This is a genomic window from Fibrella forsythiae (assembly GCF_017353175.1).
Taxonomy (GTDB): domain Bacteria; phylum Bacteroidota; class Bacteroidia; order Cytophagales; family Spirosomataceae; genus Fibrella; species Fibrella forsythiae.
Window position 1 is genome coordinate 172,452 of record NZ_JAFMYW010000008.1, and the last position, 115,343, is coordinate 287,794.

90 protein-coding genes and 1 pseudogene (2 of these 91 cut by a window edge) are annotated in these 115,343 nt (G+C 53.0%); 42 read left to right on the forward strand and 49 right to left on the reverse strand.

The genetic code is table 11. The annotated features are described in order from the left end of the window. Both bamA and uppS read right to left on the reverse strand, forming a co-directional pair. Window positions 1-1,168: the 5' portion of an outer membrane protein assembly factor BamA gene (gene bamA, locus J2I46_RS23780; RefSeq protein ID WP_207331573.1), read on the reverse strand. Its footprint begins 1,409 nt before the window's first position; the window shows 1,168 of its 2,577 coding nt (coding positions 1-1,168); it begins with the start codon at window positions 1,166-1,168; the stop codon falls past the left edge of the window. Between the two features lie 124 nt (window positions 1,169-1,292). Continuing rightward, complete coding sequence (gene uppS / locus J2I46_RS23785; protein WP_207331574.1) at window positions 1,293-2,030, reverse strand: undecaprenyl pyrophosphate synthase; 738 nt, start codon at window positions 2,028-2,030, stop codon at window positions 1,293-1,295. Window positions 2,031-2,301: 271 nt separating this feature from the next. On the opposite strand from uppS, the gene J2I46_RS23790 reads away from it, so the two are divergent. Beyond that, complete coding sequence (locus J2I46_RS23790; protein ID WP_207331575.1) at window positions 2,302-3,261, forward strand: fasciclin domain-containing protein; 960 nt, start codon at window positions 2,302-2,304, stop codon at window positions 3,259-3,261. Window positions 3,262-3,377: 116 nt separating this feature from the next. Beyond that, on the forward strand, window positions 3,378-3,818 hold the full coding sequence (locus tag J2I46_RS23795) for a DUF1569 domain-containing protein (protein WP_207331576.1): 441 nt from the start codon (window positions 3,378-3,380) through the stop codon (window positions 3,816-3,818). A gap of 50 nt (window positions 3,819-3,868) precedes the next feature. Here J2I46_RS23795 and J2I46_RS23800 read toward each other — a convergent pair whose 3' ends face one another. Then, window positions 3,869-4,996 (reverse strand): Gfo/Idh/MocA family protein, encoded by a 1,128-nt coding sequence (locus tag J2I46_RS23800; RefSeq protein ID WP_207331727.1) that lies wholly within the window; start codon window positions 4,994-4,996, stop codon window positions 3,869-3,871. Between the two features lie 601 nt (window positions 4,997-5,597). Here J2I46_RS23800 and J2I46_RS23805 point away from each other — a divergent pair. After that, window positions 5,598-6,701: an alcohol dehydrogenase catalytic domain-containing protein gene (locus tag J2I46_RS23805; protein WP_207331577.1), complete on the forward strand. Its 1,104-nt coding sequence runs from the start codon at window positions 5,598-5,600 to the stop codon at window positions 6,699-6,701. Further along, window positions 6,701-7,516, forward strand: a complete 816-nt coding sequence (locus tag J2I46_RS23810) for an alpha/beta hydrolase (protein ID WP_207331578.1) — start codon at window positions 6,701-6,703, stop codon at window positions 7,514-7,516. The genes J2I46_RS23805 and J2I46_RS23810 overlap by 1 nt, the downstream gene beginning before the upstream one ends. A gap of 118 nt (window positions 7,517-7,634) precedes the next feature. Here J2I46_RS23810 and malQ read toward each other — a convergent pair whose 3' ends face one another. From malQ to J2I46_RS23835, 5 genes are all read right to left on the reverse strand, one after another. Then, on the reverse strand, window positions 7,635-9,143 hold the full coding sequence (gene malQ / locus J2I46_RS23815) for a 4-alpha-glucanotransferase (protein WP_207331579.1): 1,509 nt from the start codon (window positions 9,141-9,143) through the stop codon (window positions 7,635-7,637). Between the two features lie 99 nt (window positions 9,144-9,242). Next, window positions 9,243-9,566 (reverse strand): DUF3467 domain-containing protein, encoded by a 324-nt coding sequence (locus J2I46_RS23820; RefSeq protein WP_207331580.1) that lies wholly within the window; start codon window positions 9,564-9,566, stop codon window positions 9,243-9,245. A gap of 291 nt (window positions 9,567-9,857) precedes the next feature. Next, complete coding sequence (locus J2I46_RS23825; protein ID WP_207331581.1) at window positions 9,858-11,459, reverse strand: Rne/Rng family ribonuclease; 1,602 nt, start codon at window positions 11,457-11,459, stop codon at window positions 9,858-9,860. A 459-nt stretch (window positions 11,460-11,918) separates the two neighbouring features. Next, window positions 11,919-12,785 carry a tetratricopeptide repeat protein gene (locus J2I46_RS23830; RefSeq protein WP_207331582.1) on the reverse strand — a complete coding sequence of 289 codons (867 nt, stop codon included), beginning with the start codon at window positions 12,783-12,785 and terminating at the stop codon, window positions 11,919-11,921. An 80-nt stretch (window positions 12,786-12,865) separates the two neighbouring features. Then, a complete protein-coding gene (locus J2I46_RS23835; protein WP_207331583.1) occupies window positions 12,866-13,168 on the reverse strand; it encodes an HU family DNA-binding protein in 303 nt (100 codons plus the stop codon). An 85-nt stretch (window positions 13,169-13,253) separates the two neighbouring features. On the opposite strand from J2I46_RS23835, the gene mutY reads away from it, so the two are divergent. The 3 genes from mutY (at window position 13,254) to gldE (ending at window position 16,443) form a co-directional block, all read left to right on the forward strand. Beyond that, window positions 13,254-14,423, forward strand: coding sequence for an A/G-specific adenine glycosylase (mutY, locus tag J2I46_RS23840; RefSeq protein WP_207331584.1), 1,170 nt, complete (start codon window positions 13,254-13,256; stop codon window positions 14,421-14,423). Between the two features lie 71 nt (window positions 14,424-14,494). Further along, a complete protein-coding gene (locus tag J2I46_RS23845; RefSeq protein ID WP_207331585.1) occupies window positions 14,495-15,013 on the forward strand; it encodes a single-stranded DNA-binding protein in 519 nt (172 codons plus the stop codon). Window positions 15,014-15,105: 92 nt separating this feature from the next. Then, window positions 15,106-16,443 carry a gliding motility-associated protein GldE gene (gldE, locus tag J2I46_RS23850; RefSeq protein ID WP_207331586.1) on the forward strand — a complete coding sequence of 446 codons (1,338 nt, stop codon included), beginning with the start codon at window positions 15,106-15,108 and terminating at the stop codon, window positions 16,441-16,443. 70 nt (window positions 16,444-16,513) lie between these two features. Here gldE and J2I46_RS23855 read toward each other — a convergent pair whose 3' ends face one another. Further along, on the reverse strand, window positions 16,514-17,818 hold the full coding sequence (locus J2I46_RS23855) for a DUF2851 family protein (protein WP_229379917.1): 1,305 nt from the start codon (window positions 17,816-17,818) through the stop codon (window positions 16,514-16,516). 157 nt (window positions 17,819-17,975) lie between these two features. Continuing rightward, window positions 17,976-19,793: a glycosyltransferase gene (locus tag J2I46_RS23860; RefSeq protein WP_207331587.1), complete on the reverse strand. Its 1,818-nt coding sequence runs from the start codon at window positions 19,791-19,793 to the stop codon at window positions 17,976-17,978. A gap of 179 nt (window positions 19,794-19,972) precedes the next feature. Here J2I46_RS23860 and purU point away from each other — a divergent pair, with 179 nt between their 5' ends. Continuing rightward, a complete protein-coding gene (gene purU / locus J2I46_RS23865; RefSeq protein ID WP_207331588.1) occupies window positions 19,973-20,818 on the forward strand; it encodes a formyltetrahydrofolate deformylase in 846 nt (281 codons plus the stop codon). Between the two features lie 101 nt (window positions 20,819-20,919). Next, window positions 20,920-21,276 (forward strand): YraN family protein, encoded by a 357-nt coding sequence (locus J2I46_RS23870; protein WP_207331589.1) that lies wholly within the window; start codon window positions 20,920-20,922, stop codon window positions 21,274-21,276. A gap of 159 nt (window positions 21,277-21,435) precedes the next feature. On the opposite strand, the gene rdgB is transcribed toward J2I46_RS23870, so the two are convergent. From rdgB to J2I46_RS23890, 4 genes are all read right to left on the reverse strand, one after another. Next, window positions 21,436-22,026 (reverse strand): RdgB/HAM1 family non-canonical purine NTP pyrophosphatase, encoded by a 591-nt coding sequence (gene rdgB, locus J2I46_RS23875; RefSeq protein ID WP_207331590.1) that lies wholly within the window; start codon window positions 22,024-22,026, stop codon window positions 21,436-21,438. A 58-nt stretch (window positions 22,027-22,084) separates the two neighbouring features. Beyond that, window positions 22,085-23,050 carry an FKBP-type peptidyl-prolyl cis-trans isomerase gene (locus tag J2I46_RS23880; protein ID WP_207331591.1) on the reverse strand — a complete coding sequence of 322 codons (966 nt, stop codon included), beginning with the start codon at window positions 23,048-23,050 and terminating at the stop codon, window positions 22,085-22,087. A gap of 144 nt (window positions 23,051-23,194) precedes the next feature. Next, window positions 23,195-24,136: an FKBP-type peptidyl-prolyl cis-trans isomerase gene (locus J2I46_RS23885; RefSeq protein WP_207331592.1), complete on the reverse strand. Its 942-nt coding sequence runs from the start codon at window positions 24,134-24,136 to the stop codon at window positions 23,195-23,197. Window positions 24,137-24,182: 46 nt separating this feature from the next. After that, window positions 24,183-25,196, reverse strand: a complete 1,014-nt coding sequence (locus J2I46_RS23890) for a DHH family phosphoesterase (protein ID WP_207331593.1) — start codon at window positions 25,194-25,196, stop codon at window positions 24,183-24,185. Window positions 25,197-25,438: 242 nt separating this feature from the next. Between J2I46_RS23890 and J2I46_RS23895 the strand changes: the two genes are divergently transcribed. Then, on the forward strand, window positions 25,439-26,542 hold the full coding sequence (locus tag J2I46_RS23895) for a vWA domain-containing protein (RefSeq protein ID WP_207331594.1): 1,104 nt from the start codon (window positions 25,439-25,441) through the stop codon (window positions 26,540-26,542). 97 nt (window positions 26,543-26,639) lie between these two features. Here the strand turns inward: J2I46_RS23895 and J2I46_RS23900 are convergent, their stop codons facing one another. Both J2I46_RS23900 and J2I46_RS23905 read right to left on the reverse strand, forming a co-directional pair. Then, a complete protein-coding gene (locus J2I46_RS23900; RefSeq protein ID WP_207331595.1) occupies window positions 26,640-27,128 on the reverse strand; it encodes a GNAT family N-acetyltransferase in 489 nt (162 codons plus the stop codon). A gap of 40 nt (window positions 27,129-27,168) precedes the next feature. Further along, the gene (locus J2I46_RS23905) at window positions 27,169-28,212 is read right to left on the reverse strand and encodes a quinone-dependent dihydroorotate dehydrogenase (RefSeq protein ID WP_207331596.1); all 1,044 of its coding nucleotides are present in this window, start codon (window positions 28,210-28,212) and stop codon (window positions 27,169-27,171) included. A gap of 110 nt (window positions 28,213-28,322) precedes the next feature. Between J2I46_RS23905 and gcvH the strand changes: the two genes are divergently transcribed. The 7 genes from gcvH (at window position 28,323) to J2I46_RS23940 (ending at window position 33,128) form a co-directional block, all read left to right on the forward strand. Further along, the gene (gene gcvH, locus J2I46_RS23910) at window positions 28,323-28,706 is read left to right on the forward strand and encodes a glycine cleavage system protein GcvH (RefSeq protein ID WP_207331597.1); all 384 of its coding nucleotides are present in this window, start codon (window positions 28,323-28,325) and stop codon (window positions 28,704-28,706) included. A gap of 138 nt (window positions 28,707-28,844) precedes the next feature. Then, window positions 28,845-30,155 (forward strand): dihydroorotase, encoded by a 1,311-nt coding sequence (locus J2I46_RS23915; RefSeq protein ID WP_207331729.1) that lies wholly within the window; start codon window positions 28,845-28,847, stop codon window positions 30,153-30,155. Between the two features lie 31 nt (window positions 30,156-30,186). Beyond that, window positions 30,187-30,735, forward strand: a complete 549-nt coding sequence (locus J2I46_RS23920) for a DUF4199 domain-containing protein (protein ID WP_207331598.1) — start codon at window positions 30,187-30,189, stop codon at window positions 30,733-30,735. An 18-nt stretch (window positions 30,736-30,753) separates the two neighbouring features. After that, window positions 30,754-31,272, forward strand: coding sequence for a DUF4199 domain-containing protein (locus J2I46_RS23925; RefSeq protein ID WP_207331599.1), 519 nt, complete (start codon window positions 30,754-30,756; stop codon window positions 31,270-31,272). Between the two features lie 65 nt (window positions 31,273-31,337). Next, window positions 31,338-32,060, forward strand: coding sequence for a gliding motility-associated ABC transporter permease subunit GldF (gldF, locus tag J2I46_RS23930; RefSeq protein ID WP_207331600.1), 723 nt, complete (start codon window positions 31,338-31,340; stop codon window positions 32,058-32,060). Window positions 32,061-32,079: 19 nt separating this feature from the next. After that, window positions 32,080-32,448, forward strand: coding sequence for a VanZ family protein (locus tag J2I46_RS23935; RefSeq protein ID WP_207331601.1), 369 nt, complete (start codon window positions 32,080-32,082; stop codon window positions 32,446-32,448). A 5-nt stretch (window positions 32,449-32,453) separates the two neighbouring features. Next, window positions 32,454-33,128: a hypothetical protein gene (locus J2I46_RS23940; protein ID WP_207331602.1), complete on the forward strand. Its 675-nt coding sequence runs from the start codon at window positions 32,454-32,456 to the stop codon at window positions 33,126-33,128. 26 nt (window positions 33,129-33,154) lie between these two features. Here the strand turns inward: J2I46_RS23940 and J2I46_RS23945 are convergent, their stop codons facing one another. After that, window positions 33,155-33,517: a hypothetical protein gene (locus J2I46_RS23945; RefSeq protein WP_207331603.1), complete on the reverse strand. Its 363-nt coding sequence runs from the start codon at window positions 33,515-33,517 to the stop codon at window positions 33,155-33,157. Between the two features lie 35 nt (window positions 33,518-33,552). After that, window positions 33,553-34,908, reverse strand: coding sequence for a tetratricopeptide repeat protein (locus J2I46_RS23950; protein WP_207331604.1), 1,356 nt, complete (start codon window positions 34,906-34,908; stop codon window positions 33,553-33,555). A gap of 270 nt (window positions 34,909-35,178) precedes the next feature. On the opposite strand from J2I46_RS23950, the gene miaB reads away from it, so the two are divergent. The 5 genes from miaB to secG all read left to right on the forward strand — a co-directional run bounded on the left by miaB (window position 35,179) and on the right by secG (window position 40,025). Next, window positions 35,179-36,597 (forward strand): tRNA (N6-isopentenyl adenosine(37)-C2)-methylthiotransferase MiaB, encoded by a 1,419-nt coding sequence (miaB, locus tag J2I46_RS23955; RefSeq protein ID WP_207331605.1) that lies wholly within the window; start codon window positions 35,179-35,181, stop codon window positions 36,595-36,597. 117 nt (window positions 36,598-36,714) lie between these two features. Next, window positions 36,715-38,091: a sigma-54 interaction domain-containing protein gene (locus J2I46_RS23960; RefSeq protein ID WP_207331606.1), complete on the forward strand. Its 1,377-nt coding sequence runs from the start codon at window positions 36,715-36,717 to the stop codon at window positions 38,089-38,091. A 70-nt stretch (window positions 38,092-38,161) separates the two neighbouring features. Further along, window positions 38,162-38,647 carry an LPS assembly lipoprotein LptE gene (gene lptE, locus J2I46_RS23965; RefSeq protein WP_229379918.1) on the forward strand — a complete coding sequence of 162 codons (486 nt, stop codon included), beginning with the start codon at window positions 38,162-38,164 and terminating at the stop codon, window positions 38,645-38,647. Between the two features lie 84 nt (window positions 38,648-38,731). Beyond that, window positions 38,732-39,592, forward strand: coding sequence for a DUF8458 domain-containing protein (locus J2I46_RS23970; RefSeq protein WP_207331608.1), 861 nt, complete (start codon window positions 38,732-38,734; stop codon window positions 39,590-39,592). Window positions 39,593-39,635: 43 nt separating this feature from the next. Continuing rightward, window positions 39,636-40,025, forward strand: coding sequence for a preprotein translocase subunit SecG (secG, locus tag J2I46_RS23975; protein ID WP_207331609.1), 390 nt, complete (start codon window positions 39,636-39,638; stop codon window positions 40,023-40,025). 185 nt (window positions 40,026-40,210) lie between these two features. Here the strand turns inward: secG and J2I46_RS23980 are convergent, their stop codons facing one another. The 10 genes from J2I46_RS23980 to J2I46_RS24025 form a co-directional block, all read right to left on the reverse strand. Next, complete coding sequence (locus tag J2I46_RS23980; protein ID WP_207331610.1) at window positions 40,211-41,131, reverse strand: AEC family transporter; 921 nt, start codon at window positions 41,129-41,131, stop codon at window positions 40,211-40,213. Window positions 41,132-41,243: 112 nt separating this feature from the next. Then, window positions 41,244-41,960 carry an ABC transporter ATP-binding protein gene (locus J2I46_RS23985; RefSeq protein WP_207331611.1) on the reverse strand — a complete coding sequence of 239 codons (717 nt, stop codon included), beginning with the start codon at window positions 41,958-41,960 and terminating at the stop codon, window positions 41,244-41,246. A 33-nt stretch (window positions 41,961-41,993) separates the two neighbouring features. Continuing rightward, window positions 41,994-42,518 carry a hypothetical protein gene (locus J2I46_RS23990; protein ID WP_207331612.1) on the reverse strand — a complete coding sequence of 175 codons (525 nt, stop codon included), beginning with the start codon at window positions 42,516-42,518 and terminating at the stop codon, window positions 41,994-41,996. Window positions 42,519-42,552: 34 nt separating this feature from the next. Then, complete coding sequence (locus J2I46_RS23995) at window positions 42,553-45,546, reverse strand: tetratricopeptide repeat protein (RefSeq protein ID WP_207331613.1); 2,994 nt, start codon at window positions 45,544-45,546, stop codon at window positions 42,553-42,555. A 77-nt stretch (window positions 45,547-45,623) separates the two neighbouring features. Further along, entirely contained in the window at window positions 45,624-46,490 is an 867-nt protein-coding gene (locus J2I46_RS24000) for an SDR family oxidoreductase (protein ID WP_207331614.1), read from the reverse strand. Then, the gene (locus J2I46_RS24005; protein ID WP_229379919.1) at window positions 46,487-48,670 is read right to left on the reverse strand and encodes a sensor histidine kinase; all 2,184 of its coding nucleotides are present in this window, start codon (window positions 48,668-48,670) and stop codon (window positions 46,487-46,489) included. Before J2I46_RS24005 ends, J2I46_RS24000 begins: the two co-directional genes overlap by 4 nt. Before the next feature lie 162 nt (window positions 48,671-48,832). Next, window positions 48,833-50,101, reverse strand: a complete 1,269-nt coding sequence (locus tag J2I46_RS24010) for a serine hydrolase domain-containing protein (protein ID WP_310589078.1) — start codon at window positions 50,099-50,101, stop codon at window positions 48,833-48,835. 19 nt (window positions 50,102-50,120) lie between these two features. Beyond that, window positions 50,121-50,714: a TetR/AcrR family transcriptional regulator gene (locus tag J2I46_RS24015; RefSeq protein WP_207331616.1), complete on the reverse strand. Its 594-nt coding sequence runs from the start codon at window positions 50,712-50,714 to the stop codon at window positions 50,121-50,123. Between the two features lie 164 nt (window positions 50,715-50,878). Continuing rightward, window positions 50,879-51,652 (reverse strand): class I SAM-dependent methyltransferase, encoded by a 774-nt coding sequence (locus tag J2I46_RS24020; protein ID WP_207331617.1) that lies wholly within the window; start codon window positions 51,650-51,652, stop codon window positions 50,879-50,881. Between the two features lie 85 nt (window positions 51,653-51,737). After that, entirely contained in the window at window positions 51,738-52,199 is a 462-nt protein-coding gene (locus J2I46_RS24025; RefSeq protein WP_207331618.1) for a redoxin domain-containing protein, read from the reverse strand. A gap of 149 nt (window positions 52,200-52,348) precedes the next feature. Between J2I46_RS24025 and J2I46_RS24030 the strand changes: the two genes are divergently transcribed. Continuing rightward, complete coding sequence (locus J2I46_RS24030) at window positions 52,349-53,269, forward strand: ROK family protein (protein ID WP_207331619.1); 921 nt, start codon at window positions 52,349-52,351, stop codon at window positions 53,267-53,269. Between the two features lie 102 nt (window positions 53,270-53,371). On the opposite strand, the gene J2I46_RS24035 is transcribed toward J2I46_RS24030, so the two are convergent. Beyond that, entirely contained in the window at window positions 53,372-56,017 is a 2,646-nt protein-coding gene (locus J2I46_RS24035) for a fibronectin type III domain-containing protein (protein ID WP_207331620.1), read from the reverse strand. A 420-nt stretch (window positions 56,018-56,437) separates the two neighbouring features. Between J2I46_RS24035 and J2I46_RS24040 the strand changes: the two genes are divergently transcribed. Then, complete coding sequence (locus tag J2I46_RS24040) at window positions 56,438-56,917, forward strand: DUF8479 domain-containing protein (protein ID WP_207331621.1); 480 nt, start codon at window positions 56,438-56,440, stop codon at window positions 56,915-56,917. A 10-nt stretch (window positions 56,918-56,927) separates the two neighbouring features. On the opposite strand, the gene J2I46_RS24045 is transcribed toward J2I46_RS24040, so the two are convergent. Beyond that, on the reverse strand, window positions 56,928-57,107 hold the full coding sequence (locus J2I46_RS24045; RefSeq protein WP_207331622.1) for a hypothetical protein: 180 nt from the start codon (window positions 57,105-57,107) through the stop codon (window positions 56,928-56,930). 566 nt (window positions 57,108-57,673) lie between these two features. Then, entirely contained in the window at window positions 57,674-58,165 is a 492-nt protein-coding gene (locus tag J2I46_RS24050) for a DUF2064 domain-containing protein (protein WP_207331623.1), read from the reverse strand. Between the two features lie 406 nt (window positions 58,166-58,571). Here J2I46_RS24050 and J2I46_RS24055 point away from each other — a divergent pair, with 406 nt between their 5' ends. Together J2I46_RS24055 and J2I46_RS24060 are read left to right on the forward strand one after the other, a co-directional pair. After that, window positions 58,572-61,628 carry a DEAD/DEAH box helicase gene (locus tag J2I46_RS24055; RefSeq protein WP_207331624.1) on the forward strand — a complete coding sequence of 1,019 codons (3,057 nt, stop codon included), beginning with the start codon at window positions 58,572-58,574 and terminating at the stop codon, window positions 61,626-61,628. Between the two features lie 46 nt (window positions 61,629-61,674). Next, window positions 61,675-64,005 carry a purple acid phosphatase family protein gene (locus tag J2I46_RS24060; protein ID WP_207331625.1) on the forward strand — a complete coding sequence of 777 codons (2,331 nt, stop codon included), beginning with the start codon at window positions 61,675-61,677 and terminating at the stop codon, window positions 64,003-64,005. Window positions 64,006-64,011: 6 nt separating this feature from the next. Here the strand turns inward: J2I46_RS24060 and J2I46_RS24065 are convergent, their stop codons facing one another. Continuing rightward, window positions 64,012-65,130: a chemotaxis protein CheB gene (locus tag J2I46_RS24065; RefSeq protein WP_207331626.1), complete on the reverse strand. Its 1,119-nt coding sequence runs from the start codon at window positions 65,128-65,130 to the stop codon at window positions 64,012-64,014. A 181-nt stretch (window positions 65,131-65,311) separates the two neighbouring features. On the opposite strand from J2I46_RS24065, the gene J2I46_RS24070 reads away from it, so the two are divergent. Together J2I46_RS24070 and J2I46_RS24075 are read left to right on the forward strand one after the other, a co-directional pair. Further along, entirely contained in the window at window positions 65,312-69,955 is a 4,644-nt protein-coding gene (locus tag J2I46_RS24070; RefSeq protein WP_207331627.1) for a CheR family methyltransferase, read from the forward strand. Further along, window positions 69,952-71,160, forward strand: coding sequence for a peptidase associated/transthyretin-like domain-containing protein (locus tag J2I46_RS24075; protein WP_207331628.1), 1,209 nt, complete (start codon window positions 69,952-69,954; stop codon window positions 71,158-71,160). Before J2I46_RS24070 ends, J2I46_RS24075 begins: the two co-directional genes overlap by 4 nt. Window positions 71,161-71,167: 7 nt before the next feature. Here J2I46_RS24075 and J2I46_RS24080 read toward each other — a convergent pair whose 3' ends face one another. Next, a complete protein-coding gene (locus J2I46_RS24080; protein ID WP_207331629.1) occupies window positions 71,168-73,543 on the reverse strand; it encodes an efflux RND transporter permease subunit in 2,376 nt (791 codons plus the stop codon). A 151-nt stretch (window positions 73,544-73,694) separates the two neighbouring features. Between J2I46_RS24080 and J2I46_RS24085 the strand changes: the two genes are divergently transcribed. Further along, window positions 73,695-74,132 (forward strand): Rieske 2Fe-2S domain-containing protein, encoded by a 438-nt coding sequence (locus tag J2I46_RS24085; protein ID WP_207331630.1) that lies wholly within the window; start codon window positions 73,695-73,697, stop codon window positions 74,130-74,132. 61 nt (window positions 74,133-74,193) lie between these two features. On the opposite strand, the gene J2I46_RS24090 is transcribed toward J2I46_RS24085, so the two are convergent. From J2I46_RS24090 to J2I46_RS24100, 3 genes are all read right to left on the reverse strand, one after another. Beyond that, a complete protein-coding gene (locus J2I46_RS24090; protein WP_207331631.1) occupies window positions 74,194-75,192 on the reverse strand; it encodes a Hint domain-containing protein in 999 nt (332 codons plus the stop codon). Between the two features lie 104 nt (window positions 75,193-75,296). Continuing rightward, entirely contained in the window at window positions 75,297-76,868 is a 1,572-nt protein-coding gene (locus J2I46_RS24095) for a flavin monoamine oxidase family protein (protein ID WP_207331632.1), read from the reverse strand. 128 nt (window positions 76,869-76,996) lie between these two features. Next, window positions 76,997-78,181: a pyridoxal phosphate-dependent aminotransferase gene (locus tag J2I46_RS24100; RefSeq protein ID WP_207331633.1), complete on the reverse strand. Its 1,185-nt coding sequence runs from the start codon at window positions 78,179-78,181 to the stop codon at window positions 76,997-76,999. Between the two features lie 305 nt (window positions 78,182-78,486). On the opposite strand from J2I46_RS24100, the gene J2I46_RS24110 reads away from it, so the two are divergent. Continuing rightward, window positions 78,487-79,605, forward strand: coding sequence for an MBL fold metallo-hydrolase (locus J2I46_RS24110; protein WP_207331635.1), 1,119 nt, complete (start codon window positions 78,487-78,489; stop codon window positions 79,603-79,605). Between the two features lie 21 nt (window positions 79,606-79,626). On the opposite strand, the gene J2I46_RS24115 is transcribed toward J2I46_RS24110, so the two are convergent. After that, the gene (locus J2I46_RS24115; RefSeq protein ID WP_207331636.1) at window positions 79,627-80,520 is read right to left on the reverse strand and encodes a hypothetical protein; all 894 of its coding nucleotides are present in this window, start codon (window positions 80,518-80,520) and stop codon (window positions 79,627-79,629) included. Between the two features lie 225 nt (window positions 80,521-80,745). Between J2I46_RS24115 and cysM the strand changes: the two genes are divergently transcribed. Next, window positions 80,746-81,636 (forward strand): cysteine synthase CysM, encoded by an 891-nt coding sequence (cysM, locus tag J2I46_RS24120; RefSeq protein ID WP_207331637.1) that lies wholly within the window; start codon window positions 80,746-80,748, stop codon window positions 81,634-81,636. 75 nt (window positions 81,637-81,711) lie between these two features. Here the strand turns inward: cysM and J2I46_RS24125 are convergent, their stop codons facing one another. Continuing rightward, entirely contained in the window at window positions 81,712-82,731 is a 1,020-nt protein-coding gene (locus J2I46_RS24125; protein WP_207331638.1) for a helix-turn-helix transcriptional regulator, read from the reverse strand. Between the two features lie 123 nt (window positions 82,732-82,854). Between J2I46_RS24125 and J2I46_RS24130 the strand changes: the two genes are divergently transcribed. The 5 genes from J2I46_RS24130 (at window position 82,855) to J2I46_RS24150 (ending at window position 91,320) form a co-directional block, all read left to right on the forward strand. Beyond that, the gene (locus J2I46_RS24130) at window positions 82,855-84,381 is read left to right on the forward strand and encodes a TROVE domain-containing protein (protein WP_207331639.1); all 1,527 of its coding nucleotides are present in this window, start codon (window positions 82,855-82,857) and stop codon (window positions 84,379-84,381) included. Between the two features lie 495 nt (window positions 84,382-84,876). Then, window positions 84,877-85,929: an RNA ligase gene (locus J2I46_RS24135; RefSeq protein ID WP_207331640.1), complete on the forward strand. Its 1,053-nt coding sequence runs from the start codon at window positions 84,877-84,879 to the stop codon at window positions 85,927-85,929. Window positions 85,930-85,971: 42 nt separating this feature from the next. After that, window positions 85,972-86,931 carry a phosphatase domain-containing protein gene (locus J2I46_RS24140; protein ID WP_207331641.1) on the forward strand — a complete coding sequence of 320 codons (960 nt, stop codon included), beginning with the start codon at window positions 85,972-85,974 and terminating at the stop codon, window positions 86,929-86,931. Between the two features lie 123 nt (window positions 86,932-87,054). Further along, on the forward strand, window positions 87,055-89,373 hold the full coding sequence (locus J2I46_RS24145; RefSeq protein WP_207331642.1) for a PAS domain-containing sensor histidine kinase: 2,319 nt from the start codon (window positions 87,055-87,057) through the stop codon (window positions 89,371-89,373). Window positions 89,374-89,532: 159 nt separating this feature from the next. Next, window positions 89,533-91,320, forward strand: coding sequence for an ABC transporter ATP-binding protein (locus J2I46_RS24150; RefSeq protein WP_207331643.1), 1,788 nt, complete (start codon window positions 89,533-89,535; stop codon window positions 91,318-91,320). 148 nt (window positions 91,321-91,468) lie between these two features. Here the strand turns inward: J2I46_RS24150 and J2I46_RS33565 are convergent. The 8 genes and pseudogenes from J2I46_RS33565 to J2I46_RS24185 form a co-directional block, all read right to left on the reverse strand. Beyond that, a pseudogene (locus J2I46_RS33565) lies at window positions 91,469-91,666 on the reverse strand (hypothetical protein); the annotation flags it as partial. Between the two features lie 10 nt (window positions 91,667-91,676). Next, on the reverse strand, window positions 91,677-92,240 hold the full coding sequence (locus tag J2I46_RS24155) for a hypothetical protein (protein WP_207331644.1): 564 nt from the start codon (window positions 92,238-92,240) through the stop codon (window positions 91,677-91,679). 29 nt (window positions 92,241-92,269) lie between these two features. Beyond that, window positions 92,270-99,745 carry a T9SS outer membrane translocon Sov/SprA gene (gene sov / locus J2I46_RS24160; RefSeq protein ID WP_229379920.1) on the reverse strand — a complete coding sequence of 2,492 codons (7,476 nt, stop codon included), beginning with the start codon at window positions 99,743-99,745 and terminating at the stop codon, window positions 92,270-92,272. Between the two features lie 201 nt (window positions 99,746-99,946). Further along, window positions 99,947-100,534 carry a Holliday junction branch migration protein RuvA gene (ruvA, locus tag J2I46_RS24165; protein ID WP_207331646.1) on the reverse strand — a complete coding sequence of 196 codons (588 nt, stop codon included), beginning with the start codon at window positions 100,532-100,534 and terminating at the stop codon, window positions 99,947-99,949. 130 nt (window positions 100,535-100,664) lie between these two features. After that, entirely contained in the window at window positions 100,665-102,266 is a 1,602-nt protein-coding gene (locus J2I46_RS24170; protein ID WP_207331647.1) for a lytic transglycosylase domain-containing protein, read from the reverse strand. Between the two features lie 61 nt (window positions 102,267-102,327). Beyond that, window positions 102,328-103,773 carry an Asp-tRNA(Asn)/Glu-tRNA(Gln) amidotransferase subunit GatA gene (gatA, locus tag J2I46_RS24175; RefSeq protein WP_207331648.1) on the reverse strand — a complete coding sequence of 482 codons (1,446 nt, stop codon included), beginning with the start codon at window positions 103,771-103,773 and terminating at the stop codon, window positions 102,328-102,330. 88 nt (window positions 103,774-103,861) lie between these two features. Further along, window positions 103,862-104,062: a twin-arginine translocase TatA/TatE family subunit gene (gene tatA, locus J2I46_RS24180; RefSeq protein ID WP_085412555.1), complete on the reverse strand. Its 201-nt coding sequence runs from the start codon at window positions 104,060-104,062 to the stop codon at window positions 103,862-103,864. Between the two features lie 99 nt (window positions 104,063-104,161). Continuing rightward, window positions 104,162-104,605 (reverse strand): YkvA family protein, encoded by a 444-nt coding sequence (locus J2I46_RS24185; protein WP_207331649.1) that lies wholly within the window; start codon window positions 104,603-104,605, stop codon window positions 104,162-104,164. A 228-nt stretch (window positions 104,606-104,833) separates the two neighbouring features. Between J2I46_RS24185 and lepA the strand changes: the two genes are divergently transcribed. The 6 genes from lepA (at window position 104,834) to J2I46_RS24210 (ending at window position 110,753) form a co-directional block, all read left to right on the forward strand. Continuing rightward, complete coding sequence (lepA, locus tag J2I46_RS24190) at window positions 104,834-106,621, forward strand: translation elongation factor 4 (RefSeq protein WP_207331650.1); 1,788 nt, start codon at window positions 104,834-104,836, stop codon at window positions 106,619-106,621. A gap of 4 nt (window positions 106,622-106,625) precedes the next feature. Continuing rightward, window positions 106,626-107,090, forward strand: coding sequence for a DUF6932 family protein (locus J2I46_RS33570; RefSeq protein ID WP_374758102.1), 465 nt, complete (start codon window positions 106,626-106,628; stop codon window positions 107,088-107,090). A 2-nt stretch (window positions 107,091-107,092) separates the two neighbouring features. Next, window positions 107,093-107,308, forward strand: coding sequence for a hypothetical protein (locus J2I46_RS24195; protein ID WP_207331651.1), 216 nt, complete (start codon window positions 107,093-107,095; stop codon window positions 107,306-107,308). 183 nt (window positions 107,309-107,491) lie between these two features. Further along, window positions 107,492-108,487 (forward strand): glycosyltransferase family 2 protein, encoded by a 996-nt coding sequence (locus J2I46_RS24200; RefSeq protein ID WP_207331652.1) that lies wholly within the window; start codon window positions 107,492-107,494, stop codon window positions 108,485-108,487. Between the two features lie 52 nt (window positions 108,488-108,539). Then, complete coding sequence (locus J2I46_RS24205; protein WP_207331653.1) at window positions 108,540-109,643, forward strand: glycosyltransferase family 4 protein; 1,104 nt, start codon at window positions 108,540-108,542, stop codon at window positions 109,641-109,643. Window positions 109,644-109,667: 24 nt separating this feature from the next. Beyond that, window positions 109,668-110,753: a M42 family metallopeptidase gene (locus J2I46_RS24210; RefSeq protein WP_207331654.1), complete on the forward strand. Its 1,086-nt coding sequence runs from the start codon at window positions 109,668-109,670 to the stop codon at window positions 110,751-110,753. 67 nt (window positions 110,754-110,820) lie between these two features. Here J2I46_RS24210 and J2I46_RS24215 read toward each other — a convergent pair whose 3' ends face one another. The 3 genes from J2I46_RS24215 to J2I46_RS24225 form a co-directional block, all read right to left on the reverse strand. Beyond that, window positions 110,821-112,506: a hypothetical protein gene (locus J2I46_RS24215; protein WP_207331655.1), complete on the reverse strand. Its 1,686-nt coding sequence runs from the start codon at window positions 112,504-112,506 to the stop codon at window positions 110,821-110,823. A gap of 94 nt (window positions 112,507-112,600) precedes the next feature. Continuing rightward, entirely contained in the window at window positions 112,601-114,835 is a 2,235-nt protein-coding gene (locus tag J2I46_RS24220) for a hypothetical protein (RefSeq protein ID WP_207331656.1), read from the reverse strand. A gap of 83 nt (window positions 114,836-114,918) precedes the next feature. Beyond that, window positions 114,919-115,343, reverse strand: the 3' end of a protein-coding gene (locus J2I46_RS24225; RefSeq protein WP_207331657.1) for a BatA domain-containing protein. 772 nt of this gene lie beyond the right edge of the window; 425 of the gene's 1,197 nt are visible here — the last part of the coding sequence; its start codon lies off the right edge, out of view — the gene reads right to left on this strand; it ends in the stop codon at window positions 114,919-114,921.

Genomic DNA, 115,343 nt, shown 5'->3' on the forward strand with positions numbered 1-115,343 from the left:
GAATGATCCGGTTGATGGTTGCCTGCTTTCCTTCGTAAATCCGAATATCAAGGTCAATACTGTCACCCACAACGGCCCGTTCAACCGGATCGGCACGGTAGTACAGGTAGCCATCGTCCATGTAAATAGAGCTCAGATCCTGGCCGGGATTTCCAGCCATTTTCTTCTCCAGTTCCTCGGGGTTATACACGTCACCTTTACGAATACCCAGTACTTCACGCAGTTGATCGCTCGTGTGCAGGTAGTTACCTTCGAAATTCACATTCCGGTAGTAATATTTCTTACCTTCTGCCAGGTTCAGTTTCAGGCCAACCGTGGCGCCACCACTGTTGATTACGCTATCTTTTTCGATAACGGCATCGCGGTAACCCAGTTTGTTATAGTACTCAACAAGCTTGCCTTTATCTTCTTCAAACTTCTTCGGAATGAATTTCGATGGAGAGAACACGCGGCCAAAACGCATCTGCTTGGTGCTTTTCATTTTACTCCGCAAGGCACTTTCCGATACCTCTTCACGACCGGCAAACTCGATGTTATCAATTTTCACCTTTTCGCCTTTAGCGATCTGGATACGCATAGTGGCGTTGTTACGCGTACTGTCGGGGATGGTTGTCACCTTCACTTTCGTGTTCAGGTAGCCTTTCTCGATGTAGTACTTGCGAACTGCCAGCTGGGCATTCTTGATATCGGTGTTGGTGATGATCTTACCCCGCGACAGTTTCACTTTCTCTTTCAGCGATTCCGATTCTCCTTTACGAATGCCCGTGTAGGTGATCTGGAACAACCGGGGGCGTTCAATTACTTTGAATTGCAGCCAGATGCTCGATCCTTCCACTTTAGTCGCGCTCATTACCACGTCGAAGAGCAGGCCAGAATCCATCAGTTTGCGGATAGCGCCTCCCTGCGCTTCGCCCGGAAGCCGAATTTTGTCTCCTTTTTTCAGGCCCGTCAGCGACAGCAGTGAATTAGGATCCAGGAAACGCGTACCTGAGAGGGTCAGCCCACCAATCGTGTATTCTTTTGGGTTTGCATAATCGGTAAGCGCGTTGGTGGTAGGCGCAGGTGCGGCAGCCTGTGGAGCTCCGTAGCCAACACGTACCTGTGCCCAGCCTTCGGTAGTGGCCGTCAGGACTGTTATCAGCAGACTGGCAAAGAGAAATTGTTTCACAAAAAAGACGTTTGCTGTTTTCGGTTTACTGTCTTCAGTTACGCTGCTCTGTCAACATCCGGTTTCCAATCAGGAAGCAACCGAAGGCTGAAGACAGTGCACTGAAAACCGGGCGGCGAACCGCTTATTTTACTACTTGTTCCGACGTTTTACCGAAGCGCCGTTCGCGTTTTTGGTAGGTTAGAATAGCCTCCCAGAGGTGCGGTTTACGGAAATCAGGCCAGAGCACATCGGGCATATAGAACTCTGAATAAGCCAACTGCCACAGCATGAAATTACTGATCCGCATTTCACCGCTCGTGCGGATCATCAGTTCTGGATCAGGAATCCCGCCTGTATTCAGGTAGCTGTTGAATAGACCCTCGTCGATGTCACTTGGTTGGAAACGCCCTTTCTGAATGTCAGCCGTTAAATTTCGAACCGCTTCCAGAATTTCCCAGCGCCCGCTATAGCTCAACGCCAGAATGAGCGTCAGACCGGTATTACCTTCCGTGGCACGCATGGCTTCCTGCAGTTCGCGCTGGCAATCCTGAGGCAGACTTTCCGTATGACCAATGGTAGATAAGCGTACATTGTTATTCATCAGGGTTTTAATTTCCCCTCGAATAGTATGCACGAGAAGCGTCATCAGCGCGTCGACTTCAAATTTAGGGCGGTTCCAGTTCTCGGTCGAGAATGCGTAGAGGGTCAGGTATTTAACGCCTAACTCTGCACAGCCTTCCGTTACTTCCCGAACGGCTTTTATCGCGCTTCGATGCCCGAATACCCGGGCGGCTCCCTGTTGCTTAGCCCATCGTCCGTTCCCGTCCATGATAACGGCGATGTGCTGGGGGAGATTGCCAGGGTCAATGTGGTCTTTCATTCAACCAATTGGTTTTTAACAACTTTTAAGGATAAACCGGGCTAGTGAATAAGCCCGTTTACCGGACTACGAAGGTACGCAACCCGTAACCCGTTTCAAAATCTACTTAATCAGTAGAAAGACCACCTGAAAGCTACGAAAGCCTATCTTTGCGTGCATCAATAAGGTGGCATATCATTTGCCGTGCTACTTAGCGTTAAGACAGAAGTGGGTTACACTGGTCAACCAGAACTGCCGTTCGATAAGCAACCTTCAGCCCCGCACACATCCAATGAAACGTTTCCTACTCCCCCTGCTCGTTCTGATTATCATGGCTGTTGGCTGCACGAAAACCAACGACCCCGTTGACGCTCAGCCTAAAACGGTTAGTGACGTTTTAACCGAAACAGCCTCGTTCTCGCTACTGAAAGCGGCAATTCAGCAGGCCGGCCTGAACGATGCGTTGAAAGCGGCAAACCTGACCGTTTTTGCTCCCACCGACGACGCCTTTAAAGCCAAAGGTTTTTCTACGCCGGAGTCGTTCAAAACCCTGACGCCCGACGCGTTACGGAATCTGCTGCGCTATCACCTGGTGTCGGGAATTATCACGACAAAAACCCCCGAGCTGGCCTCAGCCAGCAATTTACCGGTTGAAACGTCGACTACGTCGGCTCTTTTTCTAACCAACACGGCTACTGGTTTATTCGTCAATGGCAGCAGAGTTACCAAAGCTGATCAGGTGGCGGCCAACGGTGTCATTCATACCATTGGCACCTTGTTATCGGCACCCTCCGGCGACGCACTAACTACCCTGAAGACTCGCGCCGATGCAGGTTTGCTGGTTGCGGCAATTACCCGTGCAGCTGTTGCACGCCCAGATCTGCTCGCTATTCTGAATGGAAGCACAACCAACGCTACCTACAAGACTCTAACGCTATTTGCTCCTACCGACGCCGCGTTCTCAGCGGCAGGTTACCGTACGGCAACCGATATCAATGCGGCAGCGCCTGCTACGCTTGCCAACCTACTTAGTTACCACGTTGTATCGGGACTTATCTTCTCCAATCAATTCCAGACAAGTCAGCTTTCTACCTTTAACAGTTCGACCAACAACAAGGTGACCATTGCGGTGCCGGCGTCGGGGCCAACGGTGAAAGGAAACAGCAATACAACGGCGGCAACAATTAAAGAAGCAGATATTTTGAGTAAGAATGCAGTTATTCACATGATCGATCAGGTGCTGCAGCCTTAATTATACTCCCGTACCGACGGGTAATACTCACCATAAGGAGGGGCTTGCTGATCGACAAACTAGTCAATCGGCAAGCCCCTCCTTATGGTTGTACCTACGTATTCATTCACTGCTTCATGATGTCATTCTCATCACTTCAGCCACGCATCAACGCGCTCACTCCCAACAGTAAACGGATGTGGGGAACCATGAACGTGGGCCAGATGCTCGCCCACTGTACCGATCAGGTACGTATCGTTTTAAACGAAAAAACGGCAAAAAACACCGGTACGGCAGTCACTCGCTGGCTTACGAAGTGGTTTGTTCTGCTTGTACCCCTACCGCTGCCCAGAAACATTAAAACCTTTCCTGAACTCGACCCCGCTCTATCGCTCATGACTAAACCCGGCGATTTTGTCACTGATCGCGACAACCTGCTGGCAGCCCTCTCCCGATTAAGCAAGGCTCCGGACGATCATCAAACATCCCACCCTATTTTTGGTACGATGTCTAAATCGGAAGCCATCAAACTCACCCAGATCCACCTGGATCACCACCTGCGGCAGTTTAGCGTTTAATTATCCAGGCAAGCGGTAAACTGATGAACTAGTTTCCCGCTTGCCTGTTTTTACCCTTTCAGATCAATCTTACGGCCCGTTTCGGCGGCGCGGTAAATAGCCTGCAGCAGTTTTACATCGCGCAGACCTTCTTCGCCGGTAACGTGATTTGGCAGTTTGTTGCCGGCAAGCAGGTCTTTACAAACGCCATCCATGTGAGCAGCCTGATGGTTCACCACTGGCATCTCAATCGGCCCTTTGCTGGTACGGCCTTTCAATGGCCCATATCCGAAAGCAGGCGATAGCTCAAACCACCCATCCTGACAGGAGGCGTACAGCCGCTCAACGCCCGCCGTATAACTCGTTGTGGAATTGGATACGGCCCCGCTCGGAAACTGAAATTGCCAGAACAGCGTCTCCTCCACATCCTTGAATTTTTGCGGGTCGGTTTTGGGCGAGAACTGGGCGGTAACCGAAATAGGCTCTTCTCCGGTAACGTACCTGGCCCCCTGAATCGCGTAGATACCCACATCCATCAGAGCGCCGCCACCAGCCATCGATTTTTTCAACCGCCACTGGGTTGGATCCCCAATTTTAAAGGCATCACTCGCTTCCACAAACCGGACCGGACCAAATACTTTCTGCTGGCCAAGCCGCATTACTTCCTGCGTAAATGGCTCGTAGTGAAGCCGATACCCAATAGCCAGCTGACGGTCCGCTTTTTTACAAGCATCGATCATTGCCTGGCAATCGGCCGGGGTAATAGCCATTGGCTTTTCACAGATCACGTGTTTGCCAGCCTGCGCCGCCCGCACCACAAACTCGCGGTGCATTGAGTTGGGAAGCACAACGTAGACCACGTCGATGTCTTTATTATCAATGATTCGATCGAAATTCTTGTAGTCGTAGACATTGCCTTTAGGAATATCATACTTCTTCATCCATTCCTCGGCTTTGGCGGGTGTGCCTGTTACAATACCCGCCAACCGGCAATTGGTCGTTTGCTGAAGCGCCGGAGCCAACAGGTTTTTGCTGTAGTACCCCAGCCCAACAAGCGCGATCCCTAGTTTCCGGCCCGGTTGCGCAGAATCAGACTGGATAGGCCTGCCCAACGCATCGGTCAGTGTCGGGATGGCAAGCGCCGAAGCACCGGCGTTCATCAGAAAGCGGCGGCGAGATTGGGTAGTCAGGTTGGTCATCGTATAGCAACGCGAAAGGTTTATCCCGAAAAGCCCCCATAACCATGCCTTTACCCGTTCTATTGCCAATAGCTGCCACTTAACCACTGGATTCAGGTCGCCAGCTGCAGGCTGACCTGGTTTTACGCCGGGCATCCAGCGGGCCAGGTCGGCCAATCGATTCGGGTTGTCGGGCTGTGGAATCAGGACATGATCGTTCGTTTGGTAATCGGCAATGACCTGTTCATCTACTTTACAGGGCGAAATAGGAAAGGGTAACGTAGAGTCAATGGCAGTCGTAGATGAGGAAGCATTCACTAAGCAGGTTTACCACTTGATGACCTACTACGTTGCTCACACACTGGTGTTTACCAATGCTGATACGCTATCAAAGGTGTGGCAACACGTTGAAGGCATATTGCTTTATCTTGAGCAAAGTTTTACGCTGCCAGGCGTATTCTGTTCGAGAGAATGTAAACCCCTAAGAGCCTGCCCTATTCTAGTAGTAGGCGGCCAGGCAGTGTAGACATTTAAGCTGGTGTATTAGCTTAGCAAGCTACTGCAAAACCAGACAGAACAGATTACCTTACGTGCGTTAAAAACCCTTTTATAATTAGTTACAATGCAAGTTGAAGCCGCTATTGCTACCGGTACCGGACGTTTTGAGATTGATCTGATTGACGTTGGCGTACCACAGGGCGACGAGGTACTGGTCGAACTGAAAGCCGCCGGCATTTGCCACACCGACTACGACTCACTCTCGTGGGGTAAGGCCATCGTGATGGGCCATGAAGGCGCCGGTATTGTGCGTCAGGTAGGCACGTCTGTGCGTAAAGTGCAGCCGGGCGATCAGGTTATTCTGAACTGGGCTATTCCCTGCGGCCATTGCTTTCAGTGTCTGGAAGGGAACCAGCACATTTGCGAGGTCAATTCGCCGGTAACATCAGGAAATAAAGCCAGTGGCGGTCATGCTGCGCTGGAACGCACTACCTACAAAGGGCAACCCATCGAGCGGTCGTTCAGTTTGGGTACCATGTCGGGCTATACTGTCGTACGCGAAGCGGCCGTCGTGAAAACCAACGTACCTATTCCATTCACCTCGGCAGCTATTGTTGGCTGTGGCGTTATGACGGGCGTTGGGTCGGTAATGAATGCAGCCAAAGTGAAGCCGGGTCGATCTGTCGTGGTCATCGGCACAGGCGGTGTTGGACTGAACGTGATTCAGGGTGCCCGCATTTCGGGAGCCGCTATGATCATTGCTGTTGACGTAAATCCAAACCGACTCGACATGGCCATTCGATACGGGGCCACCCACACCGTACTGGCCAACCGGGCCGATACGGGACTTCTGCAGGCCGTAGCACAGGTAAAACAATTAACCGGTGGGCGTGGTGCCGATTATGCATTTGAGTGTACGGCCATTCCCGAGCTTGGGGCCGTACCGCTGGCTATGGTTCGGAACGCGGGTGTAGCCTGCCAGGTAAGCGGTATTGAACAGACAATCAGCTTTGATATGAATCTGTTCGAGTGGGACAAACTGTATATCAACCCCCTATACGGCCAATGCCGGCCAGAGATCGACTTTCCCATTCTGTTAAATTTATATCAGAAAGGCGATTTGATTCTCGACGAGTTGATTACCCGGACCTATTCGTTGCATCAACTGGGCGAGGCGTTCGATGACATGTTGAATGGCCGTAATGCCAAAGGCGTACTTGTTTTCTGATGACCGAACCATTTCGTACAATTGAGCTTTCCGACCCGGCCTACGAACGGGATGGGCTCCGACAGATTACCGTTAAAACACCGAACCTTGCCGGACGAGGCGACATTACCGTCTGGATACCAGATGCTGAACTGATCGGGCAGCAACCTCTGCCGCTCGTTATTCTGCTCCACGGCGTGTACGGTAGCCACTGGGCCTGGACGCTAAAAGCCGGAGCACACCAAACCGCTAATCGATTAATTCGTGAGGGCAACATTTGCCCGATGGTTCTGGCTATGCCATCTGATGGTCTGTGGGGCGATGGCAGTGGCTATCTACCCCACAATGATCGCTATTTCGACCGCTGGATCGTAGAAGACGTACCCAGCGCCGTAGCCGCAGCCTTACCCGCCTACGCAGTAGCTGGTTTTCCCTCAAGCTCATTCATTGCGGGGCTTTCAATGGGGGGATTTGGCGCCCTACGACTCGCGGCAACGTACCCAGATCGGTTTAAAGCCGCTCACGGTTTCTCGTCAATTACCCATACCGATCAGTTATCGCTTTTCGTGGAGGAATCTCCGGACAATTACAGACAAAACGACCCGGCCACTGAATCCGTACTGGCGATGATGGTCCGCAATAAAGCGCGCCTGCCAGCCATTCAATTCAATTGCGGCACCGACGATCTGCTGATCGAATATAATCGAAGCTTGCACCGGGAGCTGACAGAACACGGCATTGCCCACGCCTACAGCGAGCACCCGGGCGGGCATTCCTGGTCCTACTGGCAGGAACACCTCGCCGATGCGCTGCTTTTCTTTAATCAGATGATGTAATTTTTCGGCTTTTGCTCCAGGTTCCGCAACATGGTCGAAATGGTTGGCTGTTGTGGGGCCTGGAGCAAAAGCTGAAGCAACGTTATCCAAAAGATCGTGCCCGAACAGGCACGAAACCCTACACCCGTCCCGTCATCTTCGTGAGCGCCAGTAGCTGATCGCTAACCTCATCCGTCAATTGACCGGGCTGCAAACGCCATTGCCAGCTGTAGCCACCAAGGCCGGGCGTGTTCATGCGGTGTTCTTCATTCAGCGACAGGATATCCTGAACGGGTAGAATAGCCAGTCTTGCCACAGACTGCATCGCCATTCGGGTCATCAGCGCCACCACATTGTCTTCGGTAACCGTCACGCCCGTATACTCACTCAGGCGGGTATGAATTGCCTCCTCGCCCTGCCGGTACCAACCGAGTGATGTGTTGTTATCGTGTGTGCCCGTATAAACCACGTTGTTCAGCGTATGATTATGCGGGATGTGCGATGAGGTGGGCAGGTCATCGCCAAAGCCAAACTGTACAACGCGCATCCCCGGAATGGCGTAGTGACGCAGAAACGGCTGAATCTCGGCCGAACGCGCCCCCAGGTCCTCGGCGATCAACGGCAACTGTACAAACTGCCGATACATGGCATGAATGAACGCTTCTGTTGGTGCCTGTACCCACTGCCCTACTTTGGCTGTCGGCTCAGTAGCTGGAATCTCCCAGTACATATCGAACCCCAGGAAGTGATCGAGGCGTGTCAGGCTATAGAGCGACATCTGATGTCGCATGCGGTGAATCCACCAGGTAAAATCAGTTCGTTCATGTTCAGCCCAATCATAAATGGGGTTCCCCCAACGCTGTCCATCGGCCGAGAAGTAATCGGGCGGAGACCCGGCAACATACCTGGGCATCCCGCTTTCATCGAGTTTAAATAACTCCTTATTTGCCCAAACATCGGCACTATTCTGCTGAACGTAGATTGGAATATCGCCAATCAGGTGAATTTTGCGGGCATAGCAGTAGGTGATCAGGTCGTTCCACTGCTGATAGAACAGGTATTGCTGCACTTTCACCACCAGAATCTCGTGGGTCAGTCGTTCGGTTTGTCGGGCCAGTTCATCAGCCTCACGGCGAACCAGCGCATCGGGCCAGTTAGTCCAGGTCGGAATGTTCAGATCCTGCTGAAGGGCTACAAACAGCGCGTAATCATCAAGCCATTCCTCCTGCCGGTAGCAGAACGTATCGAAACCCAGTCCTTCAACGGCAAGCCCCTGGTCAATAAAGGTTTCGGCTGCCTTACGAAGCAGTGGCTGTTTCTTCGACCAGGCCGTGGCCATCGACGCTTCCGTTGCCTGCCATTCTGCGGCTAGCACGGCCACATCACTGGCAGGCAGTAATCCCTGTTCCACCAGCCGATCGAAACTAATCATGAGTGTATTACCAGCAAAAGCTGATGGGCTGCTGTAGGGCGAAAAACCCGCACCGGGGTCGAGGGGAGTAAGTGGCAGAATTTGCCAGTATGTTTGACCAGAGCGGGCCAGAAAATCAGCGAACTGATAGGCGGCTGGTCCCAGGTCGCCCACACCGTGTGCCGATGGGAGCGACGTGATATGGAGCAGTAAGCCGCTCGAACGAAGTTGCAACATAAAAGAGACGTTGAGTTAGCAAGCGATGGCAGTTGCTGTTAGGCCAGTCTGCCATCACTACGTACGTCTCTTCAACTTTACCGCTTCCGTAATGTTTTATCAGGCCTCCCCTACTGGTCCGCCAAAACCTCCACTCGGAAACCGGAAGGTATCATCAGGCTGATTGATTGAGCCAAAATTTTCTTCGTATTTGCGAATGTTCTCTTTCAGGGCCTGCAACAGCCGCTTGGCGTGTTCAGGAGTCAGTATAATGCGCGATTTTACCTTGGCTTTAGGCACGCCGGGCATCAACCGGATAAAATCCACGATGAATTCGCTGTTCGAATGGGCAATCATCGCCAGGTTAGCGTAGATTCCCTCGGCAATATCCTCACTCAGTTCGACGTCGATGGAGCCGTCGTTGTTGAAATTCTGCTGTTCCATGAGTCAAAAGTAGCCTATATGTGCGACAAAAAAATAACCCTGATACCAGAGGCATCAGGGTCTACCTTTACAAGTGGGGAAAGTTGAAGCTATTTACAAACACACGCGAAGGTGCGTTATGTAAGTCAAGCTAAACAAGCCGTTTTTAGGAGCTTGTTTACAAAAGTAAAAAATAGTTAAGAGACTGCCAAGGAATGACTCCAAGTGCCCTCAAGGCTATACGTCAAAGGCAAGTGGCCCGGAACAGCTGTTCCGGGCCACTTGACCAACTCAGTAGTATTGCTGAACCTCTCAGGCCTCAACAGGCGTAGCGGTTACGGCCGACGATGGTAAAGTAGCAGACGTGAGTTCAATTTCTTCACCCTGTTTGTTCAGGAACCTGAATTCGGTAATACCCAGCGAACTGTCTTTCACCAGATTCACCCAGGTTTTGTACGTAAAGAACCACTGACGCTGCTTCGAAATAAGGCCTTTTGTGAAATAAGCGTGCAGGAATGGGTGTAATACGATCTGGATACCGCGTTCGTTTTGCTTATTCAGAATATATTCCAGATTGCCCTCTATGACGTCGGTAATCAGTACACTCGCCTGAATGCTGCCCGTTCCGTTACAGGTTGGGCACACTTCACGCGTTACAATGTTCATTTCGGGCCGAACTCGCTGCCGAGTGATTTGCATCAACCCAAATTTGGTAAGGGGAAGAATGGTGTACTTCGAGCGCTCATTCTTCATCTCCTCACGCATGATATCGAAGATAAGCTTCTTATTATCGGCCTTCTTCATATCGATGAAGTCGATAACAATAATGCCGCCCATATCGCGCAGGCGAAGCTGGCGGGCAATTTCGCGGGCTGCCTCGCGGTTGACGCTGATAGCCGTTGCTTCCTGATCTTCTTCCGAATTCGACTTATTACCACTGTTCACGTCAATTACGTGCAGGGCTTCCGTGTGTTCGATAATCAGGTAACCGCCACCGGGTAAGCTCACCGACCGGCCAAACAACGACTTGATCTGTTTTTCAAGCCCAAGGGCCTCAAACATCTTCGTTTTGCCGGTATGCAGCTTCACGATTTTCTCTTTTTCGGGAGCAATCGTGTGAATGAAGCGGCGCGTTTCGTCGTAGCTTTCCTGGGTGTCAACCGTGATGCTATCAAACGATTCGTTGAGCATATCGCGCAGAATCGATGAGGCCCGGTTCATTTCGCTCAGCACCCGATCGCGTGGTTTGGCGTCACGCAGGGTTTGCATGGCGCGGTCCCACTTATCGATCGAATCCTGCAGGTCGCGGTCGAGTTCTTCGACTTCTTTTCCCTGAGCAACTGTTCTAACGATCACCCCAAAATTCTGTGGCTTGATCGACGACATCAGGCGAATCAGGCGGTTGCGTTCGCCACGATCCGTAATTTTCTTCGACAGATTAACCCCGTTCGAAAAGGGTACGAGCACCAGATAACGGCCCGCAATAGAAATATCACAAGAGAGGCGCGGCCCTTTGGTCGAGATGGGTTCTTTCACCACCTGTACCAAAATAGACTGCCCTTTAGTCAGCACCTTATCGATCTTTCCGATCTTATCAATATCCGGTTCCAGGTCGAAACCCGACAACCGACCAGTGGTGACACGCTTGGCAATTACATCTTTAGTTAACTTGTTTAGGGAGTTGATGTGTTGACCGAGATCCTGATAATGCAGGAATCCGTCCTTCTCGTGGCCCACGTCGACAAACGCCGCGTTGAGGCCCGATGACAACTTCTTAACAGTACCTAAATAGAGATCGCCAACCGTAAAGCTGCTTTCCGACTCATCAAGGTGGTACTCCAGCAGGCGTTTATCCTGCAGTAGAGCAATCCGATCCCCTTTTTGAGTGGAGCTGATTACAATTTCGTTGCTCACAAGCTGATGGCACGGTTAGAATGGCATATATAAAACAAAGAAGCCACGCACGCGAAAACGGCGGGGCTTCTTAAAGGAGTTGTCAGTTTTCTGTTTACTGTCTTCAGCGGTCCACCGCCGCGGTGCTTTGCCAGGTTGCGATGCGCTTCATTAGCGAAGCACCGCGGCGGCGGACCGCTGAAGACAGTAAACAGAAAACTGTAAACTATTTCTTCTTGTGCCGATTCTTTCTTAGCCGTTTTTTCCGCTTGTGGGTGGCAATCTTGTGCCGCTTCCGTTTTTTACCGCAAGGCATAATTTAAAGGTTTTGATGTGTTACACTTACTGACGACCTGCCACCCGGCAGACCCTATTATTTTGAGTTTAAAGTTCTCTACTTGCTGTTTCCAATTGGGCTCCTCACTAACGTGGTATCGATGAGCAGCGCAACAGAAGGCTGTAAGCAGAAGACAGTAAACCCTATTGCATTCGTTCTTCCAATTCCTTGATCGCCGCTAAAATCTGCGGGTCTTTTTCGTTGGCTTTCACGTCGGCCAGCACTTTCTTAGCCTCCGCTTTTTGGTTTGCTTCTACCAGGCTAACGCCCAAATAGAACTGCGCCTTTCGGTTGGCAGGGTCATTCACTAAAATTTGCCGAAACCGGTCGATGGCCTTACTGTATTGCCCCGACCGCATCGACAGCATTCCCAGATTGAACAAAGCCAGTTCATTGGTCGGGTCCTGCTGCAGCACTTCACGCAACAGCATGATACCGCTCATGGGAGTCTGGGTGTTCACATAGGTCATTGCCATGTTTGCTTTGGCAGCCAGCAGGTTCGGGTTCTGAGCCAGCGCTTTTTGGTAAAAAGCACGGGTTTGTTCGCCCAGATAGGCTGCTTTCTGCTCGGCAATGGCAAAGCCATATGCTTCAAAATACTGGTTACCAGCCCGGAGATTTGCCTCTTCTGTTGGGTCAATCTTGGCGATCTCACCAGCATAGTAAGCAGCACTGTCAAACCGGTTTACAGAACGAAAAAACGTGATCAATTGCTCGGCCACGGATTTGCGATCAGCTGACTGAGCGCTGGCAAAACGTTTCTGCAACCCTTCGGCTTTTTTTTGCTGATCGGGTGTGAGCGGTTCGTTGTGCTGAACGTCAGCCTCCGTTTTTTCTCCCGTATTGGCTGCTACGTTCAGCGAATCAGCAACAGGCGTGTTGGTAGACCGCCCACCAGGCGCGTTGCCCAATTGCTTCGACGCATTTTGAACCACCACCCTGGGCAAGCTATAAAGGCCTGCGCTGAGTACAACGGTTGATGCAATGACAAGTACGGTTGATGCTTTCATGCCCAGAGGCGGGTCGAGCCATGTTTAGAAACAGCCCTGCGGTTGGCCTGATGGCAAAGCGCAGGGCTGAATCGATGTGCCTACTCAGCCGATACTTTGGCTTTGTCGCTTGTTTTTACTTGCTCAACGAAGATTTTAGCCGGCTTGAAGCTTGGGATAAAATGTTCGTCAATTACCATGGCCGTATTCTTAGAAATGTTACGCGCCACTTTCTTCGCTCGCTTCTTATTGATGAAGCTCCCAAACCCGCGAACATAAATATTCTCACCTTCGGCCAGTGAATTCTTGATCACCGAGAAGAATGTCTCCAGGGTTGAGGTTACATCTGCTTTTTCGATTCCGGTTTTATCGGAAATCTCAGCGATTACGTCTGCTTTCGTCACGACTTTACTAAACTTTAGCGATTACTTGTATGTTGATTTTCTGGCACTGAAAAAGGAGTACAAAGGTAAGGCTTTTCGCTTGATAATGAAACCCCTTGCTTCTTTATTCCCTTTCAACGGTGAAATCTTCTTCTTTATTTTGAACTGGCAATCAGACTACAACGTGAAAACCGATAGCCCCGAGCTCATCGTTTTTGCCCCCACTCTAGAAACCTGGTATGAGCAGCATCGGCGCGATTTACCCTGGCGTAACACGACCGATCCGTACCGAATCTGGCTTTCTGAAGTGATTTTACAGCAGACCCGCGTAGCCCAGGGTCTCCCCTATTATTTACGCTTTACCGAGACGTACCCAACCTTACCCGATCTAGCCCGTGCCGACGAGCGCGAACTGCTTCGGCTATGGCAGGGGCTGGGCTATTACTCACGTGCCCGCAACCTGCACCAAACAGCCAAATTCATTGCTAATACGCTGAATGGGCACTTTCCGACTACTTATCACGATCTGCTTGACCTAAAAGGGATAGGTACGTACACAGCGGCGGCAGTAGCTTCTTTTGCGTTTGGTGAACGGGTTCCGGTTGTCGATGGCAACGTGTACCGGGTGCTGGCAAGGGTGTTCGGTATTGAGGAAGATATTACCACAAGCCAGGCAAAAAAGACGTTCGCCGCACTGGCCATCCGGCTTATGGCGCACGCGATCGATCCGGCAACCTACAACCAGTCGATTATGGAGTTTGGCGCTATCCAATGTACACCGGTTGCGCCCAACTGTCTGTTCTGTCCGTTGCAGCAACAATGCCGTGCTTACCTGACCGGGAGGCAACAACTTTTACCGGTGAAAAAGAAAAAAGCGCCTGTACGGGACCGCTACCTGACCTATTTCGTCTTCCGAAAGGGCGCTGGAGAGGCCATGCAACTAGCCCTTCGTGAGCGTACGGGGCGGGATGTATGGCAGAATCTGTATGAGTTTTACGGCACCGAAACCGATGAGCCAGCCTCCGATTGGCGGTCGGTAGACGTACCTGATGAGGTGAACGAATTGGTTATGCAGGGCGTTTTGGTTGGCCCGGCTATTGCTGAACAGCAATTATTGTCGCACCAGCGGATAAGGGCCGTTTTTTACGAAATCAGTATACCGGAAACAAGTAACGTAGTGCTACCTAAAGACTTGAACTGGTACTTTATGGATCAGGTCAGGCGGTTACCAAAGCCTGTTTTAATAGCCACATTCGTTGAAAAACAGTTTGGATAAGTCCGTAAGGTTCAGTATCTTTAATAGGTCTAACACCCCTTTTTATAACCAGTTTTAACGCATAGCATAGCATGGCAAGTTTGAACAAAGTCATTCTGATTGGTAATGTCGGCAACGACCCCGAAGTGAAATATTTCGACGGCGGCAGTGTAGTGGCCCGCGTGAGTCTGGCTACCAACGAGACCTATACCAACCGGAATAACGAGCGCGTTGAACAAACCGAGTGGTTTCGGGTCGAGTTCTGGAATGAACAAGCCAAGACAATTGAAAAGTACCTCAAAAAAGGCAATCAATTGTACGTAGAGGGTCGTCTGCGTACCGAAACATACACCGATAAAGAAGGTAAAGAGCGGTTCTCGCTGGGCGTTCGTGCCCAAACGTTCCAGTTTATCGGCAGTAACCGGCCAGAAGATGGTGGCCAGTTTGAGTCGGCCCCGCGTCAGCAGCAGCAGGCGGCACCTGCTCCGGCTCCCCGCCCACAAGCTCAGGCTCAACCTGCTCCACAGGCAGCGCCAGCTCGTCAGGCCGCGCCTAAGGCAGCCCCAGCCGCATTTGATAATAGTGGCGGCGACGACGATCTGCCTTTCTAAAAATTAGTTTTTTGTTTACTACTTTCACTCTTCTGTTACGGTGCTAATTTGCGTAGCACCGCAGAAGACTGAACGTAGTAAACTTCTTCATTATGGATCCAGGCGACCCGTCTTCCACACAGGTGCTTCCGGTTGGCAACGACTGGAGCACCTATCTTAGTTTTTACGGCCCCTACGTTGCCGTAGTATTTCTGCTGCTGTTTCTGGCCGCGCTAGCCTCTGCAGCCGAAGCCGCTTTCTTTACGCTTACTCCACAAGACCGGGCTCAATGTCGTGACAGCGACGCTCCGGCTTATCAGCGTATTGCCGCCATCTTGGAACGTCCACGACGCCTGTTGGCTTCATTGGTTATTCTGAACAACCTGCTGAATATTGCCATTGTGCTCATCGTCACCTATGTGACTTGGATCGTTACGGGCGTTTCGCATGGGTCTGGCTGGCTATTGGCTGCCATTACGCTGGTCACTACGTTGATCATTGTTGTTTTTGGCGAAATGGTGCCAAAAATATACGCAGCGCAATATGCACTGACCGTAGCGAATAGTACCCTATGGGTGGCCCGGTCGGCTATGCTCATCTTTACCCCTATCTCAAGCCTGCTGGTCTCGATGAGCAACCAGATCGACAAGCGAATCCACCGGCGGGGCTATAAGCTGTCGGCCGAAGAACTGAGCGAGGCTGTTGAACTTACAGGTACGTCGTCGAGCGACGAAGAAAAGGAACTGCTGAAGGGTATTGTCAACTTCGGCAACCTCACCGCCCGGCAGGTAATGCGGGCCCGAATGGACATAACGGCTTTTCCCGACGATTTACCTTTCCCCGCTTTACTGGAGCAACTTAACGAAGCAGGTTATTCGCGGGTGCCGATTTACAAAGAAACCATCGATCAGATTGAGGGTGTGCTGTATCTCAAAGACCTGCTTCCACACCTTGCCAATGACGATTCTTTTTCCTGGGCTTCCCTGATTCGCCCCGTTTTCTTTATTCCTGAGACAAAGAAAGTGGATGACCTCCTCCAGGATTTTCAGCGTAAGCGCGTACACATGGCCATAGTTGTAGACGAATATGGCGGAACGCGTGGCCTGGTTACGCTGGAAGATATTATTGAAGAAATCTTCGGCGATATCAATGACGAGTTCGACGAAGAAATTCCCACGGGCTACCGCCGGATAGACGAGAATACCGTCATTTTTGAAGGACGTACCCCGCTTCCCGATGTTTGTCGTGTGCTGGATGTTGATCCAACTGCTTTCGACGACGTTCGAGGCGACAGTGAATCACTAGGCGGCCTGCTGCTCGAACTATTCAGTAGGCTTCCTAAAACCGGCGATGAAATTACCTTCGACGATTTCACCTTCCACGTTCTTGCTGCCGATGATAAGCGCATCAGCGAAGTGCGTGTGACCCAGCAGGATCTGACTGAGAAATAATTGATAGTTAGCAGCGAACAGTTCCGGAAACGCTGTGGGGGAATCGCTTTTGCAGCGCAATAATACCCATTCACTGTTTCACCAACGCAATACCAATCTGGCAATTCAGGCAGCGCTTGGGCGTACAAAACTCATTGTACAACTCAATTGACGCCTGCGAATCGAAGGCGTTACGCACATTAAGTCCAAGGTCGTCCCAAATACGCGTAATTCGGTTGTCTTCAGCAGGAAGCTGTTCCAGAAGCGATACAGCCCGGTCGAGCAGGTCAGGTACGTCTTTATGCCTGGCGTAAGCAGCCAGCAACGGGGCAGCCGTATTGACTACCAACCCTTCGGCGGTAGTGCCCCCCAATGACGCTGATACCTTGCTGGCCGCTTTATCAAACCGATAGTGGGTTTGCCAGTAGGCAGATGGCATCAGTTGCAACGCATTCAGCAGGGCAGCCGCTTCATTGGTACCGATGAACATCGAAAACAAGCTACCATGCTCCTGAATAAGTCGGGCCAGTTGAGCTAAACGCATGGTTGGAAAACCGGCTGGCCTGAGCTTTCCCCACTTCCAGAGATGGGCAGACAACTGCTTATCGGCAAGACCGTATTTTGTAGCTAGAAAATGAGATTCGCGCCGGAGAACAACCGTATAGTCATCGTTATGATCGGCCTCATCTGGAATGAGACCGGCCGTACCGAGCAGCAACGCTTCGAGTTGTAGCAGACTATTCCGGTGTTTTTGTAACGTTTTTAGCGGAACCGTTCGGGCCAACTGCTCCATCAGCTGCGCATTGACTTTCGACCCCAGGTACGTGGCCATTAACCGATACGCGGTTTCTTCCCAATCCTGCCCGCTGGCTTCATAGATCGCCATAACAACGTCTGCTTTACGTTCAAGTCGCTGCATCAGAGCTGTATCGAGCATAGCAGTCTGTCTTAACGGCTTCACCATGCGGAACTGTCCAGCGCATGGGATCGCATCCGTACCTGCTGTCAATGCCTGGTACTTTGTGAGCAACGTACCTGATGTAAGCGGGGCTAATTCAAGGGTGGGCAAGTTCGTACCGTCGGGCCGAGGTACAGGCCGATCATGTTGCCAGACAATGTGCAGAATGACGTTGTCATAAGCGTGATCGCCCTGATGGCGATGGATCAGCCAATCAGACGTTTTTACGTGGGCTTCAACCGTACCAACCCATTCTACACCGGCGATACGAAGGCGGGCATTCAGGAAGTCGGGACCGGCATTATGGTTTCGAAAACCGGGGTGAAGCACTTCTACGGCTTCACCGTCTGTGGTCGTCAGCGTTCCGGTAGTTACGTACTGAAACTGCCAGATAAAGTATAAGAATTCTTCGTCAATGGTGGGAGTTACAACGGGCATAGATCAACGTAAGCTGGCAGCAAGTAGTCAATTACCAGAAAGAACGTTGAGGAAATACTGGGTGATTGGTTGAGTAGTTGATCGGGGAATTGCTTTGATAGGAGCAAATTGCCTGCAAGAGCAGAGCAATCAACCAATTTCCCGATCAACTAATTAACTAAGCAGGTTTCCAGCGCTTCAATGACAGATCGTGGGCCGTATCGTAATAGGAACGGAGGTTTGTCCAGTCGAATACGTCGGAGATACTTTCAACACGGTTCCGTTGCTGAATCCGGTCGCGCATGCTCATACGCACGAATCGGAAAAGGATATCGGCCAATTGGTCGGCGGCTTCGTTGAAGTTCTGGGTACGTCGGTTCACCACGTAAATGCCCCGATTCTCGTAGTCGCGCATGATCTGCATGATAAAATCACCAAAGCCAGACTGATCGCTCGTCACAGTGGGAATACCCCGTACTACGCATTCAAGCGGCGTGTAGCCCCAGGGCTCATAATAGCTCGGAAATACGCCCAGATGACAACCCCGTACGAACTGGCTGTAATCCAGGCCGAATAATGGGTTGGTCGACGCAATGAAGTCGGGATGATACACGATTTTGACGCGGTCATACTCGTTATTGACGAGGTTGGCCTGACGGATAAAGCGCGTCATATCGTCTTCCTGGAGCAGATCGTGGGTAACAAAGCGCGGTAACTGTTTTGTCTTCCAGCTTTGAATTGTCCGCCGAAGCCGAAGCCGCCAATATTCGTCGACAAATGTGTTCAAATCAGGCAGATTAGTGCTTTTGCCGGAGGCAGAGGCCAGGAACAACCGTTCGCCCACCTGCTTTTCAATCGCCTGGCTCGTCTCGCGTATTTCGTCAAGCAACGCCCGCGTATGCAGCACTTCCGGATTGATGGAACGATACGGCTGCTTGGTCACCATGAACATCACCACGGTCGTATCCATGTTGGCTTCACGCATGCGCCAGTTCAGTCGGGCAAGGGCTTCCAGCGTCAGATCATAGCCTTTGTTGGTAAATTCGAACCGGCCCGAGGTGAAGAAGTATAAAGTTTTGTCGAGATCGAACGAATAGTTCTGAAAGAAGTGACCCATCACAAATTCGTGAATGCGCTCTTTGAACTTCACGTGCAGGTTCTGGAATTCATGAGCCGCCGCAAAGCGTGTCACGTTGAGGCCGTTGGGCAATACCAGATCAGGATTTCGGCCCAGGAACACTTCGCATTCCCGCGCGGTAACATCGCTGACGGTGGTGAACACATGGCTTTGCAACGCGGCCAGTCGTTCAACGGTAGCCTGTGCTTCAATACCGTAGTGCCGGGCTTCTTTCTTCCAGTCGAAGGTGCTGAGGCGGGCGTAGAACCCTTCTTCATTCTGAGCCAGATACCGCCCCAACATGGTAGCGTGGGTGGTAAAGGTGGTAGCTACCCGTACATTCTCACGGCGAAGGTCGGGCAAGCCGGAGGCAGCCATCCATTCATGAAAATGCGCGGCTAAGTCGATCCGGCGAGCGTGGTCATCGGCCAGGAGCTTGATGAATACCCGCACCATTTCGCCAAAGGCCAGCGTCTGATCGACCAGTTCTTCAACGCCTAAGGTTGGCAACTGATAGCGTTCCCAAAGCCCGCCTTTCAGCGCGTCGAGGTTGCCCATCAGGCTTTGAAAGTTGAACAGCACTACGCGCGGCCGACCAGTTACCAGCCAATAGCCGTATTCAACGTCGTAGCCCATCTGACGCATTTTCCGGACTGTCTGCCCAATTTCGGTTTCATCGGGTTCAGTAATCGGTTCATATTCAGCAGCAGCTTTCTGCGCGAAGTAGGGTCCAAGTAAGACGTAGTTGTCGTCCCACTTTTCGACCATCGCAGGTACCTTCGACCGGATGACGGTGTAGATACCGCCGACCTGATTACAGACTTCCCAGGCGATTTCAAGCAGTAGCTTGCGTTTTGTCGTTGAGCCTAATCGTTCCACGGCGGGTAAGGATTGTGTGGTTTTGTCAGAAATTAAAAACACCGCTAAGTAAGCGGTTTACGGGTATGAAAATCGGTCTCACTATAAGATTTACTGTAAACTGGCTAACTTACCCCCGTTGGCTGACGTATTTATCGACAGGTAACGCATTCTGTTAGACCGCTTAGGTCGATTATAGCATGACAAAACATATTTTATTAATGGATGGCCCCGACGGGCCGGGCCTTATTTACCACGTCACGAGCGTATTGTTTCGTCATGGGCTCAATATTATTCGAAATGATGAATACGTAAGCCCCGACGGACGTTTTTTTATGCGTACCGAATTCGAAGCGGGTAATACGGTAGACACGCCTGACGGGCAGCTAGTTCTGGATGAACTTAGGCACATAGTACCACCTGATGTTACACTTCGGCTTAGTCCTAAAGCCAAAAAAAACATTGTGGTGTTCGTAACAAAAGAACACCATTGTTTGGGCGAATTACTGATCCGGTACGGGTTCGATGAGTTAGACGCCAACATCCTGGCCGTTGTCAGCAACTACACGACCCTGCAACCGCTGGTCAGTAAGTTTGGGATTCCCTTCCACTACATTGCACACGAGAATAAAACGCGCGAGGAGCATGAAGATGCCATTCTTCGCACCCTAAGCATTTACCAGCCCGACTACCTGGTGCTGGCCAAATACATGCGCGTGCTAACACCCGGGTTTGTGAGCCACTACAATAACCGGATCGTCAATATTCACCATTCCTTTCTGCCTGCCTTTGTAGGCGCCAGTCCGTACCGGCAGGCGTATGAGCGGGGAGTCAAGATCATTGGCGCCACGGCCCACTTCGTGAATAATGACCTCGACGAAGGGCCAATCATTGCCCAGAACGTACAGGAAGTAGATCACCGCCACACGGCCTCAGACATGAGCACGATGGGCCGCGATGTTGAGAAGATCGTCTTATCGCAGGCGCTCAAGCTCGTCTTCAACGACCGGGTTTTCATTCATCAAAACCGGACAATCATTCTATAAAAGTTCTCAGTCTTCCGTCCTCTGTTGCGCTGCTTGGGTACGTTATCGTCGCATAGCAGCGCAACAGAGGACGGAAGACTGAAGACAGAGGACTGAAATTTATGGCGCAACATAACGATACCGGTAAACAGGGCGAGGCGGCGGCTATGCAGTATTTACAGGAGAAGGGTTACCAGATTCTGGAAACAAACTACCGGTATCAGCATGCGGAGATTGACCTGGTTGTGCAGAAAGACAAGATGCTCGTCTTTGTAGAAGTAAAAACCCGCTCTAATCTAAGCTTCGGTGAGCCGGAGACTTTTGTCACGTTTACGAAAGCTAACCTGGTGATGCGCGCCGCCGATCATTACATCTACGCCCGCGACTGGCATCACGATATTCGCTTCGATATAGTGGCCGTAAGCATCACGCCCCGTGGCGAAGTCAAGATCAAGCACATTGAGGATGCGTTCTGCTGAAATTGGCTATACACAGAGAACCGGAGGGTTAGCAGAGAACACAGAGAGATTAATAAAGAAGTCATTTAGACTTTCTAAATAGTAAAATTTTGTCATCCCGACAATGGAGAGATGACAAAACGCACTGCCTGAATGACTTCTCTGTGTTTAATCCCCCTTTTACACGCCTCTCAAATACGCCACCAGCCCTTCCAGCGCTCTGGCCCGGTGACTGATTTTGTTTTTCTCGGATAAGGGCAATTCACCAAACGTCTGTGTGTAGCCATCTGGCATAAACAGCGGGTCGTAGCCGAAGCCGCCTTCACCGCGTGGAGCAGTCAGGATGGTACCAGCCACGATGCCCTCGAACTGCTGCTCCACTACCTCGCCCGAATCGGTGCGGTACACCAGCGTGAATACCGACCGAAATTGTGCACGGCGGTTGGGCTCTCCATCCAGGTTTTTCAGTAGCAGCGCCTTGTTACGCTCATTATCGCGGGGTTCGCCGGCATAATAGGCCGAATCGACGCCGGGTTCACCATTGAGGGCATCTACTTCAAGGCCCGTGTCATCGGCAAAACAGGCAACATCGAAATGATCGAATACGTACCTGGCCTTCTGATGCGAGTTGCCGGGAATAGTCCCCGTCGTTTCGGGGAGTTCATCGGCGCAGCCAATTTCACGCAGCGTACGTAGTGGAAAGGCATTGCCCAGCGCAGCGGCGACTTCCTCGAGTTTATGGGCGTTGTTGGTGGCGAAGCAGAGTTCCATAAGCAAAAAAAGCCGTCAGGTACGTACCTGACGGCTTCACAAAAATAAGGTAAGCGGGTCAATTCACCCGAAGTACGTCCATTTCAAAAACCAGCGGCTTATACGGTGTGATCTTTGTTCCTGAACCGGTTGATCCGTATGCCTGCCAGGAAGGAATAATGAGGAAGAACCGTTCGCCACGCCGTACCTTTTGCAGGGCGAGTGTCCAGCCGGAAATAACGGAGGTTTGTCCAACCGTTACGTCGTAACCCACCGTTGCACTCGATGGCGTAGTAGCAATGGTAGCTGCTGTAGGTACGTTTGTATCGAACACGGTTCCGTCTAGTAGTTTGCCCGTATACTGAATGGACGCGGTTTCTCCTACTTTGATCAATGCTGAATCAGGATTGGCCCTGATCTTGACAATTCGGATACCCCCTCCCAATGTGTCGCTAACGGTTAGTTTGTTTGCGTTGATGTAATCGACAATCTGCTCTTCTTCCGTTCTGATCGACAAAACCCGAAGATCATACCGGATAGGTGAATATTGGGGCAACACCAACGTACCTTGCCGACCCGCATCCAGCGAAGAAGGCACAATCATGGTGATTTTTTCACCTTCGTTGGCTACCGTCAGGCCCAGGAATATGCCGTTTGTGATCGTATTGTACAGGTACGAACCATACAGCAACGTACCTGTCCGGATAGGGTTAGTGCCATACGTATACGTTGCCGGATGAATGCCATCCGTACTGTCCAGGATGGTGCCATCCAATCGGCTCGATACTACATAGAAACGAATCTCATCACCAACCTGAGCCGACTGGCTGGATGGTGAAGTTGTTGTTTTTACGTAGTACGCACCTGTAGTTCCTAACTGAATAGCCTGTAGGTTCTTGGCAGAGATATACTGCTGAATTTCAGCTTCGTTTTCACGTTGCTTACGGTCAGAAAGTGTCTCGCCGGTTTCCTGGCACCCTGTTAGCCATATGCCGCTAACAAGAAAAGTGGCCAGCAGAAAATATCGTTGAAGTACGTTACGCATAATACGTTACCCGTCGGTTGTAATGCTTTAACTATCTAGGAAGCTATTTGATGTGACCCCGTAGATGCCCAAAGGGTTCAAAGAGCCTCTTAGTACAACGACAGGCGGGTGACAAATCTGCCACCCGCCTGTCGTTAATTTTTCTTAACGTCCACCAGCCTGCGGCTGTCCTTGCTGCTGCCCCGGCATCTGCGGCATTTGCTGCGGCTGCCCCTTGCTCACGTCAACCAGTTCGATATCGAAGATCAGTGGTGAGTTGGCCGGAATAGTTGGCGGAGCCCCCTGCTGACCGTAGGCCATACCTGATGGAATAAACAGCGTACCTTTTGTGCCTTTGGCAAACTGCATGATTCCTTCTTCCCAACCTGGAATGATCATGCCAACACCTACCTGGAACTGAACCGGCTTGCCGCCGCTTTGCTGGTTAGTCAGTGAGCTGTCGAACACTTTACCGTTCAGCAACTTACCCGTGTACTGCACCTGTACGTTATCACCCTTGTTTGGTTTTACACCAGTACCCGGCTGATTGATGATATAGTATACTCCGTTGGCGGTTTTCTGTGCTTTGCCAGCCAGACCGTTCTTGGCCAGATAGTCGGTCAGGATCTTATCGTCGATCGATTTCTGTTTGTCGCGGCTTTCAGTCTGCGCTTTCTGGAATTCCTGCTCGTTCTGTACGTTCAACAGTTTCACGTTGAAAACAATATCAGACCCCTTGGTAATGCCCGGAGGAAATGGCTGACCCGCCCGCGTGAACAACGAATCGGCTTTTACGTAAAACGTAGCGCTATCGCCTTTACCCAGCATGGCCAGACCTTCTTCAAAAGAACCTTTAAAGGGTGGTACCTGCAACATCAGCTGAAGGGGCGTGCCTTCTTTATGCGTATCCCGGATCACGGAGTCCTTGGCATTTTTCAGGGCCAGGTGCAACGTCAGGATATCGCCGATCTTTGATTTACGAGCTCCTTCGTTCTGCTCGTGCATCTGGTATTTCAGACCAGTCTCGGTAGTCTGCACACGGTCTTTGCCGCAGGCCATCATCACGGCTGCCAACAAGGTTGCTTTGGTAAGCGTCTTAATCTGCATGTTGAATGTATTCGGTTGAATGTTTTTGTTAGGCCCTCTGTAGGAATCAGACAGCTATGAGTTGTTCTTGGTAATCGGGTAAAACAGCCAGCAGTTTTTGCTCTGTTTCGGCCAGCGACAGTTTCATACGCCCACCAGCTGCGTTTTTATGACCGCCGCCATTGAAATGCGTACTCACCAGATCGCGCACCGAAAAATTGCCAACCGACCGGAATGATAACCGGATCTCGTCGACCCGATCGATCAGGATAGCTGCTGCCGTAACTCCCTCAACCGAGAGCGCATAATTGACTAATCCCTCGGTATCGCCCGTTTTGGAACGATACCGACGAAGTTCGTCGGCAGTCAGCGTAATGTATGCGAAGTTATATTCGGGCAGTACCCGCAGTTTTTCATTCAGAACGTACCCAAGCAGCCGAAGCTTATCGATCGAAACCCCGTCGAAAATACGCCGGTGGATGCTGCTGACGTCGATATCCCGTTCCAGCAGTTGTGCGGCAATCCGGTGAACGTCGGGTGTGGTGCTTGGGTGCCGAAACGAACCTGTATCGGTCATCAGACCCGCATACAGACAGGCCGCCACATCAGCGTTGATCAGATCACCCTCACCCAGTTGATCGATGAGCTTGAAAATTAACTGGGTAGTCGAGGCCGCCGTTGGGTCCCAGTAAGCCAGATCGGCAAACAGTTCGGGTTCCAGATGATGATCGATCAGTACCTTACGGGCCGTGGCCATACGAACCATCGGTCCGAGATCTTTGATGCGATCGAGGCCTGAAAAATCGAGACAGAAGATTGTATCTGCATCGGCTATCAACCCTTCTACAAGCGTACGGTTTTTGCCATCATAAGCTATTACCGTATCGTTGCCCGGCATCCAGGCGAGGTTATGCGGATAATCAGTGGGTGTAACCACCGTAACCGCATGCCCTTTCTGCCGTAAATAGCCTGCCAGCCCCAGCGACGACCCCATAGCATCGGCGTCCGGGTTTTGATGGGTGGTAATTAAAATACGATGGGGATGCCGTAGCAAATCGCCAATGGCCTCAATATCATGCATATTGTCTAACGGAGCAACGCGCCGTTAACTGAAAAAACAGAGCAACCCCCTGTTGACGGATCAAAAAACGAATGGCGAAATTACGAATAAATCGCTAAACATGCCGGGGGCGAACAAAAGAGGCGAACAAACATGTTTACCGTTTGTTGTTTACTGTCTTCTGTTGCGCTACTACGTAACGATAACGTACCTAAGCGAAACAACAGAAGACAGTAAACAGAAGACTTCTTAACTGATTTGTCATGAAAGGCTTTAATTTCTCTGAATTTGTGCCACCTGAGCAGAATGGGGGTAGTAAATTCGACCAGTTGCTCAACATTTTTCAGCAACTGCTGCTCATCACCTCGGGTGATGTAGAGCAGGCTATGGCCTGGATGAACCAGCTTGATCGACAGTATAGCCTCACTGACGACAAGTACGGAATGGGTAATTTCTTCGACGAATTAAAAGAAAAGGGATATCTGACGGAAGAAAATCAGGAAGGAAAGATTTCGATTACACCCAAAACCGAGCAAACCATCCGGCGGTCGGCCCTCGACGAGATCTTCGGCAAACTGAAACGGTCAAAGTCGGGTGGCAACCATAAAACGCCGTTCACTGGCTCGGGCGACGAACTGAGCAGCGACCTACGTACCTACCAGTTTGGCGATACGCTGGAGCAGATTTCGATGACCGAGTCGATCAAGAATGCGCAGATCAACAGTGGCGTCGATGATTTTAAGCTGATGGAGCGCGATCTGGAAGTAACCGAGAAGGAACAGAAAACGCAGACCAGCACGGTACTGATGATCGACATCAGCCACTCGATGATTCTGTATGGCGAAGACCGGATTACCCCCGCCAAAAAAGTGGCACTGGCGCTGGTGGAGCTGATCAAGCAGAAGTATCCCAAAGACACGCTTGATATTGTCGTGTTCGGTAACGACGCCTGGCAGATTCAGGCTAAAGACCTACCGTATCTGGAAGTGGGGCCGTACCACACCAACACGGTTGCTGGTCTGGAACTGGCCATGGACTTGCTCCGCCGCCGAAAGAACAAGAACAAGCAGATTTTTATGATCACCGATGGGAAACCAACTTGCCTGAAAGAAGGAATCCGGTATTATAAAAATTCGTTTGGCCTTGATCGTAAAGTGGTTAGCAAGACCCTGACCCTGGCCGCTCAATGCCGCCGCCTCGACATTCCGGTGACAACCTTCATGATCGCCACCGACACGTACCTGAAGCAGTTTGTGCAGGAATTTACGAAAGTGAACAACGGGCGGGCCTATTACAGTGGCCTGCAAGGCCTCGGCAACATGATGTTCGAAGATTTCCAGCGGAACCGGAGGAAGAATATTAAGTAAGTTAAGAGTGTAGAGTTAAGAATTAAGCGTTGCGCTGCCAGAACACAAAACTTGCTCTGGCAGCGCAACGCTTAATTCTTAACTCTACACTCTTAACTTACTTAAGCCATTGATACATCACATAGGTATCTACCAGGCCGAGCGTCTGATGTTGATATGCCTTCGGAACAGTGCCGATGATCGTGAATCCGCAGCGTTCCCACAGTTTCACGGCTACTGTATTGGTCGACACCACGGCGTTGAACTGCATGGCTTTGAAACCCAGACGGCGGGCTTCATCGAGTGACGAAAGGCACATCGCCCTGGCAATGCCTCGGCCACGATGCGCCGGATGAACCATATAACCCGCGTTGGCAACGTGTGCACCAAGCCCTGGCTGATTGGCACACACAAAGAACGTACCGACAACCTGCTCGGCTGATTCAGCCACGTAGGTAAACTTACCGGTCATAAACCAGGTGGTAAGCAGTTCCTCCCGCGATGACTCGGGTGCATACATGTACGTATCACCCGATTTAATGACGGGTTCAATAATGGCCCAGATCGCGTCGTGGTCGTTAAGGGTAGCAGGTCGAATCGTGATCATTCTGTTTTGCCGCAACAGCCTCCAGCTTCGGTTGTCCTTATTACTTTATCAGTCCCCGACAAATCTTGCTGGCCAGCGCAGGGCCTTCGTAGATGAAACCGGTATACACCTGAACAAGGCTGGCTCCGGCATCAAGTTTTTCCCGGGCGTCGGCGGCGGTTTGTATCCCTCCCACCCCAATGATCGGGAATGCCCCGCTCGATTTCGTGTGCAGATAGCGGATCACTTCCGTCGAACGTACCTGAACGGGTTTTCCACTGACACCACCCGCGCCCATTGCCTCGACGGCAGCCGCTGGCGTAGTCAGGCCTTCTCGGCTGATGGTGGTGTTGGTCGCAATAACGCCAGCTATTCCGGTTTCCCGTACAATCTCGATGATATCGTCGAGCTGACTGTTGGTTAGGTCGGGAGCAATTTTCAAGAGAATAGGTTTCGGCTTATTTTTCAGCATATTTTCACCCTGTAACCGGCCCAGAATGGCCGTTAGCGGGCCTTTTTCCTGCAAATCGCGTAAACCCGGCGTGTTGGGCGACGATACGTTGACGACGAAATAATCGACGTCGTTGAACAGATCGCGGAAGCACAGCAGGTAATCATCGAGAGCCGATTCGTTGGCCGTCACTTTATTCTTACCGATGTTACCACCAATCAGCACACGCGACGTACCCGAGGCAGCCCGGTAATGCTCCAGACGCCCCGCCGCTGGCCCCGACCCTTTGTTGTTGAAACCCATCCGGTTGATCAGCCCATTATCTGCCTTAAGCCGGAACAGGCGCGGTTTATCATTGCCGGGCTGTGGTTTTGGCGTAACCGTACCAATCTCGATGAAGCCAAAGCCGAGGCTGCTCAGTTCGGCAATCCACTCGCCATTTTTATCGAATCCTGCCGCCAGCCCTACCGGGTTAGGGAAATGCAGGCCAAACACGGTACGTTCGAGGCTTGGGTGTTTATAGGTGTAGAGCCGTCGCAGCAGACCAGACATACCGGGAATCCGGTGGGCAACCTGCAACACCGACATGGCAAAGTAATGGACAGACTCGGCGTTGAAGCGAAAGAGGATGGGTAGCAGAATACGCTTGTACATAGGCGCAAAGGTACACGTTTAGCGCATGTACGACATCGTTCACCGTCGACAGTCGATTTGCAATTGCGGGGCGGTGTGCCGTATTTTGTGCATCATAAATCCGGATACTAATGACGTTCCCCGACGAACTACAATACACCCCTGATCACGAGTGGATTCGCCTCGAAAGCGACGGCACAGCCATTATCGGCATTACTGATTTTGCCCAGCACGAACTCGGCGACATCGTATATGTAGACATCAACACGCTTGGCCAAACACTGGCTAAAGGTGAGATCTTCGGCTCGGTTGAAGCCGTTAAGACCGTATCGGACCTGTTCCTTCCCGTTGCCGGTGAGGTGTTGGAAATGAACGATGAAGCCGAAAAAAGCCCGGAACTCGTCAACACGGATCCCTATGGCCGTGGCTGGATCGTTCGCATCAAACTGACAGAAGGCACTGACACAGACGACCTGCTATCTGCCAGCGCTTACCAGGAATTGATTGGACAATAAACCTGTCTACAGTTTTCTGTTTACAGTCTTTTGTTGTTCCGCCGTTTACGATTTGAGAATTAGCGGAATAACAAAAGACCGTAAAACAGAAAACTGTAAACTCCTTTCGGCTCCGTCTATGGAGCCTTTTTTATGCCTATGCATCTCCTGATCCGTTCGGCCCGCGTGGTCGATACAACCTCTGCCCATCATGATCAGGTCGTTGATCTGCTGATCGAAAACGGGCTTATCCGCCAGATAGGGACTAATCTCGACGCACCAGCCGGAGCCCAACAGATCATCGACGTACCCAACTTACACGTGTCGGCAGGCTGGGTCGACGGTCGGGCATCGGCGAATGACCCCGGCCACGAACACCGCGAAACGCTTACTGACCTGGCAAGAGCCGCAGCAGCGGGTGGCTTTACCGACGTAGCACTTTTGCCAAACACCAGCCCGGTTGTTGATGCGAAAGACACGCTTGGGTACGTTCGCCGGATGGCCGAAGGCCAACCAACCCGCCTGCACCCGATGGCAGCCATTACGAAAGGAGCCAAAGGCGATGATTTCACGGATATGATCGATCTGCACCGGGCGGGTGCGGTGGCCTTCACCGACGGCGATCATCCATTACAGAACCCGGATCTGCTGCTCAAAACGCTTCAGTACCTGCGGCCTATGAACGGCCTGCTCGTCAACCGCGCTGAAGATCAGTTACTGACCCAGTTCGGGCAAATGCATGAGGGAATTCAAAGTACAATGCTGGGCTTGAAAGGCATGCCCACGATGGCCGAAGTCATGATGATCGAACGTGATCTCCGCCTGCTTGCCTATGTACTTGAACAGGATGAGGCCACTGCCAGCAACGTACCTGTTACCCCAGTACTACACTTTTCGTGCGTTTCGGCTACCGAATCAGTTGAGTTGATCCGGAAAGCGAAAGCACGGGGGCTGCCCGTGAGCTGCGATGTTGCCGCCCACCAATTGGTTTTTACCGATATCGCCCTGGCCGGATTCGACACGTACCTGAAAGTAAACCCGCCCTTCCGCTCACAGGCCGACCAGGACGCGCTCTGGGCTGGCCTGGCCGATGGCACCATCGACATGATCGTATCAGACCATCACCCGCACGACGAAGAAAGCAAGAACGTTGAGTTCGACGTAGCGGAATTTGGCATCAGCACCATAGAAACCGTTCTGGCATCCATTCTGACGCACAGTGACCGACTCCCACTCGCAACCCTGGTCGACCGGCTCACGACAGGACCACGCCGGGTATTACGCTTGCCTACCGTAACCATCGCCGAAGAACAACCCGCCATACTGACGCTGTTTGACCCAACCGCGCAGTGGACATACAACCGTTCGGTATCACCCGCCAAAAATTCGCCCTTTCTGGGCAAAACACTGACCGGAAACGTGCTGGGAACTGTTCTGTTAACTAGAGCGTCGCTCTCGCTACCTTCGTAAAAAAAACGGAGCTCCACCCTTTGTTGACCTGATGAACTACTTCAATCATCCCCTCTTAAAAATTCCCCTGTTGTTCGGATTAGGCGCGGGGCTGGCCGTCTTTTTGTATTTTCTGAGCATGCACTTCCTGGGCATATCGGCCCTCTATGTCAACGAAAAATACCCGTTCGATTTCGGCATTCACATCATTCTGATGGTGGCTGCCGTGTGGTACTATCGCCGGAACGTTGGTAACGGGCTGCTGCATATGTGGGAAGGGCTGACCATCTGCTACATTGTCAATACGGTAGGGGCATTGCTATCGGGCTGGCTTATTTATGGATTTGTAACCCTGGTAGACCCAACTGAATTCACCCGGTACATCAGCGATCTGCAGCATTTTCAGATCAGCGACAAAGCCAATTATGTGAAAGCCTTCGGCGAAGAAGCGTACAAGGCGCAACTGGCAAAAACGGCTGGCACTACCCCCGACGTACTGCCGCTGAGCATGCTGGGAAAGAAAACATTATTGGGGATTTTACCGATTCTGATTATTTCTCTGCTTTTTCGTAAGCAGGATTACAGCATCATGAATCCCTAAACAAATCATCCTATTACCATGGAAGAAAAACCATCTACTGCCAGTCTAGCCTTAAAATGGGGTGGAATTACCGGTATTGCACTCGTCGTGTACTCTACTCTGCTATACACCATTGGAGGCATGGCAAACACCGCCCTGACATCAATTGTATACGTGATCATAGCAGTTGGTCTGGTACTCGGCATTCGTGAATTTCGTACACTGAATGGCGGTTTTCTAAGCATTGGCGAAGGGGTAGGTCTGGGCGCTCTGACGGCAGCAGTATCCGGTATCATCTCATCGGCATACAGCGTAATCTATACCACCGTTATTGATCCGAGCGTTAGAGAACAAATCCTGAATCAGGTACGTGCCAAGATGGAAGAACAGGAAAATCTGACGGATGAGCAGATTGATCAGGCGCTCGAGATATCACAGAAATTCCAGACGCCGGGCCTGCAATTCATGTTTGGCATTCTGGGTTCAATTCTGGTTGGCGTTATTTTCTCACTGATTATTTCGGCTATCATGCGCCGCAAAAAAGACAACCCGTTCTGAATTGGGCACTACCAATTTAGGCTGTCAGAATTACAAACCGTGCTTCGTAAATCGTAACTCCTCCCGTGCTGGCCATTTTTCGTAAAGAACTGAATCAGTTTTTCTCCTCGCCTATCGCCTACATCATCATGGGCGTGTTTCTGGCCGTGATAGGGCTGCTGCTTTGGGTCTTTCCGGCTACTAACCTGCTCGACTACGGCTACGCCGACATGGGGCAATTCTTCTCGATAACCCCCTATGTGTTGCTGTTGCTGGCACCAGCCATTACCATGCGCGCCATTGCCGACGAGGTTCGTGGTGGCACGCTTGAGTGGCTGCTAACCAAACCCGTTAGCCGCTGGGGCGTTGTTCTGGGAAAATTCGCCGCCTGCTGGCTACTGGTGACACTGACCTTACTGCCAACCCTGATCTATTACGTAAGCCTGTATAAACTCGGCAATCCGCCCGGCAATATCGATTCGGCTATGGTAGCGGGGTCCTATGTGGGGCTGCTCCTGCTGGCGGGCGTGTTTGTGGCGGTTGGTCTTTGGGCTTCGTCACTGAACGATAATCAGGTGGTGGCGTTTATTACAGGCACAGTAGCCTGCCTCATCCTGTATGCCGGGCTGAGTACGTTGAGTGGCCTGCTGGGTACGTCCGACGCGGCCTACTGGCTCGATTATTTCAGCCTCGATCAGCAATACAACGCACTCGGACGCGGGCTGCTCGATTCTCGAAACGTAATTTACTTACTCAGCCTGACAGTTCTCTTCCTCCACCTGACTACACGGCGGCTCGCCCGTCGATAACACCTGAAGTCAGCGATTTATGTTCCGCGCTTTACTCAACCCCATCCTGCTCAAGCTGGCCGCCATCGGCTGGACTATTACCATCAGTATTGGCTGTTTCTGGCCCAGCAGCCATCTGCCCGATCTGAGCCATAACCGCGATAAGTACCTCCACGCCGTCATCTTTTTTCTATTCGCTATTCTGTGGCGGATGGCGGGTTGGTCAGTAACGCGGGTGGTGGCAGTGGGTTTGCTGTACGCAGGTGCTATTGAACTAGTGCAGGCATTGATTCCCGAAATTCACCGATCGGGCGATTGGCTCGATTTTGTGGTCGATGCCATTGGTCTGGTTATTGGCCTACCCCTCTCAAACAGAATACTGCGGCTCACCAAACTGCAGGAAGTGTAATCTAAATGGAAACAACAACGTACCTGCGCATTGATCCCGAAGATCTGGACGATGTGTTGACGAAGATTGAACAGTCTTACTCGATCACCTTCGGTACCAACGACCTTCGGCAGGTTGAAACGTTTGGCCAGCTATGTGAGGCAATCACCGAGAAAATCCAATTGGCCGACGTAGAAGACTGCACCTCGCAGCAGGCTTTTTACAAGCTCCGGCAAGGCATTGTCGACGTACTTCACATGGACCGTCAGGCCGTACGCCCTACTACCGAATTGGCGACGTTATTCCCGAAAAGCACCCGGCGAGCAGCAGTACAGCAATTGGAACAACAGTTGGGTTTCAGTTTCAGGGTCTTGCTTCCGAATCAATACATTACCTTTTTGGGTTTTCTGCTCATATCGGTTTCCCTGATCGCCCTGAAATTCAGCACTCGTTTTGGTCTTGCTGGCGTTATCGGCGGAATAGGTATTCTCAGTATTGGAGTTATAATTAAATCGAGCTGGCAGTTCACGTTGCATACAGTAGGCGAACTATCCGAAAAACTGGCACGCGAACATTACACGAAGGTTCGGCGCGATTCATGCACCGTGAATAAACGCGAAGTTGCCGACCAGATCAAGCAGGTTTTTTGCACAGATCTAGGCATTCCGGCCGACCAGCTTAAGCCCGATTCGCTCTTTTAATTAATTACACCATACTATAGTCTTCGTTACTTTCCCGGCAAAAGCAGAGCAGGCAAATACAACACAATGACTAGCAGCGACATGGCGAGACCACCCATTGTGCCAATCTCCAACGCGTACCAGAACGGCTCCCGATCGTAGATCAGGAACGGAACCATACCAACGATAGTCGACACCACCGTGAGCCCAACCGCCACGCATTTGTGCCGGATTGCTTTCAGGTACGTTTGTCGGGCCGAGAGGCGGGGGTAACGCCCCCGCAACCGGTTCATTTCAGCCACGATGAAACTACCCGCGCACACTACGTTACCTGCCAATAGAACAAAACCCGCGCCCCCCACCGAATACAACGTACCTGAAACACAGAGCGCCCCTCTCCGGCTATGCACGAAGAGGGGCGCTCGAATTCGTAAACGAACTAACCCTACTGACGGGCTACTTTATTACAACGGTCGGTAATCAGTTTATAGGCCTGAACGTACCCAAGTTCACCGGCGCGGCTCAGATCGCCACAGCCCGCTACTTCATCACCGCCATCGTAGCGAATGATACCGCGCAGGTAATATGCTTCGGCGTGGCGGGGGTTCAGTTTCACCGTGCTGTTGCAGTCGATGACAGCCCCCTTCTGATCGCCCAGTGATGACCGGATGATTCCCCGGATAAAATACGCTTCCGAATTGATCGGGTTCAATTCAACGGCGCGGTTCAAGTCGATCAGGGCGGGTTTGCCGTCACCGGCCGAGTTCTTCAGAATTCCCCGCACCATGTAGGCATCGGCCCGGTCTTCGCTCAATTCAGCTACCTTATAGCGTTCCTGAACAACGGTAGCCAGCAGCGGCAACAGATTCTGCGTAATAAAGTCGCTATAGTATGATTTCGACTGGATGGCACGATTGTCCATCTCAATCGACTTATCGAGGTCATTGAGGGCCAGTTTGGTGTTGCCACCCCGGCTCCGGCAAAAACCACGGCTGAAAAATGCCCTGAAATGATTAGGGTTCAAGTCGAGCGTTTTATTATAATCGGCAATGGCGTTATCGAATTCACCCAGACGGGTTTTTACCAAGCCACGCTTATAGAACAGCTCCGCATCCTGAGGGCTAAGTTCAATGGCCCGCGAGAAATCGGCCAGTGAGCCTTTATAATCTTCCAGCTTGAACCGCGCATACCCCCGCCCCGACAAGGCATTGGTTTTATTAGGCGCTTTCTCAAGGGCAAGGCCAAAATCGGCCAGCGCTCCCTTATAATCGGTCAGGCTATTTTTACAGTTCCCCCGCGCCGTCAGTATGTTGGCATCGTTAGCGGCCAGTGAAGCTGCTTTGTTATAATCGGTCAGGGCGCTGGCCAAATAATTCATCTGCGACCGGCACAACCCTCTGTTGTAGTACAGATAGGCATCATTCGGACTCAACTCGATCGAGCGGTTAAAATCCTGCATAGCTCCCCGGAAATCTTCCAGTTTCGAGCGGTTAATTCCCCGGTACAGATATGCGTTTGCATCCTGCGAGTTCAATTCGATCGTCTGGTCAAGATCGGCGATCGAGCCCTGAATATCGTTAAGACTGCTTTTGGCCAGCGCCCTATTATAATAGCTGGGCGCGTTTTCCGGGTTCATGATGATGGCGGTAGTAAAAGCCTGTAACGCACCCGTAAAATCTTTGGCGTTACTCTTTTGAATACCTTCGTTGAAAAAGTCAACGGCGGTTTGCTGCCCAAGAGCAACCGACGACAGCAGCAGCCCAAGGCTGGCTGCGCAAAGAGATACATAGATTTTTTTCATTGAGACTGTTTAAACGATTCACACTTAGTTATGTTAGGGTCTCAAATCTATACGGCTTACCTATTGCGAACAAGTTTAAACTACTAAAAAAGTTTACATAAAGTAGCTACGTATATATAACTACAATACCTATAGATTATAATCTTTTACTTTTTTTAACTTACCCACGTTTATCCCGGCCTGACAATCTGTCAGCCAAGTAGATGAATCTTCGTACCTTTGTCTTCTTGATTACGATCAGACAAGTCTCCCTTGTCTTCATGCTATACTATGGAACGCATTGCCGAATTAACGATCCTGTCGACCGACGATAAAGAAGCGATTGACCTCCCCCGTACGTCAGTGGATGAACTGGTGGAAGGCAAAAAGAGGCTGTATATTGAGAGTTACGGTTGCCAGATGAATTTTTCAGACTCGGAGATTGTGGCTGCTGTAATGCGAAATGCCGGGTTTGCGACCACCTCATCTGCCGAAGACGCCGATGTGATTTTTCTGAATACCTGCGCCATCCGCGACAACGCCGAGCAGAAAGTAAGGCATCGGTTGAAGCAGCTCAACACCTATAAAAAAAAGAAGCCTGAGTTGATGGTGGGCATGCTTGGTTGTATGGCCGAACGCCTGAAAACCAAGCTTTTAGAAGAAGAGCACATTGTTGACATTGTGGCAGGGCCCGACGCCTACCGTGATATTCCGAAGCTGGTGGAAGAAGCCGAGACCGGCCAGAAAGCGGTTAACGTTTTTCTCTCCCGCGAAGAAACCTACGCCGATATTGCGCCCATTCGCCTCAACTCCAATGGTATTACGGCATTCATTTCAATCATGCGTGGCTGCGATAATATGTGCAGTTTTTGCGTGGTGCCGTTTACCCGTGGCCGCGAGCGTAGCCGCGATCCGTATAGTATCGTTCGCGAGGCCGAGCAGCTTTTTGCCGATGGCTATAAGGAAGTAACACTCCTTGGTCAGAACGTAGATTCGTACAAATGGCAGTCGGATAACGCGGAAAGCGTCACGTTTGCCGATCTGCTGGCCCGCGTGGCCAGTGTTCACCCCGATTTGCGGGTACGTTTCTCGACGTCGCACCCCAAGGATATCACCGACGAAGTGTTGCACACTATCGCCAGATTCGATAATATATGCAACTACATTCATTTACCTGCCCAGAGCGGGAACAGCCGGATTCTGGAATTGATGAACCGGACATATGACCGGGAGTGGTACCTGCAAAAGATTGATCGCATCCGGGCCATTCTGGGTGAAGAATGCGGTATCTCGCACGATATGATTTCGGGGTTCTGCTCAGAAACGGAAGAAGAGCACCAGGACACGCTCTCGCTGATGGAGTATGCCCGCTATGACTACGGTTACATGTTTGCCTACTCAGAACGGCCAGGTACGTTGGCAGCCAAAAAATACAAGGACGACGTACCGGAAGACGTAAAAAAGCGGCGTTTGAGCGAGATCATCGCGTTGCAACAGCGCCTCTCGCTGGAACGAAATCAACGACACATCGGGCAGATTCACCGGGTATTGGCTGAAGGCCCATCGAAACGGTCGGATGCCGATCTATCGGGGCGTAATGACCAGAACAAGGTGGTGGTTTTCCCACGGGGTACGTTCAAGAAAGGTGATTACGTGAATGTACTGATCACCGAGTGCTCATCAGCCACACTGATTGGAACGGTGGTATAGAGAATTAAAGTCCTCTGTCTTCTGTCCTCCGTCTTCTGTTGCTTTGCTGGCACAACAGTACATTGACTGGCAGCGCAACAGAAGACGGAGGACAGAAGACAAAGGACTCATTTATTTATGAATACACAGGAAATTCAGGCTGCAAAAAACCGCTTTGGCATCATCGGGAACGCCGCCGCGCTCAACTATGCGATTAGTGTGGCAACGCAGGTGGCGGCAACCGATCTGACCGTGCTGATTACGGGCGAAAGTGGCAGCGGTAAAGAGTCATTCTCCAAGATTATTCATAGCCTCAGTGCCCGCAAGCATGGGCAGTTCATTGCTATTAACTGCGGGGCCATTCCCGAAGGAACGATCGATTCTGAACTGTTCGGCCACGAAAAAGGCTCATTCACCGGAGCCGTTGACCAGCGGAAAGGTTATTTTGAAACGACCAATGGCGGCACTATTTTCCTGGACGAAATTGGTGAGATGCCGCTTGGTACTCAGGCGCGGCTTTTACGCGTACTTGAAAACGGCGAATTCATCCGGGTTGGCTCGTCGAAGGTGCAGAAGACCGATGTGCGCGTAGTAGCGGCAACAAACGTGAATCTGCTGGCTGCCGTTGAAAAAGGCCGTTTCCGCGAAGATCTGTATTACCGGCTCAACACGGTACCAATTTTTGTGCCTCCCCTTCGCGAACGCGGCACTGACATCGATCTGCTCTTCCGAAAATTCACCACCGATTTTGCCGAACGCTACCGGATCAGGCCCATTCAATTAACCGACGACGCAAAACGGATGCTGTTGAGCTACCCGTTTCCGGGCAACATCCGGCAGTTGAAGAATTTCGCCGAGCAGATCTCGATCCTTGAATCGGAACAGAACAAGCCAATTGACGCGGAGGTGCTGGGCAAATACCTGCCCCGGCCCAACCTGCCGGGCAATGCCTCAATGGCCCTGACGGCTTCAGGTATGGGTGCCAGCGATTCGTTTTCAGAACGGGAGCTGCTCTACAAAGTGCTCTTCGATATGCGCCGCGACATGAACGACCTGAAAAAGCTCGTGCGCGACGTGTTGAGTAATGAAACATACGGCCCTCAGGTATTAAACAATCACCGCGACCTGTTTGAGTCGGTTGGCGGCGAGGGTACGAATGATTACGCCGATGCCGGATCGCGCGAGCCAAATTATGCCCGCCTTCTGCCCGATGGTACCCGCCCCGGTACGGTTACACCCCGTCCGGTTGCACCCGTATATGAGCCAGACTACGGCCATCCGGCGGTAGAGGTTTATGACGATGCCGACGGCGACATAAACGAAGCCACCGTTGAAGATGTCAGCCACGAAACAGAGGAAGACGATTCGCTGTCGCTGGAAAAGAAGGAAAAAGAGATGATTGTGAAGGCCCTTCGCCGCAACAATAACAAACGCAAATACGCCGCCCAGGCACTCGGTATCTCTGAGCGCACGTTATACCGTAAAATCAAGCAATATGAGATTGATGAAGAATAACAAGGGTGTTAAGCGTGGAGAGGTAAGAAGTAAGCGTTGGGCTTCGCGTCGGCAGTTGCTCATTTTACTTTTGACTCTTAGCTCTACGCTCTTAACTGTTTCTTCCTGTGGCGTTTACTCGTTTTCGGGGACTACCCTTTCGCCGACGATCAAGACGGTGACGATCAATAACTTCACGTTGCAAACGGCGGGTGGTCCGGCCAACTTGCCCTTGAACCTGACCGAGAAGCTGAAAGAATATTACCAGCGCTATACCAATCTGAAGGTAATCCCGACCGGAGGTGATATGGCACTCGAAGGTACTGTAACGGGCTATGACCTGATTGCCGTGGCCCCAACGGCCAACGACCAGGCCGGTCTGAACCGGCTTCAGATCACGATCCAGGTACGTTTCACGAACACAAAAGACGACACCAAAAGCTTCGATCAGGCGTTTTCTTTTTATAAAGACTTTCCGCAAAATCAGACCCTGAGCCAAAATGAGGGACAGTTGGTTCCCCTGATTCTGGATCAGCTAGTGCTCGACGTTTTTAATAAAACAGCCGCTGACTGGTAAGCAACGTACATGCGTTCGTTGCCGCTGTGAAAACTGACCACTTCTTTGTAGCTTCGCCCATCCCAGTGACACCAAGCCTCGTTCATGCCGCCAATTGACAAAGAAACCTTCTCGTACTGGGTTACCCATCCCAACGATCTGACAGCCGCCGATTTCCAGCAGTTGCAGGATAGCCTGACGGAGTATCCCTATTGCCAGGCCCTGTATACACTAACGGCTAAAGCGGCTTCTATGCACCAGAAGGGGCAAACGGTTCCGTATGTTCGGCGGGCGGCCGCCCATGCCCTGAGCCGGAATGCCCTGCGTAAACTGATCGATAATGAGTTTCAATGGTCAGATAATCTGCTCCTGAAACTCAATGAGCTGGCGTCTAGGCAGGTGCCAATTCCTGACGATTATCAGCACGAAAGCTACGCCCTGTATCGCAACAAGCCGGGGGTAGCGGGTAGCATGCCTATGTCGCTGTTGTCCATTCCCAAACTGGCCTTCAACAATCCCGACTCGTTCAGCATTGCCGAGTCGACCCCACCGGTTGATGATCCGACGCTGGCCGAAGAAGCCATCCATGCCGAACTGGCGCTGGAAGAGCAGGTCAACGCAGACGAGGAATCGGCAGATGCCCGGCAGCGAATGATGGATGAAGATCGGAAACGGCAGCTGGAAATAATTGAAAATTTCATCCGGAATGAGCCCCGAATTGCCCCTGTACGTGGCCGCCTGGGCGAACCCGCTGAGCAGGAAGATTTAGCCCTTCGCAGCCAGCCAGCGCCAATAGCGGGCGGCCTTGTTACTGAAAGTTTTGCCAAGATTTTGTGCAAACAGGGTAAGTACAGCAAAGCGATAGAGATTTACGAGAAGCTGGCCTTGAAAAACCCAGAAAAATCTGCGTACTTTGCGGCCAAAATCAGCGAAATAAAAGAGGCACAACCCATTGCCGACCGCTGACAACGACATCACCACTGTATAGTAAACCGTATTCACCAAGTTCATGGTAACCACAATTATTGTTCTCATTTGTATCCTGACCGTTCTGTTGATTCTGGTCGTATTGATTCAGAATTCAAAAGGCGGTGGCCTATCGGGCGAACTCGGTGGCCTTGGCTCCAATCAGTTGATGGGCGTTAAAAAAACCACCGACGTTGTTGAGCAAATCACCTGGGGCCTCGGCATCGGCGTGATGGTGCTGGTTCTCTCTACCTATGCTCTGGTTGATAAAACAGGGGCTGGGCTGATCAACAGTGCCAACGTTGAACGGGCTGCTACCAAAGCGCTACCCGGCGCGGCTACGGCACCGGCGCAGAACCGTCCGGCTCCTGCTCAGGCACCAGCTCCGGCGGCAGCAGCTCCCGGCAACTCAGCCTCAGCCCTGCGCCCATAAGGGAAACGGATTTACGTTCGACGAAGCGGCCCGCCTGATGATTCAGGCGGGCCGCTTCGCTTTCCGGTTTCGTGGTTATTATGCCGGTCGTCTGCGTATCATTTTCATTGGTAGCTTCCAATGACCCCATAACGACTATAAATGACGCCGCAGGCTGGTGACAGCACCGCGTAACGACAACTAGATTAAACCAGCCCCAGCCAGGAGACCATCAGCCAGAGCAGGCCGAAACTGATCACCAGCGACAGGTTCACCAACGTACCTGCCACACGCGAATCGAAATTGAATTCGTCGGAAAAGGGCAGGACCGTCATACCAACCGGCAGCAATACGCAGACGGTGAGTGTTGTACGGAGCAACGACGAATCAGGTAACAGGGCATACAGCAGGAACAAGGCCGCAAAACAGCCAGCATAACGTAATGCCAGCAGGCGGAAGATAGAGAACTGCTGTGATTTCTCTAATTCGAAACTCAGGTAAATGCCCAGCAGAAGCAAGACAAGTGGTTTATTGGCTTTTGCCAGGGTATCCAGCGTGTTGAATAATACGGGTGGCAGATCAAGAGACAGCACATTGAGCATTAAGCCCAGCACCATGCCCAACAGAGGCGGCAGGCGCAGCATCCGCCGCAGCATCGCCTTTACGGGTGGCCTGTTTACCCCCCCTGAAGCGAAGTAATAGCCAACAGGATAGATGATTCCGAAAATCACTATCGTGTTCCCAATGTCGTATAATACGGCGTAGACCAGGGCGTCGCGCCCCCATATCCCTTCGATAATGGGGAAACCAAACATACCGATGTTGAAAGCCCCTACAGCAATGGTAAGCCCCCCCCGCAGGCGAGCGGGTTGTTTGGCGAAAATGAACCAGGCTAGCAGCACCAGCATGCTCCCAATAGCTATGCTCGCGAAGGGAATAGCCAGCAGATTAGCCGTAAGCGGCACATGAATCGTAGAAACGACCATCAGCGCCGGAAACGTAGTGTGCATCAGCAGACGAGAAACAACCTTGCCATTTTGCTCGCTGATGATGCCCCAGTGTTTCAGGGAAAAACCCAGTCCAACAATACATAACGTGACTAAAAAAACCAGATTGGCCTGCTCCATACGGTGGGATTCGTTTCAAATCCCGAAAGTAGGAGGTAGTTGGTTAACTTGTTGACTGGTTGCTGGTTGATTGGTTCACTCAATGCTAATCACCTAGTCAACCAGCAACCAGTCAAGCCTGCATGAATGCCTTGGCTTTACGGATATTCTGATTGGCGCGGTCGGTTTCGATCAGACCATCGCGGAGGCGGATGATTCGGTGGGCGTATTCGGCAATGTCTTCTTCGTGCGTCACCATAATCACGGTATTGCCTTTACTGTGAATCTGATCGAAGAGGTCCATGATCTCGTACGACGTCTTGGAGTCGAGGTTTCCCGTTGGTTCGTCGGCCAACAGAATACTGGGATCATTGACGAGCGCCCTCGCCACAGCTACACGCTGCCGTTGCCCCCCCGACAGTTCGTTGGGGCGGTGACCAGCCCGGTTTTCGAGACCCACGTTTTTCAGGGCCAGCATGGCTTTCTCGGTGCGGTCGGCTTTGTTGAAGCCTGCATATATCAGCGGCAGGGCCACGTTTTCGAGCGAGGTTTGGCGAGGCAACAGATTAAACGTCTGAAACACAAAGCCAATTTCCTTGTTACGTACTTCAGCCAGCGCATTCTCCGTCATGTTACTCACGTCCTGATTGTTCAGGATATACCGACCCGAAGTTGGCGAATCCAGACAGCCCACGATGTTCATGAGTGTTGATTTGCCGGAACCAGACGGACCCATGAAGGCAACATACTCCCCCTTTTGTACCGAAATGGTGATCGACTTCAACGCGTCGATGATTTCGCTGCCCATCACATACCGCTTGGCTACTTCGCTGGTTTCAATAATATTCATGTTGCCTGATAAGATCACAGTCTAAATGGTAGATTAAGCACCGAGGGCCGCCACACCGGCAGCGGCTACAACCCGACGCCGACGCAGGAAGTAATTGCGGATAAACAAGCCGGTCAGCAAAACAATTTCGGCTTCCGGTGAAGGTAAATCAGTTGTGATATCGCCATGATCGGTCAGGAACTGACGGGTGCGCGTGTAGCTGACCACCTCTTTATCGTCGGCATCGGTAGCGCCTTCACGAATCATATCCCATTCGCGCATCAGCATGTTATGGCGTTTCCAGGTATATACCGAGCCGTTCTCCAGCGTTAGTTCAGCCCGTTTACCAAAGTGAAGCGTAATGGTGCCGATGATGCGGTTATCGGCGGTTAGATCGTGCACATTGACAGCGTGCCGAAGAAAGCCGGTTACGTCGAAACGCAGTTGAACAGTGTACAATGAGGCATCAACATCACGCTCAAAAATAGCCTGGTGTAGCTTACCTACCTCCACGCCGTTTTCCATCAGGTGAACGTCCCGCCTGAATGCCTCTTTAACCCAACTTAGCCTGGTTGCCATGTGCCGTTGATGTATGATCCCAGGCTAAAGTACATCACTGCACAAATGCATTTCTGGCGTTTTCGATGGCCGCTATTTTTTGCTGATAGGCTGCGTCAAATGCCTGATAGTCGGCGGGCGAATCAGTTACCTGCAACTGTACCATGCCTTCTTCCGCATAGTCGAACAGGCTTTGATCGAGACACAGCAGCACGTATGCCTTCAGCAGTTCAGGATTGTTCTCATTGTAGGGTAACGCTCTGCGAACGGCTTCATAAGCGGGTTTGATCTGCCTTATGGAGCGCAAAAACTGGCTGGCATCGGCCACCAGCGTTCCCTGTACCGGAGCCAGTTGCAATGCCTGATCGTAGGCCTTGCGGGCATCGGCAACCCGCTTCGACCCTGCGAAGGCGCTGCCCACCAGCGCCGCTACCAGCCCCCGGTGCTGTGGTATAAAGAAGGCTTTTGCCAGCGAATCAGCAGCGGCTCCTTTCTTACGGAACGACGCTATTTTCACCGCCGACAGGTTCTCCAACGAGCGGGCAAAGGGCAATAACTGCGCGGGCTTTCCCAACTGACTCAGAATCATTTGCGCATAGAAATACTGACGCGTGGCCAGGTAATCGTCGATCAGGGTGGCACCGGAAACGGTTTTCAGATTGGCATCACGGATGGTCTCCCAGGTACGTCCCCGGTTAGCATCGTCGGGACGATAACTGACATAAAACGCCTTTTCCAGATCGGTCGCAGGTTTCTTTTCATCATAAATCACCCGCACAACATTCCGGAGGGTAGTATCCTTCGATGTAGCGGTTAACCAGAACGGACGCGCTGCTGCCAGATCGCCCGATTTAGTCAGTGATACAGCCCGGTAAAATGTTGAGAGCGTATCTGAACTACGCGAAAAAGTCTGGGCGGCCAATTTATTCAGCCCCTGTTCAGCCTGTAGCAGGCCAAGCATTGTTCGGTAGGCGGCAGCCTGTTTAGGATCGCTTTCAGCCAGTTGATTGAGCAGATCAAATGCCTCGATCTGTTGATTGGCCCGGTAATGGCCCAACGCCGAAGCCAGTAACAGGTCATCGACCAAATCCTGGTTGGCCGGGTTTAGGGCAGCCCGTTGCAGACGATTCAGCAGCGTACTATCTGGCGAGGGTGCCACCAGGGCATAGTTATAGAGCGAGGCAAACTGACCGGCATCGAGTGCAGGGTCAGCCACCGCCTTGGCCAGCCAGCCCGGCGCAACGGGAGCCGTAGTATCGCGGGAAGAAACAAGCCGCAGCGCCAGTTTATTGGCGTCGAAGGCGGGATCATCACGCGATTCGACCTGATCAACAATCGCTGAGTCGGTTAACATCACCTCCGGATTTCGGGCGTATAGCCCCAGCAGATTGGCCAGCGGGACTTCATCACGTTGCGTGTGAGCCACTGCTGATTGTGAGTAATAATAGGCCGAATCGGCAATGGCGGTTTTGCCATAAAGGTACCCCAGATTGGTGCGTAATTCACCGCTGTTGGGGAAAGTCTGAATACCCCGCTGTAAGGTCTTGATCGACTCAAAAAAGAGGTTGGTTTGCCGGTAGGTGTCGCTCAACCCCGCGAAAGCCTGCGGCGATGGCTGTTTTAGCAACGCTTTCGAGAAAAACAGAGCGGCGGTAGTCTGGTCGTTGCGCGTGAGGGCGATTGAAGCCAGTGCGTAGTTAGCTTTATGTTGCTGAAACTCCTCGGCGATCGATTCCTGGTAATAGGTCTGTGCCAGATCAGTTTGGCCCTCGGCCAGATACGCATCGCCCAATGCCGACAGCGTGGCCGCGTAGCCCTGCCGAACGGTGAAATAATTGGCCGAGCCAATCATGCCGACCATCGCCACCAGCCCCGCCAGCCGGAATAAGGGCAGATCAACCATGCGGGCCTTGAAGATGACCCGGTGCACAGGGAGTTGCTGCTGGTAAACAGGCCAGAAGTTTAACACCGTATAGAGCACGAACGCCAGACCCATTCCGAAGTGACTATACACGATCACATCTTCAAACAGCTCGATCAGGGGGTCATTGGCCGTGGCGAAGGCATAGCCCATGGTCAAGGTTGTCAGCGCCGCCATGCCTATGTATAGCCCCGCCCCCGCTTCGCGAAACGATAACAGTTCACGCTGATCGACCAGGCGGCGAAAGCCCCAGATGCCCAGTACGACTGATATGCCAACCACCAGAAACGGGCTGATGGTAAAGGCATCCCATTCGATGACTTTCGTATTCCGAAGCCAGATAAGCAGCAGGTTCATCAGGTATAAGACACTGATAAACAGAAAATTGAAAATGCCCAATGGCCTTCCATTTGGACGACTGACGCTGGTGAGCCAGACCATACCAACCAGGATCTCAATGGCGATGAAGGCAATGAACACGACACTCACCAGCACTAGCCCCGGAAGCGCATAGCTCAACAGCACCATAGCCGGGTTATGCACCGACGTACCCAGCGCAGCAGCAGCCGCCACGATGACTATCAGGCCCAGGAAAGCGAGCAGACGAGACGTAAAACCAGCCTCCGTTCGAAAGGCATGGAAATAAAAACTAAGGCCACCGAACAGACCGGTCAAAACCAGAAACAGCCATTTTCCTGAGCCGCCGGGTAAGCCCAGAGTCTCGAACCGGCAAACAGCCAGCAGCAGAATGAACGCGCCCATCGCCAGCCGGTACCGCAACGTTGGCAGCCGACAGATCCCGGCTAGGGCAAAGGCGAGCGCCACGCACAAACCCGCTACCGTAAGCGTAGCTACCATCGGATACACTTGCATGGGTGAGGCAATGAACTGACCGGCAACCGTTTGCACCTGCCCCCGGACGGGGTACGTCAGCAAACCGTCGGTGAATTGGTAGAGTGTGGCAGGCAGGCCAACAAGCTCGTTGAGAACTTCCCAGCGCACTACGTTTTCGAGCCCGCGATACCCGGCCCACACCAGCCAGCCAAGCGATATACCCAACAGAATAAGCCCGATCACGTACACAACGCGCTCGGGCTTCGTCCAGATTTTCCAGAATTGTAACGACATACTATACTAACGAAAAACGCCCTATCGAGGCGTATACTGATGGTAGAAAGTGGCAGAGGCTCTGCTTTCTTGCCGCCTCACCTTGCTCCTGCTGCAAAGCTATTGATAGGTAGCGTAGTTTTCCCCAAGTGGGGCCAGGTACGTTCGGCTTCGAATTGTTCGGGGTAGCTGTTCAGGGCTTCGGCAATGTGAACACCATAGTCGGCCTGTTGCGAGACTAATTGCCCGAAACGGAGCATCGCCAGCGGGATTTCCAGCACCATGAGCTTCGACCTGGTGTAACTAACGGCCAATCGTTGCGCGGCTGTTAGCTGGGTTACGGGTTCGGGCCCCTGAATGACGTATTCCTGTGGCTGACCCGCCTGAGCAATCTGCAATGCACGCGCTACCTGTTTTCCGTAGTTCTTCGCCGAGATAAACCACGGCTTTACTTCCGAACTCCCTACTACCAGCACCAGCGGTCCCATTCGTTGCGTGGTCAGCATGGTTTCCATGAAATTCGATGGATAAAAAATGCTGTAGTCGAGCCCCGACGCCTTGATGAGCGCCACCGCTTCGTGTTTGATTCGGAACACCCACCAGTTGAACCCGTTCATGCTCTGATAACGCATGACGATCGACGACAGGTAGGCCACTCGTTTTACACCAGCCACTTTTGCGGCTGCCAGCAGGTGCCGCAGGCCATCGGTTTCGGTATGGAAATCGGTCGGCTTCTCCGTTTGCCTTACCGACAGGCTCAGGTACGTTACCGCACAGCCAGCCAGCGCAGCGGGTAATGATTCCGGCTTTTTCAGATCACCGAAAACGACCTCGGCCGCCGGAAACAGACGCTTGGCCGCCGCTACATGTCGGGCAATGATTCGCACCGTGTAGCCAGCCGCCAGCAACGTGCGGGTAACCGGTTGGCCCAGCATGCCGGTGGCTCCAATGATGGCGATGGTCATGCAACAGGAAGGGTTACAATGAACTCTGTGAATTCGCCAGGTTCCGATTGTAAATCAAGCGTGCCGCCGTGGCCTTTGGTAATAATGTCGTAGCTGAGGCTCAGGCCCAGGCCAGTACCTTTTCCGGTTGGTTTGGTGGTAAAGAAGGGCTGGAAAATCTTGTTGCGTACCTCATCAGAAACGCCCGTGCCGTTATCGTGCACCCGAATCTTTACCTTATCGCCTGATCGCTCCGTTGTCACGGTCACCGTGGGCTGATACGTACCTGCGTTGGCGGCACTCTGCTGGGTACGTTCCTGCACGGCATGGAACGCGTTGATAAACAGGTTCATCAAGACCCGCCCCATATCCTGCGGAATGATGGCTACAGCAGGCAAGCCTGGGTCTGGATGCGTAACAAGGTTTACTTCGAACGTCTTTTCTTTGGCCCGTATCCCATGGTACGCCAGCCGGAGGTATTCATCGGTCAGGGCGTTCAGGTCGGTGGGTTCGCGTTGCCCGGTACTGGCGCGGCTGTGTTGCAGCATACCCTTTACAATACTGGCCGCCCGTTGGCCGTGGTGGCTGATCTTACCGATATTCTGCTTGATATCGCCGAGGATTTCTTTTTCCAACTCGGCGTCGCGCTCATCGGCGGGGCGTTGTTGCTCTTCTTCCAGTTCAGTCAGCAGTTCAACCGACACCTCCGAAAAGTTATTGACGAAGTTGAGCGGATTCTGAATTTCATGGGCCACGCCAGCCGTCAGTTCACCCAAACTCGCCAGTTTTTCGCGTTGAATAAGCTGATCCTGCGTGGTGCGTAATTCGGTCAGCGACTGGTCGAGGGCGGCGGTTCGTTCGGTAACGAGCTGTTCGAGGGTTTCGTTTTGCCGGGCCAATATCTGCTGCTTCTCCTGCTCCTGCGCTACTGTCCGGGCCGAGAGTTGCTCTACCTCGCGCAGGTTGCTCTCCAATGATCGGTAGGTACGTGTGTAATCCTGCACCAGCGAAAGCGACAGGCCAACCGGAATACTCAGCAAGGCGATAAACAACAACATAAAAATAGGGACGAGCAGAATGTCGAAATTAACGTTCAGCACCTTGGCACCGATGGCTATTCCGCCAATTACGGCTACCAAAAAGACCCCACCAATACATAGAATGGCCAGTTTCAGAGATTTCCACGGCAGTCTGGCATCGGCAACCTTTCGTTTACGACCTATCCAGCTCAACCGTATATAATCGATGAAGGAGAGTAGGAACGCTACACCGTCGATGTAATCGGGCGGTGGCCCAACGAACGTCCGATACAGCAGATCGATCGTTACCAGACTGACAATACTGTAAAAAAACCAACCCGCCCGGATATTCAGGTACTGGTATACGCCCCATAGTAATAATGCAAAACCCGCCCGGAATCCGAGTTTACCCGCCAGTTCAACCAGCGAATCCAGGGTAAGCGTAGGTGTTACATCGCTCAGAAAATCGGCCAAAAATGCGATGGCAAATGCCAGCATTGCCCAGAACAGCGTCCGGTTAATTTGCTGCAGCCGGTTAGCCCGGAAAAACAGTAGATGCAGCAAACTCAGCGTACTAAAGATACCTGCGCATAGAAAGGCTATCGCTACGCCGAATGATTCTGATAAATAATAACCGGTCAACCCTCCGCTGACCGTTAAGACCGATAAGTTCATCGGCGGCTCCCCTAACTCAGCAAACAACGTGGGTTCTTTTCGGAAAGCATACCGAATGGCCAGCACGTGCTGGTTGGTATCGGTGATGGGTAATGCTACCTGTTGCGTTATCCGTTGCGAGCCGCCCGAATCGAAGCGAAACGGAACTACCTTAGCCAGTAACCGGCCATCCAGATATAACTCAGAGCGACCGAACTGTTTGATCAGCAGATTCATTGGCTCTTCAGCAGCCTCTTTTTTAGCTTTGATTAGCAGCCTATACCAGCCTTTACCACTGTTCCAAAGGGCTTTATTTCCCCGAAGCGTCTCTTTGGGCGTTATCGTTTTCACCCAGTGACGGTCTATGTAATCAGGCCCCGCCCATGTGGCGCTGTCTCCTTCTTTAAACCGCCAGTGCGCACCATTTATATCGTTACCACCTGCCAACCGGAATGGTTTATTCACCAACGTATCTGTCGAGTCACGCTGGATAGTTGACACCGAAATGCCGGATTTTCCACTCGACATTCTAATTGTTTGGCTAAAGGAACAGGTAGCCAATAGCAGAAGGCACAGTACAGTAAAGGGTCTCATCATGCAGGAAAGATAGAAGGCACAATGTATAATGAATAATGGATAATGGCGCTGCCTGCCCGGCCAGCAACGCCATTATCCATTACACACCATCTATTAATCCCTCACAGCGGCCAATACCCGCCTGATCAATTCATTCGGACTTCCGTTGTGCCAGCGCCATACGATCACGATGTCGTGCTCAGGATCGATCCAGACCGTATTGGAGCCGGCACCCAGGGCGGCAAAACTGGTTGAGGGTGCATCGGGCCAGGGCTTCTTACCGCCCGGTGCGTTGCCCGTGTTCAGCCACCAGAGGTAGCCATAGTCGGGACCAACCAAATTACCGGTAGTAGCCTGCTTTATCCAGTCGGCCGAGACGATTTGCTGGTCCTGCCAACGCCCTTTCTGTTCAATGAGGTAGCCAAAGCGGGCCAGATCCCGGGCGCTGATGCGCAGGCCACCACCCCAGCGCGTGCCACCACTCACCGACGGCATCTGCTTTCCATCGACCTCTGCTACGGCCGTAGGGTACGGAATATACTGCCAGGTGTCTGACGCGCCAATGGGATTCATAAGCTGCTCGCGCACCACCTCAGGCAATGGCTTTTTCCAGAGCCGGAGCAGCGACAGGGCCATTCGGTTGATTCGCACGTCGTTGTATTCGTAGAATGTACCTGGCTTTTGCAGGGTGCGGGGTTTGCGCTCACCTCGCCCGAACGCCTCTTTGCCCAAGAAATCACTATTTTTCCCCCATAGCTCACCTTGCCATTCGCTGGTTTGCCGAAGGTGGTTCTCCCAGGTCACAGCCCGATTCTGCTCCGACTCGTAACCTCCGTCATGGATTAGTTTTGCCACCGGCTCATGGATATCCGGTATCATGCCTCGCTCATGGCTGATGCCAACCAGCGTCGACAATATACTTTTGGCCACGCTGTAGGTCGGATCAACGGCGCGGGTATCACCCCATTCGGCCACGATATAACCGTGCCGAAGAATGAGGCCGTTGGTAGCCGCCCGGCTGGTGGGCATGGGACCCAGCAGCTTGCCGAAAATTTCTTCCTGCGTCGAAAAATCAGGCTTCATTTGAGTAGTTTCCTGCGTTTTGGCAAACGACACAGCCGAGTCAAGCAGGGCGGCATTCATGCCCGCTTTTTCAGGAGATAACCGTGTCCAGTTGTCTCCTTTGGGCGGAAAATACGGCCTGGTCAACGTAACGGGCCGCTGACAGGCAACGATCAGCGATAGGAGCAGCAGGCAGCTAAAAAGTAGGCGAGTATACAGACGTGTCATTGAGTTGGTGGTCAGAATGAAAACAGAAAGTTTGGCGGTATAGCACGAATAAGCCGCACTCAGCAGGTGCTGGTGCGGCTTACTAAAAATCATGACGTACGTTGGCAAGAACCTAGCGCAGGTTTCTGACGAACCGCCGCATGGTTTCGCGGTAGATTTGCTCGGTAGACTCCAGTGGCTGTTGATGGCGCAGCAGGAAGCCCAGCATGATGATACCATGCGAGGTAGCCCACCATTCGAAATACAAGCGCCGGATGGCTTCCGCCGATTTGGGAATGAAGGCAAATATGATGCGACAAACAATTTCGTTGACCGCCTTGATTTCTTCCGATTCGGCCAGCGAAGCCGTGCAGTTGGCCCCTTCCAGGTTATACATCACCTGGTAAAGCTCAACCTGCTGCATGGCAAACTGCCATTGCACCAGCGAAATCTCGTACAGCAGTTTCTCGGGGTCCCGGTAGAGTTTCACCAGCCGTTCGTATTCGGTACGCAGGTGGCGGAACCCTTCGTTCCGAATCTCGTCCAGCAAACTGTCTTTACTGTCGAAATAATCGTAAACGACGGGAGCGCTATAATCGATGGCGTCGGCAATTTTACGGATCGAAACCGCCTGCCAGCCTTCGCGGCGGGCAATATCTTTGGCGGTGTGGAGAATACCCGCCCGCGTTTGCTCGCGGGTGCGCTGCTTGCGCTCGACTACTTCCATGATAGGTCAGAGTTGTTAACGGTGTTAATCTGGCTGAAAGTTAGCCGATTATCCGGAGTTATCCGTTTTATTGGTTCTATTTAATCAACTTTTTTTGATCTGTGTACAATAAGTTAACATACAGAATTACTCAGTGTAGTTACCTATGCGATTATTCTTCGTTTTTATTCGACTTTTTTGACGGCCGTAATCCACGCGCCTTCATCACCAATCTGGTATGAATCGCCCTCAACGGTTCCGAAACAAGCCGTAGGTTCCAGCCCCGCTTCCTTGAACAAAGCTAATAAATCAGCCACCGTGTAGATATAGTACTGGGCAGTACGGTCAACTACGTCTACGCCTGTCTTGCTGCGCCGGTAATAGGTAAGGTGCTGAGTCACACAAGCCGTAAACGGGTCGTACTGATTGTGAACGAGTACCTGTATATCATCGCCAACGGGTAGCCAGGCGCGTTCCTGAAAATCGGGCAGAAAGCTTTCAGCTACCATTCCCGACTGCGCCAAAAAGCGCCCCCCCGGTTCCAGCAAATCAGCAATGCGCTGCAGGAATAGCACCATCTGATGACGCGGAAAGAAACATAGGCTGTTACCCAGACAATACGCCGCCTGAAACGACCCAGGTTCGCCCAGCAGGGCCGGATCGATCGTCATAAAATCGCCCGCAACGGCAGTTAAGGCTATTTTTTTGCGACCGACCGCCGTTTTCAGTTCAGTAATTGACTCGTCAGAAATATCAACGCCAACAACATCGGCGCCCATCTTTGCCAGCGGAAGGGCATGTCGACCATAGCCGCAGAACACATCAAGCACGCGGTCGTCGGGGCCGAATTCGAGCGATTCCACAATCCGTTCGAGTTCGAGTTGCGTTTGCTCGTCGGTCTGCGCGGCCTTCCAGGCATGTTGGGGTAGGCCAGTAAAAAAGTGAGAATACCAGGACAAAGGATTTATGAATTACGATGTACGAATTACGATTGTTGCTGTCACAATCTGTATAACGTGACAGCAACAAATCGTAATTCGTACATCAGTTCAACGACGCTTTAACGGCTTCGAAATCAGGTACGTTGCCTGCGTTTTCGAGGACTTCGGCATATTTGATCTGGCCGGCTTCGTCGATAACGAAAGCCGCGCGCTTGCTCACGCCTTTCATGTTCATCACAAAGTTTTCGTATAGCGCACCGTACGCTGCCGACACCTCTTTATTGAAGTCGGAGAGCAATGGAAACGGCAGGTTTTGCTCGGCTTTGAACTTGGCCAGCGTAAAGGGTGAATCAACCGAAACGGCCAGAATATCGGCGTTCAGATTGGTATACGTATGTAGATTGTCGCGCATTTCGCAGAGTTCGGCGGTGCATACGCTGGTAAAGGCCATTGGAAAAAACAGGAGCACTACGTTTTTTCCAGCGTAATCGCTGAGGGAAACGGGTTGATTCTCAGACGAGAAAAGCGTAAAGGCGGGGGCCGATTGCCCAATGTCTAAAGCCATGACGAGGGTGGTTGATACGGTTAAAATTGACAATACAAAGGTAGGCGCAAAGAAGCGTAACGGTGTTGTGTATGTTGGCAACGAATGATTGCAACGTATGTTTGTAACCTCATTCCTGAACATCCGCTGATTCAGCAAGTACAGTCGTTATGCAAACATATTGGGGTATTGACCTCGGCGGCACCAAGATCGAAGGTGTCATTCTTTCATCGCCTTCTCCCGAGGCAGTCGTTATTCGTAAACGGATCGACACCGAAGCGCACCTGGGTTACGAACACATTGTCAGCCGCATCAAATTGCTGGTTGATCAGTTGCGGGCCGAGACCGGGTACGTACCTGAGCACATTGGTTTTGCTACGCCCGGCACGCTCGACCCGGGTACGCAGACGATGAAAAACTGCAATACCACCTGCCTGAATGGCAAGCCGCTTAAACAAGCGTTAACGGAGCAGCTTGGCGTACCGGTCTCACTGGCCAACGATGCCAACTGCTTTGCGCTGGCCGAGGCGACACTGGGGGCTGTTCCGGGCGTGGTGGCGAATTTCCAGCTGATGTTTGGCGTCATTATGGGTACGGGCGTTGGCGGCGGCGTAGTGGTACGCGGCCTCGACGGACGGCCGTTTGTCATTAATGGTCTGCACGGTATCGGCGGCGAATGGGGCCATAACATTCTGGAAGAGAATGGGCACGACTGCTACTGCGGCAAACGCGGCTGCAACGAGCAGGTGCTTTCGGGACCGGCGTTGCAACGCTTTTACTTCGAGCAAAGCGGTCAGAACAGGACCATGAAAGAGATTGTTGAGCGTCACCGCGCGGGGATCGACCCGGTTGCCTCGGTCACGATGGAACGGATGCTGGAATATTATGGCCGGTCTATCTCAACGCTCATCAACGTACTCGACCCCGACGTGATCGTGCTCGGCGGCGGGGTGGGCAACATCGACGAACTCTATACCGAGGGCTACGAGCGTATCAAGAAATACATCTTCAACGATAAGGTCGTGAAAACGCCCATCCTCCGCCCTAAACTCGGCGATAGTGCCGGCGTGTTCGGCGCGGCAATGTTGTAAAAAAGTTTACTGTTTTCCGTTTATTGTTCTCTGTTGCGCTGCTGCTCAGATAGGATAGTGATCCTTCAGCGCAACAGAGAACAGAAGACAGAGGACATGAGCCTACAACCTTACATCGATCGTGACGGTATCATCTTCGCCATTGGTATAGCCGTTATTTGGTGTGCTATCTGGATCAGGTACGTTACTCTCCGCAATTTGAGCTTTAATTTGCTGTGGTCCCTTGCCAGATACACGAACTGGTATAGGTAGGCTTACGCTCGTGTCTGGCAATAAATCCATAGGTATAGTTAATCGGTATTCGTTAGGCAGCCCCGTAGCTGTCCAGATTGGGGTACGTACCTCCCACCCCGCAGGCAGTAGCAGTTTAGGGATTATGCCTGGTGCCCTGGCACCACCCCTGTTGGTATGTGTCAACATCAACGTTACCGACTCACCATCTTTCGGTGTGCGTGTGTTGACACTCATTTGCAAGCTTATGTCTGCTTTATCAGGATCGACTGTGGGTTGATTGGGTACTACCGGAGGTAATACCCGCTGATTTGGGTTCGGTGAGTAGTAGACCGGACCAGCCTGGTCAGCCGTTCGAATATCAACCTGAGCGGCATCGTCTTCACCATCAGCATAGCCAGTACCGGGTTCACTATCGGGGTCTGGCCTGCTGCTTGCCTCTTCTATCTCTGCTGCATTGATGAACGTACCTGCTTTATTTACTCTGGCTAGAAAACGAACGGTACTCAATTTGCCGGGAGCAACACCCATATCTACATATACCTGCTCGGCCGAATGAAACACGTAATATTTGTCTGGCGTAGACACGTAACTAATCCCTGGCGGTAATCTATCTACAACCCTGATATACGTTGAGTCAGTACCGGCATTTCGAACTGTAAGCGCATAGGTAACCAGATCACCTACCTTGGGGGTACGATTCGAAACGGCCATTGAGAGGGAATAATCTACCGGAGGCAGAATCACAAATGACTGAGTCATAACCTTCGTCGAAGTAATGCCTATGCACTGAATACGTACCTGAAGCTGATACGTTTTGTCAGGCAACAGGCCGGTAATATCATACTCAAAACGCCCTCCTTCCGGCGTGGGTGCCGTGGTGACAGACGTTGACGTGCTCGATGTTTGGTCGCGCCAAACAAGATCGAACTGGGTCCCCGCTGGTATATTGTACATGGTGACCCTAACTTTTGATGGCGACAAAACGCGGGTGTTAATCCAGCCTGGCTCAAGGCATTTTGTCGTAAATGGCAACTGACGCTGATACTCTGTCTCTTGCCCGTCGCAGATTGACTGCACCTGCCATTCATAGGCAGTGTCAGTGGTTAGCCCCGTTATACTGTATACTGCGGCGGTTGTTGGTACGCCATACGTCCAGGTATCACCTCCTGATTTCCGCCAGCGTACCCGTTGCTGGTACTGCCCGGTGGTTACGGTCGTCCAGCCAACGAACGCTGCCGTTGCCGACACCCCCCGCACAACGGCTGACAATGGCGCTGCACATTGAGTGGTAAACGATCGAACTACACTCACGGTTGCCACGCCACCGGGGCATGTGTTCTGGATTCGCCAGTCGTATACTGTGCCCCCTACTAGTCCGTCAAGCACGTACGTCTCGTCGGTCGTTACCGGTTTTGCCAGCCAAGCGGTCGCCGTGGCTAGCTTGTATTGAACTGTATACTGTCCATATCCGATAGCGTCCCAGTCTAGCCCCGCAGCTGTTGGTTCAACCCCATATTCTGCTAAACCCGTGGGCACCTGGCAGGCAGCGGTGGTAAAGGAACGGGTCTCGCTAACGACTGTCTGACTAGCCGAACAAGTTAACGCCACCCGCCATTCGTAAGGCGTGCTTACCAGTAAACCTATCACAGATAAATAGTTATAGGAATCTGGTATGTAATCTACCCAGGACATCGTACCCTTTGGTCGTAGCTGTACCCTGTACGCTTCTTTCCTGTTACCCGACCAAGTAAAATTCTCTGACAACGAGCTGGTAGCCTCTTCATTCAACCCCGACGGCGGCGAACAGGCATATGTAGTAAATGAGCGGGGTTCTGAAAAGGACGATACACTACCATCAGGACAAATAGCTCGTACTTTCCAGGTGTAAACCGAACTGGCCGAGAGACCGGTCGGAGAATACACCGAACCGTATTCAAAGCTACGATTCCCCTCAATGATAGCGGTCTGCGAGGTAGGTTCCCCTTCCTGCTGCCAGCTTAGCTGGTAGCGCGTTTCGCCCTCAATCTGCTGCCAGAATAGGCTAGCGAACGTAGCACCAATCTCGTATTCTTTAGTGACGGCAGGTACGTTACAACCCGTTGTGAAGGTGGCTGATTGCGTAAAATTGCTATTATAGTTTGCGTCACATACGGTTTGTACCTGCCATTCATAAGCGGTTGCATCTTTGAGACCCAGTATGCTGTAGGGCCGGGCAGGGCTTCGGCGTGTCGTCCAGGTAGTACTGCCCACAGGTCGCCAACGAACGGTATATACCTCTTCATAACTTCCTTCCCAAGAGACGAGAGCTTCTGTGCTGGATGTAGTCAGCACTTCAAGGTCTGTTGCCATTGCGCAAACCGTTGTAAACGAGCTGACCTGGCTGTATGTCTTCTCTTCGCCATACCCGCTTGACCCACTGTACGGGCAGGTAGTCACAATATACCACTCGTAATCGGTATCAGGCGTTAGGTTGCCGACCGAACCATATCCCTGTCCGTTAGACTCGTAGTACATACTCGCACTGGAAAGTACTGTCGTGCTTCGAGGGCGGTAAGCGATTGTTTCTACGAAAGCGCTATTGCTCCTTTTCCAGCTTAAGAAGGCGCTTTTCGACCCAACATATTGAACGGTTAAGCCGGTAGCTGCCGGGCAAGAAGCACTCATAGTACCAGTACCTGACGTATCTGAAGGAATTGTATTGGCAAAAAGTTGGCTTGATAACAGGAGAAGTACAAACAGGCGTAAACAGTGTTTCATCAGACAAACGGTGAAAAGAAAAGGCAGCTAAATATATAGATAGATCAACTATTCGACACACATTGTATCCGTAGTACGTTTTTTTTGTCTGAGATCAGCAGATAGCTCGATTAACTTTTGCGGCGGATTTAGAGTTATTTGCCAAACGAAAATTTCTCGCTCACCCCTCAGCTGTCCATGAAATCAGACAACGGCCACTACGTTATCGGTATACTATCGCTTTTTTTCGTTATCACTATGTCGGCCTGTTCCGGCGAAAAGAAGACGGAACAGACCACGACCGATTCGACAGGCGTGACTTTTGACAAAGTGGCGGCAGAATCGGCGGCGGTGCTGGATCAGTTGCACAATGCGGCCCGCGAAATAAACAGCGCCTGCCCCGTGCTGATCGACCCTGCAACGCGGCTGGATAGCGCCCAGGTGCTATCGGAAGCAGCGTTGCAATTCAACTACACGCTGACCACAGCCAGCCGGGATGATATTGACCTTCAGCAACTTGCCGCAACAACCAAGCCCGCGCTGATCGAGTCGGTGAAGACGAACAGCGCCATGGCCGACCTCCGCGATCACAGCATCACGATGGTATACAACTACCGCGACAAGAACGGCGAATACCTCCTGAAGATACCTGTTACCCCTACCGATTACGCCAAGTAAACGTACCTGGCTACCAGCCTCGTTTTTTGGCCTGCCCCGGTGGCAAGCCGCCGCGACCGTTCTTGTACCAACCTTTGTGCTTTCCGTTGTCGTGTGGGCGATTTGGCCGGTCATTCACTAACACTGGCCCTGGTGCACAGGCGCTGACGAACAAACCAAGGGCCAAACTATAGATGAGCGCACGTTTCATAGGTTGAGTTTTACATAGTAACGTACCTGGCCGTTAGCCTCGTATTAAGAGCGATTATTCTGTCTCTTTCATGGGCGGTAAGAAAACTGTGTGGCTTCGCTATGTCTATCAATTACCGGTAGTCTTCTATACCAGAACTGGTACCTGCCCACCCCGCATTCATCAAAAAACCCCCTCCGAAAGTCAGAGGGGGTTTATCTACCAAGAATGACAATTTATGAGTCGGCTGGCTTTCGGCCAACTAACTTCTTCTTTTTCGGCGAAGGTGAGATTACGTACTCTGTCTCATCATGCGGTTCCTGGCTAATAAGCTTCACTGATCTAAATTGCTTAACTATCAGTTGCTTGACTAAAAAAATAATTAAAACAGATACCGGACACAAAACTGGAACTGGCGGGGCGTTCCGGCGTTGCGCTGCACAATACCGCTGCCTGCCGGCCCAACCTGAATCTGGTTACTCTGCGTGGCGTTGTTCGAGTAGCCACTGAGGTTATTTGTATTTAATACGTTAAAAATGTCGGCCCGGATCTCTACACGCTGACCCGTCTGCGAATTGATTGGCAGGCTATACTTGCAGACGCAGGTGATCGAGTAGCGCCTGAGCTAGCGACGCTGTTTGCCACGGCAGCGATATAAAGGCCTCTTCATCAGTGAGTAAAGACCGATTGAAGGCCGCCAGATACACACCGCCCCGCTCGTCGGCTCCTACGGGCATGATCCCTGACTGCACGGCGCGGGCGGCGGCGCGCAAATCGGAGGGGCGTAGCGCCGGGCAATCGTTGCCGATACAAATCACCGATTCGTAGCCCAGGTCGAGCACTGCCTTCGTTGCCTTATACAACTGCTCGCCAAATGTACCCGAGCAGTTGGGCGCCAGCTCGTGATATACAAACCCCGGCAACCCTGATGCCGCTACCTTGCCCATTGCCAGCTGTTCCAGTGAGCGCCATACCCGTTCGTTTCGGGCCACAGAACCGGTCATTGGCTTGCGCCGTGCCTCCTGTATCGCCGAAAGCGAAAAAAGTAAAACCGCTACTGAACCCGAAGGCGTATGCATAAGCTGGGGGACGAGTGCGATGACATGCGCGTGAACGAAGGTAGCCACCCATTGCCTGTTTTGTTGAATTGCCAGCGCGTGTAGGGTATCATTTACGACAAAAAATACTCAATGGATTTCGGGTACGGTCAGATGAGCCATTCCCTACTTTTTCTACCGGACAATAGGGAACGTATATACTTAACAGTTTAGTGATTTGGTGCTTTACCGTGGGTTTGTATATTTGAGACTGTTACCTCAATATGTTTGCATTAGCTATTTTTGTTCAAGTTATCATAGGCAAATTGTGGACGCACTAAAAATCTGTAAGTGAGTCATTTATCTGCCAGTTTGCCCGATAGCGACAACAAGTGCAGTCCCCTGTCAGTGAGGCTGTTGTTGCTGCGTAGACACCATTCTTTTTCTCATGAAAGTTTCCCCGTCAGAACCATTCCAAGTCGTTTACTCACTGCTCGAACACGAATACCTGGGTTACCTGATCGAGGCATTTGTGGTTCGGTTGAATGCGAAAGGGGAACTGACGCTTCAAACGCAAAGCCTGTCGCCGCAGAATGTCCGGGAATTTGCAGAAGGGCTCGATGAACGCGATTTTGAGCTGGTTCGGCTCACCGACTACATCTGTCAGGATACACTGTTGCGGCGATTCAATACCAAGAAATGGTCGGTGGTCGATTTTTTTCTGAAAGTGTATGATCCGCAGAAAGGCGACAAGGTGATGCAGGAAGCCATTGCCGATTATGTGCAGCGTACCAAAGCGCAGATTCTGCCCCTGCTGGCCGGGAAACCTATTTTCCTGATGACCAATGACGGCGACCCCGTGGGCGAAGCGGTTACGTTTATGCCGGAACCAGCGCGGGTCTACTTTCATTTTGTGCGCAACGAAGAGGCCACGCATTATTTCCCGATCATTCGCTACCCGCTGACGAAACAGGAAACAGAAACGGCTCAGCCCGGCGCACCAACCACCGAACGAGTTGAATTTCAGCACCGTAACGCCATGTTGCTGTGCGACGACCCGGCCTGGTTGCTGGTCAAGAATAAACTATACCACTTCGCCAAGCTATCGAAAAACGAACTGTCGGCAGGCATCGATGTCGATGGCAAAAAGCTGCGGCCTTTCCTGAACAAGCAGCACATCGTGATTCCTAAGAGCATGGAAGCGCAGTATTACGAGCGGTTCATTGTGCCGCTGATTGCGCAATACGATGTGTTTGCCAAGGGGTTCGAGATTCGCTCCACGTCATTTGAGCCCGTTCCGGTGCTGACCCTTTCTGAGCAGGCGAGCAGCCAGCAGCGGGTGGCCGCCTCGCCAACGCTGTTTGGCGATACGGTGGTGGTTGACGAAGACGATACCAGCCACTCGGATGTTGTGCTCGACCTGTCCTTTCAATACGGCGATGCCGTTTTTCGCTTTAATAGCTTTGCCAATTCGTTTAACGTCAGCCTGGAAAAAGTGGGCGACGATTACGTATTCCATCGCATACGGCGCGATCTGAAAACCGAGCGGCAACGATTCATCCAGCTTCGCGACCAGGGTCTTGACCTACGAAACGGACGACTGGAACTGGCTAAACCACAAGCCTTTACCTGGCTAACCGATCACCGTAACGCACTCGACGAAGCGGGTTTTCAGGTACGTCAGAACGCGAGTGACTCGCGGCGGTATTTCCTCGGCTATTCAAGTCTGGATATTTCCATCCGCGAAAGCCGCGACTGGTTCGACATTCACGCAAAGGTGCGATTTGGCGATTTTGAGATTCCGTTTCTGCGCCTCCGGTCACTGATTCTGGCGAAAAAACGGGAGTTTACCCTGCCTAACGGCGAAATCGCGGTTATCCCCGAAGCCTGGTTTACCAAATACGCCGAGTTGGTTGGGTTTATGGAACACCCCCCGTCTGACGAACCCGGTGGCGATGATCAGGTTGAGCGACTAGTGCTGCAGAAACACCACCTGGCCCTGGTGCAGGAGCTTGACAATGAATCGCTGGCCGAAACGGTTATTAGCCGTCGGCTGGAAGGGCTTCGTGAGTTTGAGCGGATCGATGAGGTACCCATGCCAACCGGTTTTGTAGGTACGTTGCGCCCCTACCAGAAAGCGGGTTACGACTGGATGAACTTCCTGCGGCACTATCATTTCGGCGGTTGCCTGGCCGACGATATGGGCCTTGGCAAGACCGTGATGACCCTGGCGCTCTTGCAGGGGCGCAAAGAAACCAGCGGCGACACCCCATGCCCCAGCCTGCTGGTGATGCCTACATCGCTGATTTATAACTGGGAGTTGGAAGCCCGCCGATTCACACCCAATCTGCGTATACTGGTCTATACAGGTACGTATCGCGACAAAAACACGGCACAATTCAACGATTATGACCTGATTTTGACCTCCTACGGAATTGTCAGAATTGATATTGATCTGCTTAAACATTACCGGTTCGACTACGTGATCATGGATGAGTCGCAGGCGATCAAGAACCCGAATTCGCACATTACGCGGGCGGTGATGCAGCTGAACTCGGCGCATCGGCTGCTGCTGACGGGCACACCGCTCGAAAACAGCACGATGGACCTCTGGACCCAGATGACCTTCATCAATCCGGGGTTGCTGGGTAGCCAGTCGTTCTTCCGGAACACGTACCAGATTCCCATTGAGAAGCGGGGCGACGACCAGAAACTGCAAAAACTATACGGCCTCATTAAGCCGTTCATGCTTCGCCGGAACAAAAAACAGGTAGCGACCGACCTGCCTGCGAAAGTAGAAACCGTGCTGTATTGCGACATGACGCCCGAACAGGCGACGACCTACGAAGAGGCAAAATCGTATTACCGTAATCTGATCCTCGACCACATTGAGAAAGACGGACTCGCCAAATCGCAGATGGTGGTGCTGCAGGGCCTGACCAAACTCCGTCAGATCGCGAACCACCCGCGCCTGGTCGATGCCAGCTACGAGGGCGATTCGGGTAAGCTCGATGATGTACGCATGCGCCTCGAGATAGCCCTGAACGAAGGCCACAAGATTTTGATTTTCAGCCAGTTCATTAAACATCTGGCCGTTATTAAACAGTACCTGAAAGAGAAAAACATTACCTACGCCTACCTCGACGGATTGAGCACTGACCGCCAGGAACAGGTGGCCCGTTTTCAGACCGACGAAACCGTACAACTCTTTCTGATTTCGCTGAAAGCCGGCGGGCTGGGCCACAACCTCACCGCCGCCGATTACGTTTTCCTGCTCGACCCCTGGTGGAACCCCGCCATTGAAGCGCAGGCCGTTGACAGGGCACACCGCATTGGCCAGCAGAAACCAGTGTTTACCTATAAGTTCATTACGAAAGACAGCGTGGAAGAAAAGATCCTGGCCCTGCAACGCAACAAGCAGCGCCTGGCCAGTGAACTCGTCACTACGGAAGAGGGCTTTATGAAGTCATTGACCAAAGAAGACGTGCTGGTCTTGCTGGATTAGGTGCAAAGTGGCCATATTGCAGTCAGTTATTGATTCTCAATATGCCATGTTCCGTGCCCGAATCTATCTATTAATCAGCTTCTTGCTACTCGTTATTGTACCCCTGGCTCACGCCCAGCAAGGGCCGCTTGTAGCCAGCGGGGCAATATGGCGATACGCCGATAAAGGCAGCACACCCACAAGCCAGACGGTAGCGGGTCAGGTACGTACCTGGAAAGACCTGGCTTACGATGACACATCGCCAGCATCCTGGTCGGCAGGCCCATCAGAACTGGGTTACGGGGATGGCGATGAAGCTACGGTGGTCAGTTTCGGTCTAGATGCATCGGCCAAACACACGACAACTTATTTCCGGAAAACATTCACCATTAACAGCTTATCTGCCGGTGGCTATCAGGTACGTGTCAAGCGCGATGATGGGCTGCTGCTGTATCTGAACGGCACTTTACTGGCTACGTCCAACATGCCAGCGGGGCCGGTCTCGTATAGTACCCCGGCCACAACGGGCATTGGCGGAACCGACGAGAGCGACTGGTCGGCCTGGATACCGGTGAGCGCGTCGGCTGTTCAGGCGGGGCAAAATTGCCTGGCGGCAGAAATACACCAGGCGGCTCCGAACAGCACCGATATTACATTTGATCTTGAGTTTCGGGAAGTAGCCATCTCCGTAACTCGCGGGCCGTACCTTCAGCTGGGCGGCCAAACGGCGATGACCATTCGCTGGCGAACCGACATTGCCTGTGTAGGGAAGGTCACCTACGGCCTGGCCACATCGGCACTGACGGGTACGGCCAGTGAAACGGCCACCACCACCGAGCACGAAATCCGGTTGACCAACCTGCTACCCGACCAACGGTACGGCTATACGATTGGCACCCCAAACGGCGTATTGCGGCAGGGAGCTGACCTGTATTTACAGACATTTCCGTTGCTTACGACCAACCGAAAAATCCGGGTAGCTTCTTTTGGCGATTGCGGCTCGGCCACGCCCAACCAAATCGCCGTTCGGGATGCGTTCCTGGCCTTCCGGGTCAACGTACCTACCGACCTGTGGAACCTCATCGGCGATAATTCGTATGATGGCGACGATGCTGCCTACCAAACGCACTTCTTTGAGTATTATAAAGATAACCTCCTGCCTAACAGCACTTTATATGCTATCCCTGGCAATCACGACTACACAAACAGCGCGGCACTGGCCGCCTCGCACGCCATTCCGTACTTCTCCATATTCACGCTCCCCACACAGGCCGAAGCCGGGGGCGTGCCATCGGGTACCCGCGAGTGGTATTCGTTTGATTACGGTCCCATTCATTTCGTTATGCTCGATGGATACGGCACACGAACAGTGGGCGGCTTGCAGAAAAAAGTGTACGACGATACGCTGAACCATCCGCAGGCCACCTGGCTTAAGCAGGATCTGGCGGCCACCAACCAACCCTGGCGGATCGTTTACCTGCATTTCCCGCCCTACACGCAGGGATCGCACAACTCTGAAACCGAGGGCGACCTGACCGCCATTCGGCAACGGCTGAATCCCATTTTCGAGCGCAATGGCGTTGATCTGGTTATTTCGGGCCATAGCCACGTATATGAACGATCGTTTCCGATTCATGACCAGTATGGCCCCATGAGCGAGTTTACGGCCAACCCTGCCAACTACAGATACATTGCCGACGCCAGCACCGGGCGTTATGATGGCTCGCCGGGGTCGTGCCCTTACCTGAAAACCAGCGAAAAACGGAAACAGGGAACCATCTACGTGGTGTCTGGTTCGGCGGGGCAACTGGCCAGCAATGCAGCACTGGGCAACCACGCGGTGATGGCCTTCACCCAGAAACAGGCGGGTGGTTCGTTTTACTTCGACCTGGAAGACAACCGCCTTAATGCCAGCTTTATACAGACAAGCCCAACGGCATCATACACGGTAACCGACCAGTTTACGATCCTGAAAAACGCAGGACGTACCCGGCTGATCAGTGCATCGGCCGGGCAGTCGGTTACGTTGACGGCTTCGTTCAACAGCGATTACCAGTGGAGCACTCCCCAGAGCAATACCGTTATCAGCACGGCCCGGTCGCTGGTAGTAACCGCCACCGCTGGCGTTAGCCAAACCTTTACCGTGCGCGACAGCCGACGGTGCGTGCAGGACGTGTTTCAGGTTCAGACGGTATATACAACGGTAAAACCCGGCCTCTGGACAGACCCGGCCACCTGGGAAGGAAACCGCCTGCCAACCAGCCAGGACAATGTCATCATAAAACACGCTGTTCTTCTGCCCGTAAATAGCCAGGCCACTGTTCTTCGCCTTCAGTTTGGAACAGCCGGTACCCTCACATATGGCCAAAATGCCAGCCTGGCGGTATTGCGCCAATGAGGAGCGTCAGACACCTTCTACGGCCGATAGAGTACCATCTACCGCCATCTGTTTGTTGGTAAAGATCAGATCGCGGATACTATGGGCCCGCCGAAGTGCCTCTTCAGATCGGATACGGTATTTGTGGGCGGCTTCGGTCATACCTGCTTCGGCTAGCTGGGCTCCAGCCTGATTCAGCAGCAGCACACTTTCTTCCAAACCCCGCACCGACTGCCACATGGTCTCTTCAATCGATTTGGTTATGTCTACCAGCAAGGTACTGGCGGTGTACGAATGGCCCGTATGGCAGCGATAGCGAATCAGGTGACCTTCCTGAAAACTGACGAGTACCCCGCTACACTCCGGACAGGTAAGGGGCGTTAACGTACCCATCGACAGAATGCCCTGATCGAACGGAGTTGCCTGTGTAGCCGCCGCTACATCGACCTCGGTTTTTATCCGGTTCAGTTCATTATTCACGGCAGTTGGGTCAGGTACGTTGTGGTGGCGATGGCTTCCGGTATCAGACACCGTTTCCCTGGTTAGTTGAGTTAGTAACGGCGCGATATCGGCAAGTGGCAGCACATGATCAACTTCCACATATTCCAGAACGCTTTCGGGCATGCTGGCATACATGGCATCGTCGGGCCGCTGTACAATACCTATTCCTCCCAATCGCTTGATGGTCCACATGCCGGAGGTACCGTCATTGAGCAGGCCCGTCAGCACCACACCAATTACGTGCGCCCCGTAACTGTAGGCCGCCGAGCGAAAAAGTGCATCGATCGACGGGCGAAAGCGGTTCTCTTTGGGCCCTTTCCTAACTAAAATCCGACCGATAGCAGGTACATTATTATTTTCGGATGCCGGCCATTCGGTGCTATCCCGTTCAACCAGCAGGTGATGATCGGGCGGGGCAATGTAGATCTGACCCGGCCTGATAATCTCTCCATCATAGGGATGGCGGGCTTCCAGTTTACCACACCGGGTCAATATCTCGGGCAACATACTTGGCGCAAAAGGAGACACATGCTGAACGATAAAAATTGAACCAGAAAAATCGGCGGGTAAGCCACCAATCAGTTCCTGAAGGGCATAAACGCCACCAGCCGATGAGCCAACAACTACTATATCATGTTTCGACATACAAATACTAGTCTTGTCTTATTACACTTGTATCAGGTAAGCGCTGGTCTACCGACACTGATGAGTAGACAACCATTAAACTATTTTTTGGCAGTAGACCAGTGAAGGATTATCATATAGTTATCCACTGTTCTGCCTGCCACCCAGACCAACTGCGGCCAACACCTGATAGTACGTTAAAATGCCAACCGACACCCCTTCAGCAAACTCAACTGTACCAGCAGATCACACCCCAATCGTTGCCATTGGCGGGCCGGCGGGCGGGCAGGAAGCTATCACTGAATTGCTCGGTCTTCTACCCACCACCACCGGATTTGCTTATGTGTATATTCAGCACTTTGACCCGCATCATGAAAGCCAGCTGATCGATATTCTGAGCAAAGCCACAACGATGCCCGTGAAAAAAGCAGGCAACCTGATGGCCATTGAGCCAAACCACGTGTATCTCATCCCGCCCAATCAGGAGATGGAGGTCATGGATGGCAAGCTGTTGCTGATGCCGCGCAAGCAGGTCGTACACACGCCGATCGACCGGTTTTTTGTTTCCCTGTCGGAACGCCAGCAAGCGGGGGGCATCGCCATTCTGCTGTCGGGTATGGCAACCGATGGCACCCTCGGCCTGAAGGCGGTTAAGGCAGCAGGCGGCATCACGATTGCCCAGGATGACAGCGCTCTTTTTCAGGCCATGCCGAAAGCCGCCATTGCCGAAGGCGTTGTTGACCTGACCCTATCGCCCCGCGACATGGCCAGCGAACTGACCCGCCTGAGCCAGCGTACCGACGTGTTCAGATTAACCACCGACGCCGCCGATGCCAACGAAGATGACCCACTGAAAACCGATCCGGATGATGACGCTCCGGAAACCGATGAGCTCAACAACGACCAGGACCTTCAGGCCATTATTCAGTACATGCGCAAAGCGGTTGGTGTTGATTTTAGCCAGTATAAGATAACCACCATCCGGCGGCGCATTATCCGGCGAATGCTGCTGTATCAGCTAGATACCCTGGCCGAGTATAACCTCTATTTGCAGCAACACCTGGCCGAAGCCAGCGTGCTGTATAATGACCTGCTGATCAATGTAACGGCCTTTTTCCGTGATACCGACGCCATGTCGTATATGGGTAAGGTGGTGTTGCCTGAACTGATCAGGAACATGCCGCCCCGCGAGCCACTTCGCATCTGGATACCAGCCTGTTCAACGGGCCAGGAAGCTTATTCGCTGGCCATTATGCTTCTTGAGATTATCGGTGATGACACCCATAATCCACCCATCCATATTTTCGCCACTGACCTCAGCGAACCAGCCATAAACAAGGCCAGGCAGGGCATTTACACGAAGAGCGAAGTACTGGATGTATCACCAAAACGACTGCAGCGGTTCTTTACAAAACTGGATGACCAGTACCGTATTCATAAGAGTATCCGGGATTTGTGCGTTTTTGCCCCACACAACCTTTTTAAAGACCCCCCTTTTTCCCGGCTCGACCTTATCAGTTGCCGAAATTTGCTGATTTATCTAGACAACGGTTTACAACGCAAAGCATTTTCTATTTTCCATTACGCGCTGAAACCCAATGGATTCCTCCTACTGGGCAAATCAGAAACGGTAAGTGCCGCCCCGACCCTGTTCACCGCCGTTGAAAAAAACTACCGGGTATACAATCGGCGAAACGAAGGCAGTAACGCGCCCTTCGGCCGTACGGCAATTGATCGAAGCAGCGACCGAATTAGTGCTTACCGACTTCAATCGGAACAGATAGACGATATGGAAAAGAAAGGTTACGCACCGAAATCGGGTGGTAATGACCTGAACAAGGTTGTTGATAACCTGCTGTTGAACCACTACGTACCTGCTTCGGTGGTGGTGGATCAGGATCTGGAGATTCTTCAGTTTCGAGGATCTACCGGCCTTTTTCTTGAACCTGCCCCGGGCAAAGCCAGCCTGAACCTGCTTAAAATGGCCCGCTCACCGCTGGCGTTTGAGCTTCGCAATGCCGTTCATAAAGCCCAGAAGTCGGGGCAGGCAGTACGGAAAGATGGGCTGACACTTACGGTGAATGATAAACCGTATCAGATTGCCATTGAAGCCGTGCCGCTGTCGGGGGAGGGTGAAGCCCGGCTATTTCTGGTGCTGTTTACTGAGAAACAGGTCGTTTTAACGCCCGACACCGGTGGCGAGGGGTTACGCAATGCCCGTGTCAGGCAACTGGAAGATGAACTGACCCTCCTGCGCGAAGACATGCACTCGATCATTGAGGAGAAAGAAGCGTCGAATGAAGAGTTGCAGTCGGCCAATGAGGAGATTGTTAGTAACAACGAGGAGTTGCAGAGTATTAACGAAGAGCTCGAAACCAGCAAGGAAGAAATTGAGTCGACCAATGAAGAGCTGTTGACGATCAATCAGGAATTACAGGTACGGAACGATCAGCTAACAGAAGCGTATGGCTATGCTGAAGCCATTTTCGATACCATTTCTGAAGCAACCATAGTGCTCGACCGAAACCTGAGCGTTAAATCGGCCAACAAGGCGTTCTATAACATTTTTCAGGTACGTCAGATAGACACAGAGGGTAAGTTGCTCTACGAACTGGGTAACCGGCAGTGGGATATTCCTCAGTTACGAATCCTGCTGGAAAGTGTGATTCTGCAAAATGCCAACATTCATTCGTATGAAGTAACGCATACATTTCCGGAGATAGGCCAGAAAGTGATGCGGCTCAATGCCCGCAAGGTGGTGCAACACCAGCGGCAGGAAGCCATTCTGCTGGCCATTGAAGACATCACCGACCACCGCCGGGCACAGAAGCTGCTCGAAGAACGGCAGGCCTGGTTCCGCGAGTTAATGGATAACGCCCCAACACTGGTTTGGGTGTCGACCGTTGATGCAACCTTCAGCTTCGTCAACCGGGCCTGGCTCGATTTTACCGGTTGCCGGGCCGACACCATCATTGGCCAGTCGATGGCCACAAACATTCACCCCGACGATTACGACAATTTCCTCTCGATCTACGCAACCCATTTTCTGCGTCGGCTACCGTTCAGCACCGAGATCCGTATGCAGCGCCAGGATGGTGAATACCGCTGGATGCAAACCAATGCGCGGCCACAGTATAGCCCCGATGGCACCTTTGTTGGCTTTATTGGCACCAGCCTGGAAGTGCATCTGCAGAAGCTGAACCAGGAGCTGGATCTACGGGTGCAGCAACGTACCCGGCAATGGGCCGAGGCCAATGCCAAACTTGAACAGACCAACCGGGAACTACAACAGACCGCCGACCGGCTGCAGAGCGTTATCAACGGCATCCCCGCCAGCATCACGATGCTCGACGTGATTCGCAACTCTGAAGGGGAAGCCATTGACTTCAGCACGTCTGTTTTCAACGAATCGGCACTGACTCTGGCCGGGCAAACGGCAGGCGATATCATTAACCGTACCCTACTCGAAACCAGCCCCGAAGCCAAAGACAACGGGTTGTTCGACCGGTACCTGTCCGTGCTCAGCAGCGGCAAGCCAGCCTACGAAGAACGTGACCTTGGCTGGCCCGACCCAGGCTACTATGCGTTTTATATTACCCGACAGATAGACGCCAATGGCCTGGTTGTTACCGTACTCAACATTACCGACCGAAAAAACGCCGAAGCCCAGGTACGTCAGACAGTCGATAGCCTACAGGCGGTACTTGATAGCTCGACCGCCTCAATCGGGCTGTTGAAGGCCCGCCGCGATGAGCAGAACAACGTTGTTGACTTTACCTTGTCTGCTTGCAATCAACGATTTGCCGAACTGGCTGGTAACTCGTCAGCCTCGCTCGTTGGAACGTCAGTTTCCGATCTTAGCGACATGTTTTGGTTAGGAGATACACTTGATACCATTCTGCAGGTACTGGCTACCGGAGAAACGCTTTACGAAGAACACCACGACACGCGGAACGGAAACGATAGCTGGCTGGCGTTGTCGCTGAGCAAGAACGACGACGGTGTAGTGGTGACCGGCCTCGATATCACGTCGTTAAAACAGGCTGAGCAGCAGAAAGTATCCTGGCTAAAGGAAATGGAACGGTCAGACGAGATACTGCAATCGCTGGAAGACATGCGTGAGCACATTCGGCAACGGGGTGAATTCCTGCGCGCCACCACCCATGACCTGCGCGGTAGCTTTGGTGTCATTGAGGGAGCAGCCTCGTTACTCAACCAAATGGATAACGAGGAAGAACGCGCCGAAATGCTGTCTATGCTTCAGCGCAACCTGCGACAGGTAACCCAGATGCTCACGCAACTTCTGGACTATTCGCGGTTGGAAGCTGGTCAGGAGCAATTTCACGAGGGTACGTTTGATGCCTCCTCGGCACTACAGGAGCTGATTGTCGGGTTACAGCCCATGGCTACCGAAAAAAACCTGTTTTTGCATGGCAATGGGCCAAGTATGCTCGAGGTTAAGGGGGATGTCGTAAAATTCAGTCGAATTGCTCAGAATCTTACTCTAAACGCCCTGAAGTACACCCAAACAGGCGGTGTAGATGTGATCTGGGAGCAGCACGAACAAGGTACAACCTGGCAGCTAACTATTCGGGATACAGGACCAGGCCTCCCAACGGAGCTGATCGCCATGCTGACGGCCGAAGACGGAACTAAACCGGACTACGAACGGGCTACCAATGGGCAGCTGACGCATACATCGGCGAATGCTGGCGAGGGAATTGGTCTCTTAATTGTCAAGCGCTTATGCGATCTGCTTGGCGGCCGTATATCCGTAGAAAGCGGCCCCGAAACGGGAACAAAAATTCAGCTCACCTTACCCCGACGGTACGGTGCCATGCCATGAACGCATCCATGACCTGCCGGTTTTGCGGGCTTCTGCTAGCTTTCCTGCTGCTTCAGGCAACGGTAGGGGCGCAACCTGGCCAGTCGGTTCAGGCTCGGGTTGTTCATACAGCTACCGGGCGCCCTTTATCGGGTGTTACATTATCTGTGGCTGATGGTGCGTTGGGTAGCGCTACCAACGCCGATGGTTATTTCCAGATTCGTCTGCCTGCCAGCCTTCAGCACGATACGCTGTTGGTGACCGCCGTCAATTTCCGTTCGGTACGGCTGCCGCTGGCAGGCTGGCCAGCAGCTGTCGTAGCTATCCAGTTAGATTCCGTTGCCAGTCGGCCGCAACGGTTGGAAACAGATGCCTATTTCAGTCTGAGCCGACCCTTCAGTGCCCGAGATACCATTCTGAAAGCAGTAGCCCGCATAGCCCGAAACTATTCAGACGTACCTACGCTGCTGCGCGGTTTTTACCGGGAAACGATCAAGCCCGAACAGAGCGAAACCTACGCCCTATACGCCGAGGGGCTAGTCGACGTCTACAAACCGTCGTATTATTTCGTGAAGCAGGACGATCAGATCCGGTTTGTGAAAGGCCGACGAAAGCCGCTAACCAGGCTGACGATCCCCGTGCTTTCGCCGGGGCCGTGGGTTAGCACCATGCTCGACGTTGTGAAGTACCAGGAGTTTCTGTTCAGAAACGGTCGGGTCAATACAGACTACGTTTTTAATCAGACGGGTGAAGCCACGCTGGATGGACAACCAGTTCATATCATCAGTTTCGCCCCACGAAGCACGTCTATTCTCACCGCCTATTTTACCGGGCGCCTGTTCGTTACTGCCGGGAAGCTGGCAATCGTTCGGGCCGAGTATTCGCTTACGCCCAAAGGCTTATCGGTGCTGAATAAGAGTGGGTATGCGCAGGTTTATAAAACAGAAATGCTTCAGCGAACATATGTGGCGACGTATACCAGCTGGCAGAACCGCTGGTCGTTGCAGAGCGGCAGTATAAGCACCGCCGTTCGTCAGGTCGCATCCGGCACCCGCTACGAGGGGCAGATCGATTTCGCCGTTACCCACCGGGAACCGGCTACTATCAAGCCGTTCAGCGCCGCCGAGCAGGCCGACTTCAGGAAGCTCCCCATGCAGTTGTTCAACGAAACCGACACCACATTTTGGGCGGGAGAAACCATTCTTACTCCGCTCCAGGTACGTTAGTCTCTGTTCAAACCGCCACTTTCTTTTTGCGGCGTTCGTAGACAGTCATCAGAAATGCAGGGAGCAGTACCAGGTTAGAGGTCATCCCCATCAGCAGGGTAATAGACACCAGAATACCCAGCGATACCGTGCCCTGAAACGTTGACGCGGTGAAGATGGCGAAACTGGCGAAGAGAATAAACGCCGTATAAACCATACTGATACCCGTTTGCCGGATGGTGCGCGAAACAGCCTCGGCCACGCCTGCGCCATGCCGCAGTTCGTCGCGGTATTTGGTCACGAAATAGATGGTCCCATCAGACGACAGGCCGAAGGCGATACTGAAGATCAGGATGGTGGAGGGTTTCAGGTTGATGCCGAAGTAACCCATCAGACCCGCCGTAACCAGTAAGGGCACCACGCTGGGCAGAATGGCAATCAGGCTCAACCGAACATCGCGCAGGAGAATGATCAGGATGATCGATACCAGAAAAATGGCCAGCAGGGTGCTCTCGGCCAGGTTACGGAGCAGGTATTCGTTCCCCCGCGTAAACACCACGCTGTTGCCCGTCAGCTTAACAACGTACCTGTCGGCGGCCGGAACGAACGTACCTGATTCGCGGTCGAAGTTGAAGATCGAATCGGCGCGGGGTTGCAGCATATCGATTAATTCGCGGAGACGGGCCGTGCCTACGTCGGCCACCTGGAAGCTGACCCGCGTAAACTGCCGGGTCGAATCGACGTAGGCAGCCAGGCTTACCGACCCTTTTCGCGAGGTGCCGCTACCCATCTGACCCGTATAGCGCTGTAGCTTAGCCATTTCCAGCGCGGGCGGCAAGATGTAGTAGCGAGGTTCGCCACCCCGGTAGCCCTGATAAAAGAACTTCACCGCTTCCACCACCGACAATGGCCGGGCAAACTCAGGATGCTGGGCAAACTCGCGTTGTAACAACCGGATTTTGGTCAGCGTCTGTGGCGTCAGCACCCGCCCCGGTCGCCCTGCATCAATGCTAACCTCGAATGGTAACACGCCATGATAGGCTTTCTCGAAATATTTCAGGTCAGTGTAGATCGGGTCGTTCTTCGGCAGGTCATCCACAACGTACCCAACAGCTTTTATCAGGCTCATACCGACAACCCCGGCTATAGCGCAGATGCCAACGAACGTGTAGATAGCCGCCCGGCGTGTATGCACCAGCGTATCGACCCAGGTCAGAAACCGGTTCAGGATGGGGCTCTCAAGGTGTCCCCGCTGTTTTTCCGATGGCACAGGCATGTAGCTGAACACGATCGGGATCAGGATCAGCGAGGTGGCGTAGGTACTCATGATCCCCAACGACGCCACCAGGCCAAATTCGAGCAGCAACGGGCTGTTGGTAAAGTAGAAAACAAAGAAACCGATGGAGGTGGTCACGTTGGCGAAGAAGGTGGTCTCCCCCACTTTGGCTGTTGCCACCGCCAGCGCCTCCTGTCTGGTACGGTTGCCTTTGTTCAGCTCGTCGTGATACCGATTGAGCAGGAAAATGGCATTAGGCACGCCAATCACGATAATCAGCGGCGGAATCAGGCCCGACAGAATGGTGATGGTGTAGCCAAACAGCACGATGTAGCCCACTGCCCAGATCACGCCCACCATCACAACCGCCATGGCAATACCCACCACCGAGAACGACCGAAAGAAAAATAGCAGAATCAGCGCGGTAACGGCAAAGGCCAGGCCAATGAACAGGGTCATTTCGTTGCTCACCTTTGCCGTAAACTCGGTTCTGATGTAGGGTAGCCCCGACAGGTGCATCACCGTGTTGTGCTGTTTCCCGAATGCATCGACCAGTTTCTCTACTTCCCGCACAGTAGCAATACGCCCCCGCGTGTTCAGCTTTTTCTGGTCGAAGGAAACCGCCATCAGGTGATCCCGGCCCGATGAATCGCCAGATTGAGCCGTAACTAATCCCTGATAAAACGGTAGTCGGCCAATGGCGGATTTCAGGCTATCGGTCTGCGCCTGACTCTGGATGGGTTTGTCGATCAGCGGCCGGAACGAGAACTTGTCGGTACTGTCGTTAAGCGTGATCGTATACAGCCCTGCGTTCGAAACCACATCACGGATCCCGTCGATCTGCTTGATCTGTTTGTTGAGCGCCTGCCAGTCGCGGAAATAAGCGAGCTGATACATCGAATCGGTTTCGGCACCAATTACCATCACATTGCCATCTTCGCCAAACCGGGCTTTGAAGGCTTCGTAGGTAGCATAATCCGGGTCGGTTGTGGGCAGAATTTTGGCAAACTCGTAGGAGAGTTTTACCCGGGCAGCCTGAAAGCCCATAAAGACGGTTGCCAGCAGAATAAAGGTCAGTAACAGCCGCCGATTAGCGAGGATGAAGAGTGAAATACGGGTCCAGATCATGGAAAAGCAGGAGGCAGACGAAGCCGCAAGTTAGCCAAAAGCAGGCGCGTTCAGCTTAAAGCCGGATTAGTTCAGCCCTTTCGTTCCGCAACGATACCGGCCACTGGCGCGTACTCTTGTAGAAACGGAACTGCCAGCTAACCAACTTGTCATGACCAAGACTGATCTGATCAACCGCAATGCTTTTCTGAAACAGCTCGGTTTCAGTAGCGCCGCCCTGCTTGCCACAGCCTGCCTGGGGTCCTGCTCCAAGGCTGATACGACCGTGGCCCCACTAGCCAGCGACATCGTACTTGACCTGACCGCTACCAGCAACGCGGCGCTTAAAACAAACGGCGGGTACGTTGTGCTGACCAGCCAGAATGTGGTGGTAGCCCGGACAAATACAGGTGCATATGCCGCCGTAACGCTCATTTGCAGCCACGAAGGCGAACGAAAAATCACCTACCGCACATCTGAATTCTATTGTACCGAACATGGGGCCCGCTACGATAACAACGGCGTCGGGCTGAACAGCGAAGGCAGCAAAGGAATCAAGTCCTACACCACCGTTCTCAGCGGCACAACGCTGACCATCAAGGCGAGCTGATAAACGTCGGTTTGCTTCGCCGTCGTTAAATGACCGCTTAATGACGGCGAAGCAAAATTTGCTATTTATCCAGCACTACCGTACCAGCCACCACGTAGTTACCTTTTTCAGTGCTGAGGCTATAGACGGTAGTTGCACGGCCAGTGCTGCCTGTACGAATTACCCGAGCCGGGTACGTTACACCGTTTTCGCAGCGGTAAACCAGATCACCAACAGCAACGTCGCCAAGTGTTTTTCGGCCAGTGTCCGTCAGAACAGGATGATTGGCGGTGGCTTCGAGCAGTTGCGCAGGCGAGGGCAGTAAGGCCATACTGGCCGTTAGTTCGTTGGTCGGTACGGTCCAGATGCCTGCCAGTGTTATTTCAGTGGCCATCGGATGAGTATTCAGCCCCGTAACGCGGGTAGTCACTACGGTCTTCGTGGCGGCCTCATAGCTCATCACCAGATCGCCTTCACGAACATCAACAATGGCTTTCTGAGTCCCATCAGCAAGGGTCACGAGCGACTGTGGACCGAAACAGAAGTTATATTCTTCTTTTTTCTTGGCACCGCCCTCTTCGGTTTTAGCGGCACCGCCACTCATCAGGTTGGCCATTTCCCGGCTTAGAACAAACGCCAGTGCGGGCATCAGACCCGGCTCTTTTTCGCCGATGTACTTCATATCGTCCAGATAGGCGTCCCACGCTTTAGGTTCACCACTGGCACCGGGCATGACAAACGATTTTAATTCGTTGGTCTTTCCATTCTGGTAGATAGCCAGCAGGCCCAGGTCTTTCGTGTCGCCGGCCGAATACACTTTGTACAGGTAGATCTTTCGCTTTATTCCGTCGCTGTAATTAAATACATAGGCAGGCCGGTCTTCGTAGCGTTCCAAAATAAACCCACCCGACTTTACGTAGGTATCCTTTTCCAGATTATTGATTTTCAGCGCCTTCAACGCGGTGGCCTGCTCGGCGGTCAACGTGCCTGGGGTGGCCGCCTGCGCCATAACGCGCTGGGCAAAGAAGCTGGTCATCAGGGCTGCAGCCAGGAAAAAGAAATAGGGAAGTGTGCGTTTCATAAACTTAGTTTTAGTCAGGTTGATTTTTTGTATCCTTTGTTGCTTCGCCTAGGTACGTTGCCGATGAAGAGCAGCGCAACAGAGGACGGAAGACAGAGGACTTTTTATAGTTTCCCCACCCGGTCGTGCAGGGCCGTTACCGTGCGGCGGGCCGACGTGAGCGCGCCGGCCATCCAGGCAGTCAGGTACGTAGTGTGTTCACCGGCAAAGTAGATCGGTCCGTCGGGTTCGAGCAGGGCGGCGTATTGTTTGCGTCGGGTAGCGTCATCATACGTAGCCCAGCCGCCGCCCGAATACGGAATGCGGTGCCACGCCAGCGAAAAGGCGTTTTCAAACTCCGTATCGTATTGCGGATGAATCTTGCGACCCTGTTCCAGGGCTATTTTCTGTCGGTCGGCTATGGGCATTGCCCCTACCACTTCGGCGCGGCTGTAAAAATTGTAGTAGCCAATCAGCACGCCCTTCGGCTTCTGGAAACCAAACGATGGATACCAGATCTGGTTGATATCCTGATTGGTCCGCGAGATGCCACCGTAGATACCATCTTCCTCTTCCCAGAACCGCCGCTTGAATTGCAGCCCGATCTTACCCGTTTTGATGTACGGTACAAAATCAGCCGCCCGCTGCACCGGGCCCGAGAGGTCAGACTGAATATTTTTCAGCACCGGCAGCGGCAATGTACACACACAGAATTCGGCCTGTAGCTCGGTGGGCTGGCCATTTTTCCGGTACACCACCCGTACGCCGCTCTCCGTTTTACGAAGCTCGGTTACCGGCGAGTTGAACTGGATTTTTCCGGCCAGTTTCTTTTCAAATGCCTTCGGAATAGCATCCATACCGCCAACGGGCTGCAATAGCGTGGTTTGTTGCTCGTAGATGTAATCGCCTACGTTGTAGAAAACAGGCTGCATAAAACCAGATCGCAGTATGTCGGTCAGGCCATACGGGTCATTCACCATACCCGTCGACGTGCCGGCACCTGGCTCGCTTTTATAGCCGCGCCGGTTGGTACCTTTATACAGATGGGCCGTGTTGAGGTCGCCTTCATTTTTCAGAAAATCGACCAGTTTCTCAATGTCTTCTTTGGTCAGTTGCTGATCCAGCGCCCCCTGGTCGAGCGATTTAGCGAGCAGTTCGGCCGTGTAACCGCGCATGTCGTTATGGTATTCCTTGATGCGAATCCGACGGTTGGCGAAAGGCCCGGTTCCGCCATCATTGAAGAGATAGGCGGCTTCGTTATTGCCATTGAAGATCTCCAGCGGCACGCCTAGTTCACGGCAGTACTGCAAAGTAAGCTGGTGGTGGTGTGGAATGCGGGCGGCACCGCCGTTGAAATAGTAGCCATCGTCGAACCGGCACGTCTGGGGTGTTCCGTCTATTTCGGTTTCGGCCGTGCCTCCCCGAACAGTCCACACACGGCCGCCAGATCGATTCCTGGCTTCCAGAATAGTGCAGTCATAGCCCAGTTTACCCAGTTCCCAGGCGGTGGCCAGCCCAGCCAGACCAGCGCCGAGAATAACCACTTTCCTCCCCGCCACCTGCCCTGTTTTCGAGTCGGTAATGGCTCCGTTGGCGGGTAAATTAAATGCCTCAGCCGGTGCCGGTGCTAGCAGCCCCCACGCCAGCAACGACGCATAACTAGCTGATGTTGAATTGATGAAGTCACGTCTGGTCATAGTAAATGGAGAAAGGAGAAAAGGAAGAACGGAGGAAGGGGAAAAGGAAGACTACCTGTTGCTCAGCTTACCGGTTGAACATCAGCAAAGCTCCCTTCTCCCTTTTCTCCTTCCTCCATTCCTCCCTTTTATCCTACCACTTTTTTAAAGGCATCGATAAAGGTTTCCATTTCGGCCTGCGTGCCGATGCTGACGCGGCAGTACGGTTGCCGGTCGATCTCGCGGGTTTGGATGCCTACGCCCTGCCCAAACATCTGCCCTTCAAACGCTTTGGTCTTCATCTTGATCGGGAACAGAATGAAGTTGGCGTATGACGGGATGGGCTCGTAGCCAAGGCCTTTCAGCGCTTTCATGGTATAATCGCGCGCTTTGGTATTCTCAGTACGGCAATACGTTTGCCAGGCCTGATCCTGGTAGCTGGCAATGCCGCCCATCAATGTGGTAATGCTGACGGCAAATTCGCCATTGGTAAATGGCTTCAGCAACTGCAGCGTTTTAGGCTGGGCCATTACGTACCCAAGGCGCAGACCCGCAAAACCGTGGATTTTCGAGAACGTGCGGGCCAGAATGACGTCGAGTCCGTCGGCGATCAGCTTGCCCAGCATAGGCCGGTCGGCGGGTTCGAGGAAATCGATATACGCTTCGTCGATAAAAACGGGTACGGTCGGTGCTACGTCGCGGCAAAACTGGGCCAGTTCGGCGGGAGGCACGATGGTTCCCGTTGGGTTGTTTGGGTTCACAATGTAGACCATCGACAGGCCTGGCGTGCTGAGCGCTTTTGCTTTCAGGGCGGCCAGATCGTAGCTCAGGCCGGCCGTAGCAGGCACGGTCAGAATCTGCCCTTTCATGGCGGTGGCCCGTTCCAGCAGATCGTCGTAGGTGGGGCGGCAAGTCAGAATCGGGCCTTTCTGCGAATAGTAGGCAGCACCGGCCATCAGCACGTCGGATGAACCGGGCGTAATCAGAATATTTTTCGCCGTCACGCCTTCAGCCTGCGCAATCATCGTTTTCAACTGCGCAAACTCCATCCAGGCATAGCGATTGCCAATCGCCGTTGCTTTGTTCAGGGCTTCTTTGGCGCTGGTAGAAATGCCATACGGGTTTTCGTTGGCAAACAACCGCGCTTTCAGAGCGGGCATCGTATCGGGCGGAAGGCTGTTCAACTGGGCAAATTCGCCGAACAGGCGCTGCTCGGCGACAACCGATTCAGGAATAAATTCGGCTTTCGCTTCCTGCCAGCGGCTAAAGCCGAGCCCGGCGGTGACTAATCCAGCTGAGCGAAGCCAGCTACGACGGTTGATGACGTGTGACATATTCGGTAAAAGTTAATTATTCCAATAGAATATTTTGATTATCAGCGATAACAGATGAGCAAACCGGGCAATAACAAATCTACGCAAAAATCAGTGAAGGGACACTGGTTGATTGGTTGATCGGTCGGCTGGTGGATTTGTTGACTGGTTAATTGGTTGGCTGGTTGACTGGTTAATTCGTGGACTGGTTGATAGCTTACTTACTAACCAATTAACCAGCCAACCACTCAACCAGCCAACCACTCAACCGATCAACCAGCCAACCACTCCACCAATCCACCAGCCAACCAGTTACCTTCGTGGCTATGAAACGCCTGAAGAAAATGCTGATCTATTTCGTTATCGCTCTTTTTATTCTAGCCGCCGGGGTTTGGGGGTTTATGCAAACGGCACCGTTCGGTGCCGATTCGTCTGGTGACCGGCTGGCCCGTGTTAAACTGTCGAAGAACTACCGAGATGGAGCGTTTCAAAACGTTGAACCCACCGACGTAATGCGGCGGGGTGCGTCGTACGTGCAGTTGATGCTGGATAACCTTCGGAAACCCGCCGATGTGGAACCGGCCTACCAGATACCCTCTGTGCAGACCAACCTCAACACGTTGTCGGGCTCAGGTACGTCGGTGGTGTGGTTTGGGCACTCATCATACCTGATCAAGTCGGAGAACATTACGCTGTTGATCGATCCGGTGCTGAGTGGGTACGCCTCGCCGGTGTCTATTTTCGGTAAAGCGTTTCCTGGTACCAATGTATACACCGCCGCCAACATGCCCAGGATCGACGTGCTGGTCTTGAGCCACGACCATTATGACCACCTCGATTATCAAACGGTGGTGGCCCTGCGCGACAAGGTCACGCGCGTGGTGGTTCCGCTGGGAGTAGGCGCTCACCTCGAACGCTGGGGCTACGACCCCACCCGCATCACCGAACTCGACTGGAGCGAAAATGTGACCATCAGCGAAGGATTCTCGCTCACGGCCGTACCCGCCCGCCACTTCTCGGGCCGCGGTATCAGGCGCGGTGGTTCGCTCTGGAGCGCCTACGTGCTGGATCTGAACAACCAACGCATCTTCCTGGGGGGCGATTCGGGTTATGGGCCGCATTTCAAATCGATCGGTGATCAGTACGGCCCGTTCGATCTGGCTATGCTCGAATGTGGACAATATGGTCGCGACTGGCCCTCTATTCACATGTTCCCGACCGAGGTGGCGCAGGCCGCCCGCGACCTGCATACGAAGGTGCTGCTACCCGTTCACTGGGCCAAATTTGCCCTGGCACTTCACCCCTGGCGCGAACCCATCCGGCAACTAACGGCGGCCATCACCCCCGCCGATTCGTTTGCCTTGACCACGCCCCGCATCGGCGAGCCAGTAATGCTTAAGCAACCCCTACCCAACAGCCACTGGTGGGAAGAAGTAGGGAAGTGATGAACGATTACCAATGATGCATTACTCGTTGTTCATTACTAAGTGCCGGTTGTATCGCGCTGCTACCTGCCGGGTGGTCTTGTCAGCAACGCGGTGCAGGGTAAATGATACAGCTACACCGGTGAAGGCGTAATAAACCAGCAGATTGGCTGGCCCAACCCGGCGCCCGGCGGCCTGTGTGGAAAAGCGGGTCAGGTAATAGTAACTCAGGAAACCACCCGAAACGGCGCCGATTAAACCCGCGACACCCCGTACGATCCGGTTTTGACGTAGCCCTTCTGTAATGAATGGATCGTTGAACGACTGCATCGCTGACCGGAGTTGCAGTTCGGGCGCAAGCTGAATGCCCCGGTAGGTGTACCGGGTGGCCAGTAACTGCGGTTTAACGCTGAGTGTATCAGTTGCGGTAAGGGCTGGCTCTCCAAGTGTCGGCCGGGGTTTCACGTAAGCTGCGTCGTTGGCCGTTATCAGCAAATTATGCCGTTGAACAGCCCTATGCATGGTAGCCGAGGCAGAAAAACCGGCAACAAATCCGGTAGTTAGCGCCGCTACACTCCCTAGCAGCAACGTACCTGACAGCTCGGGATGTTGCAGCGGATTGGCCCGAACAGCCCCTAACATCAGTCCGTAGCTGCCTACGAAAAGGGGAAACGGCAGCCTGGACCGGCGGCGGGCACGAGACAGGAGGCGACTGGCTGCCGAATCGGCGGGCTGACGCAACAGCGGCGTCAACTGCAGCCCTGTCAACCGCGTGGCGGCATGATACGAGTAATAATAATCGGTTGCAAGAAATACCCGCTGCGAGTGAATACCAATCGTATCGGTTAGGGGCAGGCTATCGGGGAGCGACCGGGCTGTTACCGACGTACCTGCGAGCAGATACATGGCTATCAGGATGTAGATAGATTGTTTCAAAGGTGTCTACAAAATAGTGTGTCATATCTGAACCCTGTAACGCAATCAGGGCTGGTTTTCATATAGTCTTCGCTGGCCGGGAATTAACCGCGAACAGTTAGCAGTTAGCAATGAACAAGTATCAATGAACAGCACTGCCCGGCAACGTACCCAGGCAAATCCTGGCAACGGCCTTCTTTCATGGCTACTCATTGATACCTGATCATTGATAATTGATAACTGATCATGGCAACTCTTCTGGAATTGGTTGGCAATACGCCTTTAGTTGAACTTAACCGACTGAATACCAACAGCAACGTAAAACTGTACGGCAAGCTCGAAGGCAATAATCCTGGTGGCAGCGTGAAAGACCGCGCCGCCTATAGCATGATTCGTGGCTTCATTGACCGGGGCGAGTGGCAACCAGGCATGAAGCTGATCGAAGCCACCAGCGGAAATACCGGTATTGCCCTGGCCATGATTGCCCGCCTGTTTGGCATCGAGATCGAGCTGGCCTTACCAGCCAATTCAACCAAAGAGCGGGTGCAGACCATGGAAGCTTTCGGTGCTAAAGTGACGCTGACCGAGACCATCGAGGCCGGGCGCGACTACGTGGAAGCCAAAGCGGCAACGGGCGAATTCCTGCTGGTAAACCAGTTTGCCAACCCGGACAACTATCTGGCTCATTACCGCACCACCGGCCCCGAAATCTGGCGTGATACGGATGGTAAGATCACGCATTTCGTGGCCTCAATGGGCACCACAGGCACCATCATGGGTACATCGCGTTTCCTGAAAGAGCAGAACGAAAACGTGCAGATCATTGGCTGCCAGCCTACCGACGGCTCATCGATTCCCGGCATTCGGAAGTGGCCAACGGAGTACCTGCCCAAGATTTTCGACCCGAAACGCGTTGACCGGACAATGGAGGTCTCGCAGGACCAGGCCACCCAGATGACCCGCGAGCTTGCCCGTGTAGAAGGGGTTTTCGCGGGCATGAGCAGCGGTGGTGGTGTGCATGCCGCCCTCCGCCTCATCAAGGAACTGGAAGCAGCCGGACAAGCCGACGGAGCCGTCATTGTCTGCATCATCTGCGACCGAGGCGACCGCTACCTGTCATCGGGCCTATTCGAATAATTTTTTAGTACGCGGATTTAAGAAATTTGATCCGCGTACTTTTCAGTTGCACGGCACGCCGCTGCAACACCCTGTTTATGTAGTGGCTTCATACTGTTTATATGCCCGCCTGAGCCGCTCGGCCAGTCGGTTGCGTAGCTCAATCGGGGCCAGCAGTTCAAGCCCCTCGCCAAAGGCGAGAATGTCGCGCTCGAGCTCGTAGTTGTGCTGTATCTGCAAGCTGATCACAATATCGCCATCGTCTCGCCGCTCTTCTAGCCGTTGTGAGGCATGAAGCGGCTTGGTTTCGATGTACGGTGCCTGTTGCCGGTCAACCCGAACCAGCACGGTCAACGGAGGTAGTGTGGCGCTAACGGTTACACCAATGGCCTGTCGATAATAGTCTGCAGGTACGTTGCCGGGATTAGGGCGATACGCCAGATCGGGAGCGGGGTCGAGAGAAAGCATTCGGTCGAGGGCCAGGTGCATAATCTCCGCTCGGTTTCCCTTCACTCCCACGGCAAACCAACGATTACGAAACTCCTTGAGCCACCACACATGAAACGGAATCACCTGCCGATCTTTGGCTCTGAACGACTGGTAGGTTATCCAGACTGCGTTGCCCTCAATGATCGACCGGTACAACGAATCCAGGTACGTTAGGCCGCGCAGGTTATCATTGGTTTCGAAGTCGATCACCGCCTGCTGATTGGCCGTGGCGGCAAATACGTGAGCTTCCAGTTTCTGCACCACCCCCGACAGATTCCGGAAGTGCGAAAACCCTTTGAACTGCTTCAGTACATCGACGGCCTCGCTGATCTGCTCCAGATCATGCCCCGATAACGGCCCGTTGGTAATGCTGTACGTCGGGTCTTCGTAGGTATAATATTTCCGGTCAATTACCACAATCGGCGCGTTGTAGCCTAGCTTGTCGCTGCGCATCATCTGCAAATCGGCCTGAATGGTGCGGCGGCTGATCTGGGCAATGCCCTCATACTCATAGAGCGCCTCCCCCACTTTCTCGATGAGCAGGTCGAGCGTCCATTGTCGAAACCGGTTGGTCAGGCAGGTGTCGATGGCTCGGTAACGGATCAGAGCATTGCGGTTGGCGGGCATGGGTCGTCAAACTTTTTTCAAAATTTCCCCATTTTTTTTCAACTGCGCAAATACGTTGCGCAGTTCACCGAAACCTTTGTCATGTCGAACGGGAACAAACATTCTTCCCGCCAAACTAAAGCGATGCGTTTCAACACTGTCAACCAACACCAATCAACGGTGAACCATGCCGGAGCCAACGCCTTTGCGCTAACGCCCGAGATGGAACTGTATTCGGCCGTGGTGACGACGATGTTATCGGACGTGACCTACGAAAACGCCGATCAGCGTCTGGAACGCATTCGCGAACTGGCCTACGTGGTATCGCCTTTGTTCCTGGCTAAGCTGGCTGTGTATGCCCGTGAGCAGATGTATCTACGCACGGCGCCCGTTGTGCTGGTCGGAGATCTGGCCATGCGCCACAACGGCGATGATCTGGTGAGCCGCACGGTCAGCCGCGTAGTACAACGCCCCGACGAGATCACCGAATTACTGGCCTATTATCAGGCTGCCAACTGCCGTACGGGCACTAAAAAACTAAACCGGCTGTCGAAGCAAATTCAGAAAGGACTTGCCTTTTCGTTCAACCGCTTCGATGCCTATCAGTTTGCCAAGTACGAACGTAAAGCGGCGGTTACGCTGCGCGATGCCCTGTTTCTGGTGCATCCCAAGGCGAAAGACGAGGCGCAGCAGGCCGTTTTTAACCAGATCGCCACGCAGTCGCTCGAAACGCCTTACACCTGGGAAACCGAGTTGAGCGCGTTGGGGCAGCAGGTATTTGCGGGCGAAACGGCCAAACGCAAAGCCGTTCAGGCCAAATGGCACGAACTGATCGACAGCGGCAGGCTGGGTTATATGGCCATGCTGCGGAACCTGCGCAACATGTTGGAGGCCGACATTGACGGAGCCCACGTGAAGACGGTTTGCGCCCTGCTGTCGAACGAACGGGCCGTACGCAACGCCAAGCAATTGCCTTTTCGATTTCTGGCGGCTTACCGCGAGCTGAAGTTGGTCAACTCCGGGCACGTGTCGCGGATTCAGCAGGCACTGGAGCAGGCGCTACAAGCCAGCACGGCCAACCTGCGGGGTTTCGACGACAATACGCGGGTGGTTATCGCCTGCGACGTGTCGGGGTCGATGCAAAAAGCGGTCTCGGCCAAAAGCAAAGTTCTGCTCTACGATATTGGCTTGCTGCTCGGTATGTTGTTGCAGGCCAATTGCGGTAACGTCATTACCGGTATGTTTGGCGATAGCTGGAAAGTAGTGCCTTTGCGGGGTAAAAACGCCCTGGCCAACGTCGATGCGTTCTACCGTCGCGAAGGTGAAGTTGGTTATTCAACCAACGGTTACCTGGTGCTCGACGACCTGATCAAACGAAAACACCACGCCGACAAAGTGATGCTGTTTACCGATACCCAGTTGTGGGATTCGACAACGGGCAACCAATCGGCGAAAAATACGCTGGCGGCAAAGTGGCTGGCCTATAAGCAGTTATTTCCCGGCGCACGATTGTATCTGTTCGATCTGGCTGGTTACGGGCAGGCTCCCCTACGTACCCAGACCAACGACGTGTACCTGATTGCGGGCTGGTCTGACAAGATTTTCGATGTGCTGCAGGCTATCGAAGCTGGCGATCAGGCGCTATCGAAGATCAACGAAATTGGCTTGTAGAATTGATGAACGACATTCAGGATGCCGTAGGTTTGGGTTACTTCGTTAGCATCTTAAGGGAGGAGTAGCGTAGTTTCTAACAGAAACAAGGCTGCCCGGTTCGACTCCGGCATTAACGTGCCCTACACTCAGACCGCTTGTTGCTCCTGATTTTCATCAAATTCTTCCTCGGCGTAGCTCCGCAGCGGGGCTACGCCGAGGAAAACAACGAATTGACAGGTGCCGTAGGAAGGGGTTCCTTCGGATGACCCTAAGGTTGCAGGTATCGAGGCCTGCCGTTGGGAAACCCAGCGTAGCTCAAAAGAGAGCCTAGGACTAGCGTCCCTTTCTGCTTTTTGCCCTGTAGCCATTGCCAGTGCCGTAGAGCCGGGTTACTTCGCTCTGAATCGATAACCCATACCCGGTTCGCTGATTGCCTGGTATTTTATGGATACTGGATGCTGGATAGTAGACACTGCCAGCATCAGGCACCTACTATCTGCTATCCATCGCCCCATGAATACCTTCATTCATACACTTCACCCCGCTCTCCGTCAGCACGTTGCAAACGGGAACGTCATAATTCGTCAGCACCCAGACGCTGACCTGTTCATTCTGAACTATACGGCGCAGACGCAATTCAACCGCGTTTGGGACGAGCATACCCTAGCCTGCCGGGGGCTGATCCTGAACGGGCGGGGTGACGTAATTGCCCGCCCGTTCGGAAAATTCTTCAACCTCGACGAGGTTGTGACAACGAACAGCCGGCCAACCCTGCCTGATGAGCCTTTTGTAGCATTCGAGAAACTCGACGGATCGTTGGGTATCCTGTACTGGCACAAAAACAAGGCCTGTATCGCAACGCGCGGGTCGTTTATGAGCGAGCAGGCGCAACGAGCAACGTACCTGTTGCAGACCCGCTACGCCCATGTACTGCCCCATCTTGACCGCTCAAAGACGTACCTGTTTGAGATCATTTATCCCGAAAACCGAATCGTGGTCGACTACGGCGATCGGGACGAGTTGGTTTTGCTGGCCGTGATCGACACGGCTACCGGAGCGGAAGAGACTGCCCTCCCTGATCTGGGATTTACGCAGGTACGTCGGTTCGATGGCTATACCGATATGGCTACTATCCGGGCTGCACAGATCGACAATGAAGAAGGATTTGTGCTACGGTTTGCGTCCGGGTTTCGGGTAAAGGTGAAGTTTACCGAATACGTGCGGCTCCACCGAATCCTGACCCAGATCTCGTCGCGAAACATTTGGGAATACCTGGCCACCAACCAGCCGTTTAACGACGTTCTGGAACGGGTTCCTGATGAGTTCTATGACTGGGTAAAGACGACCGTAACTACCTTTATGGCGCAGTACGAAGCCATTGAAGCAGAATGCAAAGCGGTATTCCAGGTACGTTCTTCCCGGAAAGAAACGGCCCTGTATTTCCAGATGCAACGATATCCATCCGTTCTGTTCCTGATGCTCGACAACCGCGACTACTCGGCAACCATCTGGAAAGTACTTCGCCCTGCCTACGAACGACCGTTTAAAAAAGCAGCTGACGGCTAACAGGCAAAGAAACTGACTACGAGCGACTTACGACTAAATGTTATGCAACACGTTCTTATTCTGATCGGCATTAGCGGTAGCGGTAAATCAACGTTTGCCAGGCAGTTTGTGCAGGACAACCCAACGTATCTGCGCCTCAACCGCGACGATCTGCGCCGGAGCCTCATTACGGTACCACTGGGCGAATACTGGAAATGGGACGATAAAGCCAAATACCGCATTGAGCGAATCGTAACAACCCTGCTCGAATCGGCAGTGCGCGAGGCGTTGGAAGGGGGCTGGAATCTGGTGATCGACAATACGCACCTTCGGCAACGGTCTATCAACGAGTTGTTGAAGGTGATTGAGGCGCAGGCCACCCCAAAGCGCCCCGTCGAGGTGACATTTCAGGTAGCCGAGGTCTCATTGGAAACGGCCATCGAGCGCGATCGGTTACGGGCTGATGTGGTGGGCGCAGCCGTCATTCGCGAACAGCACAACCGTTTCAGCCAGTTCATAAAGCTGTTCAATCCGGCTCAATACCTCCGTTATCCACGTACCCAGGCCGTTACAGGTGCACTGATACAGGATGCCACCCTGCCCACATGCATTTTGGTCGACATAGACGGTACCGCCGCCAAAATTCACGATCGATCGCCTTTCGACTGGTCGAACGTGGGGCGCGACCAGCCCAACGTACCGGTGCTGAACGTGGTGCGGGCTATGCGGGCGGCGGGATACGCGATCATCTTTCTGTCTGGCCGCGACAGCGCCGCCCGAACCCCGACGATTACCTGGCTTCAGCAACATTTGGGCTGGCAGGAACACACCGACTATACGCTGCTTATGCGCAGGCAGCATGATAACCGCAAAGATTCGATCATCAAGCGCGAACTCTTCGACACCCACATCCGGGACCGATACTTCGTGGAACTGGTACTCGACGACCGCGACCAGGTTGTCTCGCTTTGGCGGCGAGAGCTTGGTCTGACCTGCCTGCAGGTCGACTACGGAAATTTTTAAGGAATTCTTGACCAGCCAGTTCTGCGGAGCTTATTAACTGGTTTACCTCGGCAAACATCTAATGATTGGATGTTAATCTGTATATTTACAGTTACCCAATTTTGCCCTGGTCTACTCAACCTTATGAATCCACTAGCCCAGCTGCCAGTCAACCCCAGCGACGGATCAATCTCGTCGTCGCTGGCGCTGATGCAAAATGTACTGGATGCGTCGCTAAACGGCATGATCGCCTTCGGGGCCATTCGGGCGGGTGGCGAAGCCGGGCCCATCATTGATCTGCGCCTGGTCATGGTGAATCAGGTGGCCGCCAATGATGTCAGACGACCATTACCCGATTTACTGGGTAGGTCGATGAAGGCCATCCTGCCCACACTGGCGGCGTCACCGCTATACGATCGGCTCGTGCGGACGCTCAATACCGGAATACCGGATCGGTTTACCCTACCGCTGGCTACGCCTACCAGTGGTCAGTTGCGGCACTTCGACGTGTCGCTGACCCGGATTGCGGATCTTGTGGTTGCCTCCTACAACGACATCAGTGAGCGGTACTGGGCCGAGCAGACGAATCAGGAGCAGGCCAACCGCCTGCGTTTCGTAACAGACAACGCCCTGACAGCCATTGCCTTATACAGTATCATTCGCGACCCTGCCTCTGGCCGGGTCATTGATTTTCGATACGAGTTCGTGAACCGCATGGCCGAGCGGATGGTGGGCCGAGTCTCGGCCGATCTGGTTGGCAAAACCATGTTACAGGCATTTCCGGGCATCAACCAAACGCCTATTTGGTCAGCCTACGTACAGCTCGCTGAAGCAGGCGAAACGCTGCGGATTCAGAATCATTACACGCAACACAACCTTGATATCTGGTATCAGGTGCAGGGCGTTCGCGAAAACGAGCGCATTGTGCTCTCCTTTCTGGATATTACCGAACTGAAGCGGGCACAACAACGCATTGAACACCAGAACGATGAGTTCAGGCAGGTGCTTGATAACGCGATTACGGCCATTTCGCACTTCACGAGCGTGCGGGAAGAGCGGCCCGACGGAAGCCCCGGAAAGATCATCGATTTTGTGTATCAGTCGTTTAACCGGGCCAATGAACAGTTTACCGGCAAGAAAGCCGCTGCCGTTATTGGCAAACGCATGCTCGATATTTTCCCCGAGCGCCGAACGAACGGCCTTTTCGATCGGTGGGTAAACCTCGTTGAAACGCAGGGCTCGATCCGGTTTCAGGAACAACGGCATGAGAACGGGCTCTGGTTCGACACCCAGGCCATTGCTTTCAACGATGGATTCATCCAATCCTATATTGACATTACGCCTATCAAAGTGGCGGAGTTGGAGCAACAGCGTCAGTCTGACCTAATAAACAGCCTGTTAGAATCGTCTCCGGTTACGTTTACACAATGCCAGGCCATTCGGGACCTGTCGGGACGGGTTACCGATTTCAACATTATAAAAGCTAACCACACATCGGCCGAAGTCCTGAACGTTCCGCTCGAAAAACTATCGGGCCAGCTTCTGTCATCGGTTAGCCCAACCATCAGAAACGGCCCGGCTTATGATCAGTATCTGCAGGTAACTGAAACGGGAGTACCCGCCCATTTCGAGCGGCAATTCAACAATAAATGGTATCAGGTGTCGGTTGTTCGCTTTGGCGATGGCTTCATCAGCGCCGCCGTCGATGTCACCGAAAGCCGATTGTACCGGCAACAGCTGGAGGCCATGAACCAGGAGTTACTCCGATCTAACGACAGCCTCCAACAGTTTGCCTATGTAGCCAGCCACGACCTGCAGGAGCCACTGCGCAAGATTCAGGCGTTCGGCGATCTGCTGGACGATCAGTACAGCGCCCAGCTCGACAAATTCGGGCACGACGCCATTTCGCGAATACAGTCGGCCGCGACCCGCATGTCGATGCTCATTACCGACTTGCTGGCCTATTCGCGCATTAGCGCCAATCGGCAGCCCTTTCAGCCGGTCAGTCTGGACCAGGTGCTTACCGACGTACTGGGCGACCTGGAAGTGAGCCTCGCCGAAAACCAGGCCACCGTCAACCGAACTCCCCTGCCAATTATTGCTGGCGACCCTATGCAACTGCGGCAGCTTTTTCAGAACCTGCTCAGTAACTCACTCAAATTTCAGCCGCCCATTGGCAAGCGGGAAGCGCAGCCACACATTCAGATCGATTGCCAGCAGGAGCTGATCGACGGTCAGATCTGGTACGATATCTCTATCAGCGACAACGGCATTGGGTTCGACCCAAAATATACCGATCGTATTTTTCAGGTCTTCCAGCGGCTGCACGGCAAACAGGCCTATGCTGGTACGGGTGTGGGGCTGGCCATTTGCAAGCGTGTTACCGAGAGTCACGGCGGTATCCTGACAGCCCACAGCCAGCCTGGCAAAGGCGCAACGTTCCTCATCCATATTCCGGGTTAACCGGTCAGGGCGGCAACGTACCCAGCCAGTTGGTAGATAGCTGATGCTGAAAACTCAATAACACTTGTGTTGGCCTGGGCGTTAATCGGGTATGCTTTTCGGTTGAAACGAACAGGGAATCAACGATTTTATCCAACCTACTCAACAACGCCATCGTCCGTGCCCATTCTCTGGAAGTACCTGTATCCGTATCGTTGGCTGGCAGCATTAGCCCTTTTGCTGGCAGGCATAGCTCAAATTCTGGCCCTCGTTGACCCGATCATTTTCGGCAAACTCATCGACGAATACGCCACCAATCCCGGTCAGAAAACGGAGGCAGATAAGATCAGGGGCGTGTTATGGTTGCTTAGCCTGGCGGTTGGCGTGGCCGTTTTGTCGAACATCACCAAAGCGTTTCAGGAATACACGACCCGGCTGGTGGTGCAAATGTTTGGTACCGATATTTTCGACGATGGACTGAAGCAAACGCTACGACTATCGTACCAGGAGTTTGGCGACCAGAGCAGCGGCGCAACGCTGTCGATTCTCCAGAAAGTGCGGACCGACACCGAGAAGTTCGTTAACTCGTTTGTCAACGTGCTCTTTACGTCGGTCGTCGGCACGGGGTTCCTGATCTGGTATGCCGTTACCAAACACTGGGCGCTGGTACCCGTCTTTCTGATTGGCGTACTGGTACTGGGCGGCCTGACGGGCTTACTCAGCAAAGAGATTAAAACAACGCAACGCTCGATCAACCGCGAAACCGCCAAACTGTCGGGCGTAATCACGGAGTCGTTACGCAACGTAGAACTGATCAAGAGCCTGGGGCTGACATTTCTCGAGATCAGGCGGCTCAAGCTACAGACGGGCCGAATTTTCGACCTGGAAATGGCGAAGGTTCGCCGGGTACGTCTGCTGTCGTTTTGGCAAAGCACCACGCTCAACATCCTCAAACAGTCGGTTCTGTTCACGCTGCTCTGGCTCATTTTCCGGCATGTACTCAGCACCGGCGAACTGATCTCGATGCAGTTTATTTCGGTGGCTATCTTCAACCCCCTGCAGGAACTGGGCAACATCATTCTGGCCTACCGCGAAGCCGAAGCCGGCCTTAACAGCTTTGCCCAACTGATGCAGAAGCCCATCGAGCGCAACCCTGAATCGCCCGTTGAAGTGGGCCCGATTGAGCATCTACGGTTTCAGGATGTGGTATTTCGGCACAAAGGCGCTGGCCAGAACGCTATCGATGGGGTCTCGTTCGAGGCGTCGCTGGGCGACACCATCGCGTTTGTTGGCCCTTCCGGTTCGGGCAAGTCAACGATGGTCAAGTTGCTCGTGGGCCTGTACCGACCCGTTGGCGGCGAAATCTATTACAACGATATTTCCACGAAGGACTTACGGTTCAATCCCATGCGCCGACAGATCGGCTTCGTTACGCAGGATACGCACCTCTTTGCCGGTACCATCCGCGAGAACCTGCTCTTTGTCAAGTACGACGCCACGGATGCTGAACTCTACGACGCCCTCAACAAAGCTGCCTGCAACGGTCTGATTGCCCGTTCTGAACAGGGCATCGACACGCAGATAGGCGAAGGTGGGCTGAAAATGTCAGGCGGGGAAAAGCAGCGGTTATCGATCGCCCGAGCGTTGGTTCGCCAGCCCAGGCTCCTGATTTTCGACGAAGCCACCTCCGCGCTGGACTCGCTAACCGAAGAAGAAATCACGGATACCGTCCGCAGCGTGTCGGCCCTGAACGAGCAGATCACGATCCTGATCGCCCATCGCCTGAGCACCATCCTGCACGCCAACACCATCTTCGTCCTCGAGAAGGGTAAGATCGTTGAAACGGGTAGCCACAACGAGTTAGTCGCCCAGAAAGGCCTCTACTACGCCATGTGGCGCCAGCAAATCGGCGAGCGTAGAACTACTGAAGTACCCGAGCGAAACATATTGAACCAACTCAATGAATAGCTCAATCAGGAGATCGCTTTTACAGCGCTGGACAAAATATTGACCTAGACAGAGCGGTAGATTCCCTGCATATACGAACATCAAAAAGCCCTATTCTGGACAGATTTGCATTCTGATTGCAAGTCTGTCCAGAATAGGGCTCCAGTTTTTACTCAGCCAGATTGAACCGTACCTGCACACCGCCCGAGGTGGTGGTCCGGATAAAGCTGTTGCTCACCAGCGGGTCATTGAAGGTGCGATCGAAGTAGAAGTTCACATTCAGGCGGCGGTTCACCACGTAGCTCAGCTGGGGACGTACCTGGAAGTTAACGTTACCCGCCGTGATGATCTGCTCGGCCTCCAGCTTGTAGAACTACTCAGTCATCCTGACGAATGTTGCCCTGATACGACACAAACCGTTCCTCTTCATCTGCCTCCAAGTTATAACAGATAAAAATATCAATATCATTGATATAGTTTACGCAGAGAGCTACTTGTGTGTCCCTATTTACGTGCGTTACCCATATTGGTCGGCTGTTATCATATCCTTCGTACTCACTCAAATGCGTGGGGCGAAATCTAAGCATAGGCTTTTGGTAGATGTGCTCAAAAGCCGTCCGGATCGAATCCAACTTCTCTCCCTTATCATGTAACTTTATGATGACACCATACGGCTGCCTACGTGGATCACGAAGTGACTTCTTAAAATACCATGTAGCCTGAGCCGATTTGGTTGTGTCTTCCAGCCTTACCAAAACAGATTCTACCGCGTTGTGGTATTCACGTTGTAATTCCGCTGAAGTGACGGGAAACTGAATATTGTACTTACCTACTTTCACCTGAAAGGGCTTCGGTTCATGCTGGCAGCCAGCCATCAGCAGGTTACTACACGTAATGATGTATAGCCAGTTTATCAAGTGCCCTAAATTGGTGATCTTCATAATGGTAGATGTGGTTAAATCAACCCCACCTACTCGGCCAGGTTGAACCGTACCTGCACGCCGCCGGAGGTGGTGGCCCGGATGAAGCTGTTGCTCACCAGCGGGTCGTTAAACGTGCGGTCGAAATAGAAGTTCACGTTCAGGCGGCGGTTGACCACGTAGCTCAGTTGGGGACGTACCTGGAAGTTAACGTTACCTGCCGTGATGATCTGCTCGGCCTCCAGCTTGCGCTGAATCGTGCGGGTATCGCGCAGGGTCAGGGCGCAGTTGAAGGTCAAATCGTTTTTCAGGCGGCGAACGGCGCCGTTGATACGGAACGGCAAGCGTACGTTCTGCTTTGTGAACCCCAGCGAGGCCGTAACGTCGGCGGTGCTCACCTCGGCTACCTGCGCGTTGGTCAGGTTCAGGGCGGCATCGCGCGACCGGTTGTATTCCAGCGCACCATTCAGCCTGTTCTTCGTCTGGAAACGGATACCGATGAATGGCCCGAACCGCTCGCTCATGGTCATGGTGCTCATCACAAAAATTGGGATAAACTGCCCGTTCTCGTTCAATTGCCGCGAAATGTTGTAATCGTTCACGGCCAGATTCACGAACTGCGCCTCGTAACTAAGCGATGAAACGAAGTTGCCCACGCTGTAGGTCGAGGTGTAGCGGTGTACGAGGTTGAACGAGGTAAAGACCTTGCTGAACGGCTTCACTTTGTTAAGTCCGCTGTAGTTCAGATCCCAGTTCGGGAAGGGCAGGTTGTAGAACGGCGAGTACTTCACCGACCACGGATTAGAGCCGCTGTAGGCCGCGAAGAACGCCGGAATCAGCACATCCTGCGAGTTCTTGTTATAGCCGGTCGGGTTGTCGCGGGCAATGGGGTTGTCGGCGTTCAGGCGTTGTTGCAGAATGTCGCGGTAGGCTTCAAACTTGTCGAAAACCGGCGAGGTGTTATCGGCCCGCAGGCGTTCAAACGTGGTGCCAAACGAGAAGTACGACATGCTGTAACTACCGCTCCGCACCGGTGCCTGGCTGCTGAAACCAGCGCCCGTAATGGCAGGGCGGTAAAACTCCTGGTAATTATCTGACCGGTTATAGTTGGCCGTTACATTGATCCGGAAATCGCGGAAAGGCTCCAGCGTAGTCGTGGCCAGGAACCGCTTGGTCATGGCCTGCGTGAAGGGTGCGTTCTGCACCGTACTCGGCGAAAGCCACCCGGCCCGTGCCGCCCGTTGGGCAATACTCCCATCCTGGCTGCCCAGCACAAACGGCAGCCCCGGTGCGCCAAAATCGGCCATACCCAAGAGCGTAGGCGTGAGCAGAAAACCCGGTAAAATCGTGTTCTCCTGCACGCTATACGACACGTTGATACCGCGCACCGTCAGCAGGGCACGCACAAAGCTTTTCAGAAGCCGATCGCCACCCGGATTGATCTGCTGAATACTACCAGGGTTGCGGGCAAAATTCAGTTTGGACGGCGTTGGCGTATTAGCCCAGCGCAAAGCACGGATTTTATTGTAGAGCAACACCAGATCGACTTTACCCGTGATGGCCACTTCGCGGTTATTACGGATCGTATTGCCGAACGGAACCAGCAACGAATCCTTTATCCCGTATGAGTTGGCCGTAAACTGGTAGCCGATGTTATACGCCACGTCGGCCTGTACCCAGTTCACGATCGGGAACTTGTCGAAAGGCACGCGGTAGGTCGTATTGATCGACTGCTGGTAATTCTTCATCCGCCCCAGTTCCTGCAGGCTGCGCCAGACCGAATCACGTTTGTAGGCTGTGTTAATCTCGCCGTAGGGTTCATCGATGATGGCATTGGCCGCCGCCCGATAGGTCACTACCAGGTTTTTGGTCAGGTTCCAGGTCAGGTCGTAATAGCGGTTGAAGTAGAAGTATTTCTCAAACTGCGGCGAAATACCGTTGGTGCTCAGGTCTACATTTCGGAGCTGCGTTTTGATGTAGTTCCGGTCAATATCCGCCCGGATAGAAATCACCGATGGCAACAGGTTGAGGTTGAAATCTTTCAGCCAGTACAGGTATTTCCGTTCCAGCCCTTTCACATTCCGGAAGGGTTCGAACGGTTTCGACTGTGGGCTATAGTTGTACGTAACGCCGCCTTTATACTGCTCCTGAATGTACTCACCGGTCAGGATATTGTTGCGGCGAATGTCGTTGTAGGCGTAGTTGAAGCCGAAGTTTTCGATGTCCCAGAAGTGCGCTTTGCCGTTGGCATCGAGCCGCAGTTTGCGAACGTTCGAGAAGTTGATGCCCCGGCGCGTGGTCATGTCCTGCACCAGTCGGCGGTACTCGGCCGGGCTGGGTACGTTGCCTTCGGGCAAACTGGCAATCGACTGCTCCAGCGGAGTATCCGGGTCGAGCGGATTAAACTGGGGCGTCACCAGCCGGGAGTCGTAATTGACATACACGGGAATTTTCAGCCCCCATTTTACCGGCAGAAACTTGTCGATCGACAGGGCCGCCGTTAAGCCAAATTCGGTGGCCTCTTCGCGGGACCGTTCGGTTGGTTTAGTCTGTACGCCCCCAAAACCAAACCCCGAATACCGGCCCGAGGCCGTGATGGTTGCCACGTCGGCCAGGCGCAGATTCAACGCGCCAATCGCCGCCATACCCGATCGCTGGTTAATGCCCGTTGCCCGCAGTTCATCCACCCAGATGGTAAACGTCTTGGCCTGCTCGTCAACGGTTTTCGGGTTACGTACCCCGATCATGATGCTTTGAACGGCGCTCAGATCCGGGTTACCCACAATAGTCAGGTTATACCGCTGGTTGGCCGATGGTTGCGTAAAGGGTAGGCCGGTTCTTCGCGTCAACAGCTTGTTCCGCGCCGCTTTCAGATCAATCAGTTCGCTGAAAGCAATATCCAGTTCGTTCTGCGACGGCCAGATTTCGTCGGTCGTTACAGGGCCGGGTTTTGTCGATTTCAGGCCCGGAATTTCAATCTCGTAGTAGTTCTCTGTATAGTCGGTACCAATCCGGATAAACGCGCCAACCTGCCCGTCTTCGTTGGTTGGATTGTGCATGTGCACGAACATCTTCAGCCGGTCGCGGTTCACAAAATCGAAATTCGTGTTGCGGAACGCCCCCCGCGAATCACCATCGCGCAGGTTGGTCACGCTCAGGGCCATCGACTGTTCGTTCAACTGCACGTTATTGTTCGGCTGCGTGTAGTCAACATCGCGAATGAACCCCGGCGGCACGTCATACACGTACTTATCGGCCGATGTCTGGCTGTTCTCTTCCACGTTCACCGCCGACACTTTGAACTGCGCATCATACGGCTCAGGTACGTCCTGCAGGCCACGTTGCGTCAGGTCACCGGCATAGCGGCGGTACTGGTTGGCTTCCATCTGCAACTGCGCAAACCGAAGCACCACCGGCTGACTGAAATCGGTCAGGTACATCCGGAAAAACCGGATCGACTTAAACCCGTTGATATTGCCAACCTTGTTGTTGAAGTTCCGCACCGGAATCCGGAACAGGTACCAGTCGACTCCCTCGGCGTTCACTTTGTCGATGATGTAACCGTTACCAACCGCCAACCGGCCGGGGCGCAGGTCAATGCCGTAATCATAGTAGGCTTCCTGTTCGTTGATGGTGTTATCGACGTTCAAATCTTCGATATCGGGCAGAATCGATGAGGCAGGCGAGGTATAATTGTTCAGATCGGCAGCCGTTTCTGGCGAGTTGCCTTCCATACCCATGAACGCTTTGTAGCGCGCCACAACGTACCTGGCCGAGTCGGCCTGCGGACCCAGGTAGTACCGGAAATCATCATTCGAGGGGTCACTTTCAATCTGCCGCAGGGCTTCCTGATTCGTTACCCGCGTCCGAACGGCATCCAGATAGGGTTTGAATTTCGCCTGCTCTTCTGGGTTATTAAGGCCATCGAGTCCAATATCCTGTTTCTGACGAGCTCCTTCCTGGTTCGTAAACGCGTTCGTTACAAACTGCTGCGTTGGCGCTTTACCCCAGGGCGTATCAACCAACCGACCGCCCAGTCGTGCGTTCGCTGAGTCGAGCGGAATACCGTTCTCAAATTCGTAGCGACCATCTTTCACCACGTCTTCCGATACGTCGCCGAGGTTGAAGTGCAGGATACCACCTGTCGAGTTCGGGAAGTTTTGCGAGTTATCGGGGTTGCCGCGTACTTTCCCGTTTTCGCCCTGCACGAAGGGGTCCATCAGCCAGAACGTGATGTTCTCGATGTTGGCATTATCGAAATCATTATCCGACGAAATAGCCCGCGTTACTGCCCCGAAATTCTGACGGGGATTAGGCAGCGTACCATCGTTGTTCAGATTCGGGTTGTAGTTGTACATACCCCGCTCGCTGGGGAAATACGCGAAATCGAGGATGTTTTCCGGCTGCTGAATCTGCCGGGGCGACCGACCGGGGAACAGCACATTGGGCAGGAAATACCGCTCATACACGTTAGTCAGATCAGCCTGTGTCAGGTTACTTCCCGAAGCGCCGCTGGCATCAGGAAGGTACAGGGTCTGGTCTACGCTGTAGATGGAGGTGCGGGCGCGGCGGTAGCCATATTCCAGTACGTTGCCGTTGGTTCCCTGCGGAAACTCCTGCGGCGTTGAGCCCATCTTCCAGCGCGTTGGCTGGCGGGTCAGGTCGAAAATAGTGCGGGTCGCTTCAAAATCGTCGATGAACGCATTGTTGTTGGCCCGTGGCGATACGCCCGGAATCAGTTCGGCGACCTCGCCCGTAAATTGAATGGCCGACGGTTCTTTGGTCTGGATGAACGGCAACCGGTCGAGGATACGCGTCAGGCCGGGCGAATCTTTCCGAAGGTTGATATCGAACCCAAGCATTGTGTTGTTGACCGGCTCGTTACCAATGGCCACCCGCGTCAGAAATCCTGACGGGGTTTCGCGCATGTTCATAGCCGTCACCCCGAGGTTGATATCCGGTGTGAGTCGGTAATCGAGGCGCGCGCCAACGAGCGTGCGAATCTGGTTCTGAAACAGATCGGGCGTTTCAAAGCTGATCTTGATCTCGCGGCCCGAATTCGACACGCTCTCGTTCAGGATACGTACCCGCTGCCCTTCCACCACGTAATCCTGCCCCGGCACCAGCGGAACGCCCCCCGCCGACACGGTGACCGACTGTTCTTTCACACCATATGGCAGATCAATACCCTGCCCCTGCCCCGACTGGAAGCTACCTTTAATGAAGAACTTATTCTTAACGGCAACCTGCTGCGCATCGGCCAGCGTAGTCCGGTACAATTCCTCAAATACGTATTTCGACTCGTAGATAGGGTCCTGAAGCTTGTTGCGCAGAAAGGACCCGAACGGCTCCAGCACCGGGAAAATGATTTTGCCATTCCGGCTGTCTACTGTGTAATCCTCAATGTAATCGAAGTTACCGTCGGGCTGTGGGTCAAGCTGGGCGTTCAACTGATCGACGTTGAAGACCTGCACCAGCGGAATATTAGCCAGTCGGCTATCCTGCAAATTGGGGTTATCAATGCCGGATACGTCATCTTTATACACGATCCGCATCTGGAAGCCCTGTTTCGATAATGCGTTCGTGTTCAGCGAGTACACGTTCTTCATCATCAGGTTCCACATCGGATTTTGCAGGTTGTTCCGAATCGTGGTTGATTTCAACAACTTCAGATACAGCACCTTATCCTCCGTCTGGCTCTGGTAATCTTCTGTCAGTTCACCCACCTGATAGCGTCGCCCCTGATAGGTGTATTCATACGAAACGGCCAGCACCTCGTCATTCCGGAGCGGCGTAATCAGCGATATATAACCCAGTTGTGAATTAAATCGGTACTCCCGTTCGGTCAGTCGTTTGGCACCCCGCAACATATCATAATCTGTACCACGCTGCAGACCAAACGTACCCGTCAGCACATCGGGCGTCTGGTCTGCATTTCGCAGGGCCGATGATGCTTTCAAACGCGAGAACAGGGTATTGGCGGCATTATCGGCCGGCGCCGTAGGCAACGCCGACGTCTGAATATTCGGGTTGCTTCGGTTGAAAGGAACCGGTTCGGCCAGATCGGAGAAGCCAACTACGTTGCGGAGCTGGTCGGTCGTATTGGTCCGGTTTGTTACATACACTTCCAGACGGGTGATGGTCACGCCCGAGGTGATAACCGGCAGGCTTTTCATCGACCGCTCGTAGTTACTGCGGAAAAACTGCGACAGGAAGAAGTGACGGTTTTCGTCATACTGGTCGGCCCGAATTTCGAACGGGCGGTTCAGTGTGCCCCCGCGCAGGGTAATCTCCTGCTTTTTCGACCGCTGCTGCGACAGCACTGTCGTTGCGTTCAGCTTACCGAAACGCGTTTGCAGTTTCACCCCGAACAGGTTCTGCACGCCCGGAATTAGTTGGCTGTTCAGGGTCCAGGTCAGGTTTCCCAACTCGATATTTTGCAGAATGCTCTCATTCTGTGGCGTGAACGGCATCTGCGGGTTGCTCAGCTTACTGCCAAAAGCAGGCAGGTTGGGCAGGCCCGGAACCTGGGGCATTTGTGGCATCCCACCATTCAGGCCAGGTACGTTGGGCATGTTGGGAATAAGCCCCTGCGGCCGATAGTTGACCTTCAGCGCATTCTCGAAATTGAAACTGGCTTTCGTATCAAAGTTGGCCAGTACGCCCAGCCGCTCGCCAATCTGGCCGTTGAAGTTGATGCTGATCTGCTCATTGAAGATCAGGTTTCCCTGCCGCCGCAAGCGAACGGGCACCGCCGGGTTATCGATGAACTGATGCAGGTAGCCCAGATCGAGCGTAACAAAGCCGTTGGGTTTAAAATCGATGTTGTTACCCCCAAAAATCCGGTCGAAGACAGGCGGCACTTCCAGTTTGGGGATCAGGCCACGGCCGCTAACGGCGCTCTGACCATCGCGACGGGCGGCATTTTCGCGGAATAGCCGGTCTTCGATCCGTTGATTCTGCAGCCGGTTATAGTCTGAATACGGCAGGTTTTCGCCCGGCCGGTAAATCAATCCGTTGGTACGGGGCGTCACCGTCTGGCTGGTTGGTGCAGACGTACCTGGCGCTGTGATCACGCTCGGATTCACTACCGACGGGGCCGCAACGCCGGGTCGTGGTAGTAGCCGCTCCGTAACCGTAACGGTACGGTCGGGTTGCATCCGGAAATCGGTGCTCAGCGATTTAGGGTCGCGCAGCAGATACGGCGTTCGTGGATTGCGGTCAGAGAACCGGGTGGCGTAGCGGTCTGTCCATTGAACAGATGGTCGGCGCGACGCATTCTTTACGGCCCGCAAACTATCGATCCGCTCCTGAGCGGCAGCTTTTACGGAATCAGCGCGCGCTTTGGCAGCGTCATTGGCGGCCTTAATCTGTTCCGGGGTTCGTTGGGGTGCCGGAGCGGTACGCCCGCGACGGGCGGGCGTCTGTGCCTGGATTCCTGCCCCTGCACTCAACAACAAGGCTACTGTGAATAGCCAGTACGCGCCTCGTTGAGCCGTAAAGACAGGCCTTTTATCAGGCAGCATTGAGCAGAAAAGAGAGGTTCGACAGGTGTAACGTTTCACCATACACTGGTGCAAAATCAGAAAAATAAACAACCCGGTAATTCAGGACGTTAACACAACGGCGAAAACCGGGCCAATCGTATTTTAATCAAGAGTTAAGAATCAGGAATTTAGAATGGCCCTGCTGAATACTAGACGGTTGTGTAGCAGAGTCCTTCTTAATTATCTAAGTGCTCTACGAATAATATCTTCTACAGACAAGCTGCTGTCGGCGTTCAGAATATCATCGACGCTCTTCTCAGCAGACGGACGCGGAAAGCCGAGGGCAACCAGAGCGGCCAGCGCTTCCTCCCGAACAGGATTACCGGCCTGCTGACGATACGTTGGCGTGTCGGGCAATAAACCGGATTTTTTCATTTTGTCTTTCAATTCCAGAATGATCCGCTGAGCCGTTTTGGCCCCAATACCTTTTATAGCCTGAATAGCGCGTACATTTTCGCTCATGATAGCCAGCCGAAGGTCCTGCGGGGCCAGCGATGACAGCATACCCAACGCCGTATTCGGCCCCACGCCCGATACGGCGATCAGTTCGCGGAACAGCGACTTTTCGTCGGCAGAGGCAAAACCAAACAACGTCTGATTGTCTTCGCGAAAATGGTGATGGATAAACAGCTTCACCGGCGCACCACCACCGGGCAGCGTGGAATAGGTTTGAAGGGAGATAAAGACCTCATATCCCAGCCCCTGTATGTCGATAATCGCATACGAGGCTTCTTTATATGCTAAGGTGCCGTCTAAGTAGGCGATCATAGTTCAGTTTACAGTTTTCTGTTTACCGTTTTCAGTTGCTTCGCCTTACAGAAAGCCCGACTAACTAGCGAAGTAACCGCAGCGGCGGACCGTTGAAAACGGCAAACAGAAAACTGTAAACTCAAATTGGTTACCCTACCACCAGCTTCTGTCCGGGATGGACACTGTTGCCTTTGATACGGTTCATTTTCTTCAGTTTATCAATCGAGATATTCCCATAGCGCTGGGCTATGTTCCAGAGCGTATCGCCCGGCTGCACACGATGGTATTTAGGTTTCACCCGTTCGTGGCGAGCTTCATTTTCCTTGTGCTTTTTAGACGAACCGGTATCCTGTTGCGCCATCCGTTCAGTATGCGTCTCGCCCGATTCGCGCAGGATCGTTAGTTTCTGCCCGGATTTTACCGTTCCCGACCGCATCCTGTTCCATTGCTTCACATCGTATATCTCTACGTTGTACTTATCGGCAATGCCCGACAGTGTTTCGCCCCGCCTCACAACGTGGGTTACTTTCCGGGGCTTACGCATTACCACGGCCTCCAGGTCATCGGGTTCAGGACGGTCATTTTCGGCTACTACGGCGGCAGGTGCGGGTGCAGAATCGGCCAGGCGGCTGGCCACTCGCCAATCGGCCGGGTCATTGGCCGAATCGAGGCGGTTGGCAGGGATCTCGTTATGCGCCAGCAATACGTTTTCCATCATAACCGGCATTTTTGAGGCCGAATCCATAATGGCCTTCCGGTTGGCCTGCACATAACCATGCCGTTCGCTGGGAACACGCAGCATGTGGTTCCGGGTATACTCGGGCAGTTGGTCGGCCGTGATCGACGGGTTCAGTTTCTGCAAATCAGCGAATGAGACGCCGCTCAGATTGGCGAACGTTTTCAGATTCAGGTAGGCGTTTATCTGAAGCGTATCGAAGGCAATCGGGTAGTCGGGACGTTCAGCCACAATACCGTGGTCATTACCGTAATTCATCATATACGTCATGGCGATGAACTGCGGCACGTACGAACGGGTCTCTTTCGGTAAGCCTTCATAGCAGGTCCAGAAGGTAGTTCCGCCTGTGCGGCGCATGGCCCGCTTCACAGCGCCCGGCCCGCAGTTGTAGGCCGCTAATGATAATTCCCAGTCGCCAAAAATGCGGTACAGGTCTTTCAGATACCGGCAGGCAGCTTCGGTCGCTTTATTAGGGTCCATCCGGTCGTCCACGTAATCGTCGATGTTCAGGTTGAAGTCTTTACCGGTATACGGCATAAACTGCCAAAGGCCACCTGCCCCCACCCGCGACATAGCCCTTGGATTCAGTGCCGACTCCACAATGGAGAGGTACTTCAACTCGTCGGGCATATTATACTTGGCCAGTGTTTTTTCATACAGCGGGAAATAGAACGGCATCCGTTCCATCACTGTGCGGGTGTAGCTGGGCTTGCGGTAGGTGAAATAGTCGATGAAGTTATGGACGACCTTATTGTATGTCAGCGGAATCTGGCGTTGCAGCCGGGGCAGTCGTTCGCGAAGGACGGCCTCGGGCACACTCGGCAGGTTCAATACTGTTTCAACAATAAAAGACGTATCCACAACCGTCGAATCGGCCACGGCGGGCAATTGCAGGTTGGCCGACGCCGGGTACGTTACCGTAGGCGTAGGTCTGGCTACCTGTGCCTGAGACGGCAACGAAACGGCCCAAAACAAGGCTGTTCCGCTAGTAATCAATAGGTTAACTAGTCTCATCGTTACGAATTAAGTTGGTTACCGGCGTAGCTCCCTCCGAAAAAAGCTACACCATCAAACATCAAACCAGTGTCAGGTACGTCTCTGCCATCGTTACCAATGCCCTTTCCTTAAAGGGCGGAGCCATCAGCTGGAGTCCGATTGGCAGGGCCGGTCCGTCGCCATTGGGGTCTGTTCCGTTGGGTATTGATATAGCCGGATAACCCGTTACATTAGCCTGAACGGTAAAAATGTCGGCTAAGTACATTTGGAGCGGATCGGCACTTTTCTCACCTAAGATAAAGGCAGGAGTTGGTGTTGTTGGCATGATCAGAAAATCATATTGCGCAAATACCCGCTCTGTTTCGTCACGCACCAGCCGGCGCACCTGTTGCGCTTTGGTGTAATACGCATCATAGTAGCTGGCACTCAACGCGAACGTACCCAGCAGAATGCGTTTGCGAACCTCGGGGCCGAAGCCTTCCGTCCGACTTTTTTTATACATTGAAATCAGGTCCGTCACGCCTTCAGTAGCCCGATGACCATACCGAACGCCATCGAATCGGGACAGATTCGAGGAGGCTTCGGCGGTGGTGAGCACGTAATACGTAGGCAGCAGGTGCTTGAGCAACGACAGTGTTACGGGCTCAACCACATGCCCCGCCGCACGCAGGGTGTCAATGGCCCGCTGAGTCGCCTCCCGCACCGCCGGAGAAACACCTTCGCTCTCAATACCGTCGATCAGATACGCGATTCGGGCTGGCTGTTCCCGTTCCAGAGGAGACGCATACGTATCTACAGGCTGCGACGAAACGGTGCTGTCGAACTCATCAGGTCCGGCCATTACTTCCAGCAGCAGTGCCGCGTCGGTGGGGGTATTGGCAATGGGACCGATGCAATCGAATGAGGAGGCGTAGGCGACCAGTCCCCAGCGGCTTACTCGCCCGTAGGTTGGTTTCAGACCTACTACACCACAAAAAGCGGCTGGCTGGCGCACCGAGCCACCCGTATCGGAGCCGATACTGGCCAGGCACAGACCCGCCTGCACCGCCACCGCCGACCCGCCACTACTGCCACCCGGCACCCGTGTAGGGTCAGCCGCGTTTCGAACGGGGCCGAATGCTGAGTTTTCGTTCGATGAGCCCATTGCGAATTCATCGCAGTTTTGCCGCCCGATAATGATGGCATCCTCTGCCAACAGGCGTTCAATAGCCGTTGCCGTGAATTGCGCTTCGAATCCGTCCAGAATACGACTGCCGGCGCGCAGGTCGTGCCCGGCATAACTCAGCACATCTTTGATACCAATAACCATTCCGTGTAACCGACCGGGTGTTGCTGTCTGCGTAGCCCGGCTGGTATCCAGTTCATCGGCCCGACAACGAGCCTCATCAGCATACACCTCGGTAAACACATTAAGGTGCTGGTGGTCGGCAATACGACTTAGGTACTGGTCAACCAATTGGCGGCAGGTAATAGTGCCATTGGCGAGGTCGGTCTGTAGAGCGGTAAACGAACGGTATATAGTCACAGGAGGAAAGTAGAGGTCACTAAACAAAAAAACAGACAACCCCACGCCTTACCGCATCGGGTTGTCTGTGTATACAGAAGGAAAATCCTTATTTAATGTCTTTCAGACCGTCTTCGATGTTCTCGCGAACATCTTTGGTAGCGTCCTTGAACTCACGGATGCCTTTACCAAGGCCACGAGCCAGTTCAGGTAGTTTTTTGGCGCCAAAGAACAGGAGAAGGGCTAAGAAAATGAGCAGCATCTCCTGACCGCCCAGACCCATAATCGCAAAAATGGATGCTGTAATCATAATATATCGTGTTTAGAACGTATGCAAAAGTAACAAAAGCCTCGTCAAGAAGCCATTAAATTAAAGGTAAAAAAGGCAGTTGGTGGGCAGATTATACCCTTACTTCAAGTCAATTACTTTGCCGGTAGCCCGCTCCTGCTGGCGCTCCCATTCACGAAAATTCTCCAGATCGGCATTTAGTGAATTAAATAGCCACACCATCAGGGCAATGTCGTCGGCGAAACCCACCAATGGCAGAATATCAGGAATAAAATCAATGGGCGACACAAAGTAAATCAGGGCAGCCAACGTTGAAATCAGCGTTTTGGCGGGCACCTGACGGTACTCACCTGATGCGTATGCTTTCACCAGACGACTTACCAGCCCGATTTTCTCCCGAAAACCGATGCCTTCCTCGCCTTTCACTGACTCACTCTTACCCAGTGCCTCCCGAATCAGGGCCAGCATACTCAGTCCGTTGCGGGCATACTTGCCTGCCCGAGCCGTTGACCGACGAAAGAAAATAGACGAAAGAACCTGGGCAATTAAACTACGCTTTGCCATCGACAACTAGTTGGTTTTGGTTGGTGCGTCTGCGATACCTACGCAGATCATGGGTATAACAGATTTATTCTAAAAAAAGTCTGTTTTGTTCCAGCTACCGGTACAGATGGTCGCTCCGAATGACGTACCTGAGCTAACCGTATCTGAATGGCTGCCGACAACCCGCTAACGGAGTTTTTTGCGTACTTTTGTGGTTTCATTCGTATATATAACCCCCGTTTCATCAACGTGAAACATATTCGCAATTTCTGCATAATCGCCCACATCGACCACGGTAAAAGTACCCTTGCCGACCGCCTGCTGGAGTTTACCAAGACTGTCGGTGCCCGTGACATGCAGGCGCAATTGCTCGACAACATGGACCTGGAACGGGAACGTGGCATCACCATCAAGAGCCACGCCATCCAGATGGATTACTACCATAATGGCGAGTTATACACCCTGAACCTGATCGATACGCCCGGTCACGTCGACTTTAGCTACGAAGTATCCCGGTCTATTGCCGCCTGTGAAGGGGCGCTGCTGCTGGTCGATGCTTCGCAGGGAACCGAGGCCCAGACAATCTCGAACCTCTATCTGGCCCTGAACAATGACTTGGTCATTATTCCGGTCCTGAACAAGATCGACCTGCCCGGTGCCCGTCCCGAAGAGATCAAAGACGAGATGGTAGACCTGCTGGCCTGCGAACGTGCTGATATCATTCCGGCGTCGGGTAAGGAAGGTATTGGTGTACCCGAGATTCTGGCCGCCATTGTCGAGCGTATTCCACCGCCAAAGGGTAACCCGGATGCCCCGCTGCAAGCCCTCATTTTCGACTCGCACTTTAACTCCTACCGGGGTATCGAAGTAATTTTCCGGGTTAAAGACGGCCACATCCGGAAAGGCCAGAAGGTGAAGTTCATGAACACCGGCAAAGAATATTTTGCCGATGAGATTGGTACGCTTCGCCTCACGCAGGAGCCCAAAGATGTGATCGAGTGCGGCGACGTAGGCTATCTGATCTCGGGCATCAAAGTGGCCAAAGAGGTAAAAGTTGGCGATACGATCACCAGTTTTGACGAACCGGCCGAAGTGGCCATTCAGGGGTTCTCGGAAGTAAAACCGATGGTGTTTGCCGGTATTTATCCGGTAGAAACCAGCGAGTTTGAAGACCTGCGCGAGGCCATGGAAAAACTTCAGCTCAACGACGCCGCCCTGGTTTGGGAGCCCGAAACGTCAGCGGCCCTGGGCTTCGGTTTCCGGTGCGGCTTCCTGGGCATGCTCCACATGGAGATTGTGCAGGAACGCCTCGAACGCGAGTTCGACATGACCGTGATTACTACGGTGCCGTCGGTACGGTTTGAGGTAATGACAACTAAAGATGAGTTGCTCCAGGTATCGGCTCCCGCCGAGATGCCGGAACCGAACCATATCAAATACATTGAAGAGCCGTTTATCAAGGCGCAGATCATTACCAAAGCCGAGTATGTTGGTGGTATCATGGGGCTGTGTATGGACAAGCGGAGTATCCTGAAAAACCAGGTATACCTCACCGCCGACCGCGTAGAACTACAGTTCGAAATGCCCCTGGCCGAAGTTGTTTTTGATTTCTTCGATAAGTTGAAAACCATCTCGCGCGGCTATGCTTCCCTGGATTATGAATTCATGGACAACCGTGAATCAGATATGGTGAAGCTGGATGTGATGCTCAACGGCGACAAAGTCGATGCACTGTCGGCGATCGTTCACCGGTCGAAATCATATGAGTGGGGCCGGAAACTGTGCGAAAAACTCCGTGAGTTGATTCCCCGTCAACAGTTTGAGATTGCCATTCAGGCGGCTATTGGTCAGAAAATCATTGCCCGCGAAACCCTGAGCGCCCTGCGCAAAGACGTACTGGCCAAGTGTTACGGCGGTGATATTTCCCGGAAACGCAAACTGCTCGACAAGCAGAAGAAGGGTAAGAAACGCATGCGTCAGGTCGGCAACGTCGAGATCCCGCAGGAAGCCTTCATGGCCGTTCTGAAGATCAACTAATCTGGTGGATACACTACGCTTTGACTGGGAAGGCCATCTGACACCGTACGATGCTATAGAAACGAATTGGCAGACATTCGCTGAAACGTTTGGCTGGAATAAACATCGGCTGAGCTTACTAAACTCATTTCAGTTGCTTTGTACAGAGTTGACTACGCTGTTTCCTGACGAATATACAATATGGATTGATGGCAGCTTCGTGACCCGGAAAGAGCGACCTAACGATATAGATATTGTGTTTATCCTGCCAGCGGAAAGGTATGAAACTGCGGAAAACGAATTACGTTTATTACGTAATCAGTTTGTTGGTTTGGACGTTTACTTTATTAAACGAATAGACGAAGGAGAACCCAATCACTTCTTGTACATTTCTGACTGTACAGAGTGGATCTTTCAATTCACTAAAACCAGACCAGACCGGTATACACGGCGTAAGCAACCCAAAGGATTTATTCAACTGAGGTGGTAATTATGGAGACGCATACTGAACTACATACTGAGATTGTCGATGTGTTGCAGCGAATCGAACGTTTAACAGCTCAAATTGAGTTGCACGAGAAGCAGCCTAATGTTGATTCACTATCCATTGAGGGCTATCAGCGGTTGCGCGAACAGTATTTCCGCCAGTTGGAAGAGCTTCTGGCCGCTCTTAATATTCGAGCAGATATTCATCTGCAGGCCGCGTAACGTCGAGATCCCGCAGGAAGCCTTCATGGCCGTTCTGAAGATCAACTAATCTGTAAATCATTTACACTGACAGCCCCGCTCAAACGGTTTGAGCGGGGCTGCTGCTTTCTGGGGTACGTTGACCTAGCTATTTTGACGCTTCCGACATCCGGGGTTACTTTTGTCAACTCATTTCTGTTATCAATGCCCGACTTATCAATCCTGATTGTCAATTATAAAACGCCTCAGTTGATTATCGACTGTCTGCACTCGGTTTTCGAACACACGTCGGGCATCACCTACGAGGTCGTTATTGTTGATAATCAGTCGGGCGACGATAGCGAGGCACAGGTACGTTCCGCGTTTCCGCTGGCCAGTTTCCCCCAGGTACGTTGGTTTGATATGGGGTATAATGCTGGGTTCGGGCGGGCCAATAACTACGCCATGAAACAGGCATTGGGCCGGAACTACTTGCTGCTCAACTCCGACACCCTCCTGCGCGATAACCTGATTGGCCGGTGCTCCCATCTGCTCGATGAGCAACCCGACGTGGCGGCCGTGGGCGCTATGCAGATTAATCGGGCGGGGCAGGTACACACGCAGATGTATACTCGCTTTGGCGAAATACGACGGCCGTTCTACATTCTGCCTACTCATCCGACCGTACAGAACTGGCTGTATCGCCAACTTCCCGACACCGTATACGACGACCCCAATCAGGTTGACTGGATCATTGGTGCCTTTCTGATGACCCGCCAATCAACCGTTGCCAAAGCGGGCATGTTCGACGAGCGGTTTTTTATGTACGGTGAAGATGTGGAATGGAGCTGGCGGCTGGGACAACAGGGCCGGATGCTGGTGCTGCGCGATGGCTTTTTTGTTCATCTCGAATACGGCAGCGATCCTACGTATCAGGCCCGCGAGATAACGTACATCAACCGGTTTAAAACCCAGATGCAGGTGTCTAATCTGCTCTGGATTCGGAAGCAATATGGCGCGGGTGCCTATCTGCTGCTGATACTCCATTACGTAACGCTGGTCCCGATTATCTACCTCTGGAAAATGAGCGTGAATCTTCGGCAGGGAAAACCGCTACTGAGTGAATTAGATAACCAACGGGCATTTGCCCAACAAGTCGGTATCTTTACCCGTTTCTTTTGGAAGACACTGTTCAACCAAACCCATTTCTTTAAAGTTTAGCCGCGACGGGTACGTCCTCACTGCTATATCGCCAACTGCCTGCCTGATTTCAATGAAACTACTGTTTATTACACCGGTGGCCAACCGTTCAGGGTCTGTCACAACGCTTCTGAATTACATGCATTACGCGCCGAAGAATGACGATCGTCGGTATGCCATGTTTAGCCGCCGGGCTGGTCAGCTCGATCTAGCCGAGTTCAACTGCCCCCTGTATTTTAGTCAGCAGTCTGATCGATTCAGTTATCGCCTCTACGAAACGGCCGTGCATAAATTGTTTGGCACTATTCCGCATCTGAAAGACCTTCAGAAGGCGCATGATGCCGAAAAAGCAGACTTGTGGTACATCAACACCATTGCCATGCCCGATTATGCGTTGCTGGCGATCAAGCTTGGGCAACCGTATGTGCTGCACGTGCACGAACTGGTTCAGGAATATGACGAGCGCGGGTACGAGGAGTTCAAGCAGATGCTCGACGGCGCTAAGCTGCTGTTCACGGCCTCGCGGACGGTGGTTGACAACCTGCAGAACATGGGCTACAAAAACGTGGTGCTCATGCACGGGCTGATCAACGTCGAGGAGATCAAACCTGCCCGCGACCGCACCGACGTTCGTAAGGAATTAGGCTTCCGCGACGATGAGTTCGTATGGCTGATGTCGGGGGCATGGTCGAACCGGAAGGGATTTGATATGGTGCCGGACATTCTGCGCGAAATGCCCGCCGGCACACCTTTCGTCTGGATGGGGCCGGCCCGCAAAACCGGCATGACCTACTACGTGGAGCAATACATCAAGACCTACAACCTCAACGTTCGTTTTCTGACCGAACAGTCGACCCAGTATTTCAGCTACTTCAACGCCTGTGACGGTTTCTGCCTCACCTCGCGCGAAGACTCGTACCCCATTGTCATGCGCGAGGCATCGGTACTTGGCAAGCCCATTGTTGGCTTTAATTCGGGTGGTATTAGCGAGTTTGTTAAACCGGGTATGGGCGAAATGGTTGAGGGCTTCTACCCCAAAGCCCTGGCCGAAGCCATGATGCGCGTTCAGACCGGGCAGACGGTCATTGACAAAAACAAGTTGCAATCGGCCATTACCTCGCAGACACAGCAAGCCGAAGCCAAACGCTGGATCGAAACCCTGGAAGGCGTACTATAACTTTCTATTTCCAAGACACCTATCATGACTGAACAGAGTAAGACATTCCTTTACCAGTACCTCAACAACGCTTCGCCAACTGGTTTTGAGTCGTCGGGTCAGCAGCTTTGGCTCGATTACCTGAAGCCGTACATCGACGAATATATCGTGGATACCTATGGCACCGCTGTGGGTGTTATTCACGGGGCCGATGATTCGCCGACCAAAGACTATAAAGTGGTCATTGAGGCGCACTCGGATGAGATTTCGTGGTTCGTGAATTTCATTTCCGACGATGGTTACCTCTACGTTCGGCGTAATGGCGGGTCCGATGCGGTCATTGCTCCCTCAATGCGGGTGAATCTGCATACGAAACAGGGCGTGGTGCAGGGCGTTTTCGGTTGGCCTGCCATTCACGTGCGCGACCTGGCGAAAGATACCGCCCCGAAAGTAACCGACCTGTTTATCGATGTGGGTGCGCATACCAAAGATGAGGTAGCCGCCATGGGCATCCATGTAGGTACTGTTTGCACGTTTGTGGATGGTTTGACCGAAATGAATGGCCGCTATTTTGTTGGCCGTGCCCTCGATAACCGCATGGGTGGCTTCATGATTGCCGAAGTGGCCCGTTTGCTGAAAGAGAACGGTATTCGCCTGCCCTATACGCTGTATATCGTGAACGCGGTTCAGGAAGAAATCGGCCTGCGCGGCGCCGAAATGATTGCCCGGCGCCTCAAGCCAGACCTCGCCATCTGTACCGACGTGACGCACGACACGCAGTCGCCGAAATACGATAAGAAAGAACAAGGCGACCTGAAATGCGGCAGCGGCCCGGTGCTGTGCTACGGCCCCGCCGTACAGAACAACCTGCTCGATTTCATGATCGGAGTAGCTGATAAGAGCGAGATCCCCTTCCAGCGGCAGGCCGTTAGCCGGTCGACGGGAACGGACACGGATGCCTTTGCCTACGCTGCGGAGGGCGTTGCTTCGGCCCTGATCTCGTTGCCACTGAAGTACATGCACACAACCGTTGAAACGGTGCATCAGGAAGACGTTCAAGCCGTGATCCGCCTGATGTACGACGTATTGCTGACCCTGAAAGGCGACGAAGATTTCCGGTATATTAAATAGAAGTTGATAGTCAGTAGTGCTCCGCTCAGATAAGCCAGGTGATCTGGCAGCGCAACTATCGACTATCTTACCCTAGTTTCGGCTCAATCCACAAGCTACTCAGCAGCAGCGCAATAGCGAGAAGCCATCCCCAATCAGGGATGGCTTTTTCGATGGTACGTGCCGTAGCGGCGCCGATCTGGCCGGGAGTAACATCGTAGCGCCGGTGGGTACGTACCCAACCGGCAATCTGTTCCCGTTGCGCTGCGGCACTAACGCCGTTACTGGCCGGTGAGCCGGTAGGTACGTCACCGTAGGCGTACAGGGCCAGCGTATCCTGCACAGGTAGCCAACCCGAAGTAGCAAAGCGGCCCGTGGCCTTATACGAGCGGGTGTTTATGGGATCGGGCTGCAGGGGCAACGTGTCTGTGCCAACGCGCAACCGGGCGGGCAACGTACCTGCGTTATTTACCTTAAAGTGAGCCGGCTGATGCGTCAGAACAGGGGCCTCGACCTGGATATTATTTTTTCCCACTGGCCGAAGTTGAGCCAGCACAGACTGCCAGAGCCGTGCATAGGTAGTGGTGTCACCGCTGAGCCGAAGCTGGAATGTCTCGGTAAGCAGGCTTACGGCTACCCGGCCACTACCCAGTTGCACCGCAACAGGATACCCCGCAACAGGCAAAGTGCCTGGAACGGGTTGAAACCGAAACGGCAGGGCCGTTAGATCAGGACTGATACGAACCGTGTCTTTTCCGGGAATGCGACGTACCTGCAGGCCCGTCCGCAAGGCCCGATTAATGGCTGTCACTTCCACATCAGGGCGGGTCAGGTTGATCACCAGCACGCTCTTTCCCGCTGCCAGCGCTTTGCTAACAGCCTGATTGGTCACGTTGGCCGGGTCAGTAACGACCAGGTCAGGCAGGGCGCTGGTGGTTGCTTTATTGATGGTCAGTTCACTACCAATCCCTTTCGACAGGCGGTTGGTCAACTCAACGGCGTTTCCCTGCTGACCCAGCCAATCGGCCAGGGCGCGGGTTTCGAAATCGGGGGCATCGAGTACGAACCGGACGCGTAGCTTTTCAGCAGGTCGGGCCATAAAACGCAGCGTATCGAGCACCGTTTTATCAAGGGCAAGTGTCAGTTGGGTACGTCCCTGCGAGAAGGCTACATACGACAGTCTGAACGACTGATCATTGGCCGCCAGACGGGTGCTGTCTACCGTTTTCTGCCCAAACCGTAGTCGGAGCATGCCGCCTTCCGCCGTATTGATCCTGCCTGAAACCGTTTGCCTTTCTCCCTGCCGAACGATGCCGTTCCAATGAATTTGCTGAAACTGCCCAGGTACGTTGTAGGGGTTCCAGATCACCACCTGCCGTGCTAATTTGGCTAGTTCATTACCCGGAAAATCCTGACCAAGCAACCACACGGTATCAACGGGTACATTGGTTGTCAATGTCCGGAATTCACTGGCAGTCAACGTCGTCCTGATACCCAGGCTGGCTGCCGTTGCCCGTACCTGATCGGCAGGGACATTATCGGCGGCGATCAGCAGTTTGCCCGAAGGCAGCGTCTGTTGCCAGCGTGGCTGAAGCCAGAGCCCCAGCACAGCCAGCCAGAGCAGCCCGTGTAACCCGATCCGAATCGCTTTACGGTTGGTACCGACTCCCGATTTCCGACTAATGAGCCAGATCGGCATGACCAGCAACACCAGTAATAGGGCAGCCAGTAACCAGGTTTCAGCTACGTTCCAGTCGAGGGGGGGAATGGTCATTACGGGAAAAATTATCGTATATGGTTTTTACTTGTTGGTGCTTTGCTACTTACACGCTGTACCGTTTCCCGGTGGTGCAGGTTGCATGCCCCCATTACTTCATACCGCGCCAAAAGGCATCTTCGAGGCGCTTGTCGGCTACCGGCGCAGACCGCCCGCCATCGGCAGAAGCCGGTGCGAATTGGGCCAGTTTGGTCTGCAACTGCGCCACTGCCAGCGCCGACAACCGCTGCCCCGATGCAAGCCGTTGCAGATCAGCAAGTACCGACCAGTTAGGCATTCCGCTTCGCATTAGGGGGCCGCTCAGGGCCGTGCTCAACTGGCTTACCTGCTGGCGTTGAACAGGGGTTAATGTCGGCAGATCAACCAGACCCAGCACCTGCGCTACCAGCATGGAAACGGGCATATCGGCGTAATTCCGAGTCAACAGATGCTTGTTGGGTACGTCGCCCAGCTCGCCGGTAAGCCGGGTCTCTTTTTCTTTCAGTGGCGGCGGGTCGTAACCGCTTTTCTTGGCGTAGGCACGCGCTTTCTGCTGGGCTATTTTTAGGTATTCGAGCGCTTTCACTTCATACGGACGCGCTTTTTCGGGCTCATACAACCGCAACTGCAACTCCGACTGCCACATCTGTTCCAGCGCCATTTTCAGCAAACTCCGTGTCGATTGCTCATAGAAGGTGTTCACCTCGCCGTTGTCATGGTTGTGAACATACTGCTCCATCATAGCAGCCAGCGGGTCTTTTTCTTCGCCCGGTTTTCCCCCATGGTCATGGTCGTGATCGTCATGACCGTGGTGCTCGCCTCCTTTCTCATGGGTTTCGGCCGGGCCGCCGTTCGGGTCTTCCTGCGTATCGTGTTTGTGCACGTAGCCTTCCAGCAGATCAGCGTCGTTATCGGCCAGCGGGGTGTGGCCACCAATCTGATTTTCAAACTCTTCGCCCATATATTGCCCGTACCGGAGGCGCAGCACTTTCTGATCAAAACCAATCTCGTTCGACTCCGTATTGAAGGCTTTGGCGGCCATCTTCTTCCGTTTGGCAATCAGCTTATCCGTGTCGATGATAATCTGCCGCTGGCTCCGGAAATATTCGGGCATGATGTTGACGGCCATTGTGGCCAGTTCAGCCTCTTCGTTACGGGCCGTATCTTTAAACACCACGAAATAGGTGTCCGACTTGGTCAGTTGCGGCTCGGGCTGACGGTTGTCGATGGCGGCCCAGTAGTAATACAGTTCATCGCCGGGCGCAAACCCAAGCTTCGCCAGATCGAGCGTATGGCCCGCCTGCGCCGTTCTGAACGGCCCGCTGCTAACCGGAAAACGAGTCTCGCGGAACTTCACGTTCTCGCCCGAACCACGGGCGAGTGTGGCTACGATAAACGCCTGCTGTACCCGAAAATCATCTGAAATCTGGGCCGTTACCCGAACCTGCATCGATTCACCCATGCGATGAAAGCGATACAGCTCTTTCGCCGCCGGCTTGATCACCGGCGGCACATCGGGCCGGGCATCGAGCCGGTAGAAATCCGATTGGTAGATTAGCGAATCGCGGTTGGCAGGTGTTTTCCAATACGCTCGAAGCGCGTAAAGGCCCGAGTTCAGCAGCCGGTCCTGATACTGAAAACCCGCCTGCTGACGAGCAAACGGAATTTCTTCGCCCCGGCTGTTCACCAGTTTCACGGCAGTCCGATTCATCTCGCTCAACGTTACTTGCCACGTTAACGTAGAACCAACATAGGCCGTTACGTTCAGATCAGCCCCAGTCCGGGTGGGCAGGTCGGTGTAGGCTGGTGGCTGAACGGTAAGCTGAGCTGATCGGAACGTGGGCGGCAGAATAGGGATCGCTTTTTCGGCCATTTGCCTGTCAGCCAACCGCGTAGCTTCATTAGCGCGCTTACCGGCTGCGGTTGGCCAGAAGCGGAAGGCAGCAAAAACGGCTCCCGACGCAAGCAGCAGGAGCAGATACGGCCGCAGATTCTGAAAGGCAACCAGCGGACGGGGCGTTTGGGCAGCCTGCTCGGCCAGGCGCTCGAGTTGCAGTTGTTCAGCCAGATTCGGGTGTTCTTTGGTCAACAGCGGCAGGCTGTATTCGGTCTGGCCCAATGTTTTATGCAGGTGTCCGATGGCTGCTTCCCGCTTTGGTTCAAACGCTCCCAGCCACCACGCCGCGCCAACCGAGGCCAGCACCAACGTACCCAGCACCAGGCCAATACCCACGGAAAACAAGGAGACCGGCAACGCAACTGACACACCGATCAACAGGCTTTTCAGCACGCTGTTGGTGTATAGTTGCGTAGTAACCGAACGGATAAGTTGATGAAGTGGCTGCATAAAAAAGTAATACCGACGCTCCAGTTTCGATAGTAATAGTTAGTCTATCCAACGCCCGACGCTGGAGCGCCGGTATCAGTTAATCAAGCCTGTCGCTGAATGGCCAGATACCGTTCAACCAGCAGCAATCCTAAAAATAACAGCAGCAGACCAGTCTGTAGCCAGTTTACTGGATGGGCGGCGGTAGCGACCGCATCAATGGATTTGTCGGCAACAAACAAACCCGCCAGTTGGCTGCGAGGTAATGCAGGCGATCCGGCCGACAGGCCCAGATGGGTAATCAGCTGACCAGCAAGCCACTCTGGCAATTGGCCGTCTGTTACCCAGTCGCTTGTCTGGGGCGTCAGTGGTTCGGGTACGTATCCGATATTCGTCCGATCCGAATTACCCGACTGACCAGTAATCGTGTATAACGTACCTGGCGTTGGCGTTGCAACTGGCCGGTCTGTCAGCACCCAGGCATAGGTTACGCCCGGCGCAGATTGATTGTCGATCCTAAATGGAAGGC

Excerpts from the sequence above, each read along its gene's own strand:
- J2I46_RS24210 (WP_207331654.1), top strand. The coding sequence starts at position 109,668 with ATGACTGAACAGAGTAAGACATTCCTTTACCAGTACCTCAACAACGCT.
- J2I46_RS23920 (WP_207331598.1), top strand. The coding sequence starts at position 30,187 with ATGAACTACTTCAATCATCCCCTCTTAAAAATTCCCCTGTTGTTCGGA.
- J2I46_RS23805 (WP_207331577.1), top strand. The coding sequence starts at position 5,598 with ATGCAAGTTGAAGCCGCTATTGCTACCGGTACCGGACGTTTTGAGATT.
- J2I46_RS24185 (WP_207331649.1), bottom strand. The coding sequence starts at position 104,605 with ATGGCAAAGCGTAGTTTAATTGCCCAGGTTCTTTCGTCTATTTTCTTT.
- J2I46_RS23900 (WP_207331595.1), bottom strand. The coding sequence starts at position 27,128 with ATGATCACGATTCGACCTGCTACCCTTAACGACCACGACGCGATCTGG.
- J2I46_RS24070 (WP_207331627.1), top strand. The coding sequence starts at position 65,312 with ATGCCAACCGACACCCCTTCAGCAAACTCAACTGTACCAGCAGATCAC.
- J2I46_RS24135 (WP_207331640.1), top strand. The coding sequence starts at position 84,877 with ATGAATACCTTCATTCATACACTTCACCCCGCTCTCCGTCAGCACGTT.
- J2I46_RS24145 (WP_207331642.1), top strand. The coding sequence starts at position 87,055 with ATGAATCCACTAGCCCAGCTGCCAGTCAACCCCAGCGACGGATCAATC.
- J2I46_RS24200 (WP_207331652.1), top strand. The coding sequence starts at position 107,492 with ATGCCCGACTTATCAATCCTGATTGTCAATTATAAAACGCCTCAGTTG.
- sov (WP_229379920.1), bottom strand. The coding sequence starts at position 99,745 with ATGCTGCCTGATAAAAGGCCTGTCTTTACGGCTCAACGAGGCGCGTAC.
- gcvH (WP_207331597.1), top strand. The coding sequence starts at position 28,323 with ATGACGTTCCCCGACGAACTACAATACACCCCTGATCACGAGTGGATT.
- J2I46_RS24075 (WP_207331628.1), top strand. The coding sequence starts at position 69,952 with ATGAACGCATCCATGACCTGCCGGTTTTGCGGGCTTCTGCTAGCTTTC.
- J2I46_RS24110 (WP_207331635.1), top strand. The coding sequence starts at position 78,487 with ATGAAACGCCTGAAGAAAATGCTGATCTATTTCGTTATCGCTCTTTTT.
- J2I46_RS23870 (WP_207331589.1), top strand. The coding sequence starts at position 20,920 with ATGGCGCAACATAACGATACCGGTAAACAGGGCGAGGCGGCGGCTATG.
- mutY (WP_207331584.1), top strand. The coding sequence starts at position 13,254 with ATGAAACCCCTTGCTTCTTTATTCCCTTTCAACGGTGAAATCTTCTTC.
- J2I46_RS23970 (WP_207331608.1), top strand. The coding sequence starts at position 38,732 with ATGCCGCCAATTGACAAAGAAACCTTCTCGTACTGGGTTACCCATCCC.
- J2I46_RS24055 (WP_207331624.1), top strand. The coding sequence starts at position 58,572 with ATGAAAGTTTCCCCGTCAGAACCATTCCAAGTCGTTTACTCACTGCTC.
- J2I46_RS24025 (WP_207331618.1), bottom strand. The coding sequence starts at position 52,199 with ATGGCTTTAGACATTGGGCAATCGGCCCCCGCCTTTACGCTTTTCTCG.
- cysM (WP_207331637.1), top strand. The coding sequence starts at position 80,746 with ATGGCAACTCTTCTGGAATTGGTTGGCAATACGCCTTTAGTTGAACTT.
- rdgB (WP_207331590.1), bottom strand. The coding sequence starts at position 22,026 with ATGGAACTCTGCTTCGCCACCAACAACGCCCATAAACTCGAGGAAGTC.
- J2I46_RS23830 (WP_207331582.1), bottom strand. The coding sequence starts at position 12,785 with ATGAAAGCATCAACCGTACTTGTCATTGCATCAACCGTTGTACTCAGC.
- J2I46_RS24065 (WP_207331626.1), bottom strand. The coding sequence starts at position 65,130 with ATGTCGAAACATGATATAGTAGTTGTTGGCTCATCGGCTGGTGGCGTT.
- J2I46_RS24215 (WP_207331655.1), bottom strand. The coding sequence starts at position 112,506 with ATGACCATTCCCCCCCTCGACTGGAACGTAGCTGAAACCTGGTTACTG.
- J2I46_RS23990 (WP_207331612.1), bottom strand. The coding sequence starts at position 42,518 with ATGGCAACCAGGCTAAGTTGGGTTAAAGAGGCATTCAGGCGGGACGTT.
- J2I46_RS23795 (WP_207331576.1), top strand. The coding sequence starts at position 3,378 with ATGATGTCATTCTCATCACTTCAGCCACGCATCAACGCGCTCACTCCC.
- J2I46_RS23800 (WP_207331727.1), bottom strand. The coding sequence starts at position 4,996 with ATGACCAACCTGACTACCCAATCTCGCCGCCGCTTTCTGATGAACGCC.
- tatA (WP_085412555.1), bottom strand. The coding sequence starts at position 104,062 with ATGATTACAGCATCCATTTTTGCGATTATGGGTCTGGGCGGTCAGGAG.
- J2I46_RS23950 (WP_207331604.1), bottom strand. The coding sequence starts at position 34,908 with ATGAAAAAAATCTATGTATCTCTTTGCGCAGCCAGCCTTGGGCTGCTG.
- J2I46_RS23880 (WP_207331591.1), bottom strand. The coding sequence starts at position 23,050 with ATGCGTAACGTACTTCAACGATATTTTCTGCTGGCCACTTTTCTTGTT.
- J2I46_RS24100 (WP_207331633.1), bottom strand. The coding sequence starts at position 78,181 with ATGTCACACGTCATCAACCGTCGTAGCTGGCTTCGCTCAGCTGGATTA.
- J2I46_RS23985 (WP_207331611.1), bottom strand. The coding sequence starts at position 41,960 with ATGAATATTATTGAAACCAGCGAAGTAGCCAAGCGGTATGTGATGGGC.
- purU (WP_207331588.1), top strand. The coding sequence starts at position 19,973 with ATGACAAAACATATTTTATTAATGGATGGCCCCGACGGGCCGGGCCTT.
- J2I46_RS23845 (WP_207331585.1), top strand. The coding sequence starts at position 14,495 with ATGGCAAGTTTGAACAAAGTCATTCTGATTGGTAATGTCGGCAACGAC.
- J2I46_RS24050 (WP_207331623.1), bottom strand. The coding sequence starts at position 58,165 with ATGCATACGCCTTCGGGTTCAGTAGCGGTTTTACTTTTTTCGCTTTCG.
- J2I46_RS24085 (WP_207331630.1), top strand. The coding sequence starts at position 73,695 with ATGACCAAGACTGATCTGATCAACCGCAATGCTTTTCTGAAACAGCTC.
- malQ (WP_207331579.1), bottom strand. The coding sequence starts at position 9,143 with ATGTTGCAACTTCGTTCGAGCGGCTTACTGCTCCATATCACGTCGCTC.
- J2I46_RS23820 (WP_207331580.1), bottom strand. The coding sequence starts at position 9,566 with ATGGAACAGCAGAATTTCAACAACGACGGCTCCATCGACGTCGAACTG.
- J2I46_RS23915 (WP_207331729.1), top strand. The coding sequence starts at position 28,845 with ATGCATCTCCTGATCCGTTCGGCCCGCGTGGTCGATACAACCTCTGCC.
- J2I46_RS23995 (WP_207331613.1), bottom strand. The coding sequence starts at position 45,546 with ATGTCGTTACAATTCTGGAAAATCTGGACGAAGCCCGAGCGCGTTGTG.
- J2I46_RS24130 (WP_207331639.1), top strand. The coding sequence starts at position 82,855 with ATGCGTTTCAACACTGTCAACCAACACCAATCAACGGTGAACCATGCC.
- J2I46_RS24035 (WP_207331620.1), bottom strand. The coding sequence starts at position 56,017 with ATGTACTACGAGTCTAACGGACAGGGATATGGTTCGGTCGGCAACCTA.
- J2I46_RS23895 (WP_207331594.1), top strand. The coding sequence starts at position 25,439 with ATGAAAGGCTTTAATTTCTCTGAATTTGTGCCACCTGAGCAGAATGGG.
- J2I46_RS24010 (WP_310589078.1), bottom strand. The coding sequence starts at position 50,101 with ATGATTTTTAGTAAGCCGCACCAGCACCTGCTGAGTGCGGCTTATTCG.
- uppS (WP_207331574.1), bottom strand. The coding sequence starts at position 2,030 with ATGAAAGACCACATTGACCCTGGCAATCTCCCCCAGCACATCGCCGTT.
- J2I46_RS24195 (WP_207331651.1), top strand. The coding sequence starts at position 107,093 with ATGGAGACGCATACTGAACTACATACTGAGATTGTCGATGTGTTGCAG.
- J2I46_RS24140 (WP_207331641.1), top strand. The coding sequence starts at position 85,972 with ATGCAACACGTTCTTATTCTGATCGGCATTAGCGGTAGCGGTAAATCA.
- J2I46_RS23890 (WP_207331593.1), bottom strand. The coding sequence starts at position 25,196 with ATGCATGATATTGAGGCCATTGGCGATTTGCTACGGCATCCCCATCGT.
- J2I46_RS23925 (WP_207331599.1), top strand. The coding sequence starts at position 30,754 with ATGGAAGAAAAACCATCTACTGCCAGTCTAGCCTTAAAATGGGGTGGA.
- J2I46_RS23980 (WP_207331610.1), bottom strand. The coding sequence starts at position 41,131 with ATGGAGCAGGCCAATCTGGTTTTTTTAGTCACGTTATGTATTGTTGGA.
- J2I46_RS24000 (WP_207331614.1), bottom strand. The coding sequence starts at position 46,490 with ATGACCATCGCCATCATTGGAGCCACCGGCATGCTGGGCCAACCGGTT.
- J2I46_RS23885 (WP_207331592.1), bottom strand. The coding sequence starts at position 24,136 with ATGCAGATTAAGACGCTTACCAAAGCAACCTTGTTGGCAGCCGTGATG.
- ruvA (WP_207331646.1), bottom strand. The coding sequence starts at position 100,534 with ATGATCGCCTACTTAGACGGCACCTTAGCATATAAAGAAGCCTCGTAT.
- J2I46_RS24005 (WP_229379919.1), bottom strand. The coding sequence starts at position 48,670 with ATGTCGAGTGGAAAATCCGGCATTTCGGTGTCAACTATCCAGCGTGAC.
- J2I46_RS24155 (WP_207331644.1), bottom strand. The coding sequence starts at position 92,240 with ATGAAGATCACCAATTTAGGGCACTTGATAAACTGGCTATACATCATT.
- J2I46_RS24090 (WP_207331631.1), bottom strand. The coding sequence starts at position 75,192 with ATGAAACGCACACTTCCCTATTTCTTTTTCCTGGCTGCAGCCCTGATG.
- J2I46_RS23940 (WP_207331602.1), top strand. The coding sequence starts at position 32,454 with ATGGAAACAACAACGTACCTGCGCATTGATCCCGAAGATCTGGACGAT.
- J2I46_RS24060 (WP_207331625.1), top strand. The coding sequence starts at position 61,675 with ATGTTCCGTGCCCGAATCTATCTATTAATCAGCTTCTTGCTACTCGTT.
- J2I46_RS23790 (WP_207331575.1), top strand. The coding sequence starts at position 2,302 with ATGAAACGTTTCCTACTCCCCCTGCTCGTTCTGATTATCATGGCTGTT.
- J2I46_RS24220 (WP_207331656.1), bottom strand. The coding sequence starts at position 114,835 with ATGCAGCCACTTCATCAACTTATCCGTTCGGTTACTACGCAACTATAC.
- J2I46_RS23960 (WP_207331606.1), top strand. The coding sequence starts at position 36,715 with ATGAATACACAGGAAATTCAGGCTGCAAAAAACCGCTTTGGCATCATC.
- J2I46_RS24045 (WP_207331622.1), bottom strand. The coding sequence starts at position 57,107 with ATGAAACGTGCGCTCATCTATAGTTTGGCCCTTGGTTTGTTCGTCAGC.
- gldE (WP_207331586.1), top strand. The coding sequence starts at position 15,106 with ATGGATCCAGGCGACCCGTCTTCCACACAGGTGCTTCCGGTTGGCAAC.
- J2I46_RS24015 (WP_207331616.1), bottom strand. The coding sequence starts at position 50,714 with ATGGAAGTAGTCGAGCGCAAGCAGCGCACCCGCGAGCAAACGCGGGCG.
- J2I46_RS24170 (WP_207331647.1), bottom strand. The coding sequence starts at position 102,266 with ATGAGACTAGTTAACCTATTGATTACTAGCGGAACAGCCTTGTTTTGG.
- J2I46_RS23905 (WP_207331596.1), bottom strand. The coding sequence starts at position 28,212 with ATGTACAAGCGTATTCTGCTACCCATCCTCTTTCGCTTCAACGCCGAG.
- J2I46_RS24125 (WP_207331638.1), bottom strand. The coding sequence starts at position 82,731 with ATGCCCGCCAACCGCAATGCTCTGATCCGTTACCGAGCCATCGACACC.
- J2I46_RS24095 (WP_207331632.1), bottom strand. The coding sequence starts at position 76,868 with ATGACCAGACGTGACTTCATCAATTCAACATCAGCTAGTTATGCGTCG.
- J2I46_RS23935 (WP_207331601.1), top strand. The coding sequence starts at position 32,080 with ATGTTCCGCGCTTTACTCAACCCCATCCTGCTCAAGCTGGCCGCCATC.
- secG (WP_207331609.1), top strand. The coding sequence starts at position 39,636 with ATGGTAACCACAATTATTGTTCTCATTTGTATCCTGACCGTTCTGTTG.
- J2I46_RS23855 (WP_229379917.1), bottom strand. The coding sequence starts at position 17,818 with ATGCCCGTTGTAACTCCCACCATTGACGAAGAATTCTTATACTTTATC.
- J2I46_RS24080 (WP_207331629.1), bottom strand. The coding sequence starts at position 73,543 with ATGATCTGGACCCGTATTTCACTCTTCATCCTCGCTAATCGGCGGCTG.
- J2I46_RS23810 (WP_207331578.1), top strand. The coding sequence starts at position 6,701 with ATGACCGAACCATTTCGTACAATTGAGCTTTCCGACCCGGCCTACGAA.
- J2I46_RS24030 (WP_207331619.1), top strand. The coding sequence starts at position 52,349 with ATGCAAACATATTGGGGTATTGACCTCGGCGGCACCAAGATCGAAGGT.
- miaB (WP_207331605.1), top strand. The coding sequence starts at position 35,179 with ATGGAACGCATTGCCGAATTAACGATCCTGTCGACCGACGATAAAGAA.
- J2I46_RS24205 (WP_207331653.1), top strand. The coding sequence starts at position 108,540 with ATGAAACTACTGTTTATTACACCGGTGGCCAACCGTTCAGGGTCTGTC.
- J2I46_RS24040 (WP_207331621.1), top strand. The coding sequence starts at position 56,438 with ATGAAATCAGACAACGGCCACTACGTTATCGGTATACTATCGCTTTTT.